The organism is Flavobacterium sp. DSR2-3-3 (assembly GCF_049896585.1).
GTDB lineage: Bacteria > Bacteroidota > Bacteroidia > Flavobacteriales > Flavobacteriaceae > Flavobacterium.
In genome coordinates this window covers 1-115343 of sequence record NZ_JAFCUP010000001.1, presented here as the reverse complement: position 1 = coordinate 115343, position 115343 = coordinate 1, and the positions used below count along the sequence as shown (strand labels likewise).

Here is a 115343-nt window from a genome sequence, read left to right as displayed (position 1 = left end):
ATTTTACCAATGGATGCAGCGAAGTCAATCCACCTACAGTTCCTAATGCTAAAGGGATTTCCAACCAAAAAGTAAAAATGCCATTTTCGATTTTGGCATGGGAAAGACTGGAGTATTTTCCGTTTCGGGAAGCATAGGCATGAATTCCTGCCTCAACGGCACGGAAATCATTTCCAGTTGCCAAAACTACGGCATCTACTCCGTTCATAATTCCTTTATTGTGCGTTACGGCGCGATACGGCTCGACTTCGGCGATTTGAACAGCTTGCACAAATTTCTCGGCAAATTCTTGAGGATTTAAAATGTGTTTTTCTTGCAAGTCTGTAATTGGGCAAGAAACTTCGGCTCTTACGATACAATTTGGAACGTAATTCGAAAGAATACTCATCACTACTTCAATGTCTTTCTCTGTTTCCGTGAATAAATCATAGTGGTGTGCTTCTTCTTTTAAGGTTTTGGAAAACTGTTCCAAACACGAATTGATAAAATTAGCGCCCATGCTGTCTTTGGTTTCAAAAGTGGCATGCAACTGAAAATAATTAGGCAATAAATCGGTTTTGTCTTTTAGAATAATATCTAAAATTCCGCCACCGCGTTTCTGCATATTTGTTGTAATCGATTCTGTTTCTGAGAAAAATTTGTTTTTGTTTTGGGCAAAAAATAAGTTCAGTTTAGTAACATCTCCTTTATAAATAAAATGAACCTGACCAATTTTTTCGGTGTTGATTACAGTTGTTTTAAACCCGCCACGAGTGGACCAAAATTTAGCAGCTTTTGCGGCAGCGGCAACCACAGAACTTTCCTCAATTGCCATGGGAATGGTGCTGTATTTTCCATTAATCAGGAAATTAGGAGCAACTCCCAGCGGAATGTAGAAATTGGTGATCGTATTTTCGATAAATTCATCGTGTAATTTCTGTATTTTTTGATCAGAATTCCAATAGTTCTTCAGCAAGGCGACGGCTTCTGTAGGTGTTGAAAAATATTGATTGGCAATCCATTTAATTTTTTCTTCTTTGGATAATTTAGAAAATCCGCTAATAGCCTTGTTCATTCTCAATTGATTATGGTGTAGATAGTTGCAAAGATACGGTTTTAGCCGTTTTATTTACAATCAAATTATATTCAGTGAAAGGTTATTTTTAATATTGTTTTTTACATTTAACATATAAAATGACCATTAATTGTAATTTTTTCACTAAAATTGACGGTTTTTATCTTTAAATAAATAGTATGTATTCAAAAAAAATTATAGCATTATTTTTATTCTTGTGTTTTACGGTTGTTGGCCAACAAAAAATCACAATTGATGAAATTTATAACGGCACATTTCGCGCTCAGGGAATGGATGAATTGCAATCGTTGAAGAACACAAATCAGTATACGGTTTTGAATGCTGACAGACAGTCCAGAAGCATGCAGATTGATTTGTATGATTTTGCGACATTAAAAAAAGTAGCTACACTTATAGATACAAAATCCCACAAGGATCTATCAAACGGGATTGACAGTTACACTTTTGACGCTGCGGAGAAAATGATTTTATTGGCTTGCAACACCAATCAAATCTTCCGTCACTCGTTTACTGCGGATTATTACTTGTATGATATTGCCAGTAAAAAATTAAAAAAGTTGTTTGATTTTCAGGTTCAGGAACCTTCTTTTTCACCTGATGGAAAAAAGATAGCGTACGCCAAAGAAAATAATCTGTATGTATATGATTTAGCTTCTAATAAATCAACTCCAATTACTACAGATGGAAAGAAAAACAGTATTATAAACGGTATTACGGATTGGGTTTACGAAGAAGAATTTGCTTTTGTGAAAGCTTTCGATTGGAGCGCAGACAGCAAAAAGGTGGCATACATTCGTTTTGACGAAAGTCAAGTTCCTGAATTTTCGATGTCAATGTTTGGAAAAGAGTTATATCCAACAATGCAAACGTTTAAATATCCAAAAGCCGGTGAGAAGAATGCGTTGGTTTCCTTACATATTTATGATGTAAATTCGAATGCGATAAAAAATATAAATCTGGGTAATTACAACGACTTTTATATTGCCAGATTAAAATGGACGAATGATGCGAATACATTGTCTGCGCAGGTATTGAATCGCCATCAAAATAATTTGGATTTGTTGTTTATCGACGGTAATTCAGGAGCTGCAAAAGTAGTTTTGAACGAAAAAGATAAAGCATATGTTGATGTTACGGATAACTTGACTTTTTTGAAAGACAACAGTTTTATTTGGACAAGCGAAAAAGATGGTTTCAATCATATTTATTTATATGATAAAAACGGAAAATTGAAAAATCAACTGACCAAAGGAAAATGGGAAGTGACTAATTATTATGGTTTAGACGAAAAGACGAATACTGTTTTTTATCAGTCGGTGGAGAATGGATCTATCAACAGAGACGTTTACAAAATAGGTCTTGACGGAAAAAACAAAGTGCGTTTATCTCAATATACAGGAACGAATTCGGCAACATTCAGCCCAAATTTTCAATACTATATCAACACGTTTTCAAGTGCGGCTCAACCAACGACATATACGTTGAACGATGCTAAATTTGGCAAACAAATACAAGTTATTGAAAATAATGAATCATTGGCTTCAAAACTAAAAAGCTATAATTTACCGGCGAAAGAGTTTTTTGTTTTGAAAACGGCAAAAGGGAATGAGTTAAATGCTTGGATGATTAAACCGAAAGATTTTGATCCGGCAAAAAAATATCCTGTTTTTATGTACCAATATTCTGGTCCGGGTTCACAACAAGTAAACAATGAGTGGAACAGCACCGATGATTACTGGTTCATGATGTTGTCACAACAAGGGTACATTGTTGCTTGTATTGACGGACGCGGAACTGGTTTTAAAGGAGCTGATTTCAAAAAAGTGACTCAATTGCAATTAGGAAAATACGAAGTGGAAGACCAAATTGACGCTGCTAAAGTGATAGGAAATTACGCATTTGTGGATAAAGCTAGAATTGGTATATTTGGCTGGTCTTATGGGGGATTTATGTCTTCTAATTGTATTTTGAAAGGGAATGATGTTTTCAAGATGGCAATTGCGGTAGCTCCAGTAACGAACTGGCGTTTTTATGACAGCGTGTACACGGAACGTTACATGCAGACACCACAGGAAAATACAAGTGGATACGATGATAATTCACCAATAAATCACGTGGACAAATTAAAAGGAAAATTCCTTTTGATTCATGGTTCAGGAGATGATAATGTTCATGTTCAGAACTCCATGCAAATGATGGAAGCTTTGATTCAGGCTAATAAACAATTTGATTCCCAAATTTACCCGGACAATAATCACGGGATTTACGGTGGAAAAACCAGAATTCAATTGTATACAAAAATGACTAATTTTATCAAAGAAAATTTATAACAGCGCTTTATGACAAACGACGCATTGAAAAAAGAAGAGTTTTTTGGACATCCAAAAGCGCTTTTTATATTGTTTTTTACCGAAATGTGGGAACGGTTTTCGTTTTATGGAATGAAAGCTTTACTGATTTTTTATCTGACAAAGTACCATTTGTTTTCGGATACTTCTGGAAACTTACTAATTGGGAGTTATGCAGCATTGGTTTATGCAGTACCCGTTTTGGGAGGCTTTATTGCGGATCGCTATCTGGGATTTAGAAAAGCGATTGTTTTTGGAGGTATTATGTTGGTGCTGGGTCATATAGGAATGGCTTATGAAGGGAATGCCGCAACAGAATCCATTACTGGAGAAATTACTCGGGACGAAACCGCATTACAAATATTTTACTTTTCATTATCGTTAATTATTGTTGGAGTTGGTTTTCTGAAAGCCAATATCTCTTCATTAGTAGGAGAATTGTATGAAAAAGGCGATAAAAGAAGAGACTCTGGGTTTACTTTGTTTTACATGGGAATCAACTTAGGGTCTTTTATGGCTACGCTGATATGTGTATGGCTTGGCGAAAAATACGGTTGGAGTTATGGTTTCGGTGCCGCTGGAGTTGGAATGTTTTTTGGATTATTAACTTTTATTTCTGGAAGAAAATTATTGATGGGAAAAGGAGAATCGAACAACCCATCTTTCTTAGAGAAAAAATCGTTTGGACTTAAAAATGAATGGTTGATTTACATCGGAAGTGTTTTGTCAACGTTATTGTTTTGGCAAATGGTCCAAAATCACGATGCAGTTTCATGGGCTTTAAAAATTGCGGGTGGAATTTCTTTTATTTATATCGTTTATTATGCTGTTACGCAACTCGATGGTAAAGCACGTCACCAATTGATTGCTTTAACTATTTTGATTGTATTTACGATTGTCTTCTGGGCATTGTTTGAGCAAGCGTACACCTCCATGAATTTATTTGCCGATAGAATTTTAGACCGAACTATATTTGGTTACGAAGTATCTGCGGGACAATTCTTAAGTCTTAATGCGTTGTTTATAATTTTGTTAGCTCCGGTTTTTGCATGGATATGGCCAAATTTAGGAAAATACAATCCTAATACAGCCGTGAAATTTGCTTTTGCATTAGCTTTCGTTGGTTTAGGCTTTGGAGCATTAGTTATGGGGATAAATCTTTCTGGCGCAGGAAAAGTAGCGGCGATCTGGCTAGTATTAGCTTATTTTTTACATACTTGTGGGGAATTGAGTTTGTCACCGGTAGGACTTTCTGCAGTGACAAAGTTATCTCCGGCAAAAATCGTCGGGTTCATGATGGGCGTTTGGTTCTTGGCAACAGCCAGTTCTGAATTTATAGCTTCTATTTTAGCGAATATCGCTTCTGTTGACACTTCAAATGGTACAGCACCGGATTTAAATTTGGCTAAACAGAGTTATTTAGTACTTTTTGAATACTTATTTTACACAGGACTTGGTTTTGGATTGCTACTATTAGTACTTTCGCCACTAATAAAAAAATTAATGCACGGAGTAGATAACGAATTAAACAATTAATAATATGACTCAAAATACTACAGATCAATTTTTTAAAAGCACCGTTTTAGGGCATCCTGCGGGACTATTCGTTTTGTTTTTCACAGAGATGTGGGAGCGTTTCTCATTCTACGGAATGCGTTCTTTATTAATATTATTTTTAACTGCGTCCTTTACAGATGGCGGTTGGGAATGGACTCGTGAAAATGCTTCTGCATTATTTGGTTCGTACGTAGGTTTAGTTTATTTATCAACCATGTTAGGAGGTTATTTTGCCGATAAAGTAATTGGTTTCAGATGGGCTGTTGTTGTTGGAGCCTCTTTAATGACTTTAGGACATGCTTCTATGGCCGTTGAAACTGAATTTTCAATTTATTTAGGATTGGTATTGTTGGTTTTTGGAAATGGTTTCTTTAAACCAAATATGACTTCCATCGTATCTGAAATGTACAAAGACCGTCCTGAAAAGAAAGATGGTGCATATACTTTGTTTTACATGGGTGTAAATGCCGGAGCGTTCTTCGGGATTTTACTTTGTGGTTATTTAGGTGAAAAAGTAGGTTGGACTTACGGATTTGGTTTAGCCGGAATCTTCATGTTCTTCGGAATGTTACAGTTTTGGTTGTCTCAAGATATCTTTGGGGATATTGGTTTGAAACCAAGTAAAGAAAGTAAAGCAAAAGCGGAAGCTTTGGACACTGATAAAAGAAATCCTTTTACTCCAATACAGTTAGCGGCAATTGCTTTCTCTTCTATTTTAGCATTATTATGGCTTGTAAATGATCCTGCTTCTAAAATATCAGGTGGTAAAGTAAACGTTTTTTCTTTCCTTGGACCGAGTGGAAATTCTATTGCAATTGTCTCAGCATTATTTGTATTTATTATATTATTGATTTACAGATTTACTCAATATTCTAAAATTACTAAGGAGAAATTAATTGCAGTTACATTTTTTGCGTTTCTGACTATTTTCTTTTGGGCAATTTTTGAACAATCACCAAACAGTTTAACTATTTTCGCCAGTGATTATACGGATCGTGTTTTAACAGGCAATTGGAGCGTAGTGTTCCTAGTAATGAATTCATTGATTACTATTTTACCTTTAGTAATTATTACTTGGGTTTTATTCTTATTATTCAAACAAACATTTAAGTTGTATGCTGTTGCAAATATTATTCTAAGCATCAGTTTTATCATTATCTGGGCAATAGCAATCTGGATGTTGACTAAAGATTATTACACCGCAGGATATTTATCCTTATCAGATGAAACCTTGCAAGCATTGAAAATTGACAAAGTAACCACGGCATTAACGGAAGTTCCTGCTACATGGTTTTCTACTTTAAACTCCTTGTTTATTATTTCATTAGCACCGTTGTTTTCTAAATGGTGGGAAAGTAAATACAATCCTTCTGCTAATTTAAAATACGGAATCGGAATGGGATTATTAGCGCTTGGAATGGCTTGTGTAGCTTTTGGCGCAAGCGGAATTGAAGCTGGTGCCAAAACAGCTTCAGTAAGTATGATTTGGTTGATTTTAGTCTATCTTTTCCATACTATGGCTGAATTGTGTATCTCTCCTGTTGGATTGTCTTATGTGAGTAAATTAGTTCCGGCTCGCATGATCGCTTTCATGTTTGGTGTTTGGTACTTGGCGGTAGCAATTGGTATGAAGGGTGCGGGTATGTTTGGAGAAAACATTGATAAAATCGCCAATGAACACGGATTGAGTTACTTCTTTTGGATGTTGACTAGCATTTCCATCGTGGTTGCTTTATTCTCTGTAGCGATGACTCCGGTTATTAAAAAACTAATGCACGGTGTTCGTTAAACTTTAGGCATCATTTTTGATTTTAAACCAATAAAATTATAAACATGAAGAAAATTATAGTTGCTTTATTACTGTTTGCCGGCTCATTTGCAGCCGATGCTCAAGAACTAGTTTGGGAAACCAATGTCACCAAGGCAATGGAAATTTCGAAGGAAACCAAGAAACCATTATTGTTGTTTTTCACCGGAAGTGATTGGTGCGGATGGTGTATTCGTTTGCAAAAAGAAGTTTTGAAAACACCTGAATTCGCGGTTTGGGCCAAGGAAAATGTAGTTTTAGTCGAATTGGATTATCCAAGGAAAGCGCCGCAGACACCTGACATTAAAAAACAAAATAGTGAATTACAAATGGCTTTTGGAATTCAAGGGTTCCCAACCATTGTACTTGCAAATGCCATCACAAAAGATGGTAAAGTTAATTTTGAAGGTATAGGAAGTACAGGTTATGTAGCCGGCGGACCTTCAGCTTGGTTAGCTGTAGCAAATGGTTTTCTGAAAAAATAAAAATTTTTAATTCAATTTATAAAATCCCTTTTCGGCAGTTGCGTGAAAAGGGATTTTCTGTTTTTTACAACTGGCTTTCCATAGTTTTTGAATGTTTTTAAAGTTTGACGCATCAGCTATAACTAATTTGGGTTTCATTATTTGAATCAAACGGTCTGCGTTTATTTTTGCCGATTGTGTCAATACGACAATATCCGGATTGATGTTTTTTGGATAAATTCCCGAGCTGTCTAACACAAAAATCTTTTTCCCATTAAAGAAGATGAAATTTTGAAGTCGCTTTTTCTGTTGTAAAGTGCTTAAGTTTTCAATGCGATAGGATTTTAATAGATTGTTTCGCTGGGCGGTTTTCAAAATACTGTCATTGGCATAAATTAAAATGTTTTCACCATTTCTCTCCGCAATCATGGTGCTTTTTCTGCTGTTGAAAACGATAAATTCCTCTTCAGTTTGAATTTTATACGCTATTGTAAAATATGAAAATTGTAAAATGAGGATGGAAATCAAGACCATAGCCAATTTATTAAAACTTGGTTTTTTGAACCAAATGATTAACGTAAACAATAGTAAATAAGCGCTAAGCAAAAGATAAAAGTGAAGTGGAATATCCTCAATAATGAACTGTTCCAAGGAGGCAATTGCGTTGATGATTTTATTTAAATAATAAATACTCCATTCCAGCAGTTGAGACAGGAATAAGGCAATTATGTTGAACGCTGCTAAAAGCATTACCAAAACACCTAAAATCATAATGATGCTTAGTATCGGAATAACAATCATATTAGTGACAAAAAACAAACCGGGAAATTGATGGAAATAATAAATGCTCAGAGGTAAAGTGCCTATTTGTGCCGCAAAAGAAACGGTAAGGATATCCCAAATATATTTTGAAACTTTGTATTTTGGTTTCCAAATGGAAGATAAAAGTGGCTGCAGCCAAATGATAAAAAACAAAGCGATATAACTTAATTGAAAGCCAACATCAAACAGAAAAGAAGGTTCGAAAAGTAAAATCAACAATATAGAAACTAATAATGTGTGATAAATATTCACACTTCTCCGAAGATGATTTCCAATCGCTACAAACGAAAACATAGTTACGGAACGAACCACTGAAGGTGCTAAACCGGCAATGATCCCGAACATGGATAATGAGATAAGAATAGTGATTAACTTTACAAAAGAACCTCGCTTGGTATTGGGAATTGGTTTTAGAATAAAGGTTACAAAAAGCAGAATGAATCCAATATGCAATCCAGAAACGGATAAAATATGTACTGCTCCGGCATATTGATAATCCCGAATTATGTCTGGTGAAATATCTTGTTGTTGTCCCATTATTAAAGCAATGGCGACATTCAACTCGGTTTTGTTGAAGTCGTTTTTTTCTAAATTGCGAATAATTCGGGTTCTCAATTTAGAAGAATAATACCAAATGTTTTTTTCTATTTCAGTTCCAATTTTTATTTCGTCAACATCGGCATACAGCTGCGCATAGATTTGTTTATTTTCAAGGTATTTGCTGTAATCAAATTGGTTTGGGTTATTTGGCGGTTTGTTTTTTGCTAAAGTGCCTTTTATCAACAAAGAATTCCCAACTTCAAGAACGTGGTGCAAACTGTCATTTTGAATGTTTAATATGATTCTTCCTGTTTGTTCTTTCTGGTCGATATGATTAACAATTGCTAAATAGCGATCGCTAAACGTTGAACTTTTCAGCTTTTCTCGGATCGTTAGTGAAATGATATGCGGTTGTTCAAAAATTTCCTTGTTGTGAGTGTAGTTGTTTTTTTTGAAAAGATCGGTATGAATGATTTGCGTTGAAAGGCCGATAATAACGGAAAGTAAATAAGTTCCGATTCCAAAATAGGTCGATAATTTACTGTTTTTTTTGGATAAAAAATACAGCATTACAAAAACACAGATGAATATGAAAAGTACAACAAACAGTGCCTTGATTGAGAGCTGGAAATAATGTCCAAAAAGCAAACCGATAACAAACCCGAATGTAATTCTCGCTAGTGGGAATTGTAGTACTTTCATAACTCTAAAGTACACATTTTTAGTAAGAAACAGATATAATTATTTCTCGATTTTTTATAATTTGAAAAACTAAATTCTTTCCCAAAAGAGAACTAATTAAAGAACACGGTTGATTTGGACGAAGGTTTTTTTGTAGTAAGGTTCTTTGGTCGAGGAAATAATTACTCCTTTTGAAGTGGAGGAGTGAATGAATTTTATTTCTTCATCGGTTGCTTCAATCACGATTCCAACATGATTAATTTCTTTGTTTTTATTCGTTTTAAAAAAAATTAAATCGCCTTTTTGGGCTTGTTCTTTTTTTGGATTTAAAACAATGCCAATTTTTGATTGTTGAAAGGAATTCCGTGGAAGACTAATATTTTCCGAATTAAAAATGGTGTACATTAAACCCGAACAGTCAAAACCAGCTTTTGTTGTGCCAGCATATTTGTATTTTACACCCAAATTTTCAATAGCTGCATCGATTAATTGTTCGGCTAGTTGATTTGCTTTTCTCTTTTCGGATCGAGTTAATTTCTCTTTTGACTCTCTTTCTTTTGAAGTTACAATGGAGGATGTCGATTTACAAGCGGTAAAAAAGATGCCAAGGCACAGAAGGTATAGTAATCTTTTCAAAAGAGTTTTTTTTTTAGATGATTTTAAAATTTGGAAATAAATTACAGATTATTTTAAATCATTTACAATCAATGCAGCCGTTTTTTCACTGGCTCCAATTCCGCCTAATTGCTCTTCTAATAACGCATATTTTTTTAAAAGCGTATCGCGATGACTCGTTTTTAATATTTTTTCGAGTTCTTCCCTAATGCGTTTTGTAGTGCATTCGTCTTGAATTAACTCGGTTACCACTTCTTCATCCATAATCAAATTCACTAATGAAATGTATTTGAGTGTAATAATTCGTTTCGCAATTTGGTACGAAGCCCAACTGCCTTTATAACAAACTACTTCGGGAACTTTAAACAGCGCCGTTTCCAGTGTTGCAGTTCCTGATGTGACTAAGGCTGCAGTTGCATTTCGCAATAAATCATAGGTTTTGTTTGAGATGAATTTTATGTTTTCCTGCGTGATAAAATTTTGGTAAAAAGAAAATTCCTGACTTGGAGCACCCGCAATTACAAATTGATAATCCGGAAAATCTTTGACCACACTGAGCATTGCAGATAGCATTTTAGTAATTTCCTGCTTTCTGCTGCCGGGTAAAATGGCGATAATTGGTTTGTCGTTTAATTGGTTTTCTTTTCTGAAAAGAACGGGATCAACTGATGAATGATCGTGAATGGCATCAATCAGTGGATGACCAACAAATTCGACTGGAAAATGATGTTTGTCCTCATAAAACTTTTTTTCAAAAGGTAAAATCACGTACATTTTATCAATATCGCGCTTGATATCTGTAATTCTGCTTTCTTTCCACGCCCAGATTTGCGGAGAGATATAGTAATGGGTTTTCTTTCCCAATGCTTTTGCCCATTTGGCAATTCGCAAATTAAATCCGGGATAATCGATGAAAATAAGTACGTCAGGCTGAAATTTAAGAATGTCTTTTTTACAGATATTTATGTTGTTCAGAATTGTTTTTAGATTAAAAATCACTTCGATAAATCCCATAAACGCTAATTCACGATAGTGTTTCACTAATATACCGCCAACATTTTTCATTAAATCACCGCCCCAAAAACGGATGTCAGCATTAGGATCTTTTTTGTATAGCTCTTTCATCAAATTAGAACCATGCAAATCACCTGAGGCTTCTCCCGCAATTATATAATATTTCATGTTTTTTCGATTTGGAATTTTTAAAATCAAACAGACAAAATCATTTTTGCTGCAATCATTTTATTCTGCTGCAAAGATAAACTTAAATAAATAAAGTGAGAATCGCCAAGGCAATGACTGCCAAAACAACACCACGCGCCATCATTTCTTTATTCATTTTGAGTAAAATTCCAAATGCTATTAGCGTCATAATTGATCCCAAAGTGATTATTTTACCTAGGTTTCCCTGTGATTTCATGATTTGAATTCCTGCGATGAATTTGAATTCCGTAAAAATGGTTATAAAAATATAAGATCCAAGCAGCGTAGTTGCAAACCCTAATAAAAATCCAAATAATAAGTCTTTTTTATTCATTCCATTTCCAGGTATTAAGTTGTTGTATGGCGTGGTGTGCGGTCAAGTCAAATTGTACAGGAACGACTGATACAAAGCCATTTTCTAAGGCCCATTCATCCGTGTCTTCTCCTTTGTCTTGGTTTACAAATTCGCCTGCCAGCCAGTAATAGTCTCGCCCCTGAGGCGTTTTTCTTTTATCGAATTTCTCTACCCAAATTGCTTTCGCTTGACGACAAATCCTAATTCCTTTGATGTCTTTTTGTTCTAATTTAGGAAAATTAACATTCAAAACTACGCCTTCCGGAAGTCCATTTTCAAGAACTTCTACAGATATTTTGCGGATAAATGATTTTATATTCTCAAAATTGGCATTCCAGTCGTAATCCAATAATGAGAATCCGATAGCGGGAATTCCTTCTATTCCCGCTTCAACGGCGGCACTCATTGTTCCGGAATAAATCACATTTATCGAAGAATTTGAACCGTGATTAACGCCAGAAACGCACAAGTCAGGTTTTCGTTTCAAAATTTCGTTTACAGCCAGTTTGACACAATCAACTGGTGTTCCAGAGCAACTGTATTCTAAAAAAGGATCTGTGTCTTTTGAAATTTTATTCAAATATAACGTGCTGTTGATGGTAATGGAATGACCCGTGGCGCTTTGTGGTGTATCTGGAGCGACCACAACGATTTCTCCCAATTCTGCCATAACCGAAATTAGGGCTCTGATGCCTGGCGCTGTAATGCCATCGTCATTCGTTATTAAAATTAAAGGTCTAGTTTTTTTCATTATTATTTTGGTAAAAAAAGGTTGGTTTTATGATTTTAATGGCAAATGTAATTACACAAAATGGGATTAAGTAAACAAAAGATAAAAATATGTTATCTTGATTCATTTAAGTTAATAAAAAAAAACATTTTTATATCTTTAACAAAAATTTATGGGAGCCCTGCTGACGTTGGCATAGTTTTTACCGTAACTTAGAATAAAAATTGATGAATACTACTCTTAACTTTATGAAAAGAAATTATAAAATTATCCTTGTTGTCGTATTTCTTTCGCTAACATTATTTGCCTTCAAAATGAATGCGTCTAAAGCAAATGATCCTGAAAAGGACAAGCTGCTTTTGGAGTTATTAACTTTTGTAATTGAAAAAGGCCATTATAGTCCAGCGAAAATCGACGATACTTTTTCGAAGGGGATTTACAAAGATTATATTGAGGCTTTGGATCCGTCGAAACGATTCTTTTTGCAATCTGATATTGATGAATTTTCAAAATTCGAATTGCAACTAGATGACCAGTTATTAAATAAAGATTTGTCTTTCTTTAATTTGACTTATGAGCGTTTGATTAAAAGAATGAACGAAAGTACTAAAATCTACAAAGATGTTTTGAGCAAACCTTTTGACTATACTATTGATGAAAGTTTCAATATTGATTACGAAAAAGCTCCTTACCCTAAAAACGATGCTGAACTTAATGATAAATGGCGAAAACAAATTAAATTGTCTGCACTGTCGTCTTTAATTGACAAACAAAAATTAGAGGAGGATAAAAAGAAAAATGATGCAAATTATGTTGTTAAATCTTTTAATGTTTTAGAAAAAGAAACTAGAGAAAATTCGGTAAAATCGCTTGATGAGTATTTTGGATTTATAAAAGATTTGGACAGAAACGATTGGTTTTCTGTATACATCAATTCCATTACAGCACGTTTTGATCCACATACAAATTATTTTGCAGCTGAAGAAAAAGAGCGTTTTGATGTAAGCATAAGCGGGAAATTAGAAGGAATTGGGGCTCGCCTTCAAAAGAAAAATGATTTAACGGAAATTTCAGAGCTTATTTCTGGCGGTCCTGCTTGGAGAGGAAAACAATTAGAAGCAGGGGATTTAATAATGAAAGTTGCGCAAGGAAATGGTGAAGCGGTTGATGTAGTTGGAATGCGTCTTGATGATGTAGTGAAGAAAATAAAAGGTCCTAAAGGTTCGGAAGTGCGCCTTACTGTAAAAAAAGTAGATGGGACAATTAAGATTATTTCTATTGTAAGAGATATTGTTGAAATAGAAGAAACGTATGCGAAGTCCAGTATCGTAAACAAAAACGGGCTGAAATATGGAGTAATCTATTTGCCAAAATTTTATATTGATTTCGAAAACGCAGATGGTAGAGATGCCGGAAAAGATATTGCTTTAGAAGTGGATCGATTGAAGAAAGCAGGAGTAAACGGAATTGTTTTGGATGTTCGTGATGACGGTGGAGGATCTTTGTCAACGGTTGTTGACATTGCAGGATTATTTATAGAACAAGGGCCAATCGTTCAGATAAAATCTGCGGGTAGAAAAAAAGAAGTGCTGTACGACAGAGATGCAAAAATTGAATGGGACGGACCGTTGGTAATTATGGTAAATAGTTTCTCCGCATCTGCTTCTGAAATTTTAGCGGCAGCAATACAAGATTATAAAAGAGGAATTATTATAGGGAGTAAACAAACCTATGGTAAAGGAACTGTCCAAAATGTAATTGATTTGAACCAATTCGTGCGCAGTAGTTCTGTTGGGGATTTAGGAGCTATCAAAACAACAACGCAGAAGTTTTACAGAATAAATGGAGGTTCTACTCAGTTAGAAGGAGTAAGCAGCGATGTTGTGATGCCGGACCGATATGCTTATCTAAAAATGGGAGAGCGTGATGTTGACAATGCGATGCCTTGGGATAAAATAGATAAAGCTGATTATCAAATATGGAATAATAATTCCAACTTTAATCAAGCAATTACAAATAGTAAAAATAGAATCGCTCAAAACGCACAATTTCAATTAATTGAAGAGAATGCGAAATGGATTGACAGCAGAAGCGAGGAGAATGTGTACAGTTTAAATATTGAAAAATTTAAAATTGCTCAATCAGAGATAGAGGAGAAAGCTAAAAAATACAAACCAATTGTAGATTATAAAAATTCATTCATATTTACTTCGTTGCCTTATGAAACGGATGCCATGAGTAAAGATGTTACTTTAAAAGATAAAAGAGAGAGATGGCATGATGAGTTATCCAAAGATATTTATGTTGAAGAAGCACTTAATGTATTAGATGATTTACAATCTAAAGTAATTTCTAGAAAGAATATACCAGTAAAAATTAAAAAAGCTAAATTAGCTAAATCGTAAGAATAAGGTTTTCGAACAATAATAACTAAAACGCCCTATAAATTCAAAAGATTTACAGGGCGTTTTTATTTTGATAACCATCGTTTTCGTTTAAATATAACTTTTGGAGATAATTAAGTAAATTTTAATCAATGTTCTTTGTGTATCATTCAGAGTAATTTAATTTGCCGAAATACAAGCAATTAATGGACGGATTTGTGTCAAAATAGTGGCCGAACTTTTGGTTAATAATTCAGAGCTATAGGATTTAGTTGAACAGTCAATAGGGTGAATACCTTTAAAATCTTGCTCTTTGATCAAAAGCTCATAGTTATATTAACACTTTGGTCGTAACGAATTTCCTTGGCTTAAAGCTTTCAAATTACCATTCGTTCACTTTATTCGCATCCATTTTTATGAATATAAACAATAAGATAGTGAATCCCCAAAGCCCAGAACCTCCGTATGAAAAGAATGGAAGCGGAACCCCAATTGTTGGAAAAATACCTACCACCATCGCAATATTTACAAAGAAGTGTGTGAATAAGATTCCTGCAACACAATATCCATAAACTCTGCTGAATTTTGTTTTTTGTCTTTCGGCTAAGTAAATTATTCTTAGGAATAGACCTGTAAAAAGGGCTATTACGACCAAAGAACCGGCAAATCCCCATTCTTCGCCTACAGTAGTGAAAATGTAATCCGTATGTTGTTCTGGAACAAAGCCACCTTTTGTTTGAGTGCCTTCAAGAAATCCTTTACCTAACCAACCTCCAGATCCTATAGCAATTTCGGATTGATTGGTATTATATCCAATGCCTTTCAAGTCAACTGTTTTCCCTAAAAGGATATTAAAACGATCCCTGTGGTGTTGTTTAAATACATTGTCAAAAACATAGTCCACAGATAAAACAAATCCTGATAGCAACACAAAAAGAATACTGCTCAAAATGATATTCCTATCGGCTAATCTAGATTTAAAGTGTATGATTAATAGCGCCAACAATCCGATTAGGATTACATATTGAGGTTCTAATACCAGCGTTAATACAAACAGAAGAATGGTTATAAAACCGGTCCATACATACCAAGCCGGAAGTCCTTCGCGGTACAAGACAATGATGAATATGCTGTAAATCAAAGCACTTCCAGGATCGGGCTGTGGTAAAATGAGCAGCACGGGTAAAATTATTATCGCAAGTGCCTGCCATTGGCGGGTCACATCTTTTAGATTAATTTGAGTGTCGCTCAGATATTTTGCCAAAGCTAAAGCTGTTGCTGCTTTTGCAAACTCAGAAGGTTGAATGGTAAAACTTCCTACGGCATACCAACAACGTTGACCCGCTATTGTTTTTCCAAATAAAAACAATCCTGCCAACGATAATAGTGAAATTCCAAAAATAATACTAGCGTATTTTTCATAAAATTTCCCATCAACGGAGAGTATTACGAAAATTAAAGGAATAGTTAATACTATAAATATCAACTGCTTCTCGTAAGTATCTTCCATAGAAGATAACGAGGAGGAATAGATGTTAAGCCAGCCCAAAATAACCAATAACGCATAGATGATTATGCTTATCCAGTCAATATTATTTGTTACGCTTTGGTTTTTCATCGGAATTAAATAGCTTGTTTGGTCTCTTTGATAGTGTCAACTTTTGCTTTTACAGTTGAAGTCTTCATTGTTTTCTTTTTCAGAAGAGAATCACTAATTCGTAATTGTAATTTTACTTCTTCAGAGAGGCCGCCTAATTTAGCGTATCTACTTTGTAAGCTGGTTGCAAGTATCCTTTTCTCTAAATCAAGTCTTGTGATTTTTTGTCGAAGGTATTTTTCGATCATCAAGCTGGCAATCGGCCCCGCTATTGTTGCGCCATAGCCACCATTTTCCACCATAACTGCAATTGCAATTTTAGGATTGTCTTTTGGTGCAAAAGCAACAAATATGGAATGATCTTCTAGTTTTACTCGTACCCCACCAATTTTCGCAAAATTTTCTGCAGTACCCGTCTTACCGCAAATATCAATTCCTTCAACCTTTAAAGCACTCGCTGTCCCCAGGTTATACACGTCAAATAAGCCACTGATCATCGGTTTGAAGTGTCTTTTGTCAATTGTGGTTACATGTTTGGTAGTAAACTTTTTGTCAATAGTGTGACCTTTAATTCTTTTGATGATATGAGGTGTGTAATAATAACCTTCATTTGCCACTGTTGCCATCATATTAGCCAGTTGTATTGGTGTCATTAAAACTTCTCCTTGACCAATTGAATTAGAAACAATAGTGGTACTTCTCCAACCGCCGTTCGGATAAATGCGTTTATACGTTTTTGAATCTGGAACTTTACCTTTTTTACCAATGGGTAAATCGTAACCCATGAATTGTCCAAGGCCAAAGCTTTTTACGTGATTACTCCAAACATCAACCGCTTGAGCTGGTTTGGCATATTTATTTATCGTTTTCATATACGCCGTCGCAAAATAGGAATTACAAGACTCAAAGATACCTCTATGTAACTGAAGTGCACCTCCATGACAGTGACACCCCATAAAACGACCTCTTGCATAACTAAATCCTCGATTACAAAAAACAGTCGTATTTTCATCAATAACACCCTCTTGAAGTGCGACAAGACCAGTCAAAATTTTGAAAGGAGATCCAGGAGGATATTCTGCCAATAAACCTCGATCGTAAAGCGGTTTGGCGATTGAATCGCGATAAAGTTTAGTGTAATTTTTTGATCGTTGCCTTCCAACTAATATTGAAGGGTCATAGGAAGGTGCTGTTACCAATGCTAAAATTTCTCCCGTGCTGGGTTCAATTGCAACAATTCCACCTCTTTTGTTGATCATTAATTCTTCTCCATATTTTTGGATTTCAGCATCTATGGTAAGATTTATGTCTTCTCCCTGAACAGCAATAGTGTCATATTTTCCATCTTTATACGAACCAATTTCACGATTGTATTTGTCTTTCTGAAAATATTTTACGCCTTTTACTCCTCGCAAAAGATCTTCGTAGCTTTCTTCAACTCCCTGTCGGCCTATCAAATCGCCACTGTTGTAATATGGATTTTTTTCTACTAGCTTTTCATTTACCTGAGTGATAGACCCGAAAACGTTAGCGCCAAAAGCCACTTCATAATCACGAAGAGAACGCTTTTGAAAATAAAAACCTTCGTATTTTCGTATTTTCTCTTGGAAAGCGGCAAATTCACTTTTATTCAGTTGCGATAAAAAAACAGAGGGCAATCTAGGACTGTATATTTTAGCCTTTTCAATTTTTTTAATAAAATCTTCTTTGGTGATATTCAGTAATTGACAAAATTCTAAGGTATCGGTTTTTTTTACTTCACGAGGTATTACCATGATGTCATAGGATGCCTGATTGGCCACTAATAACTTTCCTTTTCGATCGTAGATGTAGCCTCTTTCAGGATATTCGTATTTTTTTTTAATCGCATTATTTTCAGATTTCAACTTTAATGTATCATCAACAACCTGCAAATAAAATATTCGCATCACGAGTAAAAAAGTAGCAAGAATAATTAAGGAAGGCAACAAGACTTTTCTCATCTTTTGTTTGGCTTAATAAGATAGATTATGATAATGCAAATAATGATTGTAAATATGGTACTTAATACTATTGTAATCAACGTGTCCAAAATAAAACTTAACTGAAATGCCTCCAATAAAAATAACGTAAAGTGATGAATCACAACGGACAATAATATAAAAGAAAATCGTTGTGGCGTTAAAACATCATTAATTTTTATGGTTTGATATTCATAACTTAAACCAAATGCAAATTTAAAAATAGAAGGTCTGAAATATGCTAAAACTAAACACGCCGTAGCGTGTGTCCCGCCAGAGTTGCTAAACAAGTCCATTATAATTCCAAGTAAAAAACTGGTAACCACAAGTGCTGATTTGTTTCCATTTACGGGATACAATATTATAAATAAGATGTAAGGAAATGGACTGATGTAGCCCAGAAAATTCATATTATTGAATATTATAATTTGAATGGCCAACAACAGAATAAATCGGAAAATATTGACTAACAAGGCGCTATTCATCTTTTTCTCTTTTTTCTAAATTTATAATTTCTTCACGATCTTTACTTTTTATGATATAAACATGGCCTAAATTAGTCATATCGTTAAAAAGTTTGACATCAAGGGTGTAATAGTTGGTTAGCTTATCTCTGTAAATTTTAGCGATTGTTCCAATGTTGATGTTTTCAGGGAAAATAACCGACTGTCCGCCTGTAACAATAGTGTCACCAATTTTTATTAATGCTAATCGTGGAAGATCTGTCAATTGCACAAAACCAGTACTTTTTCCGTTCCAATTTAGCGAGCCGAAATGATTTGATTTTTTAATTTTAGCGTTAATTTGCGATCTTTTGTTCAGAATACTGATTACAGTTGAATAGTTTTTGGAAGTATTCTCAATGATTCCTACAATACCTAAACTGTTGATTACTCCCATGTCGGGTTTTACGCCGTCTAATTTACCTGAATTTAAAGTCAGGTAATTTTCATACATGTTATAGGAGTTTTTAATGACTTTTGAAACAAGTATATCATCAGGTTTAACCCCTTTCAGACTGTCTAGTTTTTTAACAGCAGTTGTATCTTCACGATTAAATAAAAGGCTTTTTAATTTAGCATTTTCAAGTGCAAGTGCGTCGTTGTGAGTTTTTAAGTTTAAATACTCATTTAGATTGTTTACCTTTTCGTAAACACCACCACTCAAAAAGTTTGCAGAACTAATTATTTTGCTTCTGTGGAAGGAATGGGATTGAATCGTAAGTGTTAACGATATACCCAAAAGCAGCAAAAACAGTATTCTGTTACTGTTTTTAAAAATAAAATTAAATATTTGCTGCATTGTTTAAAATTGAATATTTAAATAAATCAAAAATCAAATTCTAAATCCCATTTCACTGACAACTTGTAATGAAAAGTAGAATTTAGAATTCATTTTTTTGTTATTTTATAAGGATACTTTTAAATTTAACGATATTTTTAAGCGCCATACCTGTTCCCCTAACAACTGCTCTTAAAGGATCTTCAGCAATGTAAACAGGTAAATCTGTTTTTTGCGAAATTCTTTTGTCAAGACCTCTTAACATTGATCCTCCACCAGCCAGATAAATACCGGTATTGTAAATATCAGCAGCTAATTCTGGAGGTGTTTGAGATAAAGTTTCCATTACCGCATCTTCGATACGTTGTATGGATTTGTCTAATGCTTTTGCAATTTCTCTATAAGAAACTTCAACTTGTTTTGGCTTACCTGTTAGTAAATCTCTACCTTGAACAGACATGTCTTCTGGAGGAGTTTCTAAATCTTCGATAGCGGCACCAATTTGAATTTTTATTTTTTCAGCGGTAGTTTCTCCAACAAAAAGATTATGTTGGGTACGCATATAATATACAATATCATTCGTAAATACATCACCAGCAATTTTCACTGATTTGTCACATACGATTCCACCTAATGCAATCACTGCAATTTCAGTTGTTCCACCACCTATATCAACAATCATGTTTCCTTTAGGTTGCATAATGTCTATTCCAATACCTATTGCAGCGGCCATAGGTTCGTGTATTAAATAAACTTCTTTACCATTAACTCTTTCGCATGATTCTTTTACCGCCCTCATTTCAACCTCAGTAATGCCGGAAGGAATACAAACAACCATTCTTAATGCTGGTGTAAACATTCTTTTCTTTAATGCTGGAATGCTTTTTATAAACAAGCTTATCATTTTTTCAGAAGCATCAAAATCAGCAATTACACCATCCTTCAAAGGCCTAATTGTTTTAATGTTTTCATGTGTCTTACCCTGCATCATGCTGGCTTCTTTACCTACAGCAATTATTTTACCAGATATTCTATCGCGGGCAACTATTGATGGGCTGTCAATTACAACTTTATCATTATGTATGATTAAAGTGTTAGCGGTACCAAGGTCTATCGCAATATCCTCGGTCATGAAATCAAAAAATCCCATAAGTTTTTTAAGGGTTAAAATGTTATAAATTTGAAACGAACAAAGTTAAACAAATTAATGTTTAAAATGACGCGTTCCCGTAAATACCATTGCAACTTTATTTTCATTGCAATAATTGATACTTAATTCGTCTTTAATAGATCCACCAGGCTGGATTACGGCCGTAATTCCTGCTTTTTTAGCTATTTCCACACAATCCGGAAAAGGGAAAAAAGCATCACTTGCCATTGAGGCTCCGTGCAAATCAAAACCGAAATTTTTAGCTTTTTCAATGGCTTGAAGCAAGGCATCAACTCGTGATGTTTGTCCTGTCCCGGAAGCAAGAAGTGTGCCGTTTTTTGCAAAAACAATCGTGTTTGATTTTGTGTTTTTGCAAATTTTAGAAGCAAATATCAAATCTTGAATTTCTTGTTCTGATGGCGTGTTTATAGTAACGGTTCTTAATGCTTCTTTAGTATCTGTGATGTTATTTCTTTCCTGAACTAAAATTCCGTTTAAGCATGTTCGTACGAGTTTTTGTGGCAATTCAACCTCGTTTTGAACTAATATAATTCGGTTTTTCTTTTCTTGTAAAATGGCTGAAGCTTCTTTATCAAATTCCGGAGCAATAACAACTTCGCAAAACAATTTATTGATTTCGACAGCAGTTGCAACATCAATTTTAGTATTGGAAATCAAAACGCCTCCAAAAGCTGATGTTGGGTCGCAGGCCAATGCGGCTAAATATGCTTCGTTTACTGTTTTTCTAGTGGCTAAACCACAAGCATTATTATGTTTTAATATGGCAAATGTAGGTCCGTCATTTTTGAATTCATTAATCAAATTTACAGCAGCATCTACATCTAATAAATTGTTGTATGATAATTCTTTTCCGTGAACTTTCTTGAACATAGCGTCAAAATCACCAAAGAAAAATCCTTTTTGATGTGGGTTTTCGCCGTATCTTAAGGCTTGGCCATTTGCAATACTTTGTTTATATATTGTTTCATCAGTATTGAAATAGTTGAAAATTGCAGTGTCATAATGGGAAGAAACATGAAATGCTTTTGTCGCCAATAATTTTCTGTCTTCCAGTGTTGTTCCACCGTTTTTTTCTGTAATCATGGCCAGAAGTAAACTATATTGCTCAACCGAAGCAACGATTACAGTATCCTTAAAGTTTTTTGCGGCAGCACGAATTAAAGAAATACCGCCAATATCTATTTTTTCAATGATGTCAGCTTCACTTGCCCCTGATGCAACTGTTTTTTCAAAAGGGTACAAGTCCACGATTACCAAATCAATTTGGGGGATATTGAATTCTTGCATTTGTTGCACATCGCTCTCGTTGTCTTGGCGATTTAATATTCCTCCAAAAACTTTTGGGTGAAGTGTTTTAACTCTTCCGCCCAAAATAGAAGGGTAGGAGGTCACATCTTCTACGGGTATTACGGGAATCCCTAAGTTTTTTATGAAATCCTCTGTACCACCAGTAGAATAAAGTGTAACATTTTGACTATTTAGTTGTCTTACTATCGGTTCCAATCCTTCTTTTGAAAAGACAGAGATTAAAGCAGATTGAATTGTTTTAGTTGTACTCATTGTGTAGTTATAGTTATAAAATGCAAAAATAGTTTTTTAATGTTAAAATAAAGCCATTTGAAATTGAGATAATTGTAATTTTTAATGCTGTTCCATTGGCGGACATAAAATAATGGAGTAGCGCGGCAACGAAATGATTTTTCGTTAGGTTTTTGAATAATATTTATAGAATTTTACTTTAACACAAAACAGATTGTATGTTAGTTTATCTTCGATTATTAAAAGAGAGTTTAGGGTTTGCAATGAATGCATTGCGCAACAATAAGTTACGGACTTTGCTTTCTTTGCTAGGAGTGACGATCGGTATTTTTTCTATCATTGCTGTACTGGCTGCTGTAGATTCTTTGGATAAAAAAATAAAAAAAGATTTGAGCAGTTTGGATAAAAATACTATTTATTTAATGCGATTTTCTTTTGGTCCTTCCGAAATTCCGCAGTGGAAAAGGGAACAGTTTCCGGATGTCAAATATGATGAATATGAATATCTAAAAAGCTCAATGAACAATTTAGATCAAATGGCGTATCAGTTTTTTGTGGGTAGAGAAAGTCTTAAATTCGAATCGGAATCCGTAAGTGATGTGAACGTTGTTCCAGTTTCTCACGAATTTATAGAAATTCAAGGGCTTGAGTTTGAAAAGGGAAGATTTTATAATGAATCTGAATCTAATTCTGGAGCTCCTGTAATCGTTTTAGGATATGATATTGCTAAGAGTCTTTTTGGCGAAAGCGAACCAATCGGGAAAAATCTGCGTCTATATGGGCAGCGTTTCACCGTTATAGGGATGTTGAAAAAACAAGGTGCAGGAATGTTTGGCGATAGTAATGATACGTCAGCTTTCATTCCGGTTAATTTTTTAAGGAAGTTGTACGGGGACAATAATGATGCGTTGACGCCGGTAATTCTGGTCAAGCCTGAAAAAGGGGTTGATATGGATGCGTTCAAAGCAGAACTGGCTCAAAAACTACGAAATTATCGCGGTATGAAAATAGATGAAATTGATAATTTTTTCATCAATGTTCTTTCCGGATTTACAGATTTGTTAGATGGAATCATTAGTGCCATGCGTGGAGGCGGAATTTTGATTAGTGTTTTTTCGTTTTTAGTTGGTGGATTTGGAGTGGCTAACATAATGTTCGTTTCAGTAAAAGAGCGTACCAATTTAATTGGGATTCAAAAATCGTTAGGAGCAAAAAATAGATTTATACTTTTTCAATTTTTATTTGAAGCTATTATTTTATGTGTTATTGGTGGAGCAATTGGTTTATTGATAGTTTGGTTGTTATCCGTACTTTTAACTAGTGTGTTGGATTTTGAATTCGTTTTGAGTTTTTGGAATATATTGATTGGTTCAGGATTGTCAATTATTGTAGGTGTGATTTCTGGAATTCTTCCAGCTATTTCTGCTTCTAAATTAGATCCTGTTGAGGCAATTAGAACCGGAATGTAAATAAATGCAGTTCAGTTTCTGGAACGAACTTGAATTCCTTTTTGGGAAATTAATTATATCAAAATGCAAAAAAAGCAGCTTCCGATATTTTTGGAAGCTGCTTTTTTTGTGTTTAATTTAAAAAAATTATAAATCAAAAAAACCAATTGCACGGGTTTTCATTTATCGGATAGTATTATTTTGGATCAAATCGATATACAAGTTAATCTTGTCTTTCAATTCTTTTCTTGGCGTGATAAAGTCTAAGAAACCATGTTCAAGAAGAAACTCAGCAGTTTGGAAACCTTCTGGTAAATCTTTACCTGTTGTGTCTCTTACAACTCTTGGTCCTGCAAATCCAATTAATGCGCCTGGTTCAGATATATTAATGTCACCCAACATCGCGTATGAAGCAGTTGTTCCTCCAGTTGTTGGGTCTGTACATAACGAAATATAAGGCAATTTTGCTTCAGCAAGCTGAGCCAGTTTTACAGATGTTTTTGCTAATTGCATTAATGAATAAGCGGCTTCCATCATTCTTGCTCCACCGGATTTAGAAATCATTACAAATGGCATGTTGTTTTTGATTGCGTGATCAATTCCTCTCGCAATTTTTTCACCTACAACTGCACCCATAGAACCACCAATGAAGGCAAAATCCATACAGCAAATAACTAAATCTTTACCTTTTGATTTTCCAACTCCCGTGCGCACTGCATCCTTGAGTTTGGTTTTTTCCATTACATCTTTCAAACGATCTGCATATTTTTTGGTGTCAACAAAATTCAAAGGATCTTTGGAAGTCATATTTTTATCTAATTCAACAAATTCATTGTTGTCAAATAAAATGTGAAAATATTCTGTACTTCCAATTCGAACGTGAAAACCATCCTCGGGACTTACGAATAAGTTACGAGCGAGTTCATCGGCATCAATAATTTTTCCAGTTGGAGATTTGTACCAAAGTCCTTTTGGAATGTCCATTTTGTCTTCGGTAGCAGTAGTAATCCCTTTTTCTTTTCTTTTAAACCAAGCCATTTCTTTAGTATTCAGTGTTCAGTAATCAGGTATTCAGTGTTTTGTAATCAGTTTTAGTGTTCCATTATCAGTATTTGAGAACTGAACACTAAAAACTGACCATTATTTTTATAATGTATTCACGTTGTTCAAGTCAGTAAATGCTTGTTCAAGTCTTGTGTTGAAAGTAACTTCGCTTTCACGCAACCATTTTCTTGGATCGTAATATTTTTTGTTTGGAGCATCAGCACCTTCTGGGTTGCCAATTTGAGTTTTCAAATAGTCAATATTTTTTACCATGTAATCACGAATACCTTCGGTAAATGCAAATTGTAAATCAGTATCGATATTCATTTTTATTACACCGTAGCTAATACCTTCTCTTATTTCTTCTAATGTAGAACCGGAACCACCATGAAAAACAAAATCTACTGGGTTGTGTCCTGTATTGAATTTGTTTTGAACAAAATCCTGAGAGTTTTTTAAGATTTTTGGAGTCAATTTCACATTTCCAGGTTTGTAAACGCCATGAACATTTCCAAAAGCAGCAGCAATGGTAAATCTTGGACTTATTTTAGAAAGTTCTTCATATGCATATGCAACTTCTTCAGGTTGTGTATATAATTTAGAACTATCCACATCTGAATTGTCTACACCATCTTCTTCACCACCAGTAATTCCAAGTTCGATTTCCAATGTCATTCCCATTTTGCTCATTCGTTCTAAGTAGCCTTTGCAAATTTCGATATTTTCTTCGATTGGCTCCTCAGATAAATCAATCATGTGAGACGAATATAAAGGTTTTCCAGTTTTAGCAAAATGTGCTTCCGAAGCATCTAACAAACCGTCAATCCAAGGCAATAATTTTTTTGCACAGTGGTCAGTATGTAAAATTACAGTAGCTCCATAAGCTTCCGCCAAAGTGTGAATATGTAATGCACCAGCTATGCCACCGGCGATTGCAGCTTTTTCTCCTACATTCGAAAGTCCTTTTCCAGCGTTAAATTGTGCTCCTCCGTTAGAAAATTGAATAATAACAGGAGCATTCAGTTTTGCTGCAGTTTCAAGAACACCATTGATCGTATTTGACCCCGTAACATTTACTGCCGGAAGTGCAAATCCTTTTTCTTTGGCATAATTAAAAATTTCCTGAACCTGATCTCCTGTAGCTACGCCTGGTTTTATGTTGTGTGTCATTGTACTTTTTTTAGTTGTTTTTTTTTAGTTTTTAGTTTTGCAAAAATAAGAATTAATTAGCATTAGAATGGATAATTTATTCCAAAATTTAAAACGGAGTTCGCAAAGTTGTATTCTCTAAACCATCTTTTGTTGGTTTCATTGGCGGGATTGTAGGTTTTAAATCCTAGATCAAAACGAATTACAAAAAAATTCAAGTCGTACCTGATTCCAAATCCTGTGCCCAATGCGATGTCTTTTAAATCGCTGATGTTGGTAAAGGTAGATTTCTCATCCACGACATTATCCAGTACGTTCCAAATATTCCCAGCATCCGCAAAAACAGCTCCTTTTAAACTACCCAAAAGTTTAAATCGAAATTCTCCACTGATGGCAATTTTCATGTTAGCTTCATTAAAATCGTCTAAAGCTCCGCTGCTCCCTGGTCCTAAACCATATGGTTGCCAAGCTCTGTTGTCATTCGATCCGCCTGAAAAGTAACTTCGGGAAAAAGGAATGTAATTTGAATTTCCAAACGGAATGGCGATTCCAAAAAAGGTTCGGAATGCAAAGATTTTTTCTTTGGATAAATCCCAATGTTTGATGTAATCGAATTCTGTTTTTATATATTCAGAATATTCCAGATTGAATATTTCATAATTCCCATTGATATTTTTTTTCTGATTGGTAGTCTTAGCAAAAGCGGATAAAATCGTTCCCGCAGATTCTATTTTCGTTTTGAAAAGGTAAAAATTATTGTCGGCTAAATCGTTTTTAGTTGTTTTTGAAAAAGTAAAACTGGTTGCTAAAATAAAGTCGTTTTCCGTAAGTCTCAATCGTCGCTCTTCAATACTTCTTACCGCCTCAATATCGGCAGGTTTTAATGGTTTTAAAAAGTTGGCGTTACCTGTAAGAACATCATTTGTAAAACCGGCTGTTCCTTGTTCAATCAGCAAATCTTTGTCTATGTAATTGTTATAATAGGAAGAATTTGTGTTATATTCTTTGCTGAGGTCATTTAAAGCATTGTAAGAAGAACCGTAAACATTAAAATAGTTTTTAGGATTTAAATTTCGAACAAACTGAGTGCTGAAAAGATCAAATTTAGCCGTGTGATTTATTTTTGGAGTCCAATTATAAGAAAGCGCGCCCGTAAAATTCTCTTTGTCTAATCCTATGTTTCTTTGTTTTGCAAAACCTACGGTAATTAGAGTAGATGGAATCATGCTTTTGGCAATGATTTTATCGGTATTAAACGGCATGAAAATTCGTGGGATATTTAGTTTTAAATCCAATCCATATTCTGAAACATTGAAAAAATTATTTTTTGGATTCGCTAAATCTTTTGACGCACCTATGTTTCCACGTGCTGCAATTTCAAGTGTTTCTGCGCCATTGAATACGTTTCTGATTGTTTCAGAAACACTTAAACCAATACCAAAATCCTGAATGTTAGAATGGGTCACATCCAATGTGGTTCCAAAACTATATTTTTTTCTTGGAGTCAAATATACTTTCGCAATCAATGACTGCGCAGTTGTATCTCTTTTATCAACTTCATATTGTATCGAAGGATAATTGAAAATCTTAAGATTGTTCAAATACCGCGTGGTCAAAACGGTTTTATTATCAGCATACAGGCCTCCTTTTGTAATAAAAATAGCGTTGGTAATTGCTTTTGGTTTGTATTTTAATTTTTCCTGACTATAAAGATTAAAGTTTTTATAATTGGTACTATCTGTAATGTTTAGCGCGTTATTACTTGGAGAATAATCAGTGTAGATATTTACATCGCTTATTTTATAAATTTTGAAAGGTTCAATTCTAGTTGAATCCCCTTCTTGATAGGAATAATTATTGACGATCAAATTAATGTTTGCCAGATTCACTTTTTTAATGGTGTCAATGTCGAAAGTCACATAATTGGGCTGAAAATAATACACTCCATTGTTTCTGAAATGAGTGGTAATGCGGTTTTTTTCATTTTCAAAATCATCTGTTTTGTATTGATTCCCAGATTTAATGTACGTGTTAGATTTGTTGGTTTGGTACAACGAATCCAAAGCTGGTGTTGCGATAGTAGTCCTCAAAGAATCTAGAAAGTAAGCGTTTCCGGAAGTTACAGCATATTTTATCTTGGCTTTTTTTAGAGCCAACGTATCTATATTGTAAGCGGCATTTACATTAAAAAATCCATTGTTGAAATAGTAATATTTCAAACGCAATAATGATTTGTCGGCTCTGTCTTCATCAATAATTACTGGAGGTTCACCGGTTCTTTTCAAGAAATCGTGAATTCCGTGATACCAGAAAGATTTTCCCAGACGGTTCACTTGTTTTTCTGACAACCATTTTGATTTTCGTCTGAATTTTTCCGGATTGTTGGTGAATTTGGCTTGGTATGTTGAATCTGGATTTAGGTTTGCTAAATTGTAAAGATTCAATCGCAATCGGTATCCCAGTAAAGTGCTGTTTGGTTTTTGATACAGTTGATTAAAAACATTTTCATCCTTAATTGTCTTATCATTTACGGTAATTTCGTTTTTCGTAAGCAGCAGTTTTCCGTCTGCAACTCTTTTTACAGCGTTACATGCGGAAATTAGTATTGCAATTACAATAAATGCAGTTATTTTTGTGGAAATTTTTTTCAAGTGTCCTAAAATATTTAATTCAAAAGTACATTATTTTATGGTTAGTAAAAACCAAATAAAGCTTATAACGAGTTTGCAGCAAAAAAAATATAGAATAGCCAATAAATTATTTTTTGCCGAAGGTGTGAAAGGGATTCAGGAACTCTTGGATTCTGATTTTGTATTGGAGCATTTGTATACCACCCAAAATGATTTTGACGCGGTTTCCATGGAAAAAAAAACCATTGTTTCGGAAAGTGATTTAAAAAAATTAACGGCATTGGCTACGCCGAATTCTTGTTTAGCTGTTTTTAAAATGCCACCAGAAAAACCAATTATAGAGACCGGTTTGATTGTTGTGCTCGATTCTATACGGGATCCGGGAAATTTAGGGACTATATTGCGGTTGTGTGATTGGTATGGAATACAACAAGTTTTGTGTTCAAAGGAAACGGTTGATGTGTATAATCCTAAAGTGGTGCAGGCTACAATGGGTTCTGTAGCGAGGGTCAATATCAATTATATAGATTTAAACGCTTTTGTGGCAACGACTAAATTACCGGTTTTCGGTACGTTTATGGATGGCACGAATATTTATAAATCGGTGTTGCCCAAAGAGGGAATAATTATTATGGGGAACGAAGCGAACGGAATTTCAACCGAACTCGAAAAGTTGGTAACCAGCCGACTCGCAATTCCTCGTTTTGGAAATCTTCAAAAAACAGAAAGCTTGAATGTAGCGACGGCGACTGCTATTTTTTTAAGTGAGTTTCGTCGAGGTTAGTATTCAGTTTTTAGTCATAAATTACAATGAGAACTGAATATTGCAAATGAGAACTGAAAACTATTCTTTAATGGAAAGAAAAGTTGATAAATACAGCTCTAGTTTTTAGAGATTCAATATTTCCTGTCCAAGGGCTGTTTGGATCGTTGTCTCGAATTAATTCATCGTTAATTCCAAAAACACCTCTTATTGATGGTGAAAATATAAAATATTCTGAAAATAGATCAATCCCAAAACCCAATTCGTAGTTTGTAGTCCACGATTGTACACGGAAGCGTTGCTGTAAATTATCATCTATCAGTTTTGAATTACTGGATAAGTTTAAAGTAGCCGATAATCCTCCCAAAGCATAAGGGCGAATATTGCCGGTTCTTAGCGAAGATAACTTTAGTAATAGCGGGAAATGAATGTAAGTACTGTTTACTTCTCTTAACGCATCGCCGCTGTTACTGAAATTCGGATAATATAAATCCCTTTTTGTGTAATAAAGTCCCGGTTCAAAACGCAAGTTGATGTATTCCTGAAGTTTTAAATCACCTATAATTCCCACATTAAAACCTGTGGTTTTATTTACGAGAATGTCTGGTGTTTCCGTTTTGTAATCTATTTTAAAATCGTAAGAATTAAAACCTAAGTAAAAGCCATAATAGACTCTTTTTTTTTGAAAATTTTCTAAATTAATAATAGGGTCTCTGCTAAATATGTTTTTAGATCTTTGAGCATATCCGTTTAGAATAAAAGCAAAAAACAGCAAGACAATTATTTTTTTCATATTATTTTTTAGAAGCTGAATAAATGGTAGCTACACCAAAAGTTTGCGGCAAAGCTACAACATCTATAAACCCAGTTTTTCTCAAAATATTGTTTAACGCTTCGCCATACGGAAATGCGGCAGCTGATTCCGATAAATAACCATAAGCCACGTTATCCTTAGAGAATATTTTTCCTATCAAAGGCAATATGTTTTTGCTGTAAAAATTATATCCTTGTTTATAAGGTGTTTTATCAGGAACGGAGGTTTCTAAAATCACAAAAATGCCATTTGGCTTCAAGACTCTCAAGATTTCAGCTAATCCCTTTTCTAATGTTTCAAAATTACGTACGCCAAAAGCTACGGTAATTGCGTCAAAGTAATTGTCTTCAAAAGGCATGTTTTCAGAGTCTCCTAAAATCATTTCAATGGTAGAAGAAAGATTTTTATCGACAATTTTTTTTTCTCCAACTTTTAGCATTCCAGCAGAAATATCTAAACCAATAATTTTTTCAGCATTAGTTTGCGCCATCAATATGGCTAAATCTCCTGTTCCTGTTGCAATATCCAATATGAGTTTCGGATTGGATTTGGCAACCATTTGCAATACTTTTTTTCGCCATTTTATATCTATACCGAAAGAAATGACACGATTTAGATTGTCATAATTTCCAGAAATAGTGTCAAACATTTGCGCAACTTGTTCTTTTTTGCCTAAGGCAGAATCTTTATAGGGCGTTATCTTTTCTGACATTTTTTTAATTTGTACAAATATAAGAAAAACTTGATGGACTTAAAATGAGTTTGACGAATTTGAATTAAGTTTTATTGTAACCCAAATTTCTTTTACTAAATGGACTTAAAACAAGAAAATGAAAAAAAATCATTTTTTTTGAAATATCACTAAAAGTGGGTATTGCATCTCTAAATTTTATTGTACAAATTTGTTCTTTAAGAAAGAACCATATTAAATGATTAAAAGAGAGTCAGTGAACCAAATCAAATGGATATTTTTTGCGTTAGTTATCTCATTTGTTCTTGTTAGCTGTTTTGAAAGTGCTGTTTCACAAAGCAGTACCTTAGTTAAAACGCAACATACGTTCTTAGGATTAAATTTGTTTTTGGAAATTTTAATTTTTTTCGTCTTTAGTACCTTCGTGGTATTTGGTATTAAAGGCTTTTTTGAGATGTATTCTCAAAAAACTTCAAATATTATAATCTCCGTATCTGGAGTATTATTAGTGTTTGTAATTTTTATTTTATGTTATCAAATACTCTTTCAAGAGTAGTTCATTTCTCTTAATCAATGGTTAAAAAAAAACATCCTGAAAAGGATGTTTTTTTGTTTTATCTTCTAATGTATGTCTGATAAGAATAATCGTAGCGATGCTTTTCATCTTTTTCATTAAACTCTGCGTCTGTCATTTCCCATTCATCTTCATTGATCTTAGGGAAATGCGCATCGCCTTCAAAGTTGTGATGTACTCGCGTGATTTCTAACTTATCTGTGTAAGGAAGTCCTAATGCATAAATTTCACCACCGCCAATTATATAGGAATCCTCATCTTTTGGGCAAATTTCAAGTGCTTTTTCTATACTGTCCACAACGATGCAGCCTTCAGCATGATATTCTTTTTGTCTAGTGATAATAACGTGAGTTCTATTTGGTAACGGTTTTACTAAACTTTCAAATGTCTTTCTTCCCATTATAATATGATGTCCTGATGTAAGGGACTTAAATCGTTGGAAATCATTTGGTAAATGCCAAACCATCTCGTTGTTTTTACCAAGCGTATTGTTTTCGGCAGCAGCCGCGATTATTATTATCATAATTTTTTAGCTATTGTTTAAGTTCGTCGTTCGATACTTGTGTTTGCAATTGGTCTAATTTCTTTTTTTGCAAAGCCACAAGGCGATCTATTTGCTCTCTTTCCCAATCTTTATTCATAAAACGATCTGTAATAAAAATTTTTATAAAATGCAATATAAAGAGGAACAACCAAATGATAATAATCCAAAGGTACCAATTGGACACTACGGTGCTATCAAGAAAATTATGTGCCATAAATAGCAGTAAACTCCCTAAAACGAAAAGAACAAAATGAAAATACAACCCCTTCTTTTGCTTTATTCTTCTTCTCGCATACTCATATTGTTCGTGCAATTCTTTTTCCATCGATCCGGTTTTAGCTTATAAAGATAAAATTTATTTTGGAAAGTCAGTATTGTGGTTCAGAATTATTCCCTGAGAATACGTTTTCTTTTTTTTTATAGTAAATTTAGCTTTGTTTAAATTGTTAAATTATTTATCGATTAACATATTTTGTGGTTTTTAATTAAATCTTTTAAAGCCTTATTAAAAGTCTGAAATATTTAAGTTGCATTATAACATTAGTTTGTAAATAAACAAGTTATGGAAATGAAACAGCGATTTGCGAAACAAAACCAGTTTGTAAGATTACTTTTTCTGAAGCTGCAAAAAAAGCAAGTCAAGCTTATGTTGTTGGCGATTTCAAAAATCGGAATGTGGCTCAATGTGCTTTTAGTAAATTGAAAAATAGTACTTTCAAGGTTGCGTTCGTTGTCAATAAAGATGCGACTTAGTATTTTAATACGTGATTGACGGTTTATCTGTCAATGAACCGGAAACTACTTTTCTCGAATGGAACGAGTTTGTAAGAATTGAAAACAAAGTTTTAGCGGGCAGACGAAAAATCCGTTTTGTATTTCATTAAACCGCAACACTTCCTTTTATCAGTGGATGCGGTTCGTAACCTTCAAGGGTAAAATCATTAAAATCAAATGCGAAGATGTCTTTTATATCGGGATTCAAAATCATTTTAGGCAATGGTTTTGGTTCACGGGACAATTGCAATTCGAGTTGTTCAAAATGATTATTATAAATGTGTGCATCTCCAAGAGTGTGAATAAATTCTCCTGGCTGTAAGTCGCAAACTTGAGCTATCATCATCGTGAGTAATGCGTAAGAAGCAATGTTAAAAGGAACACCTAAGAAAATATCTGCGCTTCGCTGGTACAATTGACACGATAACTTGCCATCAGATACATAAAACTGAAAGAAGGCGTGACAAGGAGGCAAAGCGGCTTTATTGTCGGCTACATTTTCGTTAAATGATTTTGTAGTGTCTGGTAAAACCGAAGGATTCCATGCTGAAACCAACATTCTGCGACTGTTAGGATTGGTTTTTAATTCTTTTATCAATTCCGAGATTTGATCAATTTCTTCACTATTCCAGTTGCGCCATTGATGCCCGTAAACAGGTCCTAAATCGCCATTGGCGTCAGCCCAAGCATCCCAAATTTTAACGCCGTTTTCTTGAAGGTATTTGATATTGGTATCGCCTTTTAAAAACCAAAGTAATTCATAAATAATAGATTTTAAATGCAGTTTTTTGGTGGTAACCATTGGGAAACCTTCATTCAAGTCGAAACGCATTTGGTATCCAAAGACACTTTTTGTTCCTGTTCCTGTTCGGTCTCCTTTTTGACAACCGTTTTCCATCACGTGTCGCACTAAATCTAAATATTGCTTCATTGTGTCTCTATGCTATTTTGCTGTAAGCCGGTTTAGTTTTTGTATATTTTTCCATCTTTCATTACAAATACGACTTTTTCCAGCGTCTTGATCGTGTTTAAAGGACTTTCATCAACTGCAATAATGTCTGCAAAAAAGTTTTCTTTTATTTGACCTACTTCATTTCCTATGCCTAATAACATGGCATTCGTTATTGTTGCAGATTGAATAGCGGCTAATGCAGGCATTCCGGCTTCAACCATATAGCCAAATTCTTTTGCATTTGTACCGTGGGCAAATACACCCGCATCAGTTCCAAAAGCAATTTTGACTCCTTTTTTGTATGCTTTTGCAAAAGTAGCTTTTAGTTGTGGACCAACTTCTCTGGCCTTTGGAACTACGATGTCAGGATAAAAACCAGTAATTTCTGCATTTTTTTCTACTTCTTTTCCAGCCGTTAAGGTGGGAACTAAATAAGCATCATATTTTTTCATTAATTCCATTGTCTCTTCACTCATAAAGGTGCCATGTTCAATGGTTTTTATACCACCCAATATAGCTCGTTGCATACCTTCATCACCGTGGGCATGTGCGGCAGTGAGCATATTGTAATCTTTGGCAGTTGTTGTGATAGCTTTGATTTCTTCTAAAGAAAACTGAGGATTTTTACCGCTTTTGGCAACACTTAAAACACCGCCAGTAGCTGTGATTTTAATAACATCGGCACCTTCTTTATAACGTTCTCTTACTGCTTTTACTGCCTCTTCAGGAGAATTAATTACGCCTTCATGTGGACCTGGATCGCCTACAAGTTTTCGATTGCTTCCGTTTGTCGGATCAGCATGACCACCTGTTGTGGCAATCGATTTTCCTGCAGTATATATTCTTGGACCTTTTACAATTCCTTTATTAATAGCATTTCTAATGGAGATGTTAACGCCTGTTCCTCCTAAATCACGTACGGTGGTAAATCCGGCCAGTAGGGTGATTTCTGCACAACGTACAGCTTGAAATGCGATGTCAGCCTCGTTGTCTAAATATTTCGACATGTAACTTTTAGTGTCATGTTCTCCTTCAATATGTACATGTAAATCTATAAGACCTGGTAATACATATTTGTTTTTTAGGTCTATTATAATATCCTCTGGGTTGGATTTAGATACAAACCCATCTTGTATTTTCGTGATTTTGTTTTTAGAAACAACTATGGTTTGGTTGGATAGCTCTTTGCCAGATTGAGTGTTTAGAATTTTTCCGCAGTGTAAATAATAATCTTGAGAAAATACGACTGTAGAAATGAATAAGGTTACGGCAATAAGGACAAATTTTGTTTTCATAGATTAGTTTATAACAGATGTCAATAAAAATATATATTGGAGCGCAGCATTAATTGCAACTGCATTTTTTATGTGGTTAACCGTTTATTTATCAATTAAAGCAATAATGAAAATCATAATTAAAGTTATCTTTTAGAGATTTCGTCTCTAATTTTAGCTGCTTTTTCATAATCTTCATGTGAAACTGCTTGATCTAATAATTCATTTAACTCCTGTAAACTATGTTTAGCATAGGTTTCACCAGATTGATTGCTTTCTTCTGCGCGTCCAAAAGTATCTGGATTAGAAAGCACATCGTCAATTTCTTGAGAGTCTTTATCAGAATCTAAAGGATTTGACTTTAAGTAAATTCCGGCTTTGTCCAAGATGTTTTTATAAGTAAAAATTGGCGCGTTAAAACGTAATGCTAATGCAATTGCATCTGAAGTTCTGGCATCAATAATTTCTTCAATTTTATCTCTTTCGCAAATAATACTTGAATAAAAAACACCATCGACTAATTTGTGAATAATGACTTGTTTGACTACGATGTCAAAACGTTCGGCGAAATTTTTGAATAAATCATGGGTCAGAGGACGCGGTGGTTTTATTTCTTTTTCTAATGCGATCGCAATGGATTGGGCTTCAAAAGCACCAATTACGATGGGTAATTTTCTTTCGCCGTCAACCTCATTCAAGATCAAAGCGTAAGCTCCGTTTTGAGTTTGACTATATGAAATTCCTTTTATGGATAATTTAACTAAGCTCATAATGTTGTTATGGGAAAGTACATGGTACTTTTTTAATAAAAAAAGGGTGCGATCTTAATGAAAAAAAGTACACAAAAAAACTGCACAAAAGCAAAGATACGAATATCTTATTTTTTGGCAGCTATAATTTTTAAAGAGAATTTTTAGAATTAAGAATTCTGAGCTTTAAAAGCTTTAAATTTCTCGATCAATTGTGGAACAATTTCAAAAGCATCGCCTACAACTCCGTAATCAGCCACTTTGAAAAATGGTGCTTCCGGGTCACTGTTGATTACAACTTTAACTTTAGAAGAGTTGATACCTGCAATGTGCTGAATAGCTCCTGAAATTCCAATCGCAATATAAAGGTTGGTAGCAACCGGTTTCCCCGTTTGTCCTACGTGTTCTCCATGAGGTCTCCATCCTAAATCAGAAACCGGTTTAGAACATGCCGTTGCGGCACCAAGAACAGAAGCTAATTCCTCAATCATCGCCCAGTTTTCTGGACCTTTTAGTCCACGACCAGCCGAAACTACAATGTCAGCATCAGCAATAGAAACTTTTCCAGAAACTTTTTCAACTGATTCTACCTTTACACCAAAATCATTGTCTCCAATCGTTGGGTTAAAATCTTCTTCAGTCAATGTTGATGCATTTTCAAAAATACCATACGAGTTTTTAGCAAGTCCAAGAACTTTTACGTCTGTGGCAATTTCAGTAATGTTAAACGCTTTGTTTGAAAACGCATTTCTTTTTACTTGAAAAGGTGAAGTTGAAACCGGTAGTCCAACCACATTTGATGCATAACCAGCTTCTAATGCTACTGCAACAAGTGACGAAAGGTAAATACTGTCCGTAGTGGATGAAAGTAAAACTAACTTTACGTTTTCTTTTTGAGCTGCTTGTTTGATTACATCGGCGTACGCTTTAGCCGTAAATCCTGATAATTTATCGTTGCTTACTTTTAATACTTTGTCTACTCCGTATTTTGATAATTCCGAAACATCTCCAGCATTAACGGTTACAGCCGTAACAGTAGTTCCTAATGTTTCAGCCACTTTTTTTGCGTAAGAAGCTAATTCGAATGATACTTTCTTAAATTTTCCTTCTGCGTATTCTGCGTATATTAATATTGACATAATTTTTTATTTTAGTCTTAAAGTTTTAAAGTCCAAAGTCATAAAGGGAAATTAGTGTAAACTTCTATCTTTTTGACTTTCAACATTCGACTTTATGACAGTTAGATTACTTTCGCTTCGTTGTGTAATAAATTGATTAATTCATCTAAATTGTCAGCAGCAATTAATTTCACGGCTGATTTAGGAGCTGGTTTTTCAAATTTTACTGCTTTTGTATTTACAGTGGCTTCGACTGGTTCCAGAATTGTCAATACTTTAGTTCTTGCAGTCATAATTCCTCGCATGTTAGGAATGCGCAAGTCTTTTTCTTCCACTAATCCTTTTTGTCCACCAATGATTAATGGTAAAGTTGTAGCAACGGTTTCTTTTCCACCATCAATTTCACGAACTGCTTTTACGCTAGTTCCATCAACAGTAAGGCTAGTGCAAGAATTTAGGAAATTGTATCCTAAAATTCCGGCTATCATTCCAGGAACCATTCCGCCATTATAGTCTAAAGATTCTTTTCCGGCAATAATTACATCGTAACCGCCGTTTTTGATTACTTCAGCAAGTTGTTTGGCTACAAAAAATCCGTCAGTAGGAGTAGCGTTGACACGAATGGCTTCGTTAGCGCCTATCGCCAATGCTTTTCTTAAGGTAGGTTCGGTTTCTGGTCCTCCAACATTTACAACAGTAACGGTTGCGCCTTGTTGTTCTTGAAACCAAATGGCACGTGTCAAACCAAATTCATCATTAGGATTGATTACATATTGAACTCCATTAGTGTCAAATTCAGAATCTCCGTTAACAAAGTTAATTTTTGAAGTAGTATCAGGAACGTGACTGATGCAAACTAATATTTTCATACTTATATTTTTTATTATTCGTAATTTCTTTTACAAATTTAAAATATTAATTTGAATAATATACTATGCATGCATAATATTTTTACTTAACTACTACGTTTTCGTAGCCCGGATAGCAGCGGCATCCTTCCTGTGGCTCCTTTAGCCACAGGAAGATACAGCAGATAGCCGGAAATAGCTCCTGAAAATTATCACTGTAAATCCTGAATTAATTTTGGATACTTTATGCTTTTAAGTGATATAAAATATTTATTTTTGCTGTTCGAAAATTAGACACATACAACATATAATATGAGAACGATACAATTTAGAGAGGCCATTTGCGAAGCGATGAGTGAAGAAATGCGTCACGATGAGTCCATATACTTAATGGGTGAAGAAGTTGCAGAATATAATGGTGCCTACAAAGCATCTAAAGGCATGCTTGCTGAATTTGGCGAAAAAAGAGTTATTGATACTCCTATCGCTGAGCTTGGTTTTACTGGTATTGCAGTAGGATCAGCAATGAATGGATGCAGACCGATTGTTGAATATATGACCTTCAATTTTTGTTTAGTTGGGATTGACCAAATTATAAACAACGCTGCCAAAATGCGTCAGATGACTGGTGGACAATTTAATGTTCCTATCGTTTTTCGTGGTCCAACGGCTTCGGCAGGACAATTAGGAGCGACACACTCCCAAGCATTAGAAAACTGGTTTGCGAATACTCCGGGTCTTAAAGTGGTAGTTCCCTCTACGGTTTATGATGCTAAAGGTTTGTTGAAAGCGGCTATTCGTGACAATGATCCTGTGATTTTCATGGAATCAGAACAAATGTATGGTGATAAAGGCGAAGTACCGGATGGCGAATATACCATTCCACTTGGAGTTGCTGACATCAAACGTGAAGGTACGGATGTAACAATTGTTTCTTTTGGAAAAATTATCAAAGAGGCGCACATTGCTGCTGACGAATTGGCGAAAGAAGGCATTTCTTGTGAAATTATTGACTTGAGAACCGTACGTCCTATGGATTATGAGACGATTTTAACATCGGTTAAAAAAACAAATAGATTAGTAGTTCTTGAGGAAGCTTGGCCTTTTGCAAGTGTCGCTTCTGAAATTACCTATATTGTTCAGGAACGCGCTTTTGATTTCTTGGATGCACCTATTCAACGTATCACGACAGCGGATACGCCTGCGCCTTACTCTCCGGTTTTACTGAAAGAATGGTTGCCAAATGCAGGTGATGTTGTGAAAGCGGTTAAAAAAGTAATGTATAAAAAATAGTGGTTTTGATGAATTTGACTTTAGATAAAAATTAACAATCCAGATTCTAAATATCGAATAATCAAACGTTCTAATTAACTATATTTGAAACTTCATCAATTTTCTATTTGATGAGGTTTTTTTTTGAATGATTATGAAAAAGAATATTTTGTTTCTCTTGTTTTTTTTGTTTGTTATGGCTAACGCAGTTTTTGCACAAACAAAGGTAAGTGGCGTGGTGCTAGACAAATTGAATCAGCCGATTCCTTTTGCTAATGTGGTTTTTAAGAACTCGAGCGAAGGAATTGTTGCCAATGAAGACGGTAAGTTTTATTTGGAATCTGCTAAAGAATATTTGGTATTATTAATAACTGCAGTAGGGTTTTCCGAAAAAGAAATTACGTTAGAGAAATTAGTTAACTACAATTTAAAAATTCAGCTAAACGAAGCCGAGAGTTTAAATGAGGTAGTGATTTTTGCCGGTAAAACCTCGAAAAAGAATAATCCTGCGCTGGATATTCTTCGAAAAATTTGGGAAAGAAAACGTCAAAATGGCTTGTATTTGTTTGATCAATACCAAATGGAGAAGTATGAGAAAATAGAATTTGACATGAATTCTATTGATAGTGCTTTTATGAAAAGTAAACTTTTTAAAGGGATGGAGTTTATCTTTAACCAAATGGATACTTCCAAAATTACCGGTAAAACGTATTTACCCATTTTTGTAAACGAATCGTTAAATGACGTTTACGGAGATAATAAACTGAAAAAACTAAAAGAGAAACTGAAAGCCAGTAAAACGTCCGGTTTTAATGGGAACCAACAAATTTTGACTTTTGTTAAAGATTTATATTCCAATTATGATATTTACAATAATTACTTAACTTTTTTTGACAAAAGTTTCACCAGTCCGTTATCTAAAACAGGGATTGATGTTTACAATTATGTATTGAAAGACAGTGCGTATATTGATAAAAAATGGTGTTTCAATATTGTTTTTTATCCAAGACGTAAAAACGAATTGACTTTTAAAGGAGATTTTTGGGTCAATGATTCCACATTTGCCATCAAGAAAATTAATATGGCGGTGACTAAAAGCGCTAACATCAACTGGGTAAAAGACATTTATCTTGAGCAGGAATTTGAAGTGGTAAGCGATTCCGTTTTCTTATTAACGAAGGATTATTTGATGTCCGACTTTGCTTTAAACAAAAAAGAAAAATCAAAAGGTGTTTATGGAAAACGAACCACTTATTATAGAAATCATCAGTTCAATAACGAAAAACCGGTTGCTTTTTATAAAGATGAGGTCAATTACATGGACCCGGATGTTTTCAATAAATCAGATGAATATTGGGACGATAACCGATTTGAGAACTTAACCAAGGACGAACTGGGAGTTTATAAAATGCTGGATACGTTGCAGACGGTCAAAAAATTCAAGCAAATTTACAGTACAGTACAGGTTTTGGCGAGCGGTTTTTTACAGTTTGGGAATTTTGATTATGGTCCTCTTTTTTCAACTTTCGGTTATAACGAAGTTGAAGGGGTGAGATTGCGGGCAGGCGGACGAACGTATTTTGGCACCAACGACACTTGGCGTATACAAGGTTACACTGCGTATGGTTTTAAAGATGATAAATTCAAATATGGGTTTTCCGGAAAATGGATGGTCGATAAGAAAAAAAGAATCATTTTGTCCGGTGGTAACAGGCGTGATATTGAACAAATTGGTGCGAGTCTGACGACAACATACGATATTTTGGGCCGAAGTTTTGCTTCGTCATCTGTATTTTCATCGGGAAATAATGGAAAATTGACAAACATCAACCTGAGTAATATTGCGGTGGAAATAGAGCCCGTTAAAAATTTGATTTTCCAAACCGGAATTTCCTATCGTACCCTTGAATCTGCATCACCAACTTTCAGTCTTGATTATTACACAGATATTGCCAATGCTGTCACAAAAAGTGATGTGAAACAATCAGAAGTTAACTTACAGGTTGAATATACTCCGAAGAGAAAAACAATTGGATTTGCTGTAGAAAGAGAAAATGTAGACAGTCCCTACAGTCGCTTTTTTGTCAATTACAGCCATGGTTTTAAAGGATTATTGAATAGCGATTTTAGATATGATAAATTACAGTTATTTTATAAACAACCTATCATTATAGGACCTTTAGGAAGAACCAATATTATTATGGAAGCAGGGAAAACCTTTGGAACAGTTCCCTTAGGATTGATGAGTGTGATTCCGGGTAATCAAACTTTTTTCCTGCTTGAAAACACCTTTAGCAACCTTAATTTCTATGAATTTGTAGCCGATCAATATGCGACTTTGCAGTGGAATCATAATTTTAATGGCAAACTTTTTTCCAGAATTCCGTTTATGCGAAAACTCAACTGGAGAGAAATTGTTTCAGTAAAAGGGGTTTATGGTAGTATATCGGATGAGAACAGAGCCATTAATGCTTCGGGTTTAGTTTACAATGCACCAGAAAAAGTGTATTGGGAATACAGTGCCGGAATTGGGAATATCTTCAAAGTATTTCGAATCGATTTCGCTTGGCGAGGCAATTATCTCAATACGCCGGATACGAATCGTTTTACTGTAAAAGGATCGTTTGGGTTTAATTTCTAGGAGCTATTCCAGCTGTACACTATATCTTTTTATAAGGCGAAAAAAAAATCGCCTCATAAAAAGGATGCCGTTTCCATCTGGGCTAAAAAATATCAGATTATGCAAGAAGCCATCGATTATCTTATAGAAAAAGACACCGTTTTTAAAGCTATTATTGAGCAATACGGAATGCCGGTCATTCCCAAAAGGCCGCAAGGTTTTGAGACTTTGGTATTGTTGATTTTAGAGCAGCAAGTATCTATCGATTCGGCGAAAGCGACTTTTTTAAAAATAAAAGCCAGTCAAAAAACAGTAACGCCGGAAATACTACTTTATCTCTCCGATGCCGAATTAAAGAATCTTGGCGTAAGCCGTCAAAAAACGTCGTATATAAAAGCTTTGGCTACAGCTATATTAAATAAAGATCTTGATTTAGAAAGTTTGCCAACTAAAACAGCTCAGCAAGTGCGGGAAGAACTCATCAAAATCAAAGGAATAGGAAACTGGACTATTGATATTTATTTGATGTTTTGTCTGCAAGCCCCGGATTTATTGCCGTTAGGAGACATTGCGGTAATAAATACCATCAAGGAATTGCTGGATATTCATGATAAAGGTGCCATGGAAGCGCACGCAATAAAATGGAGTCCGTATCGTTCATTTGCTACCTATATTTTGTGGCACCATTATTTGAAAAAACGAAATAGAACGGTCGTTTTTTAAAGTACGGTGTGTTAAAATTTAATTAAGAGATAACATAAATTTCGTATTGTGTAATCGTATAGTTTCCTTACTTTTGCAACCATAATATAGATAAGAAAAACTAAAATGACTGCAGACAAATTAACAACTTTCGATGTTTTAATCGAAATACCGAGAGGAAGTAGAAATAAATATGAATATGATTTCGAAATAAAAAGAATGCGTTTTGACAGAATGTTATTCTCGTCCATGATGTATCCGGCTGATTACGGATTTATCCCGGAAACATTAGCATTAGATGGAGATCCATTAGACGTTTTGGTTTTGGTAAACGAACCAACTTTTCCTGGATGCGTAATGGAGGTAAAACCTATCGGTGTTTTTCACATGGCAGATGATAAAGGTCCGGATGAAAAAGTAATTTGTGTACCTGTTTCAGATCCAATCTGGAATTCACTAAATGATTTATCCGATATGAATCCACACTTGTTGAAAGAGATTGAACATTTTTTCCAAGTGTACAAAGATCTTGAAAACAAGAAAGTTGATGTAGGAGGATGGGGCGATGTAAATGAAGCATACGAGATAATCAGAAAATGTACGGAGCGTTTTAATCAAATCGAAAACAAACCAGAAGGATTATTTAGTATTAAATAATTTAACATCATAATTTATACAAAAAGAGCAATATTCTGTAAAGAGTATTGCTTTTTTGTTTAAATTCGTTTTGTTACACTATTAACATTAACCAAAAACCAAACCAAAATTATGAATACAATAATGATTTATTTGCCAATAGCCATGGCATTTATTGGACTGGCATTTATGTTTACCAAGAGAGCATGGGTTTTAAAACAAGATCCGGGTGACGGTAAGATGAAAGAGATTTCGGATTACATTTACGAAGGAGCCTTGGCTTTCCTAAAAGCAGAATATAGGTTATTGACTTTCTTTGTAATTGGAGCAAGTATCGTTTTAGCCGGAATTTCATTTATCGTTCCTACTACACATATATTAATAGTTGTTGCTTTTGTTTTTGGTGCTTTTTTCTCGGCGTTAGCGGGGAATATGGGTATGAAAATCGCAACAAAAACTAATGTTAGAACCACTCAGGCCGCACGCACTAGTTTGCCACAAGCACTAAAAGTTTCTTTTGGCGGCGGAACCGTAATGGGATTAGGCGTGGCGGGTTTAGCCGTTTTGGGTTTGACGACTTTCTTTATCTTCTTCTTTCACTTTTTTATGAATGGGATTTGGACTTCTACGGAAGACATGACCATTGTATTGGAAACATTAGCCGGATTTTCGCTTGGAGCAGAATCTATCGCTTTATTTGCCAGAGTAGGTGGTGGAATTTATACCAAAGCGGCCGATGTTGGTGCTGATTTAGTTGGGAAAATAGAAGCTGGAATTCCAGAAGATGATCCTCGTAATCCAGCTACAATTGCGGATAACGTAGGAGATAATGTAGGCGATGTTGCCGGAATGGGTGCTGATTTATTTGGTTCTTATGTAGCGACAGTTTTAGCGGCCATGGTTTTAGGAAATTATGTGATTAAAGACATGGGCGGAAATATTCAAGATGCTTTTGGCGGAATAGGGCCTATTTTATTACCGATGGCAATCGCTGGTTTTGGAATTTTATTTTCGATTATAGGAACAATGGTTGTGAAAATTTCAGATGATAATGCAAAAGAAGCACAAGTTCAAAGCGCTTTAAACATGGGAAACTGGCTTTCAATAGGATTAACCCTAATTGCATGTTATTTTTTAGTTGATTATATGTTGCCAGAAACGATGAAAATGGATTTCTTCGGCGAAGGCACTAAAGAAATTTCATCAATGCGCGTTTTTTATGCTACAATTGTCGGTTTAGGAGTAGGCGCAATCATTTCATCGGTAACGGAATATTACACTGGTTTAGGAACAAAACCTGTTATGGCAATTGTACAAAAATCGTCAACTGGAGCTGGGACTAATGTAATTGCGGGTTTAGCGACAGGAATGATTTCTACATTTCCAACAGTACTTTTATTTGCAGCAGCGATTTGGACTTCGTATGCGTTTGCTGGATTTTATGGGGTAGCTTTGGCGGCTTCGGCGATGATGGCAACAACGGCCATGCAGTTAGCGATCGATGCTTTCGGACCCATATCTGATAACGCTGGAGGTATTGCAGAAATGAGCGAACTGCCAAAAGAAGTGCGTACCAGAACGGATATATTGGATTCAGTAGGAAATACCACTGCTGCAACCGGAAAAGGATTCGCTATTGCTTCGGCGGCATTAACGTCCCTAGCGTTGTTCGCCGCGTATGTAACCTTTACAGGAATTGACGGGATCAATATTTTTAAAGCGCCAGTTTTAGCGATGCTATTTGTAGGCGGAATGATTCCTGTCGTTTTCTCGGCTTTGGCCATGAATTCTGTTGGAAAAGCCGCGATGGACATGGTGTATGAAGTACGCCGCCAGTTTAGAGAGATTCCTGGAATTATGGAAGGAACTGGAAAACCGGAATATGCTAAATGTGTCGATATTTCTACAAAAGCCGCTTTGCGCGAAATGATGTTGCCGGGCATTTTGACTATTGGTTTTCCAATTGCTATTGTACTTTTGGGTAAATTAGTTTATGGAGATAATAATCAGTTGATCGCCGAAATGTTAGGAGGTTATATGGCAGGTGTTACCGTTTCTGGTGTGCTTTGGGCAGTTTTTCAGAACAATGCCGGTGGTGCTTGGGACAATGCAAAGAAATCATTTGAAGCGGGAGTTTTAATCAATGGTGAAATGACCTATAAAGGTTCTGATGCGCATAAAGCTGCCATCACTGGTGATACTGTAGGTGACCCGTTTAAAGATACTTCTGGACCATCTATGAATATTTTAATTAAATTGACCTGTTTGATAGGACTTGTAATTGCCCCGATTTTAGGAAATGGAAGTCATACTATTTCGGATAAAGCACCTTTTCGAGCAACCACTGAAATGGTTTCTAAAGAAGTGATGATCGAAAAAACCAATGTTGATGGAAAAGTAAAAGCTACTATTAAAACAAATATCAACGGCAAAGAAGACATTCAAAATTTTGAAGGAACAGATGAAGAAGTTCAAGCAAAAATTGATGCTTTGAAATAATCAGATAATTATTATAAACAAAAATGCCCCGCGATTGCGAGGCATTTTTGTTTATGTGTGTTTTTATCTCCAGTTTCTACTCCCTCTCCTTCGGAGAGGGTTGGGGAGAGGATTCTAAAACAACCCATTCAGCTCCGCATCGATTCTATTAAAAATAGTTCCTAAATCTTCGGGATTGTCAACAAAATTAATGTTGTCAACATCAATGATTAATAATTTTCCTTTGTCATAGGTCTGAATCCAGCCTTCGTAACGTTCGTTCAATCGGCTTAAATAATCAATGGATATTGAGTTTTCGTATTCACGTCCTCTTTTATGTATTTGTCCGACTAAATTAGGAATTGAACTTCTTAAATAAATCAATAAATCAGGCGCTTTAACTGTAGATTCCATCAATTCAAAAAGCGAAGAATAATTCTGGAAATCACGATTGGTCATCAAACCCATCGCATACAAGTTAGGTGCAAAAATATGCGCATCCTCATAAATAGTTCTGTCTTGAATGATTTTTTTACCGCTTTCACGGATTTGCATCACCTGACGGAAACGGCTATTCAAGAAATAAATCTGTAAATTAAATGACCAACGTTCCATTTGATGGTAAAAATCATCTAAGTATGGATTATCGACAACGTCTTCATAATGCGGTTCCCACTTAAAATGTTTTGCTAACAAACGTGTTAAAGTTGTCTTTCCAGAGCCGATGTTTCCTGCTATTGCTATGTGCATTATGGTATTGTGATTTTATAATTTGTAATTCCTGTGGATGTAAAAATAGATAAAATTTGGTCCCTGTAATAGAATTTTTTAAACGTTTTTTCCGAAATTTCAATTTCAGTTTTTTTATCTTTTTCTAAATCCTGCAGAAACAAACGGGAGTCTTTTGAATAAATCAACTGATTTTCATTTATGATTGCAATCGATTCAAAATCAGGAATTTTTCCTTTAATTGTTATTCTTCCAAAAATATCACAAGTGTACCAATTGTTTTTTAAGTCAATCCAATGAAAGACATTGAAATCTGAAGAATAATTTTTGATGCTTTCGGTAAAAGGAACTGAAATGGTCTTGTATTCCTTGTTTAAATAATCATAAAGTCCCAGTTGCTGATTCATGCTGTTGTAAATCCACAACTGATTCATTGCTGCAATTCCAATTGCAGTTGCTACGATTGGAATTATGTTTTCTGAAAAATTTATTTTTTGGATTTCATTCAATTGATTATCCAATACGATAACAGTATTGAAATTTTCGTAAAACAAAACAATTTTAAGCGGGTTTTGTAGGTCAACTTTGGTGATTTTTCCTAAAGAAATGTTTTTATATTCTAAAGTATCTTGCGTGTTAATTTTAGAAAAGACATTATTTTTGACAGTGTAATAAAAACCAAATGGATCATATCCCAGAAATTGATCTCCATCAAAACGAATAGAATCTATTTTAACAGCTGTTAATTTTTGGTTTTGACTAAAAACAACCGAAAACGAGGCGATAAATAGCATTAGCATTACTTTCTTCATAAAAGCGAAATTACAATTAAACCTTCTACAATTATGAGTGTCTTACTATTATTTTAACAGAATGATTGTAACAAAAACAGTATTTTCCAGTCTTATTCACTAAAATCCAAAAGTATGTACAAAGTAATTTTCACGTTAGTAATAGCAGTCGCATCGTTTATGGGACTTCAAGCTCAGGAATTTCAAGGAATGGCAGTGTACGAATCGAAAACCAGCACCTCCGATTTTAAAACACGAATGGAAGGCAATAAGGACATGACTCCGGATATGCAAAAAAGGATCGAGGAAAGTATGAAGAAAATGTTCGAAAAAACATTCATTCTTAATTTTGATAAATCGGCATCAATATACAAAGAAGAAGAAAAACTGGAAGCTCCAGGTCAAGGTGGTGGCGGAATGCGAATGATGATGTCTATGACTGGCGGCGGCGGAACATATTATAAAAATGTAAAAGAGAAGTCCTATACCGTTGATAAAGAGTTTATGGGGAAAGAGTTTCTGATAAAGGACTCTTTACCTAATTTACAGTGGAAAATGGAAGGGGAAACCCGGGTTATTGGGGGCTACAATTGTTTTAAAGCCACCGCTGTACGTGTTGCGAGCAAAACAGATTTTAGAAACTTCAGACCAAAAAAAGAAGATGCCGCAGCAACTAAACCAGCTGATGCAGCCAAGAAAACAAGTCTTCTGGATGAATTGGATATGCCAAAAGAAACTATAATTACGGCTTGGTATACGCCGGAAATTCCAGTGAGTCAAGGACCGGAAAATTACTGGGGATTACCCGGTTTAATATTGGAAGTAAACGACGGTAAAACGGTTATTTTATGTTCAAAAGTGGTTTTGAATCCTAAAGTTAAAACCGAAATAAAAGCGTCAACAAAAGGAAAAATAACCACTCAGAAAGAATTTGACGAAACCGTTTTGAAAAAAATGGAAGAGTTTAGAGAGATGAACCAAGGACGTGGCGGAAATGGCGGAATAAGAATGAGAATTGGAGGGTAAACTCAAATCAAATTTGTGTGTTAAATAAGTTCTCTATATTTCATCCATAATTTATAAATGAAAAATACAATAGTAGTAGTAGTTGCCCTGTTTTTTATTACCTCACTTTCCTTTGCACAATCCGTTAAATTAGAAGGTCTAATTACCGATTCAAAAGCTACGGGTCTCGAAATGGCCAATGTAATGGCGGTAAATAAAGCCACAAAAGCAATGGATGCCTACGCCATAACAAATGACAAAGGAAAATTCCTTCTAAATCTAAAACCCAATACAGCATATAATATAAAAATCAGTTATTTGGGAATGCAGAATAAAGAGTTGGAAATCACTACAACTTCAGAAAATAGCATAAAAAACATTGCACTTGAAGAAGGCGGAATTGAACTGGACGGAGTCGAAATTGTTCGTGAAATGCCAGTTTCTATAAAAGGCGATACCATTGTTTATAACGCGGATTCTTTTAAATCAGGAACGGAACGGAAACTGGAAGATATCCTGAAAAAATTACCGGGTGTTGAGGTAAATGCTGATGGTGAAATTGAAGTTGAAGGGAAACGAGTAACTAAATTAATGGTGGAAGGAAAAGACTTTTTTGATGGCGACACAAAGCTAGGAGTCAAAAATATTCCGGCAGATGCCATTGATAAAATCCAAGTGTTGCGCAACTACAACGAAATTGGAGCGCTAAAAGGTGTAGAGAACAATCAGGATAATATTGCAATGAATATCAAACTTAAATCAGGAAAGAAAAATTTCTGGTTCGGGGATATGACCGCGGGAATTGGAGTGGCGCACGAGGAAAGTCGCTATTTGATTAATCCAAAATTATTTTATTACAGCCCAAAATACAGCATCAATTTAATCACGAATTTTAATAATATTGGAGAATTGCCGTTGACGGTTCAGGATTATTTTAAATTCACCGGCGGTTTTCGTGGGATGATGCAAAAAGGCGGTTCCAGTTTTAATGTATCTTCGAATGATTTAGGAATTTCACTGCTTAGGAATAACCGAGCTAAGGAAATTGAGACTAAATTTGGAGCCACAAATTTTGCCTACAATGTAAATAAAGCGTGGACTTTAAGTGGTTTTGGGATTCTTTCCTCTTCGTTAACAGATTTAGAAACATCGTCACAAACAAATATTTTACAACCTAATTCTTCGGAGATTTTTTCTACGGAGAACCGTCAGGAAATTACAAACCAAAAAAGTAATTTAGGATTATTCAAATTGAGCTCCAGCTATAAACCTAGTGCGAGGTTTCAATTTGATTATGATGTTTTAACCAAATTATCCAAACAGGACGAGAATAATTCACTGTTAAGAGAATCTATTGTCAACAATAATTCCAAAATAGAAAACATTAATACGATAAAAAATCAAAATCCAATTTCGGTAAATCAAAACTTAAGTTTGTATTTCACACAAAGCGACAAAAATATTTTTGCTTTCGAAATGCAACATTTGTTTCAAGAAGAAGATCCTTTTTATAATGCTAATTTGCAATCGCAGCCATTCAGTTTTGCGGGATATGTGGCTGGACAAAACAGAAATAACATCAACCAGAGTCGCTTTGTAAAAACTAATAAAATTGACGCTAAATTGGATTATTATTACATGGTCACCCCAAAAAGCAACATCAATGTGACGTTAGGAAATACGTATTCCCATCAAAATTTCAATTCCAGTATTTTTCAGATTTTGGATAATGAAAGAGTCAATAATCTGACTAATAATGCCAACACAAATGATGTGACTTACAATTTCAACGACACGTTTTTGGGGTTGCATTATAAGATTTTGAGCGGGAAATTCACGTTTACTCCCGGAGTAAGTCTGCACAGTTACAACATGACAAATGAGCAATTAGGAACCAGTAACAGTCAAAATTTCTTCAGAGCATTGCCGGATTTGTTGGCGATTTATCAAATCAAAAAATCGGAAACATTAACTTATAATTTTTCGTATACCAATAATTTTACTGATATAAATAGATTAGCAGAGGGTTTTGTTTTCTCTAATTACAATAGCCTGACCAAAGGAAACCGATTTTTAGAGAACGCAACTGTACAAGAGCATTCGTTGCGTTATTTTAAATACAACATGTTTAATTTCGAGAATATTACTGCGGTAGCTTCCTATTCTAAAAGAGTAGACGCGATAAAAACTAGTGCCGTATTCAATGGAGTGAATCAAACTTCATCGCCGTTCAACTCTGATTTTGCTGATGAAACACTTTCAGGAACTGGCTCGTACGGACGTTCTTTTCTGAAGAATTACAAAGCCTCTTTGGCAGCTTCTCTAAATTGGTCTAAGTTCAATAACATTCAGAATAATGTGTTGTCAACAAACGAGAGTTTAACCCAAAACTATACTTTTAAAGCATCAACGAATTACAAGATTATGCCTAATCTGGAATTAGGATATAATGTGGTTACGAATGATTACAATAACGCTACTTTTTATACAGAAAGACCCTTTGCTAAATTGGATTATTTCTTCTTGAGGAGTTTTTCTTTTGTAGCGGAATATGAGTTTTATCATTACTACAACAATGCTAAAACAGTCAATAATGAATATGATTTCTTGAGTGCCAGTTTAATTTATCAAAAGAAAGGCAGCAAGCTAGAATACAAAGTAAGCGGAACAAATTTATTGAATACAACCTCATTAAATGATGATAGTTTTACCCAATTTGCCACCAGAACTTCTCAATATACTGTTCAGCCACGCTATGTGATTTTCTCTTTAAAGTATAATTTGTAGGAGCTAATCCTGCTGTACATTTCAATCTTTGCTGAAAAAGATTATTTTTCTAAATAAATAAAGGAGCTTCCGTTGGTCGCTCTTTTTTTACAAGAAAAAATGAATCTTTTTCAGCAAAGGATTTCCATTTCCATCAGGGCTAAAAAAAACCCGAAATTCAATTGGATTTCGGGTTTTAGATATAAATATTTTTAGATGATTACAATCCAAAAGCGGTTTTAACTTGGTCAACAAAATCTAATTTTTCCCAAGTAAACAATTCAACAGTAACCGTTTTTTCGTTTCCACCCGGAGCAGAGAAAGTTTTGGTAACCGTTTCTGGAGTACGTCCCATGTGCCCGTAAGCAGCAGTTTCGCTGTAAATAGGGTTTCTTAATTTCAAACGTTGCTCAATAAAGTAAGGTCGCATATCAAAAATAGCTTCAACTTTTTTGGCAATTTCTCCATTAGTCAAATTCACTTTTGAAGTACCATACGTATCGATAAAAATACCCATTGGTTTTGCAACTCCAATGGCATACGAAACCTGTACTAAAATCTCGTCAGCAACACCCGCTGCAACTAAGTTTTTAGCGATATGACGTGTAGCATAAGCTGCACTTCTATCTACTTTACTCGGATCTTTTCCAGAAAATGCACCACCACCGTGAGCCCCTTTTCCACCGTAAGTATCCACAATAATTTTCCTTCCTGTAAGTCCAGTATCTCCGTGTGGCCCTCCAATTACGAATTTCCCGGTTGGGTTGATATGGTATTGGATTGCATTGTTGAATAAATGCGCATGCGCAGGATTTTTTGCAATGATCCTTGGAATCAATATTTCGATAATATCTTTTTTGATTTTCGCAAGCATTGTTGCTTCTTCATCAAAATCATCATGTTGTGTCGAGATTACAATAGCTTCAATACGAGTTGGCTTGTTGTCATCGCTGTATTCTAAAGTTACTTGAGATTTAGCATCAGGACGTAAATACGTAATTTCGTTGTTTTCGCGTCTTAAGATAGCTAATTCCTGCAATAATTTATGAGATAAATCAAGTGCCAATGGCATGTAATTTTCGGTTTCATTAGTAGCGTAGCCAAACATCATTCCTTGATCACCAGCGCCTTGCTCTTCAGGATTTGCTCTGTCAACACCTTGATTTATGTCAGCAGATTGTTCGTGAATAGCAGAAAGGATTCCACAAGAATTGGCTTCAAACATATATTCGCTTTTGGTGTAACCAATTTTTCGGATTACGTCACGAGCGATTTGTTGTACGTCTAAATAGGTATTTGATTTTACCTCACCAGCCAAAATTACTTGACCAGTTGTTACTAAAGTTTCGCATGCTACTTTTGAGTCAGCGTCAAATGCCAAGAAATTATCAATTAATGCGTCTGAAATTTGATCTGCAATTTTGTCTGGATGTCCTTCGCTTACAGATTCTGACGTAAATAAATAGGCCATAATAAATATTATTTTTAAATTAAGCGAGAAAAAATAATTGCTGAAAAGGACTAAAGGAGAGTTCCTGCTTTAGCATTTTTTCTACTGAAAAATTATCAGTATTCATAATGAATTTGTTTCATTATGAAGAGGTTGCAATCAGTTCAAATTTTTCCTCTTGTATTCGGGTGCAAATGTATGAAACCATTTTGAATTGCAAATTAATCTTAACTTTTTTTTGCTGATAAATCTTTTTTTGGTTTAATTAAAGTAAAAAATAACTTCTGGAGCATTACGGCTATTATTTTTTTTTGAAACTTATTTGGATATTTAAAAAATAATTTGCAAATTTGATTCTCTAAAAAAGTAAAAATGAAATTTAATATTTACACTATGTTTAAAGTCGCGCAGGACAATTCCTTAGGGTCGCTCATTGCATAATTTTAAATTAAATTATATAGCAAAAGCTTCCCAAATAACGGGAAGCTTTTTTTTTGAATACAACCTAATAATTTTACAGAAATAGTAGCATACATGAACAACCAAAAATTCCAGCATCCAAATAGTTCAACAGTCAATAATGTGATGAATGCAAAGGCCATTATGCGTATTTGCGTCAGTTGATTCCAAAAGTATAAGTTAGTATGATAACTTAAAACCCTTTTGGATATGTGTCTAAAAGGGTTTTTTGTTTTTCTGAAGCTTTTTAAATTTTAAAATAATAATTACAATGAAATCAAAAATGAGTTTAAAAATTTAATACCTAAAAATTATGAGCGCAACGAAGTATTTTACCAAGACATTTCAAGTACTAAAAAGTATTGACTTTAAGAGGAAAAAGGAAAAAGAGAGCAGTTCTAAAAATGAACTGATTCACCCTAGATTCGAAATTTCAAAAAACGATGCTTTGGCACAAAAAACAGTGCCAAATTCATTACTTTTTCTAATGTATTCCCAAGAGAATGAAGTGCTTTTTATTTAAGAAATCCGAATTTATTTTCGGTTTTGAGATCTTCAAAAAAGTATTTAAAATTGTTGTTTTGGCGAAGTAAAAAATCTAATTAGCTTTATGATACTTCGTCAAAATAACATTTGTATGTTTGTTGTGATCACGCTTTTATTTAAATCAAACAAAAAATCGATTGCGTACAAAAATTTGGTTATTTCAAAAAATAGTGGTTAATTTGCATCTTTAAGTTCACAAACGTATTGAAATGTTATAAAGAAAGGCAGAGGGATTAGACCCGATGAAGCCTTAGCAACCCTTCGATTTATCGAAGAAGGTGCTGCATTCTACCACGCCAAACGTGGAAAGATAACACTAAGAATTTGTCTAGATAACTCCTAGCTTTCTTTCTAATATTTCCAGACACAAGTCAAAAATCATAAAAGATTTGCAATTGGAAAATAAACCAACATCCATTACATTACAAAATTTCACCACTGAAAGTGGCGCTTTTTATGCTGCCTTAAACTTAAGTTTTCAAGTTTTTGGACCAGAATTACATACCGCGCCAATCGTTTTGGTAAATCATGCATTGACCGGAAATTCGCAAGTTGTTGGATCAACGGGGTGGTGGAATGATTTAATTGGTGCAAATAAAACTATAGATACCACAAAATATACGATACTCGCTTTTAATGTTCCCGGAAATGGTTTTGATGATTTGATTATCGAAAATTATTCGGACTTTACTACCAGAGATATTGCCAGAATTTTTATTGAAGGGATTAATTTTCTTGAAATTAAAAAAACCTATGCTATTATTGGCGGTTCTGTTGGCGGAGGAATCGCGTGGGAAATGGTTGCTTTAGAGCCAAAAATTACACAACACTTAATTCCTATTGCAACCGATTGGAAATCGACGGATTGGCTGATTGCCAATTGCTTTTTGCAGGAACAAATCCTGAAAAACTCTTCAAAACCTATTGAAGACGCTCGAATTCATGCCATGCTGTGTTATCGAACTCCGGAATCTTTTGCGGCAAAATTTCAGAGAACAACCAATGAAGAATTAGCAATTTTTAATGTAGAAAGCTGGTTGTTGCATCACGGCGAAAAATTGCAGAAACGTTTTCAGATCTCGTCATATAAAATGATGAATCAACTGTTAAAAACGATCGATATTACCAGAAACCGCGCTTCATTCGAAGAGATAACTTCAAAAATTGAAGCAGAGATTCATATTATAGGAATCAATTCAGACTTGTTTTTTACTGCAAATGAAAATAAAGCAACTTACGAGGAATTAAAAAAATATAAAAATAATGTAACCTATCAGGAAATTGTTTCCATTCACGGACACGATGCTTTTTTGATAGAATACAAACAATTGCACAATTTGCTTCAGGATATATTCTAAGCCAAAAAACAGTACACAATGAAAATATTAAAATTTGGGGGTAAATCATTATCGAATGGCGACGGAATAAATAAGGTGATCGCAATAATAACCGATAAAGTAAATCAGGGTGAAGAAATTGCCATTGTGGTTTCGGCAAGAGGAAATGCTACGGATGAATTAGAAGAAATTTTAAGTATTGCATCTAAAAATGGGGATTATAAACCGCTTTTTGAGGATTTCAAAAAATACCAACAAAACGAATATGAAAGCGTTGATTTGTCTGAGGAATTCACCGTTTTGGAAAAATTATTCGAAGGCATAAGTTTAATTGGCGATTACAGCAATAAAATTAAAGATCAGATTCTGTCAAAAGGAGAGTTGCTTTCTGCAAAATTACTGACCGCTATTCTGTTTGAAAATGGAATAAATGCTTGTTTTGTTGATACTAGAGAATTGATAAAAACCGATTCTCAATTTGGTAATGCGCAACCTTTGGAACAAATTTCTAAGAAAAATGTCATCAATTATTTCAAGCAAAATAACGGAACAACGGTAAATATTATTACAGGTTTTATTGGTTCTAACAATAATAATGATACAACCACTTTAGGAAGAAACGGCAGTAATTATACCGCTTCGTTGATTGCGAATTATTTGAATGCAGAAGAATTACAAAATTATACGCACGTAGACGGAATTTATACCGCTAATCCTGATTTAGTAGTTGATGCAAAGAAAATTGATCATTTATCGTTTAATGAAGCTAATGAAATAGCCAATTTTGGTGCGACCATTCTTCATGCCAAAACCATCATTCCTTTATTGGAAAAAAACATTCCACTTCGTATTTTGAATACATTTAATCACGAAAACAAAGGAACATTAATTACTTCCAATTCTAACAAGGAAGGAATTAAAACGCTTTCAGTCTTGGAGAATGTGTCACTAGTAAACTTAGAAGGAAGAGGATTGCTAGGGAAAACTGGTGTAGATGCCCGTATTTTCAGAGTAATGGGCGACAATGATATTAGCGTAAGCATCATTTCTCAGGGTTCTTCAGAAAGAGGAATTGGTTTAGTTGTAGCCGCGGATAAGGCCACAAAGGCCATGATTGAATTAGAGAAAGAATTCGAGAATGATTTCTATTCAAAAGATGTAAATAAAATCACGGTGACGGATGATGTTTCGGTAATTTCTATCATTGGGCAGGATTTGAGTACATTTCACAAGCCTTATACAGCGTTGATAAAAAATAAAATTGTCCCAATACTTTTTAATAATACGGTAACTGGTAAAAACGTGAGTTTGGTTGTCAAAAAATCCCAACTGAACAAAGCTTTAAACGTGATTCACGGAGAGATTTTTGGAGTATCTAAGAAAATCAATATCGCTATTTTCGGACATGGATTAGTTGGCGGAACCTTGATTAACCAAATATTGGAATCGGCTGCAACTATTGAGAAAAGAAAAGATATCAAACTGAATGTTTTTGCGATTGCCAATTCAAAAAATGTGTTACTGAATAAAAATGGTGTTACTCCAAATTGGAAAAATGAAATCCAAAATAATGGTTTCTCTTACACTATCGATGATGTAATTGCTTACGCAAATGAGCATCATTTGGAGAATTTGATTGCGATTGATAACACGGCAAGTGCCACATTTGTTGAAAATTACATTCCACTTGCAGTAAGCAGTTTTGATTTGATTTCTTCTAATAAGGTAGCTAATACATTAAGTTATAGTTTTTATAAAAAATTGCGAAAAGTATTAACGGATAATCAAAAAAGTTATCTTTATGAAACGAATGTTGGAGCGGGATTACCGTTGATTGATACGATTAAATTGTTGCACCTTTCGGGAGAAAATATCACGAAGATTAAAGGTGTTTTCTCTGGAACATTAAGTTATTTGTTCAATAATTTTTCTGCAAAAGAAGCTCCATTCAGTGAAATATTGAAAGAAGCTATTGATAACGGATATACCGAGCCAGATCCAAGGGAAGATTTATGCGGGAATGATGTAGGTCGAAAATTATTGATTTTGGCAAGGGAATTAGACTTGCAAAATGAATTTGAAGAGATTGATATTCAAAATTTAATTCCCGAACATTTACGCGAAGGAGATGTTTCTGATTTTTTAAATAAACTGACGGAGTTTGATCCAATTTATGCTAAAATAAAAGCCGACCAAAAGCCCAATCACGTGTTGCGATACATAGGCGAATTGTCAGGCGATTTGCAAAATGACAAAGGAAATCTGGAAGTAAAGCTAGTTTCGGTACCATCAGATACTGCTTTAGGCGGATTGAAAGGTTCTGATTCTTTCTTCGAAATTTACACCGAATCATACGGCGACCGACCAATTGTAATTCAAGGCGCAGGGGCCGGATCAGCAGTAACGGCCAGAGGTGTTTTTGGAGATATTTTGAGGTTATCGGATAAAGGATAATGATTTAAGATTGCAGATTGTTTCGCCAGTTCGAGCAAGCTCTCGGGTAACGATTTTAATTTAAGATATTTAAAAGTAAAATTCGCGTTTGAAAATCCGTTTTATCCGCGTCCAAACAAATACAATTAATTAAAAAGGGACTGCCTCCAGTCTTGGCTCCCTTCCCTTCGGGGAGGGTTGGGGAGGGGAATAATATGAAAATAACATTAAACAGAGTAAACGACAATTTCCACTTTGAATTAAAAAACGACCGTGGGCATATAGTAAACGTAGATAGTCGACCAGAATTTGGGGGTGACGATATGGGCGCAAGTCCAATGGAATTAGTATTGATGGGTGTTGCTGGTTGCAGTGCCATTGATATGATTTCGATTTTGAAAAAACAGCGTCAGGAAATCACTTCTTTCAAAGCTGAAGTCGAAGGAGAGCGTGTACAAGTAGGAGAAGCGAAACCATTCAAGGATATTACAGTAGTATTCTTTTTGGAAGGACCTATCAATGAAGAAAAAGCAGCTAGAGCCGCACAACTTTCTTTTGAAAAATACTGTTCGGTCTCTAAAACATTAGAGCCAACAGCGACCATACATTATAAAGTAGTTTTGAATAATAAACCATTGTAGTTTAAGCAAAGTGATTGGATTTAATGTTCCAACAACTTTAAACCTTAAACTTTAAACTAAAAAAGAATGAACGAACAAGAATTTGGTTTTGAAACATTAGCCATCCGTACCCAATTAGAAAGAACGCAATATTTAGAGCACTCGGTTCCTTTGTACTTAACTTCAAGTTTTGTATTTGAGGATGCCGAAGATATGCGTGCTTCTTTTGCCGAAGAGAAAGACAGGAATATTTATAGCCGTTACAGTAATCCAAACACGAATGAATTTGTTGATAAAGTGTGCAAAATGGAAGGGGCGCCAGCTGGTTTTGCCTTCGCATCAGGAATGGCAGCAGTGTATTCAACCTTGGCAGCTTTATTGAAATCTGGAGATCATATTGTTTCTTCTAGTAGTGTTTTTGGAGCGACACATTCTTTATTTATCAATTATTTTCCAAAATGGAATATTGAAACCTCCTATTTTGATATTAACAAGCCGGAAACAATTGAAAGTTTTATCACACCAAATACAAGGATTCTTTTTGCTGAATCACCAACCAATCCGGCTGTTGATATTATCGATTTGGAACTTTTAGGGACGATTGCCAAAAAACACAATTTGATTTTGATAATTGACAACTGTTTTGCAACACCTTATTTGCAACAACCTATAAAATGGGGCGCGCACTTAGTGGTGCATTCCGCTACAAAGTTAATGGACGGTCAAGGTAGAGTCTTGGGAGGAATAACAGTTGGTGATGCTGAATTGATTCAAAAAATCTATTTATTTTCTCGACTTACAGGGCCTTCCTTATCGCCGTTTAACGCTTGGGTATTGTCGAAAAGCCTTGAAACCTTGGCGATTCGTTTGGACAGACATTGTGAAAACGCCTTGAAAGTAGCGGAGTTTTTAGAGCAGCATCCGAACGTAAATCGTGTAAAATACCCATTTTTGAAATCGCATCCACAATACGAAATTGCTCAAAAGCAAATGAAATTGGGTGGCAACATTGTAGCTTTTGAAATAAAGGGCGGTCTTGAAGCCGGCAGAAATTTTTTGGATAAATTAAAGCTATGCTCTTTATCACCAAATTTGGGGGATACCAGAACAATTGTCACGCATCCTGCATCAACAACACACAGTAAATTATCTGTTGAAGAGCGTTTGGCGGTCAGTATTACCGATGGTTTAGTGCGTGTTTCAGTAGGATTGGAAACTGTAAAAGATGTAATCGCTGATTTGGAGCGGGGCCTTTCGTAAAGATTTCAGTCCTTAAGCTTCTGGATAAGATTAACGATTATACTTTGCAGATTTTCTGTGTAATTATAATTGTTAATCTTCGTTCAAAAAGTATATTTTTGTTGTTAAATTAGGGCTGATTTTTTGATTTCAAATTACTTTTAAATTTGCTATCAAAAATCGTTAACCTTCAATCAAAAATTAATTATGCTTTCAAAGAAAACAAAATACGGAATAAAAGCGCTTACTTTTTTGGCACGCCAAAAAGACAATTCTCCTGTACAAATAGCGGAGATAGCCAAGAGCGAGACTATTTCGATTAAATTTTTAGAAAGTATTTTATTGTTGCTGCGTCATTCAGGTTTTTTAGGAGCCAAAAAAGGAAAAGGCGGTGGCTATTATTTGATAAAAGATCCCAAAGACATCAATATGGCCCATGTATATCGCATTCTCGAAGGGCCAATTGCATTACTTCCTTGTGCCAGCCATAATTTTTATGAGCGTTGTGTGGACTGTTCGGATGAAGCTACTTGTGCTGTTCGGAAACTAATGATTGAAGTTCGTGATAACACCCTGAAAATTTTAGAGAGTAATACCTTGGCTGACATTGCATTTTAGAGAATAATCACAAAATAAATTTTGTAGTTAAGTTAAAAGTTTTACTTTTGCATAGTAATCTACTATTCCGATGGGGTAATATATTTAAATAGTAAAAACAGTTGAATAAAAAAAGCATGAGCCAAGAATTGAAAGCCATTAATATTAATGTAAAATCGGAAACGACTTTTAAAGAACGCTTATGGGTTATTATTCCAGTTATTTTATTGGTAGGTTTAATTTCTACATTGGTCTACAATCATTATACAGAATTTTCTTGGGATGGTTTTATTGCGGGATTTAATCAGGAATTTTTAATTTTTTTCTGTATCGGTGTTTTTGCACAATTAGTAGATGGAACATTAGGAATGGGATATGGGGCGACTTCAACTTCTTTTTTATTGGCGTATGGCATTCCACCAGCGACTAGTAGTACAGGTGTTCACGTTGCTGAAATGTTTACAACCGGAGCTTCTGCGATTTCTCATCATCGATTTGGGAATATCAATAAAAAACTAGTGAGACATTTGTTAATTCCGGGGGTTTTAGGCTCTATTGCAGGTGCTTATTTACTTTCGGATGTGATTGACGGTGATGCGATAAAACCTTTTATTGCGGTCTATATGATAGCCTTGGCGATTATAATTATCAGAAAAGCGATGCAAAAAAACATCATTAAAAAGAAAACCAAACGATTGAATATTTTAGCTTCTTTTGGAGGTTTTATGGATGCAGTTGGTGGCGGTGGCTGGGGGCCAATTGTGACCTCCACCTTGCTAGGACGCGGTAGGAATCCCAGATATACGATTGGATCTGTCAATGCAGCTGAGTTTGCGGTAGCTTTTGCCAGCGGTGTAACATTCATGCTTTTTGGAGGAATTCAAGGATGGCAAGTGATTATAGGGTTGATTTTAGGAGGTGTTATTGCTGCTCCAATTGCCGCTATTTTAGTTAATAAAATAAAGAGAAAACCTATGATGATTTTGGTTGGAATTTTAATTATTATTTTAAGTTTAAAAACACTGTCTAAATTATTATAAAGAGAAACGAAATTATGAGCATAGCGATAACCAATACTTTATTAGAAAAAACAAGAAGCTTATCCATCGAGGAAACACTTGCTTTTTTGGCTAATGAATACAAAGATAAAGTTGTTTTTTCTACTTCTTTTGGACAGGAAGATCAAGTGATTACGGCTTTAATTGCAAAAAATGATTTACCAATTACCATTTTTACCTTAGATACAGGAAGACTATTTCAAGAAACATATGATGTTTTTCACAAGACATTAAAAAAGTATAAAAAGGAAATTAAGGTTTATTTTCCGGAGGCTTCTGAAGTAGAAAATTTGTTAAATCAAAAAGGTCCAAACAGTTTTTACGAATCGGTGGAGAACAGAAAAGAATGTTGTTTTATTCGAAAAGTGGCTCCTTTGACTAAAGCATTGAAAGGAAATTCGATTTGGATTACCGGTTTAAGAGCAGAGCAATCAGAAAACAGAAATGATTTAGACCTTTTTGAGTACGATGAAAAATTCGACATTATGAAATTCAATCCATTATTGAAATGGACTTTAGAAGAAGTTAAAAAATATATTGATCACAATAATGTGCCACAAAATGCATTGCACAAACAAGGATTTGTAAGTATAGGATGCGCTCCATGTACCAGAGCAATTACTGCTGATGAAGATATACGAGCGGGCAGATGGTGGTGGGAATCAAGTCATAAAGAGTGTGGCTTGCACCAAAAGTAATTATGAATTATAAATTATAAATGATTGTTGGAATCTTTAAATTTTTCAATTATTTAAATTTTTAAATAAAAAAAATGAGTTCAATATTAAAAACAAACGCTTTAGAAAGCGAAGCGATATACATATTTAGAGAAGTGATTTCTCAATTTGACAAGCCAGTTTTACTTTTCTCTGGTGGAAAAGATTCGATCACATTAGTTCGATTAGCACAAAAAGCATTTTTTCCTGCGAAAATTCCTTTCCCATTGTTGCACGTTGATACAGGTCATAATTTTCCGGAAACTATTGCTTTCAGAGATAAATTAGTTGCTGAATTAGGATTGGAATTAATCGTTCGTAATGTACAAGATGCTATTGACGAAGGTAGAGTTGTAGAAGAATCAGGGAAGTATGCCAGCAGAAACAGTTTGCAAACGACTACACTTTTGGACGCAATCGAAGAATTTAAATTTGATGCTTGTATTGGCGGAGCGCGTCGTGATGAAGAAAAAGCAAGAGCTAAAGAACGTATTTTTTCTGTTCGTGATGATTTTGGTCAATGGGATGAGAAAAACCAACGTCCGGAATTGTTTGATATTTTGAACGGAAAAATTGAAAATGGTCAAAACGTTCGTGTGTTCCCAATTTCGAACTGGACTGAATTAGATGTGTGGAGTTACATTGAACAAGAGCAAATCGAAATTCCATCGATTTATTTTTCACACAAACGTAAAGTATTCTGGAGAGACAATATGATTTGGTCCCATTCTCCATTTGTGTACCAGGAAGAAGATGAAGAAATTGAAGAAAGAATTGTTCGCTTTAGAACCGTTGGAGATATGAGTTGTACAGCAGCTGTTGATTCTTATGCAGCAACGATTCAAGAAGTAGTAGGCGAAATTAGATCTTCGACGATCTCAGAAAGAGGTGCCAGAATTGATGACAAACGTTCGGAAGCTGCAATGGAAAAAAGAAAACAACAAGGGTACTTTTAAAATCCCCACCCCTGCCCTCCCCGAATGGGAGGGAGCCATAGCCGGATAAAAAGTGTCCATTGGTTGAGGGTTTTATAAAGTAGTAAAATAGATAAAAAATTGATTTTTTAATTAAATAAATGCCAGACTCGTCTCCCTTTCCTTCGGGGAGGGTCGGGGAGGGGAATACATAACGGTAATATGGAAGTTTTAAAAATAGCAACAGCAGGAAGTGTAGATGACGGAAAGAGTACCTTAATCGGAAGATTATTATACGATACAAAATCGTTGACTACAGATAAAATTGAAGCAATAGAAAAAAGCAGTAAGCAAAAGGGATACGATTACTTGGATTTTTCATTGGCGACCGATGGTTTGGTTGCTGAGAGAGAACAAGGAATCACGATTGATGTTGCGCATATTTATTTTTCGACTGCTAAAAAAAGTTACATTATTGCCGATACTCCGGGTCACGTAGAATATACACGAAACATGGTTACCGGAGCTTCTACTTCGCAAGTTTCAATCATTTTGATTGATGCTCGTAAGGGAGTTATTGAGCAAACATACCGTCACTTTTTTATCAATAATTTACTGCGAGTAAAAGAGGTGATTGTTGCGGTAAACAAAATGGATTTAGTGGATTATTCGGAAGAAGTTTACAATAAAATAAAAGCTGATTTTCAGGCATTGAACAGTAAAAGTTCTTTTAAAGAGCAAAACGTAAGTTACATTCCGTTGAGTGCTATTAACGGAGGAAACGTTGCGGATAAATCAGAGAACATGCCATGGTATACTGGACAAACGGTTTTGGAACATTTAGAAGCGTTAGAACCAGAAGATGTTTTTGAAACAGGAAAAGCACGTTTCCCGATTCAAACCGTTATCAGACCAAAAACGGAAGAGTATCATGACTTTAGAGGGTATGCCGGAAAACTATATGGTAACACTATTAAAGTTGGCGATGCGGTAACGGTTCTCCCTTCTTTGACAGAATCTAAAGTGACTAACATTCACTTTTTTGATCAGCAATTTGATGCAGCTACAGCAGGCGCTTCTGTTACTTTGGAACTGGAAAACGATATCAATGTAACTAGAGGCGATATGATTGTCAAGTCAAATGAGCTTCCAAGAATCGAAAAAGATATTAATGCTACAGTTTGTTGGATGGACAGTAAAAAGTTAGTGCCGGGAACAAAATATTTTATACAACACAACACGAATCGAGTTTTAGCAAAAATTGAAAGTATAAAAAATGTGATTGCAACGGATTATTCGGGTTCAAGTCCGGCAACTCAGTTAGCAATTAATGAAATAGGAGAAGTGAATATTAAGTTGAGTAAGGCTATATATTTTGATGCTTACAACGACAACAAGTCAAACGGTGCTTTTATTTTGATAGATGCCGCAACCAATACAACTGCAGGAGTTGGTTTTATAAACTAAACTTAGCTGTTGCTAAAAATATAACAAATATGCAAAGTTTTAGAACTGAAATAGAAGATCCGATTGTCCAAAGAGAGATTATCGATTTAGAGAAAAAAATTCATTCTTTCAGAAGTGGACAAATTGACGATGAGCGTTTTCGCAGTCTTCGTTTGGCACGTGGTATTTACGGTCAACGTCAAGAAGGCGTGCAAATGATTCGTATTAAATTGCCATTCGGAAAAGTGACTAGTGAGCAATTGAAGCGTATTACTGAAGTATCGGATAAATATTCGACAGGACGTTTGCATATTACCACCAGGCAGGATATTCAGATTCACTATGTGAGTTTAGACAGAACACCTGAGCTTTGGTCTGAGCTGGCCAAAAATGATATCACTCTGAGAGAAGCTTGCGGAAACACCGTGCGTAATATTACGGCAAGTGAATTAGCGGGCGTAGATGTAGATGAGCCTTTTGATGTATCCCCGTATGCACACGCTCTATTCCAATATTTATTGCGTAACCCAATTTGTCAGGAAATGGGACGTAAATTCAAAATATCATTCTCCTCTTCTGATAAAGACACTGCTTTGAGTTACGTGCACGATTTAGGTTTTATTCCAAAAATTGTAAATGGCGAAAAAGGGTTCAAAATAATGTTTGCGGGAGGTTTAGGTTCTCAACCAAGTCATGCTGAATTGCTTTCGGAATTTGTACCTGTTAATCAAATTATTCCAACTGCCGAAGGGATAATTAGGGTTTTTGACCGATTTGGAGAAAGAACAAAACGTTTGAAAGCACGTATGAAATTCTTAATTAAAGACCTGGGTCGTGAGGAGTTTTTACGTTTGGTTGACGAAGAGAAAAAAGCCTTGCCTTTTCATTCTTATGAAATTGACACTACCGCTTTTGAAGGTCCAATTACAGAACCTTTATTGGCAGTGCCAGCAGTCACAATTGATGATGTTGAAGCTTTTGAAGCTTGGACAAAATCAAATGTGATTGTACAAAAACAAACAGGATATGTAGCTATTGGTATCAAAGTGCTTTTAGGAGATTTTTATACAGACAAAGCAAAATTGCTAGCAGATTTGATTAAGAATTACGGAGCGAATGAATTGCGCTTTTCATTGCGACAAAACATTGTTTTGCGTAATATCAAAGAAGAAAATCTAGCGTTCTTTTACCAAGAATTAGCCAAATTGGATTTTGTTACTTTAGGCTATGAAACTATCGGAGACATCACGGCTTGTCCCGGTACCGATACTTGTAATTTAGGTATCGCTAGCAGTACTGGTATAGCAGATGAATTAGAAAGAGTATTAAAAACGGAATATCCACAATACAGCAACAATCAGCAAATCGCCATAAAAATTAGCGGTTGTATGAATGCTTGCGGACAGCATAATATGTCCGAAATAGGTTTCCAAGGAATGTCCATTAATGCAGGAAAGTTGGTAGCTCCGGCTCTTCAGGTTTTATTAGGTGGAGGGAATTTAGGAAACGGAAACGGAAGATTTTCGGATAAAGTAATCAAAATTCCAAGCAGAAGAGGACCTGATGCGTTGCGTTATATTTTAAATGATTTTGAGGCAAACGGAAACGGACAATCGTTCTTGAATTATTATGTTGCCAAAGGGGAGAAATATTTCTATGAATTTTTGAAGCCATTGGCTGATATAACAAACCTTACGGAGGCTGATTTTGTAGATTGGGGGAATGCTGATAATTACGTAAAAGCAGTCGGAGTAGGAGAATGCGCTGGCGTTGTCATTGATTTGGTGGCTACTTTAATATTGGAAGCCAAAGATAAAATGACTTTCGCGCAAGAAGCTTTCGAAGATAAAAAATGGGCAGATGCGATTTACTTGGCGTACGCAGGTTTTGTAAACGGTGCCAAAGCAATATTATTGGCTGAAAACGAAAAAACAAATCACCACGCTGGGATTATCGATTTATTTGATACTGTTTTTATCGAAAGCAAAAAAATAGAATTGGATTCAAGCTTTAAAGATTTGGTTTATCAAATCAAATCGAATGAGCCTTCGGCAGAATTTGCACAAAAATACATCCAACAAGGCGTTGCGTTTTTTGATACAATAGAGAAATATAGAGCAAAAGATTTAGCCGATGCTTAAAAATATAAAACCAACAGTTACGCTAGTGGGTGCGGGTCCAGGTGATCCGGATCTGTTGACGATCAAAGGTGCAAAGGCACTAGCTGAGGCCAATGTCGTTTTGTATGATGCCTTGGCAAACGAAGAAATTTTAAGTTATGCACCTAAAAAAGCAATTAAAATATTTGTAGGCAAACGCAAAGGTTGTCATGAATATACACAAGACCAAATCAACCAATTGATTGTAGATAACGCGCTTACCTACGGACATGTGGTTCGGTTAAAAGGTGGCGATCCATTTATTTTTGGTCGTGGCGGTGAGGAAATAGACTTTGTAGAAAGTTTTGGGATACCTACATTTGTAGTGCCTGGAATTTCATCGTCGATTGCCGTTCCCGCTTATCAAGGTATTTCTTTGACAAAAAGAGGTGTTTCCGAAAGTTTTTGGGTAATTACAGGTACAACTTCTGACAGGAAATTGTCAAATGATGTGGCTTTAGCAGCGCAATCATCGGCAACAGTTGTGATATTGATGGGAATGAGTAAGTTGTCTCAGATTATTGAACTATTCCAGAATGAATCCAAAGGAGAGACTCCCGTTGCAATTATTCAAAACGGAACTACGATTCAGGAGAAAATTGGTGTGGGAACAATTAATACAATTCAGCGAGTTGTGGCGGAGAATAAATTAAGTAACCCTGCGATTATTGTCATTGGAGAAGTAGTTAAAGAAAGCAATAAATTGAAAGGATTTTATGAAGAATTTATAGCAAAAGAAATACAATAACATTGGAAAGAAACGAATTATATCCTGTTTTTTTAAAATTACACAACCTCAATGTACTTATTGTGGGGGGAGGAAACGTGGGTTTAGAAAAATTATCATTTCTTTTAAAATCAAGTCCAAACGCCAATGTTGAGGTGGTTGCGCCAAAGTTTCTGCCAGAGCTGGAAAGCTTGGCCGCAAAACATCCTTCGGTAAAATTGACCTACAGAAAATTCAATCGGTGGATGCTTCGCAAACGCCACATGGTCATTGCTTGTACAGATGATTTAAACGTCAATAAAAGGATTTATGATTTGTCCCGAAAAAGATATTTGATTTGTAATATTGCGGATACACCGCCATTATGTGATTATTATTTGGGCGGAATTGTAACCAAAGGAAATGTAAAAATAGCCATCTCAACTAACGGAAAATCACCGACAACAGCCAAAAGATTACGAGAGTTTTTTGAAGAAATAATTCCGGACGATATTAATAAAATGGTTGAAAACCTAAATGAATATCGCAAAACACTCAAGGGGAATTTTGAAGAAAAAGTTCAAAAAATGAATGAAATCACTGAGGCGTTAAAAAATAAAGAGCCAAGAGAATAGAATAAACAATAAAGAATTCGACTGATATTTATCATTTATTTTTGAGAGAATCATTCGTTCATTTGTAAAAATAATAATAAGTAAGAATAAGTATAACAAAAGAAACTCTACCAAGTCTCTCCCTCCTTTGGAGGAGGCTGGGGGGAGGAATAAAAGAATATAAAAATGATTAAAACAGACATACTGATAATAGGAGCCGGACCAACAGGTTTATTTGCCGTTTTTGAAGCAGGATTATTGAAATTGAAATGCCATATTTTAGATGCTTTGCCACAAGCGGGCGGTCAATTATCTGAATTGTATCCTAAAAAACCTATTTATGATATTCCGGGTTTTCCAGAAGTATTGGCGGGAGATCTGGTGGATAATTTAATGGAACAAATCAAGCAATTTGAACCAGGATTCACTCTTGGAGAACGTGCAGAAACGATTGAAAAACAAGAGGACGGAAGTTTCATTGTAACATCAAATAAGGGTAAAAAATTCCATGCTCCAGTTGTTGCGATTGCTGGTGGATTAGGAAGTTTTGAACCCAGAAAACCATTGATAGAAGACATCGAATTTTACGAAGATAAGGGAATCAAATATTTCATTAAAAATCCGGAAAAATTTAGAGACAAAAGAGTGGTGATTGCTGGTGGAGGAGATTCTGCTTTAGACTGGAGTATTTTCTTGTCGAATATTGCTTCCGAAGTGACTTTAATTCACCGTAGAAATGAATTCAGAGGAGCCTTGGATTCGGTCGAAAAAGTGCAGGAGTTAAAAGATTTAGGGAAAATAAGAATGATCACGCCGGCAGAAGTTGTTGGTTTGAATGGAGCCGAACATTTGGAGTCAATCGATATTGAGGAAAATGGAGCGCATCGTACTATAGAAACGGATTATTTTATTCCGCTTTTTGGATTAACTCCAAAGTTAGGTCCTATTGGAGACTGGGGATTAGACATTGAAAAAAATGCCATCAAAGTAAATAATGCTTTGGATTATCAAACGAATATTCCGGGAATTTTTGCCATTGGTGACGTAAACACTTATCCAGGAAAACTGAAATTGATTCTTTGTGGATTCCACGAAGCAACTATGATGTGTCAGGCAGCCTACCAAATCATCAATCCGGGGAAAAAATATGTATTGAAATATACTACAGTTTCTGGTGTTGACGGATTTGACGGAACTCGTAAAGAAGCTCCAAAAGCCGTGGTTAAAGCCATAGTTTAACAACTTAGTACAAACTAGTTAAAAAATAAAGCGCTAATACTTGCAAGTATTAGCGCTTTGTCTTTACTTTGCACTGTTCCTATATTTATTGAAAGTTATCACGAAAGGCGGAGGGAAAGACCCGATGAAACCTTAGCAACCCTTTATCTTTAAAGAAGGTGCTACATTCTACTTTATACAGAACCAGTTTCAGTATCAAAGATAGATAACACACGAATACTCACCCAGTATTTCTCAAACCTTTTCTTGACAACATATATTTTTAGCCTGCTGAATTATTTTAAGTATCAGGAGCGAACAATTGGCGTTTTTTTGCCAGTACCGTTCCCGCTTTACGCTATATCTTTTTTTATTTTACCTTATTAGGGTTTTAAACCCTAATAAGGTAAAATAAAAAAAGGATACCACTGCAATCGGGGCTATAGATTTAAAATAGTGAACTTTTGTATTTATTAATCAAAAGAACGAATCTCGATAGGTCTCGAGATTTGCAAGAAATAAAAGTTATGTCAAAGATTTTAAAAGATAGTTTAGGAGTTCCCCCTTCGGGGGCTAAGGGGCTTATCCATGATGCCATCAAAAAAAACATACTCATACTCGATGGAGCTATGGGAACCATGTTGCAACGTTACAATTTCTCTGAAGAGGATTTCCGTGGAGAACGTTTTAAAGATTTTCCACATTCCTTAAAAGGAAACAACGATTTATTGTCAATAACTCAGCCACAAGCGATTCGTGCAGTTCACGCCGCCTATTTTGAAGCGGGAGCAGATATTGTTGAAACTAATACTTTTTCTGGAACCACCATTGGAATGGCAGATTACCATCTCGAAGATATTGTTTATGAACTTAACTACGAATCGGCACGAATTGCCCGAGAAGTAGCCGATGAATTTACGGCCAAAAATCCAGATAAACCTCGTTTTGTAGCCGGTTCAATTGGACCAACAAACAGAACGGCGAGTATGTCGCCAGATGTAAATGATCCGGGTTACAGAGCGGTAACTTTTGATGATTTACGTATTGCTTACAAACAACAAGTGGAAGCGTTGATTGAAGGAGGAAGTGATTTATTATTGGTGGAAACCATTTTCGATACGTTAAATGCCAAAGCGGCACTTTTCGCTATTGAAGAAGTCAAAGACGAACGCAATATTGATATTCCAATCATGGTTTCCGGAACCATTACCGATGCATCAGGAAGAACACTTTCAGGTCAAACCGTAGAAGCTTTCTTAGTTTCGGTTTCGCACATTCCGTTGTTGAGCGTAGGTTTTAATTGTGCTTTAGGAGCTGATTTGCTGAAACCGTATTTACAAACCTTATCACAAAATACTTCTTTCAACGTGTCGGCTCATCCTAATGCAGGATTACCCAACGCTTTTGGAGAGTATGATGAAACGCCGGAACAGATGCAAGCCTTTATCAAAGAATATTTAGACGATAATTTAGTCAATATCATAGGCGGTTGTTGCGGAACAACGCCGGAACATATCAAATTGATTGCTGATATTGCAAAAGAGTACAAACCTAGAGTTTCGACTGCGACCATGTAATTAAATTTCCTGCAAGGTTTTTTTCAAACCTTGTAGGTATGTTTAAAAATAGATGTTTGCGAGATGTTACAGTAGTTCAACCTCAGTTATCGCGAGCGGAATGACAAAAAAGAGAATGACGTTGCAGGATTTACTGGATGAGATTACTTCGTTCCTCGCAATGATATTAAAACTACAAAACTGCGTGAGGGATAGTAGTGGAGCTCCTTTTTTTAGGCTTTTTAGCCGAAGGAAAAGAGCGGGAACGAATAGCCCGACCCTTTTGGGTCACGCCCAAATTATAAAAAGAATAAGTTACTCCGATACGGTTTATAAAACCTTTCAGGATCAAATAAAATAAAAAATGGCACACGCAGAAAAGAGAAGAAACCTTGTATTATCAGGATTAGAGCCTTTAATCATTACGCCAGAAAGCGTTTTTGTAAATATTGGCGAGCGAACGAATGTTACTGGTTCTAGAAAATTCCTTCGGTTAATCAAGGAAGAAAAATACGAGGAAGCACTTAGTATTGCTAAAGAGCAAGTGGAGGGCGGTGCGCAAATCATCGATATTAATATGGATGAAGGAATGCTTGATGGCGAATATGCCATGACAAAATTCCTGAATTTGATCGCTGCTGAACCTGATATTTCGAGAGTTCCAATTATGATTGATAGCTCGAAATGGGATATTATCGAAGCGGGTTTAAAAGTGGTGCAAGGAAAAAGTGTTGTAAACTCGATTTCTTTAAAAGAAGGCGAAGAGCAATTTATTCATCATGCCAAATTGATTAAGCGCTACGGTGCTGCGGCAATTATTATGGCTTTTGACGAAACGGGACAAGCTGATAATTACGATCGTAGGGTAGAAATTTGCCAGCGTTCGTATGATATTTTGGTAAATAAAGTTGGTTTTCCTCCGCAGGATATTATTTTCGATTTAAATATATTCCCGGTAGCAACAGGAATGGAAGAACACCGCGAGAACGCCTTGGATTTCTTTAGAGGAACCAAATGGGTTCGAGAAAATCTTCCGCATGCGCACATAAGTGGTGGGGTAAGTAATGTTTCGTTCTCGTTTAGAGGAAATGACACGGTTCGGGAAGCGATGCACTCGGTTTTTTTGTACCATGCTATTCAAAACGGAATGACGATGGGGATCGTAAATCCAGAGATGCTTTCTATTTACGATGAAATTCCAAAGGAACTTTTGGAACGTGTTGAAGATGTAATTTTAAACAGACGTGATGATGCCACCGAAAGGTTGTTGGACTTTGCCGAAAATGTAAAAGGGGATTTAAAGAACAATGAAAAAGCAGTTCAAGAATGGCGTTCAGGAACTATTCAGGAACGATTGACGCATTCGCTAGTAAAAGGAGTTGATGAATTTATAGAAATCGATGTTGAAGAAGCTCGATTGGCAGCAACAAAACCTATTGAAGTTATCGAAATTAACTTGATGACCGGAATGAATGTCGTTGGGGATTTATTTGGTTCAGGTAAAATGTTTTTGCCTCAAGTGGTAAAATCAGCCCGAGTAATGAAAAAAGCGGTGGCTTATTTACTGCCTTTTATTGAAGCTGAAAAAGATGGAGTCTCCAGTTTTGCCGGTCGTATATTAATGGCGACTGTCAAAGGAGATGTGCATGATATTGGGAAAAATATTGTTTCGGTTGTTTTGGCCTGTAACAATTATGAAATCATCGATTTAGGGGTTATGGTTACTCCTGAGAAAATTATTGCAGCAGCTATTGAGCACAATGTAGATATCATTGGATTAAGCGGATTAATAACTCCTTCGCTTGACGAAATGGTTTATTTGGCCAAGGAATTAGACAAAAAAAACATAAAAATTCCTATAATGATTGGGGGAGCAACCACTTCACGAGCGCACACTGCCGTGAAAATTGCACCACAATACAGAGAAACGGTTATCCATGTAAATGATGCTTCGAGAGCCGTAACGGTTGCCGGAAATTTATTGAACAAGGATAGAAAAATATATGCAAGCGACATCAGGGCTGATTATGACGCTTTTAGAGAGACCTTTTTGAATCGTTCGCGCGACAAAAACTTCTTGACTATTGAACAAGCCCGTAAAAATAAATTGCAGTTGGATTGGGAGAATTTTACTCCTGTAAAACCAAATGTAATTGGAGAACAAACTATCGAAGTTGATCTGGATGTGTTGGTTCCTTATATTGACTGGACGCCGTTTTTTAGAACATGGGAATTGTTCGGAAAATATCCGGCGATTTTAACGGATACTGTTGTTGGGGAACAAGCTACTTCCGTTTTTGCAGATGCACAAGAAATGTTGGAAGTTATTTTGAAAGAAAAGAAACTGACAGCCAAAGGAATTTATGGAATTTTCCCTGCCAATCAAGTGAACGATGATGACATTGAGTTAAGTGATGAAAACGGAAAAGTGTTAGAGAAATTTTTGACGTTGCGTCAACAATCACAAAAAACAAAAGGTGCTCCAAACATTGCCTTGTCGGATTTTATTGCCCCGAAAGATAGCGGAAAAAAGGATTATATGGGCGCATTTTGCGTCACGACTGGTTTTGGTGTTGATGAGTGGGCGGCTGAATTCGAAAGAGATTTAGATGATTACAATTCGATTATGGTCAAAGCATTGGCGGATCGTTTTGCGGAAGCTTTCGCGGAATATTTGCACGAAAAAATCCGAAAAGAAATTTGGGGCTATTCGTCTGATGAAGCTTTAAGTACTGAGGCTATGATTGCCGAAGATTATAAAGGAATTCGTCCGGCTCCAGGATATCCAGCTTGTCCCGACCATTTAGAAAAACCAACGATTTGGAAATTACTGAATGTAGAACAAGAAATAGGAGTGACTTTGACTGAAAGTATGGCAATGTGGCCGGCTTCATCGGTTTCTGGGTATTATTTTGGAAATCCGCAAAGTAAGTATTTTGGACTCGGAAAAATAAAAGAAGACCAAGTCATTGATTATGCGAAACGAAGAAGCGTTTCAACCGAAGTGGCCACGAGATGGTTAAGCCCGAATATAGCAGATTAAAAACACAGTCATAAAGTCAAAAGTCATAAAGTCCAAAGGACGTGACTCTCGACATTTGACATTCAAACTTTAAGACTTAAGATGAAAGTAACACAACATATTGAAGACGCCAAAGGAGAAACGTTATTCTCTTTCGAAATTATTCCGCCTCAAAAAGGCAAAAGCATTCAGGAATTATACGACAATATAGATCCGTTGATAGAATTTAAACCACCATTTATAGACGTTACTACTTCTCGCGAAGAATTTATTTATGTCGATAAAGGGAACGGATTATTAGAAAAAAAATTGACCAGAATGCGTCCTGGAACGCTTGGGATTTGTGCTTCCATAAAACATAAGTATAATGTAGATACAGTTCCTCATGTGCTGTGTGGAGGTTTTACCAAAGAAGAAACGGAGTATTTATTAGTCGATTGTCATTATTTGGGAATTGATAATGTGATGGCCTTGCGAGGTGACGCGATGAAGGATGAGCAGTCTTTTGTTCCTAAACAAGGAGGAAATGATTTTGCCGTTGATTTGGTCAAACAAATTGATCAATTGAATTGCGGAAAGTACTTACATGACGTGATGGATGTTGATAACAAAGCCAATTTTTGCATTGGAGTTGCGGGATATCCGGAGAAACATTTGGAATCGCCGTCATTGATTTCAGATTTAAAAAGACTGAAAGAAAAGGTTGATGCAGGTGCGGATTATGTGGTGACACAAATGTTCTTTGAAAATGCAAAATATTTCAAATTTGTTGCCAAAGCCAGAGAAATGGGGATTACCGTTCCTATTATTCCAGGAATCAAACCTATTGCAGTGCAAAGACACTTACAAGTATTGCCACAAATTTTCCGAATTGATTTGCCGGAAGATTTAATTCAGGCGGTTGATCAGTGCAAAAACAATGCTGACATCAGACAAGTGGGAATCGAATGGGCTATCCAACAATCATTAGAATTGAAAGCGGCCGGCGTTCCCGTGTTGCATTATTATTCTATGGGGAAATCAGAAAATATTCGTCAAATAGCGAGTAAGGTTTTTTAGGAGCTTTTTCCAGCTATTCGTTACAATCTTTTCTTGTCTCAAAAAACGAGACAAGAAAAGGATTTTCACTGCTATCTGGGCTAGGGATTTTATGGTTATCAATATATTTTTCCATTCCAAATTCTCGTAAATTTGTCATTCAGGTGAAAGAGGAATCTCACCGAATGGGATTCCTCCCTCGTCGGAATGACAAATCAAACGGTATAAATAGTATAAATGGCTAGTATTTTTCATCTGCAAACTGCGACTGAACACTGATTACTATATTTTCGTGATCTCTCTAAAAACAGCTTCTAAATTTTTATTTTTCTGATTGAGCTGCAGCGTTTTCAAACCATTGGCATTGGCAAAATCAAAAACAGCTGGACGCATGTCTTTGTCCGCTTGGAAAGTCAATTCCCAAATCATATCATGCGTGTTTTTATAAGAAACAAGATTTTCTATTTTAGAAATAGCTTGTTCCTCTATTTTATAATCAAATTCTACTTCAATAACTTGCTCCTTATCTTCGGAAATTAAATTATCTAGTTTTTTATCGGTAACAATTTTACCGTTATTGATGATAATAACGCGGTCACAAATGGCTTCGACCTCTTGCATAATGTGTGTAGAAAGGAAAACGGTTTTGTCTTTCCCTACATTTTTAATCACATTCCGAATTTCCATTAGTTGGTTTGGGTCTAAACCAGTTGTTGGTTCATCGAGAATCAAAACATCAGGATTGTGTAATAAAGCGTTGGCAAGACCTACGCGTTGACGGTATCCCTTGGATAATTGTCCTATTTTTTTATGACTTTCGGTACTTAAACCGGTAAGCGTAATTACTTCTTCAATTCTGGATTTTGCGACTTTGTACACATCAGCGTTAAAAGCTAAATATTCACGTACATATAAATCCAAGTACAACGGATTGTGCTCCGGTAAATAACCAATTGAAAGCTGAACGGCTTTTTGTTGGGTGTTTACATCGTTTCCATTTACTAAAGCGGAACCTTCATCGGCACTAATATACGTGGTCAATATTTTCATCAAAGTCGATTTTCCAGCTCCATTTGGACCTAAAAAACCAACAATTTCGCCTTTATTAATGGAAAATGAAATGTTATCCAGTGCTTTTTGGGAACCGTAACTTTTGGATATGTTATTAACTGCTATTGACATGGAATTTTATTTGTTGCAAAAGTAAACAGAAAAAGTATTGATTTGTTGTTTTTGTAACTCAATAAATAAAAGACCTTCGTCAAAGTTTACCATGTAAGATTTTATTCTATTTTAGATTTATATATTTACCATAAAATATATGAACATGAATTTGAAAACTACACGATCAGACAGTTTCTTGAAAAACTACAAAAGCATTTTATTGCTTCTCGGCGGAATTTTGGCAGGAAGTATATTGGGTTTAGTTTTTGGAAAAGGTGTAGAATCGATTAAACCTTTGGGCGATATATTTCTGAATTTATTGTTTACCGCAATTATCCCGTTGATATTTTTTACGATTGCATCTTCAATTGCCAATTTAGAAAAATCAGAGAAACTTGGTAAATTGTTTGCAATTGTCATTGGCGTGTTTTTAAGTACAGTATTAATTTCGGCCGTTTTGATGCTCGTTGGCGTATTGTTATTTCCTATTCAGCAAGACATTATAATTTCCAAACTTCCATTGGAAAGCATTCAGGAAAGTTCTGCGGGTTCACAAATTACCCAGTTGCTTACTGCCAGTGACTTTTTTGAACTGTTGTCTCGTAAAAATATGTTAGCACTTATTATATTTTCTTTTTTAATAGGATTTGCCAGTTTGCATTCGGGAGAGAAAGGAAAAGATTTTAGTCGGTTCTTGAATTCAGGAAACGAAGTGATGAAACAATTGCTCCATATGATTATGAAAACGGCTCCAATAGGTCTTGGTGCTTATTTTGCGTATCAAGTTGGGATTTTTGGACCGCAATTATTTGGTGCTTATGCAAAACCTTTAGGCCTGTATTATGCGGTTTGTGCTTTTTACTTTATTGTATTTTTTAGTTTGTACGCTTTTATCGCTGGAGGAAAATTAGGATTTATAGTGTTTTGGAAAAATAACATTACGCCTTCCTTAACGGCATTGGGAACTTGCAGCAGCATTGCAACAATTCCTGCCAATCTGGAAGGTGCCGAAAAAATGAATATTCCTGCACATATTAGAAATCTCGTTATTCCTCTTGGTGCGCCTTTGCATAAAGATGGTTCGAGTATGTCGTCTATTATAAAAATTGCCGTTATTTTTGCAATGTTTGGAAAAGAGTTAACGGATCCTAATACGATACTAATCGCATTAGGAATTACTGTAATTGTTTCGGTAGTCGAAGGCGGCATTCCAAATGGAGGTTACATCGGAGAAATTCTGGCGATAACCGTTTATGGATTTCCAATGGAACAGGCACTTCCTGCAGCAATGATCGTGGGAACCCTTGTAGATCCTATGGCAACGTTACTGAATGCGAATGGCGATTTGGTTTCGGCAATGGTGGTAGCGAGAATTTCTGAAGGGAAAAATTGGCTTGCTGTAAAATTAGCAGCATAATTTGAGTTTGTTTTCAAAGATGAATTTTGGAGAAATAATGTTTTGTTTCTTTAAAATCTCAAATGTGGACTAACCAAAAAGGATTTTAAAAGTCTTTTTTTTAAACATTATATAATTAATAACCAGTTTTTTAGCGAATCCCCTTTTTGTTCAATAAAATCTCTTTTTTTTTTGGCTTAACTGGAAATTATTAATACATTCGCATAGCAATCAATACAAAAAAACATTGTCATGTTGAGTAACCGATTTTATTTTAGCAACTCTTATTATTTCTTCTGGAAAGTAGAAAGGGATTGTTATATGGTTATTTGATTATAAAATTAAATTGATACTATAAATATACAATCCCGATGAAAATCGGGATTTTTTTTTGCTTAAAAGCGTGTAAAATGAATGAAATAATTGGAATACAAGGTATAACGGGTTCTTTTCACCATCAGGTGGCACAAGAATATTTCAATCAGGATGTTGTTGTTGATGAATGTTTGTCCTTTGAAGAACTAGTAGATAACCTGCTTTCCGGCAAATCCGATCAGGCAGTTATGGCAATAGAAAATTCGATTGCGGGTCCAATTATTCCGAATTACGCATTGATCGACAAAAATAATTTACACATTATAGGAGAACATTATTTAATAATTCACCAAAATTTAATGGCTTTAAAAGGCCAAAAAATGGAAGATATTCAGGAAGTACATTCGCATCCTATGGCTATTTTGCAATGTATGGAATTCCTTAAAAAATATCCAAATATAAAATTAGTCGAAGATAAAGATACTGCCGAAACGGCGCGTAGAATTGAGGAAAAACAATTGAAAGGAATTGCCGCAATCGCTAGTAAAACAGCTTCTGAAATGTATGATTTGGAAATTTTGGCTCCGGAGATTCAAACGATTAAAAACAACATGACACGTTTTGTGATTATCAAAAAGGAGAATTCATTTGTTCCGGAAAACGAAATCAACAGAGCGTCCATTAAATTTGAATTGGATCACAAACGAGGCAGTTTAGCAGCAGTTTTAAATGTAATGAGCGATTGCAAATTGAATTTGACCAAAATACAATCGTTACCAAAAATAGAAACGCCTTGGAAATATTCGTTTTTTGTGGATGTTACTTTCGAAAAATATGAAGATTATGCAAAAGCAAAGTCACTATTGATTATCATGGCTGAGTATTTCAAAGTATTAGGCGAATATAAAAATACAAAATTATAATTAGCGGACAGTTACAAAATTGAAAGTCAAAAGAATTTTAAAATTTACAAATGATTACTACAGCAAAACGTCTCGATATAATTGAAGAATACTATTTCTCCTCAAAACTAAGAGAAGTAAGACAACTAGCTTCTGAGGGTAAACCAATTATCAATATGGGAATTGGAAGTCCAGATTTACAGCCGTCACAAGCGGTTATTGATGCAATGGTTCTTGCTATGAAAGATGAAAATGCGCATCAATATCAGAGTTATCAGGGATTGCCGGAATTGCGACAGGGAATGGCTGAATTTTATCAGAACAACTATCAAGTAGCGTTGAACCCAGCTAATGAAATTTTACCTTTAATGGGTTCCAAAGAAGGAATTATGCATATTTCATTAGCCTTCTTGAATGAAGGAGATCAGGTATTAATTCCTAATCCGGGTTATCCAACGTATACTTCGGTGACTAATCTTGTGGGAGCTGTTCCAGTTTATTATGATTTAAAAGCGGGGAACAACTGGGAGCCTGACTTTGAAGCTTTAGAGAAATTAGATTTATCGAAAGTAAAAATCATGTGGATTGGTTACCCACACATGCCAACTGGAGCAAGAGGAAGTTTGAAATTGTTTGAGAAGTTGGTGGCTTTCGCCAAAAAGCATAATATTTTGTTGGTGAATGATAATCCGTATAGTTTTGTTTTGAACGATAATCCGATGAGTTTGTTGCAAGTGGAAGGCTCAAAAGACGTGGCTTTAGAATTAAATTCGTTGAGTAAAACGTTTAATATGGCGGGCTGGAGAGTTGGAATGGTTGTAGGAAATGCAGCTTGTATTGATGCTGTACTAAAAGTAAAAAGCAACATGGACAGCGGAATGTTTTACGGGATTCAAAAAGGAGCAATTGAAGCTTTGAAAAGTGACAAATCTTGGTTTGAATCGATGAACGCGATTTATAGAAAACGCAGAATTCTAACAGAACAACTGGCGGAGAAATTAGGCTGTAAAGTTTATAAAGATGGAGTTGGATTATTTGTTTGGGCAAAATTGCCGGACGGAATCACATCGGCGGAGAAATTCATTGACGAAATTTTGTATGACAAATCAATTTTCATTACGCCGGGAACAATTTTTGGAAGTAATGGTGAAGGATATATTCGATTTGCATTGTGTGTAAAAGAAGAAAAAGTACAGGAAGCTATTGACAGATTTACTTAAAAAACAGCTGTTTTAGGAAAAATAAACGTCTGAATAACGAGATGCCCTAGCCCTGATAGTAGAGAAAATCCTTTCTAGTCCTGAACTTGTTTCAGGACTAGAAAGATTGCAACGGATAGCAGGATTAGCTACAAAAAAATAAGAAATGAAAGTATTTGTAATAGGAATAGGATTGATAGGTGGTTCGATGGTATTGGACATTAAAACGCTGCATCCGGAAGCAATAATTTACGGGATTGATAACAACCAAAGTCACTTGGCGGAAGCCATAGCTTTAGGAGTTGTTGATGCTGGTGCAACATTTGATGATTTATTTGATGCAGATTTTGTAATTGTTTCGGTTCCTGTGGATGTTGCATTGCTAGTTTTGCCAAAAGTTTTGGATGTAATCGGGGATAATACGATTGTCTTTGAAGTTGGTTCTACTAAAATGCCCATTTGCGAAGCGGTTGCCAATCACCCCAAAAGGAGGAATTTCATAGCCACGCATCCTATAGCAGGAACGGAGTTTTCAGGACCTTCGGCGGCGATAAAAGGATTGTTTCAAGGCAAAACAAATATTATTTGTGAGGTGGAGAAGACCACTTTTAAATTACAAGAAAGGGCTTTGGAGTTATTTAAAGCACTGGGAATGAGAATTCGGTACATGGATCCAAAATCACATGATAAGCACATCGCGTACGTATCGCATTTATCACATATTAGTGCGTTTATGCTTGGAAAAACGGTAATCGATAAAGAGAAACACGAGCAGGATATTTTTGATATGGCGGGTTCCGGTTTTGAAAGTACGGTTCGTTTGGCCAAAAGTTCCCCGGCGATGTGGACGCCTATTTTTAAACAAAACAGGAAGCAGGTTGTAAAAACATTGGAGGAATACATTTCGAATTTATCAAAATTTAAAGAATTATTAGAAAAAGAAGATTACGAAGCAATTTACAATGAAATGCAAAGTGTCAATAAAATAAAAGAAATATTAAACGGAATTAATGTAAAAAAGTGATCAGTGTTAAGTCACAGTTTACAGTAAAAAATAACAACACAGAATAAAACAATTAAATAGTAACAATCATCCATTTACAGCTCCCTTCCCTTCGGAGAGGGCTGGGGTGGGGAAAAATTAGAAAAGATGGAAAATAAGAAAGAAATGAGAAATTGGTTGAATGAATTCAATTTGACTCATCCATTTGTGATCGCGGGACCTTGTAGTGCTGAAACAGAAGAGCAAGTATTGAAAATTGCCCATGAATTGAAAGATTCAGATGTGAGTGTTTTTAGAGCAGGAATTTGGAAACCAAGAACGCGTCCGGGAGGATTTGAAGGAGTGGGAGAAATAGGGTTGAAATGGTTGAAAAAAGCTAAAGAACAAACCGGATTGCTGATGGGAACGGAAGTGGCAAATGCGGCTCACGTAAAATTAGCTTTGGAATATGATATCGATGTATTATGGATTGGTGCCAGAACGACCGTAAATCCTTTTGCAATGCAGGAAATTGCAGATGCTTTAGCAGGAACTAAAAAAATCGTATTGGTTAAGAATCCGGTAAATCCAGATCTTTCGCTATGGTTGGGTGGAGTTGAGCGCTTGTACAATGCAGGAATTGAAAAATTAGGGGTGATTCATAGAGGTTTTTCTACTTACGAAAAAACAAAATACAGAAACATTCCAGAATGGCAGATTCCTATCGAATTGCAAAATAAATTCCCTGATTTGCCTTTAATTATTGACCCGTCTCACATTACGGGAGATCGTAAGATGATTCTTGAAGTAACGCAAGAAGCTTTGGATTTGAATTATGACGGTATGATCATCGAAACACATTATGATCCGGACAATGCGTGGAGTGATGCTGCACAACAAGTGACGCCAGATGCTTTGAAACAAATTTTTATTAATTTGAAAGTAAGAAAAGTAAATGATGCATCTGTAGAATTCACTCAAAAAATGACGAAATTGAGAACGAATATCGACATCTTGGATGAGAATTTGTTAGACTTACTAGGAAAACGGATGAAAGTAGCAGAAGAAATTGGTAAAGTAAAAAAAGACGCTAACGTTGCCATTCTTCAAAATACGCGTTGGAATGAAATCCTTGGAAAAATGATTTTGGAAGGTGAGAAAAAAGGATTGACGGAAGAATTTGTATTGAAAATGTTCAAAGCGATTCACCAGGAAAGTATTGGTCACCAAGAAAAAGTATTGAATGCTTAATTAGTACTTTTTAAAAATAAATAAATCCCTGCAGCTTATTTTTATGTTGCGGGGATTTTCTATTTAAAGACAAAAATAAAAACTTTGCACTTTATCCTGAAGTGTCGGGATAAACTTAAAACAAAATTTTACCTTTGCACTATGACAGGACTCGTTTACAAATCTACAGGAAGTTGGTACACCGTAAAATCTGAACAAGGTGATTTTATTGAATGCCGTATGAAAGGAAAATTCCGAATAAAAGGAATCAAAAGCACCAATCCTATTGCTGTAGGTGATCTTGTTGATTATGAACTGGAAGAATCATCCGATACTGTTACGGGAACCATTCATAAGATTCATGACAGAAAGAATTATATCGTTCGGAAATCAGTGAATTTATCACACCAAATGCATATTATTGCGTCTAATATTGATCGGGTTTTTTTGTTAGTTACTATTAATAATCCGCCAACGACTTTTAATTTTATTGATCGCTTTCTGGTTACTGCCGAAGCGTATGGAATTGAAACCATACTGGTTTTTAATAAAATTGATACTTTTGATGACGCCACGCTGGATGAACAATTGTACATGCAACATGTGTATCAGGAAATAGGGTATAAGTGTTTGCGTGTTTCTTCGACAGAAATGAAAGGAATTGAGGAGTTAAAAGCAATGATGATTGGCAAAGTGAGTATGTTCTCCGGACATTCCGGTGTTGGAAAATCGACTTTGGTAAATGCGATGGAACCTTCTTTACATTTAAAAACGAAGACAATTTCTGAAGCAAGCAAGCAAGGACAACACACGACGACTTTTGCAGAAATGTATGATTTATCTTTTGATGCTAAAATTATTGATACACCAGGTATCAAAGGTTTTGGAATTGTCGATATGGATGCAGCCGAAATCAGTGGTTATTTTCCGGAATTTTTCAAATTGAAAGAGCAATGTAAATTTAATAATTGTTTGCATAAAGACGAGCCGCATTGTGCAATCAAAGCTGCATTAGAAAAAGATGAAATCGCCTGGTCCCGTTACAGAAGTTATCTGAAAATTTTGGAAGGTGATGATGAAAATTACCGAACGGATATTCACAATGAAGATAGAATAATTAGTGATAAAACCAGGGAATAATTATGAATTGTAAATGGTGAATTATGAATTATGGCAAGTAATATTATAAAAATAAAATCATTTGATTTTGCTTTACGAATTGTAAAATTATATCAATTTTTAAGTACTGAAAAGAAGGAATTTGTTTTAAGTAAACAATTATTACGCAGTAGTACTTCAATTGGTGCACTAGGAAGAGAGTCAGAACACGCGTAAAGTAAGTCAGATTTTATTCATAAACTCTCTATTGCACAAAAAGAGGCTAATGAGAGTGATTATTGGATTGAATTATTGTTTCAGTCCGAATATTTAAGTGAATCTCAATTTAAATCTCTAAATTCTGATATAATGGGGATTAATAAAATCCTAGCTTCCATAATTATTTCAACCAAAAATAATTTAAAAAAATAATCATGAATATTCACCATTCATAATTTATCATTCATAATTTATAATTATTTTGAAAGTAGTAATCCAAAGAGTTTCGTCAGCCTCCGTAACAATCGATAATAAAATTGTTGCCGATATTCAGAAAGGATTATTGGTTTTGGTTGGAATTGAAGATTTAGACAATCAAGAAGACAGTAATTGGTTAGCTTCAAAAATAGCCAACATACGTATTTTTGGAGATGAGAATGACGTGATGAACTTATCTGTCAAAGATATATTCGGCGATATTATTGTTGTAAGTCAATTTACGTTGCATGCTTCCACCAAAAAAGGAAATCGACCTTCCTATATTAAAGCTTCAAAACCAGAAACAGCCATCCCATTATATGAAAATTTTGTAATTCAGTTAGAAAAAGAATTGGGTAAAAAAGTACAAACTGGCGTTTTTGGTGCGGATATGAAAGTACTTTTGTTAAATGATGGTCCTGTAACGATAGTAATTGACAGTAAAAACAGAGAATAAGTTTTCTTTAATCGAAAAATTCTTATATTTTTGACAAAAAGAATTTTATGATCTTTAAAAATATCTCTTTTCTATTTGTGTTTTTTACTTCTTTTGTTTTTGCTCAAAAGATTGATTATAAATCTTTAAACATTTCTGATAGCTTAAAAGAAAATGCTAATGCTGTTGTTCGTCTAAATCAAATAGACATAATTATTGCTTCACAAAGAAGCATGAATATCATCACTAAAAGAGTGATTTTGGTTCTGAATGAAAAAGGTCTTAGTGCAATTGACGCTACTGAAAGTTATGATAAAAGGACCAATATCAGAAATATCGAGGCAACTGTGTATGATATTTCAGGAAAAGAAATCAAAAAAATTAAGCGTAAAGATTTTAAAGACCAAAGTGCAGTTGATGGCGGTACCCTTTTTTCGGATAACCGTTATCTTTATTTAGATTATACTCCTGTCCAATATCCGTTTACAGTAGTTTTTGATAGCGAGATAGAAACTTCTAGTACGGCTTTTATTCCGAAATGGTATCCTTCAAGCGATTATTTTGTAAGTGTTGAAAAAAGTATTTTGAATGTAAAATATCCTGATAATTTAGGTTTTAAGAAAATGGAATTCAATTTTTCTAATTCCAAAATTGATAAAACCATTGATACTGCAACGCAACTTTCATATACTGCCACTAATATGATCGCTCAAAAACAAGAAGATTACAGTCCTGTTTATAGCTCTATTTTTCCAAAAGTGATGATGGGATTAGAGTTGTTTCATCTTGAAGGAGTAGACGGAAATGCAACGACTTGGAAGGAGTTTGGACAATGGTATTCTGATAAAATTTTATTTGGAACAACTGATTTGCCAGATGAAACTAAAATCAAAGTAAAAGCTCTTGTTGGAGATGAAAAAGACCCAATTAAAAAAGCAAAATTAATTTACAATTTTGTACAACAAAAAGTAAGATATATAAGTATTCAAGTTGGAATTGGCGGATGGAAACCTATGCTTGCAAGTGATGTGGATCGTTTGGGATATGGAGATTGTAAAGCATTGACTAATTATACTAAGGCCTTATTGGATGTGGTAAATGTGCCATCTTATTACACTATTCTTTATGGAGATAGGAAAAAACTAAGCATTCAGTCTGATTTTGTATCCATGCAAGGCAATCACGTTATTTTGTCTATTCCAAATGGGAATAATTATACTTGGTTAGAATGTACCAGTCAAGATGATCCCTTTGGATATCAAGGCATTTTTACAGACGACAGAGAGGTTTTAGTCATAAAACCGGATGGAGGCGAAATTGTTAGAACCAAAGTTTATGAAGATAATGGAAATACTCAAATTAGCAAAGGAGAATATGCTTTATCAGCAAAGGGAGATTTCTCTGGAAAAATAGTAATTGTTTCAGAGGGATCACAATATAGTCAAAAAGCACCTATTGAACATGTACAGCCAACGGAAAAGGAAGCACATTATAAAGAATATTGGGATAATATCAATAATTTGAAAATCAACAAAATATCATTTTCGAATGATAAAGATAAGATTCGGTTAGCTGAAAATATTGAAATTAATGCAGTGAATTATGGTAACCTTTCAGCGAATAAATTAATATTTGTTGTAAACGCGTTCAACCAGACAAATGCTAATATCAAGAGAATAAGAAACCGTAAAAATCCTTTAGAAATACAAAGAGGTTTTTTGGACGAGGATGAGATAATTATAACTCTTCCTTCTGGTTTTTCTACTGAATTTTTGCCTGGCAATTATGAACTGAACAGTAAATTCGGTAATTATAAAACGGAGATTATAAAAAAGGATAACGCTGATTTAGTTTATAAAAGAACCTTATTCGTCAAAAAAGGATTGTATTCAAATAAAGAATATGATGAGTACCGTCTTTTTATAGAAAATATTTCTAAAAATGATAATGCCAAAATTATTCTAACCCAAAACCAATAAAATTATGAAATGTAACCAACTATTGTTGACTCTTTTTTTTACTTTATCTTTTTTTAATGGCAAAGCGCAAGAATTTAAACTAGGAAAAGTTTCAGTTGAGGAGCTTCAAGAGAAAAATCATCCAACAGATTCTGCTGCCGTAGCTGCTATTCTCTTCGAAAAAGGAGCAGTTAATTTTGAGTATAATCAAAATGATGGTTTTATAATGATTACGGAGGTTACAACTCGTATTAAAATTTATAAAAAAGAAGGATACGATTGGGCAAATAAAGCGGTAAGGTATTACATTGGAGCTAATGCGAAAGAAACGGTTTTTATCTCGGATGCTATTACTTATAATTTAATAGATGGTAAGATTGAAAAGACAAAACTAAAAAGTGATGGTGAGTTTGATGAACAAGTTAATAAATATTGGAGACGAAAAAAAATCACTATGCCAAATGTTAAAGTAGGCTCCGTGGTTGAATTTAAATATAAAATTCGTTCATCCCGTTCTAGTGAATTAACAGAATGGAGTTTTCAATCTAGTATTCCTGTGAACTACTCTGAATTTAAAACTTTTATACCGGAGTATTTTGTGTACAATCCAAACATAAAAGGCTTTATTTCTCCGAAAATCACCAAGGAGAATAGCAGAAAATCTTTAAGTTATGCTTACAGACCAGAAGCAAGTCCGGGAGAGAGATTGGGTAGTTCTTCTTCCCAAGAAAAGTTAGAATTTTCAGAAACGAGAACTACTTATGTTACAGAAAATCTTCCTGCGATGAAAGAAGAAGCTTATGTGAATAATATTGCAAACTACACTACAAGTGTTTCTCATGAACTTTCTGTTGTAAAATTCCCGAATCAACCTTACAAGACGTTATCTACCGATTGGGAATCAGTGACTAAAACAATTTATGATTATGATGATTTTGGGGCTGAATTGAATAAAACGGGATATTTTGAGGAAGATTTAAAGGTTGTTATTGCAGGGCTTTCTTCACCAGAAGAAAAGTTCTTAGCAATTTTTAATTATGTAAAAGAAACTGTAAAATGGAATGATTATTATGGTTATTCCTGCAACGATGGGGTGAAAAAAGCATATAAAGACAAAATAGGTAATGTAGCCGAAATTAATTTGATGCTTACAGCCATGTTGCGTTATGCGGGCTTAACTGCAAATCCTGTTTTAGTGAGTACACGTTCTAACGGAATTGCATTTTTCCCTAATAGAACTGCTTTTAATTATGTTATTGCTGCAATTGAAACGCCAAAAGGATTGGTATTACTGGATGCTACGGATCGCTTTTCAACTCCAAATATTCTACCTTTGAGGGCTTTGAATTGGGTAGGAAGACTAATACGGAATGACGGTACTTCGGTAGAAGCAGATTTAATTCCTAAAGCGCCATCAAATGATGTAGTAATGATGAACTACGAGATTGATACTAATGGACAAGTTTCTGGAACGTTGAAACGTCAAAGAACAGATTATAATGCGATTATTTTCAGAGAAAATATTAAGGATGTTACAGAAGATGCTTATCTCGAGAAGTTAGAGAATGATAACAATAAAATAGAGATAAGTGAGTATTCAAGAACAAATGAAAATGATTTAAAGTTTCCAATTGTGGAAAATTTTTCATTTTCGGGTTCAAATTTTAGTGAGAACATTGGTGGTGCAATTTATATAAATCCACTGCTGTTTTTTGTTGAAGAACAAAATCCTTTTAAACAAGAAAACAGGGCTTATCCTGTGGATTATGGATTTCCTTTTATCGATAGATATACCGTTACAATTAAAATCCCAGAAGGTTATAAAGTCGAAACAATTCCTGCTCCGCTACTTTTAAATATGGAGGATAATTTGGGAGGATTTAAATTTATGATAAATACAACTGGCAACTCGATTCAGTTAGTAGTAACGCATCAAATAAACGTACCAATCGTTGTTGCAGATTATTATCCAATGTTAAAACAATTTTATCAAAAAATGATTGAAAAGCAAAACGAGAAAATAGTACTTAGAAAAGTATAATCCAATGAAAATTATCAAAGTTGTTCTTGCCCTATTCTTGGTGACATTTACACCCGAGACAAAAGCTCAGAATTTTGAAATCGGAAAAGTATCAATTAAAGAGCTTTCAGAAAAGTTTCATCCCCAGGATACCACCGCAACTGCTGCCATTTTGACAAAAAAGGCAAGGACTTTTTATAGTTATAATTTAAAAAATGGTTTTACGGTAAATCATGAATATTGGTATCGCATCAAAATATATAAGAAAGAAGGCTTGAGTTGGGCAAATTTCCAAGTTCCTTATTATGTAGGATATGAAGATTTGAATGATGAATCTGTAAAATTTTCTAATGCAGTAACGTATAACTTAGAGAATGATGCTGTAGTAAAAACGAAGTTAAATAATGAAGGCTCTTTCAAGCAAAATGTAAACGAATATTGGAGCCAAGCCACGATATCTATGCCAGATGTAAAAGTAGGTTCGGTCGTAGAATTTAAATATATCCTGAAATCTGAAAACATTGTAAAATTTCCCGTTTTTGAAAATCAGTACGACATTCCTGTTAACTATTCAGAATACCTTACTGAAATCCCGGAAATTTTTATTTACAAGTCAGTTTTAAAGGGGAACTTAAAGGTCAAATCAGATGCAAAATTCGTCAATGGAAATCAAAGCTATGATGATCAGTACAAAAGAACGGCCAGTTTAAGTTACAGACAAATTAATACGACCTTTGTAACTGAAAATATACCAGCAATAAAAGAAGAAGATTATGTTGATAATTTTAAAAACTATACATCCTCTATTCAAAATGAATTAGAAAGAACTCGTTTTCCGGAACAACCTGTCAAAGATTATTCCATAACCTGGGAAGGGGTTGCCAAAATCATTTTTGAAAATAAAGATTTCGGTAAGCAACTGGCTGAAAGACAATATCTTATTCAAGATCTTAAAATAATACTTGAAAATTCCGTATCTCAAGAAGAGAAGTTAAGCATCATTTTTAAATTTGTTCAAAGCAAAATGAACTGGAATATGGAATACGGCTATTTTACTGAAAAAGGAGTAAAACAGGCCTATCTAGACAAAACAGGTAATGTGGCTGAAATAAATTTTATTTTAATTGCGATGTTGAAATTAGCAGGAATAAATGCTGATCCTGTTTTAATAAGTACCATAGCGCACGGCATTCCTTCTTTTCCTAACCGGACAGTGTTTAACTATGTAATTGCTGCGGCAGAAATAGAGGGAAAACAAATTCTATTAGATGCAACGCATAAATATACCACACAGAATATCTTGCCATTGCATGCCTTAAATTGGACGGGGCGACTCATTAAGCAAGACGGGACTTCTCAAGAGATCAATCTTGTCCCAGCAATACCCTCCAAAGTCTATTACACCTTGATGACAAAAGTTGATCCTTCAGGCCAAATCACGGGCAAGTTTAGAGTTCAAAAAATGGACTACGAAGCATATCGTTTTAGAGAAAAGAATGCCAAACAAAATGAAGATAATTATTTGGAAATAGCGGAAAATAATTGGGACGGCATAGAAATCAAAGACTACAGTATCGAAAATAGAGATACTGATATGTCAAAACCAGTTATAGAAACTTTTACTTTTGCATCTGAGAATCATTGTGAAATTATAGGAGGCAAAATGTTTATTGATCCACTGCTGTTTTTTACAATAAAGAAAAATCCATTTGTGCAGGAGAAAAGGGAAATGCCAATTTATTTTGGTTATCCAAAGCAGGAAAAATACACTATAAATCTGGAAATCCCTGAGGGATATATGGTAGATTCCTTTCCCAAAGCGATGAAGATAGTATCTGAAGATAAGGTGCTCTCGTTTGTAATTAATGCTCAAACAGACGGAAATAAAATTCAAATTATTATTGCAAAGGAAATAAATGCAGCAATTTTGTCAGCAGAGTACTATGATGATTTAAAAAGTTTTTTTCAAAAAATTATTGATAAACAGAACGAGAAAATTATACTTAAAAAAATTGAACCATGAACTTAAAAAATTCCCAGCTCGACGTTGACACTTGGATCAAAGAACACGGCGTTCGCTACTTTAACGAATTGACCAATATGGCGCAACTTACTGAAGAAGTGGGGGAAGTAGCCCGAATTATAGCCCGTCGTTATGGAGAGCAATCCGAAAAAGAAAGCGACAAAAACAAAGATCTTGGCGAAGAATTAGCCGATGTGGTTTTTGTGGTGTTGTGTCTGGCGAATCAAACCGGAATCGATTTACAAGCCGCTTTCGATAAAAAGATGGAATTAAAGTCCGTTAGAGACAAAGACCGTCACAAAAACAACGAAAAACTCAAATAATTTGTCAAGTATAAATTATGAATTATAAATGTGGAATGGTAAATTGCGAACTTGAATTATACCACTCATAATTCATAATTCACAACTCATAATTACCTACATGAATTTAAAATTAAGCACGAATTCACAATTCACAATTGATAATTCACAATTAAATATCACCGGCTCAAAAAGCGAAACCAATCGTTTGCTATTATTACAAGCGTTGTTCCCCAACATCACTTTGGCTAATGCTTCAAACTCTGATGACAGCGAAGTGATGCAAAAAGCATTAAAAGGAAATGAGGAAATAGTAGATATTCATCATGCGGGAACGGCAATGCGTTTCCTGACGGCTTATTTTGCGTTAAACGAAGGTCGCGAAGTAGTTTTGACTGGTTCTCAAAGAATGACGGAACGCCCTATAAAAGTGTTGGTGGAAGCCTTGGAACAATTAGGCGCGAAAATCTCTTACGAGAAAGAAATTGGTTATCCGCCCATTCGAATCAGCGGAAAAAAAATTACGGCTTCTAAAGTTTCTATCCCTGCAAATGTGAGCAGTCAATACATATCAGCATTATTATTAGTAGCGCCAAAACTGGAAAACGGTATCGAAATCACTTTGGTTGGCGAAATCACTTCGGTTCCTTATATCAAAATGACATTGGCTTTACTGAATGATTTGAATATTAAAACCAGTTTTGAAGGAAATATAATTACTGTTTATCCAAAACAGGAAGTGGTATCGAAAGTAATGATTGTAGAATCCGATTGGAGTTCTGCTTCGTACTTTTTTAGTTTGGCTGCTTTAGCTGAAAATGCAAGAATTTCACTGACCAGTTATAAACAAACCAGTTTGCAAGGTGATTCGGCTTTGGTTGAAATCTACAAACAATTGGGCGTCGATACACATTTTGAAGAAAACAAAATGACTTTGGTGAAACAGTCTGATTTTAAACCTAAACCTTTAATCTTAGAATTAAATAATACGCCCGATATTGCCCAAACAATTGTCGTTACTTGCCTTGGATTAGGAATTGGCTGCCATCTCACAGGACTTCATACATTGAAAATAAAAGAAACGGACCGACTTGAAGCACTACGAATTGAGCTTACAAAACTAGGAGCGAATATATCCGTGACCAATGATAGCTTGACGCTTGTGGCTTCAGAAGAAATTAATCCTAATATTAAAATTGCCACCTATAATGATCACAGGATGGCGATGGCCTTTGCACCATTAGCTTTAAAAGTACCAATTATTATCGAAAATGCAGAAGTAGTTTCTAAATCATACCCTGATTTTTGGGAAGACATGAAGAAGTTAGGATATAATGTGTTTGAAATTTTGTAAATTAATTTTCACTTAGTGCCTTTGCGCCTTTGTGGCAGGCGCCTTTTAAAAATAAACAGCAAAACACTTGACAACGCCTATCTCACAATCGTATATTTGCACACGATTATAATTTATTGAGGCTTAACTCATAACTTATAATTCATAACTTATAACTTTTTAAGATGAAATTATCACATTTTCAATTTGATTTACCAAAAGAACTTCTTGCCGAATATCCAGCTGAAAACAGAGACGAAGCTCGTCTAATGGTTATTGATCGTAAGAAAGGAACTATAGAGCATAAGATGTTCAAAGATGTTATCGATTATTTTGATGACGGAGATGTTTTAATTCTAAATAATACCAAAGTTTTTCCAGCGCGATTATATGGAAATAAAGAAAAAACCGGAGCAAGAATCGAAGTTTTTTTACTTAGAGAATTGAATTCTGAGCAAAGACTTTGGGATGTTTTAGTTGATCCGGCACGTAAAATCAGAATTGGTAACAAATTATATTTTGGAGATGACGACTCGTTAGTGGCTGAGGTTATCGACAATACAACTTCTCGTGGTAGAACATTGCGTTTCCTTTACGACGGTTCTTACGAAGAATTCAGAAATAAATTAACAGAACTTGGAGAAACTCCAATTCCAAAATACATTTCTAGAGACGTAACTCCGGAAGATGCGGAACGTTACCAAACTATTTATGCCAAAGAAGAAGGATCTGTTGCAGCACCAACTGCAGGATTGCATTTCTCGAAACATTTATTGAAAAAACTGGAAATTAAAGGAATTAAATTTGCCGAAGTAACCCTTCACGTAGGTTTAGGAACTTTTAATCCAGTTGAGGTTGAGGATTTATCAAAACACAAAATGGATTCTGAGGAATTAAAAATTACTCAGGAAGCGTGTGATATTGTGAATGAAGCCAAAGCTAAAAAGAAACGTATTTGTACCGTGGGAACGACCTCTATGCGTGCAGTTGAAAGTTCAGTATCTTCACAAAACACGTTAAATCCTTTTGATGGATGGACAAATAAATTCGTTTTTCCTCCTCATGAATTTACGATTCCAACGTGTATGATTACCAATTTCCACACGCCAAAATCTACTTTATTAATGATGGTTTCCGCATTTTGCGGACATGATTTAATGAAAAAAGCATACGCAGAAGCAATCGAAAAAGAATACAAATTCTATTCTTACGGCGATGCGATGTTAATTATTTAATCTGAATTCAGTTCAGATTCTAAATAACAAAATCTCGTCAGTAATGGCGAGATTTTTTTGTTTTATTCTATGCGAAGCTTGATTAGGGTATGCCCCGCGGAAAAAGCGGGTCGGGCTGTACGCTGTATCTTTATTTTCTTAAAGAAAGAAAAATAAAGGATGCCGCTTCCATCCCTCACACAAAACGTTTTGGAAATTTGAAAACTTTTTGTATCCATTAAAAATTTTTAAAACTGTATTTAAATTTTATAATTGAATAACACTGTGTAAGTCGTTCGCTTTGTCAAGTCGAGCGCGGTCGAGACTCAACAAGGAGTATTGACTGCGCTCGACTTATCATGTATTCTGAAACCTTAAATCTAATTCACTTGATACACCAATCGCACGGTGATATTAGCTGTTTTGTTTTTGGATTGCGTGTTAAACGAACCGCCATAAGAAAAATCTTCCGATGAGTTTTGATCCGTAATCTGAAAAACACCCATATCCGATTTTTTTAAATTTCCTAAACTCGCATCTGCATTTTCAGCAATACTTTTAGCTCTAATGCTGGCGTCTTTTGTGGCTTCGGCAATCATTTTTATTTTTAACTCGGCTAGCTTTGTATAATAATATTCTGGTGGAGACGAATAGAATTCCACACCTGAGTTAATCAGTTCACTGGATTGTCTCGATAATTCTTCAATTTTATTCACTTCCTTAGATTGGATGCTTACACTTTGTGTCAATGTAAAACCAGTAAAAATTTGCTGTCTTGTAGTCCCGTTTTCATTAAACGTAGTTTCAAAATCTTTGTTGAAATTTACCGCTGAGAAAACCATTTCATTCGGCGCAATTCCTTTGCCGAATAAATAACTTTTTATTTTTTCTCTATCAGCATCAAGTGCCGCGTAAGCTTCTTTCAACGTCATGCTTTTTTTAGAAAAAGAGCCGCTCCAAACAATCAGATCCGATACGAAATCTTTCTTCCCCGATCCGGTAACACTTATGGTATCATTACTTTTATTTCGATTCTGAAAAGCATTCGAAAATAAATAGGAGGAAATTACCACTGCGATGGCAATAATAATGACGTTTAAACTGTTTTTAAGCATGGCTAAGAATATTAAATTCAATCAAATATACTCAAATAATGAGTTGTTTCTTAATTCCAAATCGTATTGGATTACTATTTTTTTACACTCGAAATATTAATTCTTGTATGAGTTGTCAATCGCCTTAAAGTCTTTTATCTATCGGTCATTTTTTACTACTTTTACAAATCAAAATACAAATCATGACATTCGAAAATACTCTTGAATTTGCAAAAAAACTGGATTCACAAGATCAATTACACAAATACCAGGATGAATTTATTTTCCCACAGGTAAATGAAAAAAAGGTGATTTATTTCACCGGAAACTCGTTAGGATTACAACCCAAACGAACTAAAGCGTATGTAGATGAAGTGATGAATGATTGGGCAAACCTCGCAGTTGAAGGACATTTTTACAGTGAAAAACCTTGGTGGGATTATCACGAACGATTTGCAAATCCGTTGAGTAAAATTGTTGGTGCGCTTCCTAGCGAAGTTACGGTGATGAATACATTGACAGTAAATCTTCATTTATTGATGGTTTCTTTTTATAGACCTACAAAAACCAGATATAAAATTATTTGTGAAGAAAAGGCATTTCCATCGGACCAATATATGTTTCAAAGTCAGGTTCATTTCCATGGTTATAGACCTGGAGATGCAATTGTGGAAATTAAGCGTCGCGATGGTGAACACAATATTCGTTTAGAAGATGTTTTAGCGAAAATTGAAGAGGTAGGCGAAGAGCTGGCTTTGGTTTTAATTGGCGGGGTCAATTATTACACGGGACAAGTATTTGATATGAAAACCATAACCGCCGCAGGGCATCAAGCGGGAGCTTATGTAGGATGGGATTTAGCGCATGCTGCGGGAAATGTAAAACTGGAATTACACGATTGGAATGTGGATTTTGCAGCTTGGTGCAGTTATAAATACATGAATTCAGGTCCTGGAAATGCTTCTGGATGTTTTATTCATGAAAAACACCATAACAATAACGATCTGCCAAGATTTGCGGGTTGGTGGGGACATAATAAAGAACGTCGTTTCAAAATGGAACAGACTTTTGATCCCATACACGGAGCCGATGGTTGGCAAATCAGTAATCTTCCGGTACTTTCTTTAGCGCCTTATTTAGCATCAGTAGACATGTTTGATGAGATTGGAATGGACGCTTTAATCGCAAAGAGAGACACGATTACTTCCTATTTAGAATTTATTCTACACGAAATAGACAAAGAGGTGGATAGTAGTTTTGAAATTATAACACCGGCAAATCCTGCGGAAAGAGCTTCGCAATTATCAGTTTTACTTCATGGAGAAGGGCGCAGTATTTTTGATTATCTGATGAAAAATGGTGTAATTACAGATTGGCGTGAACCTAATGTAATCAGATTGGCGCCGGTACCATTATACACGTCCTTTGAAGATATGTATATGTTTGGTCAAATTTTGAAAACAGGGATTTTGGAAAAAGCAGGTCTTTGAGTAATGTAAATAATAATTGGTAAAATGTAATTACATTTTGCCAATTTAGCCGTTACTTTGTTGAGTTACAAATTTAAAAAAAAATTAAAATTATGAAAGCATTATATTTTATACTGATTACTGCAGTTATTGTTTCTTGTCAAAATCAAGGAAAAATGGAAATTGAAAAAGCAAAATTAGCCACAGTAGATTCCATGAAAGTTGAAATGGAGAAGCAAAGAATTATTGATTCTATGCAGGTTGAAATGGCTAAAATTGAAGAGGCCAAAATAGAAACTCAAAAAGAAATTGTTGTAGTTAATCGCCAATCGCCAAGTTCTACCACAACGACTACTAGTGCTACGACTACAAAAAAGAAAGGGTGGAGCAGTACCGCTAAAGGAGCCGTAATTGGTGCAGGAGTTGGAGCTGCAACAGGAGCTATAATCAGCAAGAAAAAAGTGCAAGGAGCTATAATTGGTGGTGTTGCAGGTGCCGGAATTGGTGCCGGAACCGGAGCAATTATAGACGGAAGCAAAAAAGAATAGATTTATTTTTTGTAGATAGTGAAGAGTGTTTAAGTTCATGTAGAATTTAAACACTCTTTTTTTTTGGCTGGTTTTCGTTTAATAGGAATCCATGTTTTCAATAATTTCGTTTGCCTTTACTTTAATTTTATACAATTCTTCGGGATTTATTTTTTTTAATAAATTCAGCATCATTCCCATGCGTTGGTTACCTTTGAAATATTCTTTTTTCTCATCTAGGAAATTCCAGTACAGCGTATTGAAAGGACACGCATTATCACCAAATTTTTCCTTTACATTGTAGTGGCATTTGGCACAATTATTACTCATTTTATTGATGTAACTTCCAGAGGAAACGTACGGTTTTGTGGCAATAATTCCACCATCAGCATATTGTGACATGCCGCGGGTGTTGGGCATTTCGACCCACTCAATCGCATCGATATACACTCCCAGATACCATGCGTCTACTTCATCAGGATGAATTTGTGTCAATAACGTAAAATTTCCTATCACCATAAGGCGTTGGATGTGATGAGCGTAAGCTTCGTCTAAACTTTGATTGATTGCGTGGCTCATACAACTCATTTTGGTTTTACCCGTCCAGAAAAAATCAGGTAGCTTGTTTGTGTTTTTTAAGACGTTCTTTTGAGCGTAATTGGGCATTTCTTTCCAATATATTCCCCGGATGTATTCGCGCCAGCCTAAAATTTGTCTTACAAATCCTTCTACTTGTGAGAGTGTTATTTCAGCTTCATTTGCATGATAAAATGAAATAACGGTCTCGATTACTTCTTTTGGCGAAAGCATTTTACTGTTCATGGCAAAAGACAAACGGGAATGGAAAAGGAATTTCTCATCGGTGTGCATCGCGTCTTCATAATCACCAAAATGCTTCAACAGATTTTTGCAGAAATATTTTAAAACTTCCAAAGATTGCTCTTGGGAAGTAGGCCAACTGAAATTATCAAGATTGATGTTTCCAAAAGTGATTATTCCGGCTTCTTTTATTTGGGCGACAATTCCGGAAACATTGGCGTGGAAACTTTTTTCCGTCGGAATTGGAACTTCCCCTTTGTATTTTTTGCGATTATCAGCGTCAAAGTTCCATTGATTGCCCTCTGGAATTGCTCCATCCATCAACACATGGTGTTTTTTACGCATGCTGCGATAAAAATTCTCCATCAGTAATAACTTCTTTCCCTCAAAAAAATCGGATAATTCGTGGCGTGTGGTATAAAAATGTTCCGAGTCAAAAGCTTCTGATTCGATTTTTAGATTGGAACAAATCGTTTTTAATTGCTGGTCAAGTCGATATTCATCAGGTAATTGGTATTCGAATTTTTCAATATTATATTTTTCGATACAAACGGCAATTAATTTTTCTAAATCCTGTGGATTCTCTGCATCGGTAATTTGAAAATAGACGGCTTGGTGGCCATTTGCTTTTACAGTCGAATAAAAATTTCTCATCGACATGAAAAATGCCACTACTTTTTGAATGTGATGCTTTACATAATCCGTTTCCTGACGCATTTCTGCCAGAAGATAAATCGTGTCTTTGTCACATTCCTGAAACCATGAATGTTCTGTATTTAATTGATCGCCAAGGATTAATCGTAATTTTTGCATTTACTATTTTTTAAAAAATGAAGTAGTGGGAATTTCTTTTCGGGCATATTGAAAACGATCCACTAATTTTGGCAAACAATATCCATCAAGTCCGTTTAATGCTACAACATTTCCTCTGTCAATTTGTAACCAGCCGTCTTTATGTTCTAATTCTTCTTCAAAAAATAGATTTTCAATCGAAGCAATCACATGAATTGTGTCGTTTTCTTTAATGTAATATTCATTTAAATATTTGCAATACAATTGCACCGGACTTCCTTTGACGAAAGGGATTTTAATATCATTTTTATATTCTTCTTCCAGATTTGTTTTGTCAAATTCGGAAATGCCCAGTTCATAATTTGCAGAAGTGTGGTGCGCATCCTCAATCATATCAACCGTTATGTGGTTTACGGTAAAGTATCCTGTGTCTTTGATATTCTTGTACGTATCTCTGGGAACAGTTGTGGGGCGCATGATAAATCCGATCATGGCAGGATTGCTTCCCAAATGGGTCACGCTGCTAAAAATGGCAACATTTGATTTTCCGTCAAGGGATTTTGTGGCAAGCAAATTAGCCGATTTATAACCAGTGCAGGAATTGATTAAATTTAATCTTTCGATTTTTTCCATTTGAGAAATAGCGTCTCTAGAAATGTGTTTCATGTGTAGTCATATTTGAAACAAATATACTTTTTGTTTAATTAAATAAGAAATAAATTAAACAAAATATTACAATAATTTATTAAATCGATTTTGAAATAGTACATTGAAATAAATAGTTTTAATTCACTTCCAAATCCTATATATTTGTTTTTCAATTTATCCAATGATGAAAATACTTAAAAAATTACTTCTCGTTTTAGTCTCGTTAGTTTTTGTTTTAGTGGTAACGGTTCTTATCTATGGTTTTTATTTAAAACCAAAATATGAAGGTGAGTTGCGCTTGAAAAATATTCAAAATGAAACTACCGTATATTTCGATGAATTTGGCGTTCCCCATATTTATGCGGTTTCTTCAAAGGATGCAATGGTGGCTTTGGGTTATGTGCACGCGCAAGATCGATTGTGGCAAATGGAATTGATGCGGCGTATTGCGCCGGGACGATTATCAGAAATATTTGGTTCGGTTGCACTGAAAAGCGACAAATTCTTTGCGGGATTGGGAATCGAAGAAGCTTCCGCAAAAGCAATCACGGCTTTGGATAAAAACAGTCCAAGTTACCAATTGACAATGGCTTATTTAGATGGGATTAATCAATATATGGATGAAGGAACAACGCCAATAGAGTTCAGTTTGGTGGGCGTTAAAAAAGAAAAATTTACGATTAAAGACGTTTATAATATTTTTGGATACATGTCTTTTAGTTTTGCAATGGCGCAAAAATCTGATCCGTTATTGACTGATATTCGAAACAAATATGGAATGGAATACCTCAAGGATTTTGGAATTGATGGTTCTTTTAACACGACAAAAATTAAAAATTCCAAAGACCGACCGCAAGAATACGCCGCTATTTCAAAATCTGTAGCACAACTTTTAGAGCAGTCGCCAATTTCGCCTTTTATAGGAAGTAATAGTTGGGTTATTGCTCCAAAGAAAACGAAAAACGGAAAAGTTATTTTTGCTAACGATCCACATATTGGGTTTTCGCAGCCGGGAACTTGGTATGAAGCGCACATTGTTACTCCGGAATTCGAGTTGTACGGCTCCTACTTAGCGGGAACTCCGTATCCGCTTTTGGGGCACAACAGAGAATATGCGTATGGTTTGACTATGTTCGAAAATGATGATATTGATTTGTACCAAGAAGAGAATAATCCGGCTGATGCCAATTCTTACAAAATACCCAATGGCTTCAGTGCCTATAAAATACGAAAAAAAACAATCAAAGTAAAAGATTCAGCTGACGTTGTTTTGAATGTGAAAATTACTCGCCATGGACCTGTTATGAACGACTTGATTGTTGGTTTACAACAAGACAGACCTGTTGCAATGTCATGGATTTATACGCAACAACCCATTCAAATTCTCGATGCGGTGTATGCACTTTCGCATGCTAAAAATAAAGCGGATTTTCACAAAGGAGTTTCGCTTATCGCTGCGCCGGGATTGAATGTAATGTATGGCGATGCCAAAGGAAATGTGGCTTGGTGGGCAACAGGAAAATTATACAAGCACAAAGAAGGAGTGAATCCTAATTTTATTCTGGATGGAGCCAGTGGCAAAGATGATATAAAAGAATTTTTAGATTTCTCCAAAAATCCTTCGGCGGTGAACCCAAGATGGAATTATGTGTATTCCGCCAACAATCAGCCCGAACCTATTAACGGTTTCTTATATCCCGGTTATTATCTTCCAGAAGATCGTGCCAAACGAATCACGCAATTATTAAATCCAAAATCAGATTGGGATATGGTTGCGGTTGGAAAAATGATTTTCGATAATACATCTTCTGTGGCACCAAAAGTTGTTAAGGATTTAATTTCAAATATAAATCAGCAATCCCTTTCTGCAAATGAAAAACAGGCTCTTATCGTTTTAAAGGACTGGAAAGGATCTAATAATCTCAATGATGTGGCTCCAACAATTTATAATAAATGGATTTTTAATTATTTAAAAAACACTTTTGAAGATGAACTTGGTGCTGAAAATTTCAAGATGTTTTTAGGAACACACATCATGAAGCAAATTATCGCAAAACAAATCACGAATGAAAAATCACTTTGGTGGGATAATGTTAATACTAAAAAGGAGAAAGAAACGAGAAGCCAGATTGTCTCAAAATCATTCAAAGAATCGATAATAGCGTTAGAAAAACAATTAGGAAGTTCTGTTTCGGATTGGACTTGGAATAAAGTGCATACTGTCGAACATCAGCATCCGTTGGGAAAAATAGCGGCCTTAAGGAGTATCTTCAATGTTGGCCCTTTTGAAGTTTCTGGTTCTACTGAAGTAATCAATAACCTGTTTTTTGATTTTACGGATGATGGGAATTACATCGTAAAAGGAGGCCCTTCAACAAGAAGAATTATAGATTTCTCTGATATAGAAAACAGCTGGAGCATACTACCAACTGGACAGTCTGGGAACCCAATGAGCGCGCATTACAGCGATCAAGCGGAGTTGTATAATGCCGGTAAATTCAGGAGGATGAAGCTAAATAAAGAAGAGATTGTCAGAACTGCAACAAAATTGGTTTTTACCCCACGTAAAAAATAATTGTTTTTAAAGTGCCGAAGATAATAATTCAGTAATTTTGCCTAACTTTTGATAAAAAAATAATGCAAACTCCCATAAAAATAGCGGTTGTAGGTTCTGGGTTAGTCGGATCTTTATTAGCTATTTATCTTCGTAAAGCAGGTCATACAGTTCATGTTTACGATAGAAGTCCAGATATTCGTAAAATACAATTTTCAGGTCGTTCCATCAATTTAGCGATGTCTAACCGCGGCTGGAAAGCTTTAGATGGAGTTGAAATAGGAAATGAGGTTCGCAAAATCGCTATTCCTATGGAAAAACGCGCGATTCACTTGGTAGACAAACTTAATTTCCAAAATTATGGTCAAGAGGGAGAATCAATTTATTCTATTTCTAGGGGGCTTTTGAATAGGGAAATGATTGATTTAGCGGAAGCCGCAGGTGCTGAATTCTTTTTTGAGCATAAAATATGGGATGTAACACTTGATGATGCAACGCTTCACATTGGTGAAACAGAACGTGGCGCTTGGGAAGATAAAAAATACGATATGGTTTTTGGCGCTGACGGTGCTTTCTCAAGAATTCGTCACCGTATGCAACGCCAAAGTATGTTTGATTATTCACAAGAATTTTTGCCTATTGGTTACAAAGAATTAAACATTCCTGCAAATCCTGACGGAACACATAAATTAGATAAAAATTCCTTTCATATCTGGCCTCGCGGAGAATATATGCTGATTGCATTGCCTAATTTAGACGGCAGTTTTACTTGTACTTTGTTTATGCCGTTTGAAGGAGAAAATTCTTTTGCATCATTAAAAGACATAAAATTAGTAGAGGCTTTTTTCGAAAAAAACTTACCGGATACTATTGATGTAATTCCAAAATTAGCGGAAGATTTCCTTAAAAATCCGACCAGCACGCTAGTGACGATGAAATGTTATCCATGGACTTATGAAGATAAAATTGCACTTATTGGTGATGCCAGTCATGCAATTGTTCCTTTTTATGGTCAAGGAATGAATGCTGGTTTTGAAGATATTTCGGTGCTTTATGAAATGATGGAAAAGTATGGTGATGACTGGAAATCCATTTTCTCTGAATATCAAAAATCCCGCAAACCTAACGCAGATGCTATTGCGGAACTTTCGTATCGTAATTTTTTAGAAATGAGTTCGAAAACAGCTGATGAAAATTTCCTTTTACAAAAGAAAATTGAAAAAGCATTCTCAGATAAATACCCTGAAAAATGGATTCCGCTTTACAGCAGAGTTACTTTTAGTGATCGTCCTTATGCTGAAGCCTTGGCTATAGGAGATTATCAAAATGCCATTATGGAAGAAGTTTTGAAAATGGAAAACATTAACGAAATATGGGATTCAGAAGCCGTTGAAAATAAAATTCATGAGCTCTTGCAATAATTTTGTAGGCGTTATTGACTTGAATATATTTAGATAATGTTTTCCTTTTATTGAAGTTGTTTATTCCTCGCGATGTACTTTAGTAAAATCGAAGGCAGGTTTGCAGATCGCAATGTATTCACAAGGTTCGTCAAACGGGTTGGAGTACTGAACGCGCGTATTTTTCTCGATTTTTATCGATTGTCCAGCTTTCAAAATGATAATTTCCTCTTCAATGATGAATTGCTTTTTACCTTTTATGACATAGGTGTACTCTTCAAATTCAGGAGTTTGAAAAGGTTCACTCCATTTAGGTGGTGCAACCATGTGAGCTATGGAGATTTCCGGATTATCTGTCGAAGCCTTTCCGTGATGTTCTTCGATTAGTTTTCCATCGTTAGTCGGAACAATGAAAGGAGTATTTTGAATGAAATATTTTTTCATGATTGATCTTATTTTTTAAACATTTTTGTTAGCACACCAAATGCACCTCTGATGAACGTAGCGCTAGTCAATACTTTCAAAACTGATTTTCCTACGACGCTAGCTGTACTTGGCTGTTGGTTTTGTTGTTTTTGAGATTCCTGTTTTTGCTCTTGTTCGGAATCTTCTTGTTCTATAATGGTGATTTTTTTATTTAGCATTTCATACGCACTTTCGCGGTCAATCAGTTCGCTATATTTTTTTACCAATTTTGATTTATTGTTGATTTCCTGAATTTCGCTTTCGGTCAAAACATCCATCCTGCTCATTGGGGCACGAATCATCGTCGCAGCGAGCGGTGTAGGAATTCCTTTTTCGTTTAATGCAGTAATGAGTGCTTCGCCAATTCCAAGGCTGGTTAGGATTTCATCAGTTTTATAATAATCGGATGTTGGATAATTGTCTGCAGTTTGTTTGATGGCTTTTCGGTCATTTGCTGTAAATGCTCGCAAAGCGTGTTGTATTTTTAAGCCTAATTGTGCCAAGACGCCGTTTGGGATATCTATCGGATTTTGTGTTATGAAATAAATTCCGATACCCTTCGAACGAATTAATTTTACAATGGTCTCAATTTGTTCTAATAAAGTTTTGCTGGCTTCATTGAAAATTAGATGAGCTTCATCAATAAAGATTACCAATTCAGGTTGGTCAGAATCTCCTTTTTCAGGCATTTGTTGGTAAATTTCAGCCAATAAACTCAACATAAAGGTCGAGAATAACTTTGGCTTATCTTGTATATCAGTCAATCGTATTATGTTGACATATCCTTTTCCATTTTCATCAATTCGCATTAAATCTTCCACATCAAATGACATCTCACCAAAGAATAAATCGGCACCTTGCTGCTCTAACTCAATTATTTTTCGAAGAATAGTGCCAGCTGTGGAAGTAGAAATTTTACCATAATGTTCTTCTATTTCGTCTTTTCCTTCTTCCGTAATATAATTGATTACTTTTTTGATGTCTTTTAAATCTAATAAAGGCATTTTATTGTCATCACAATATTTGAAGATAACTGAAACGACGCCAGCTTGAGTATCGTTTAAGTTAAGGATTCGAGAGAATAATACTGGTCCGAATTCAGATATTGTTGCGCGTAGCCGAACTCCGTTTTGTTCTGATAATGTCATTAATTCAACAGGGAATCGAGCAGTTGAATAAGGAATGTTGATTTTAGTGTGGCGCTCCGTTATAAACGGTTTTTCTTCGCCTTCTTTTGCAATTCCGCTAAAATCGCCTTTGATATCCATCATTAAAACAGGAATTCCAAAAGTTGATAATTGTTCGGACAGGACTTGAATGGTTTTGGTTTTCCCGGTTCCGGTAGCACCAGCAATTAATCCATGGCGATTAAAGGTTTTCAGTGGGATCTTCACGTGAGCATCTGGGATGGCTTCTCCATCTAAAATAGCACCGCCCAAAATAATGCTTTGTCCTTTAAAAAAGTATCCTTCAGAGATATGCTTGGTGAAGTCTTCTTTTCTGCTCATAATAAGTTTGTATTTAAAACATTTGTAAGATATTATATTTTTCTAAAATGAACAAATTTAGTGCATACCGCAGTTTTCCTGCTTTTTTATTGTTAATATCACAAAATAATAGTTTTCCTGCTAAACAGGCTGGAAATGAAATATTGTGTTAATTTTTCTTAAAAAAATATGTTATTTTTTATAAAACGTGCTATTTGTTTGCGTATATTGATATAAATGCAAGAGGGTAATCTGTAAATATGTTTTTGAAATAAATTTATATATAATATAATAAAAAAAAGTTTTTTTATTTGAACTAAAAATATAAATTTGCTCCACTACAAGTTTAATATAACTAAGATAATTTATTTAAAACTATTAAAATTAAAAAAAAATGGCAAACGTTAAAAAAGAAAAAGCAGCAAACGGAGGAGGAATGATTTCAGGAATCATTATTGTAGCATGTATTTTTGTTGGATGGTTAATTTGGAATTTTATAATGGGTAATGGCGCTAATTTTGAAGGTGGTGTTAACACAGGTCATCCATTACCAGGGAATATGTTGGCAATGGTTTACAAAGGAGGTCCTATTGTACCAGTATTATTAGGCTTTTTATTAATGGTTGTTGTGTTTTCATTTGAGCGTTATGCTGTAATTTCGAAAGCGGCAGGTACAGGAAATCTTGATAAGTTCATGACAAGTGTACAAAATGATATTAAAAATGGTAATATTGAAGGAGCTATTGCTTCATGTGACAAACAAAAAGGTTCTGTTGCAAATCCAATAAAGTCAGCTTTATTGAAATACCAGGAAGTTAAAAGAGAGGGTTTAGATAGCGAAGCTGCTGCTGAAACAATCCACAAAGAAATAGAAGAAGTTACTTCATTGGAAATGCCAATGTTAGAAAAGCACATGACAATTCTTTCAACTATGGTTTCATTAGGGACACTTGCAGGTTTGTTAGGAACGGTTACAGGTATGATTAAAGCATTTAGTGCTTTGTCTGCTGCTGGTACTCCAGATCAAGCTGCACTTGCAAATGGTATTTCTGAAGCTTTGATCAATACAGCCACAGGTATCTCAACTTCTGCTTTAGCAATTGTAGCTTACAACTTCTTTACGTCTAAAATTGATACTTTGACTTATTCTATTGATGAGGCAGGTAATACAATTGTAAACACGTACAGACACTTCAGAAGTACACAAAAATAATTAACAACTTAATTTACAAGAAAATAGATTCTCTTAATTGGTTTCTATTTTCTAGTAAATTTAAAAAAAAAATTGATGGCTATAAAAATGCAAAAAAAAGCAGGGTCTACGGATATGACTGCTATGTGTGACGTCGCTTTCCTTTTGTTGTCGTTTTTTGTAATGACGGCAACTGCAAAGATACCGGAAGCATTGCCAGTAGATACACCTGCATCACAGGTGCAAACTAAATTACCGGAAGATAATTTAGCTACTATAACTATTGGAAAAGGAAAAGTTTTCTTTGACCTAAAAGGTAGAGAAGTTAGAAAAAAAGCCTTGGAGTTAATGGGGCAAAAATATAGTGTTGCATTTACAGAACAGGAATTGGAAACATTTTCTCTGATGGAAGGTGTAGGAGTGCCTATTACAGCTTTAAAGCAACTTATTGCAATGAAGACTGCGGATAGAAATAAACCAGGTTTGCAGCCGGGAGTTCCTAAAGATTCATTGGATAATCAATTGAAAGATTGGATATACAATTCTCGTATAGCAAATATTGATGTGAATGACAAGGAATTGCAAATCGCTATAAAAGGGGATTCAAAAGAAGAGTATCCTGCAATTAAACGAGTTATGGATATTTTGCAAGATCAAAAAATCAATAATTTTAATTTGGTTACGAGTTTAAGAGCAACACAAAAATAACTAAAAACATACACTATAATGGCTGAATTAAATACCGGTGACGGTGGAGGCAAAAAAAGTGGTAAAGTAAGAAGTAAAAAATCCAATTCAAAAGTAGATTTAACTGCTATGGTGGATTTGGCATTCTTGTTGATTACGTTCTTTATGCTGACCACTACATTGTCTAAACCCCAATCCATGAGTTTGGGTTTGCCTGATAAGCAAGATGATCCTAATGAAAAACCGATTAAAGTTGATGAAAATCGTACCTTGACTGTTTTGTTAGGAGACAATGATAAGATGGTTTATTACATGGGTTTATTAGCAACTCCAATTGCAGGTCCTAAAGACATTTCTTATGGTAAAGAGGGTATCCGTAAAGAACTATTGAAAAGAAAAATATCAGTAGTTGAATATACCGGGAATAAAGACAAAGGATTGATCGTAATTATCAAACCAAGTAAAAAATCAAATTATCGTAATTTAGTAGACATACTAGACGAGATGGCAATTGTTGGAGTACCTTCAAATGCAATTGTTAATGATTTTTCTCCAGAGGAACTAAAACTGTTAGAAGGTAAATAAGATTTTCTTATTGCTCAATAACTTAATAATTAAGAAAAATGAAATTAGATATATTCACAAACCAATGGCTTGATATTGTATTCGAGGGTCGTAACAAAGCTTATGGAGCTTATGAGTTACGAAAATCAAATAACAAAACTACAGTTAGAGCACTTATCTTAGGTGCAATTGTTTTCGCTGTAGCTGTTAGTATGCCACTAATATTACGTTTACTTCCTAATTCAACAGAAGCTGATGACACCTTAGATACTAAAATTGTTAGTATCAAGTTACCACCAAAAGAAGAAATAAAGAAAAACATACCGCCGCCGCCGCCGCCGCCACCAAAAGTGGATCAGGTTAAATTTGTTAAACCTGTGGTTGCAAAAGCAGATGAAGTTACTGAAGAACCGCCAAAAACTGTCGAAATTAAAGATAAGAAATTAGGTGCTGAAACTATAAAAGGAGATCCAGATGCTGTTTTAACTGTTGAACCAGTTGGTACTGGAACTGCCGCAGTAGTAGAAGAGGTTGATAACCAGATTTATAACACTGCTGGTATTGAAGTTAAACCTGATTTTCCTGGAGGTATCGAGAAATTTTACAAATTTGTAGGTAGTAATTATGTAACTCCTGAAGAAGAAGGGTTGAAAGGTAAAGTTTATGTAACTTTTGTAGTTGAAAAAGACGGCTCCTTAACTGACATTAAAGTAATTAGAGATATTGGTTACGGAACTGGAAAAGAAGCTATTCGTGTCTTGAAAAAATCACCAAGATGGTCTCCTGGGGTACAAAATGGTAAACCGGTTCGAGTACTTTATTCGTTACCAATAACCATTCAATCTGCAGAGTAATGCTGAGTAACATACTTAATAATATTAAGAAGAAATCGCTTAGAGAGCGATTTCTTCTTGTTTTAGGAATTTTGTTTTTTCTGGTTTATCTTGTTTTAGGTTTATTCATTATCTTTATGAAGAATTTTCCTTTAGATATGCAGCCTATTTATAGAGTCGCTTTTGGTGTTCTGCTGATTGCTTATGCTTCGTTTAGATTCTTTAGGATTATTAATGATAATAATGATTAGATTATGAAAAATTCTGCTAAACTTCCGTATTTGATTTTCTTCTTAGCAATCGCTTTTGTAGTTTCTTGTAATCAAGGAAATAAATCAAAAGAAGAAGAAACTATTTTGAAAGGCTCAGCATCTATCTATGTAGATGAAACTTTAACTCCAATTATTGAAGACCAAGTTGCAGTATTCGAGAATAAATACGAGGCCAAAATTAGCCTGATCTCAAAATCAGAATCGGAAACAGTTAATTCTTTATTTAATAAAAAAAGTGCAATAGCAATTTTATCCAGAAACTTGACGCCTGAAGAACTTGAAATTTTTAAACAAAGAAAAATTAACCCTAAGATTACACCTTTTGGTACCGATGCAATTGCTTTTGTCGCTAATAGAAATGGTCAAGATTCTCTTATAGCTTTAAACGATGTTATCAGTTTTATGCAAGGAAATCCAGTTTCTTCAATAAAAGGTTTAGTTTTTGATAACTTAAATTCAAGTACGGTTCGTTATTTAAAATCGTTGGCAAGGATTAAAACGATTCCTGAAAAGGGCGTTTTTTCATTTAAGACAAATGATGAGGTTATAAAACATGTTTCAGCCAATGAAGGAATGATAGGTGTGGTGGGCGTCAATTGGCTTTCTCAGCCAAAACCTGATATGCAAAAGTATGTTGATAAAGTAAATACTTTAAGTGTAAAAGGAGTGAACGGAGATAACTACTATATGCCTTCACAAAACAATATCGCAGAAAAAAAATACCCTTTGGCACGTGATTTGTATATAATAAATTGTCAAGGATACTCTGGATTAGGAATGGGCTTTGCCTCATTTGTTGGTGGAGATATCGGGCAAAGGATAATTTTAAAATCTGGATTGTTACCTGTACGTATTCCTACAAGAAAATTTACAATAACGAAAAGTTAAAATGATGAAAAATAAATTAACTACAATGAAAATGAATAAATTTACAACTTTTAGCGTTGCCTTAATGGCCTCTGCTTTTACGACACAAGCACAAGATATTAATCAAGCTAGAAAAGCTATCGACGCGGAGCAGTTTGAAAGTTCAAAATCGATTTTAAAATCAATTATTAAAGCAAAACCTTCTAATGGAGCGGCTTTCTTTACTTTAGGAAATGTTTACCTTACTCAAAGTGTAGAGGATTCTGCTAAAATTTATTTTCAAGAAGGATTGAATGCGTCTGAGAATGCTAAACTAAATTATATCGGTTTAGGTCAGATGGATTTGAATAAAAATGATCTTACTGGTGCACAAGCTAAATTTGCATTGGCCACCAAAGACATGAGAAAAAAAGATGTTCAAGAATTTGTTTATGTAGCCAGAGCATATATGAATGCAAACAAACCTGATTATAAAGGGGCTATTGCAATTTTGACTCGTGCAGCAATAAACAATTCTCAAGATGCACAATTGCAACTTGCATTAGGTGATGCATATTATGGTGATGGGAAACAAAATGAAGCTTACGTAGCGTATAGAAGTGCTTTTCAATTAGATAATACTTTATTGAGAGCTAAAATGCAATTAGGTGTTTTGTTAAAAGGTGCTAAATCTTATGATGAAGCTTCAAAAGCGTACAATGAAGTAATTGCTATAAATCCCAATTATGGTCCAGTTTACAGAGAATTAGCTGAGACCTATTATAAAATAGCACGTAATAAGCCATCTCAAGCTGCTGTTAATTATAAAACGGCACTAGGATATTATGATAAATACATGTCATTAACTGATTACTCTATTAATTCTAGAATGCGTCGTGCCGATTTTCTTATTTTGATAGAAGATTATGTGGCTCTTGAAGCTGAAGCTAATAAAATGATTGAGTTGGACAAAGTTAATCCAAGGATTTACCGTTATTTAGGTTATGCAGCTTATAAAAATGGAAATGTGGATGTTGCTATTAAATCTTTAGAGAGTTTTATCAATGCTCCAGCGAATAAACCGATTGCTTTAGATTATTTATATTTAGGATTAACAAAAATCAAAAAAGGAACAAGTGCTGATGGTTTATCAATTGATCCGGCTGCTTTTAGTGCAGGTTTGATAGATGTGAAAAAAGCCATTGAAATGGAACCTTTAGCGGTGCAAGATTTAAGTGAAGTTGGTAAAAAATTATTTACACAAAAACTTTATAATGAAGCAGCAGCAATATTTGAATTTGGAGCAAATACTAAAGAATCTTCAAATTTCCTTGATGACAATGTGTATTATGGTTTAGCAAATTATTATGCGAACACTAACAAAGGAAAAGATGTAAAAGTTGATGTTGTAGCTTTACAAAAAGCAGATGCAGCTTTCGAAAAAGTTTTGGTAGCTTCACCAACTTACCTAGAAGCTTATCTATACCGAGCAAGAACAAATAGATTGCTTGAAAAAGATGATGCAATGGTAAAAAATTATGAAGATTATGTTGCCAAAACGACTGAGTTAGGAGCAGCGGAGTTAGCAAAACCAGCAGTTAAGACGAAGTTTATCGAATCTTATAATAATATGGCCGCAAGTTTCGCTAACACTGATACAACTAAAGCTAAAGAATATTTTAAAAAAACATTAGCATTAGACCCGGCGAATAGTTATGCTTTAGAATCTTTAAAAATTTTAAAATAATAAAGATTTAAATATTTAAAATGGGAAACCGATAGTCTAGTGGCTATCGGTTTTTTTGTGGTTAGTATTTGAAGGCAGTAATTTTTTGCGATGATTTATATTCTCGTAACTATTGATTTCATTAAGTTGGTAAACTTCTTCGGTGCTTTCAAAGTTTCTTATATTAGTCACTGTTTTCAAATTATCTCTTTTCAAATTAACTATCTTTGCACTTTAAAATAATAGAATGTTATCAAAAGAAATACAGTTAGAAGTTAATAAAGGCGCCATGCTGCCATTAATGGAAGAGTTCTATACCATTCAAGGAGAAGGGTTTCATACAGGTACCGCTGCATACTTCATTAGAATAGGTGGATGTGATGTGGGTTGCCACTGGTGCGATGTGAAAGAAAGTTGGAATGCAGAATTACACCCACCGACAGCAATTGACTTAATTGTAGCAAATGCCAGTAAGTATTCAGAAACTGTTGTGGTAACTGGTGGTGAACCATTAATGTGGGACATGTCTTTGCTGACGAAAAAGTTAAAAGAAAACAATAGAAAAGTTCATATAGAAACTTCTGGGGCGTATCCGCTTACTGGATATTGGGATTGGATTTGTTTGTCTCCCAAAAAAAATAAATTACCAACACAAACGGTTTACGATAATGCACACGAGTTGAAAGTGATTATTTTCAACAAGCATGATTTTATTTTTGCCGAAGAGCAAGCGGAAAAAGTGAATAATAATGCGATTTTATTCTTGCAGCCAGAATGGAGTAAAAAAGAAGAAATGACACCGCTTATAGTAGATTATGTAATGAACAATCCCAAATGGCGCGTTTCATTGCAGACTCATAAATATTTGAATATTCCTTAAAAAAATTAAGAATCCCAAATGCTGTTTAAAACTGTATTTGGGATTTTTCATTAAAAACAAAAAAGTAGACACAAGAATCACCAGCCTTTGTTTTTTTTTAATTCCGTGATATGTGCTAAATGATGGTTGCCATGCCATGCATATGTTCCAATTATTTCCTTTATTTGAAATACCGCGTTTGCATCAGGGTGAATAAAAGATTTTTGTAAATCAGCTTCTGATAGCCCATTCATTAAATACGCCAAGCGAAAGTGTAAACCTTCTAGAAAAGAAAGAGTAGGTTGGATGGGCATTGTTAAATTATCATCTAATTCAGCCCAACGATCTTCGTGATAAAATTTTATTATGGGATGATCCTCGGTCAGCGTCCATTTAATTCTAATAAAACAATTCATGTGACTGTCAGCGCAATGATGAATCACTTGTCGAATTGTCCAACCACCTTGACGATAAGGTGTTTCGAGTTGTTCCTCGGTTAAATGGATCACTTCCTTTTTCAATTGTTCAGGGAAACTTGCAATTTCAGCTATTTTAGCAGTGAGATACGTGGTGGAGTAACTTTCCGGTACGATAAATTTTCCGATTGGATATCGTAATTTTTCTAATATAATATTTTCCATACTATAAAATATTGTTTATAATCGAAAGTCTTGCTAAATAGTCATAATGTTCCCCTTCGAGAATTAACTCGCTTTGTAATCCATTGGCGAAAGCCGCGTTTTGCAAAGTGTTGTAATCCATGTAAAGCCAAGGAAATTGGTCCTCTTTTTCGTTTTTATAACGTATTGTAAAAGTCAATTCGCCATAATAACCACTGCTGGGAATCCATTTGCCACCATCTTCATCATTATCAAACATGTAAATGATATCCGAAGAATCTATAAGAATTTGTCCGTTTGGATTAAGTAAGCTTCTTAGTTTTATTAAAAATTTAGTGGTATCTTTTAGTGTTCCAAATATGCCTGTACCATTCATTAATAATAAAATAGTGTCAAATTTATTTTGAGGATTAGTAGAATCCATTTCAAGAATATTTTGAACTTGAACATTTTTCAATCCACGAAGTTTACAGGCTTCAACTGCATTTTGAGAAATATCAATCGAATGAACATCGAAATTCCTTTCGTTTTGTAAATACAAACTATGACTTCCGGCGCCACAGCCTACATCTAAAATTTTCCCCTTCGCAAGTATTAAGGCTTTCTGTTCTAGTTTTGGCATTTCGGCATAAGAACGAAATAAATATTCAACGCTCATTTCATCTTCTTCTGAAATTGAGGTTTCCGTGATTAAATCTTCTGGGGAATTATTAGTTTGAAAATCAAGTATGGCTTTGCCAAGAAGGTCTTTCATTATAGTTGATGTGTTAATTTAGTTATTTGTTGATTTGTTTTAAGTAATTTCGCGACATGTTTTATCGAATAAACGAAAAAACAAACCTGCGAATGAACACTATTTTAAACAATCTTCCTAAAGAAGCCAAAGATAAGCATATCGAAAATAAAAAGTATTTTGATAAGCTGAAAAAGAAGACGCCAAAGAATTTGGATTACATAATGGAAGATTTGCATATCGCCGAATTCAAGAAAACAGATTGTTTAAAGTGTGCGAACTGCTGTAAAACCACAGGACCATTGTTTACAGATGCAGATATTGAACGTGTTTCAAAATATTTGCGTCAAAAACCAAAAAAGTTTATTGAGCAATATCTTCGCATCGATGAAGACAGGGATTATGTGTTACAAAGTGTGCCTTGTACTTTTTTGGATAAGGAAAATGCCTGTTTGATCTATGATGTTCGCCCAAAAGCATGCAGAGAGTTCCCGCATACGGATAGAAAAAAGTTTCAACAAATCACGGACTTAACATTGAAAAACGTAGCTATATGTCCAGCTGCTTTTAATATTGTCGAAGAAATGAAAAAGAAGTTGATTCTTTAAAAATTTTATACATCGTCTTCCTCTTCTTTGAAGAGTACTGGGATGAGGATTAATAAATCAAATATTTCGATCTCATTTCCTTAAACTGAACTAACCCGTTCCTCCAACTTTCTCTTATTTTATTTTCCGGCATTCTTGCTTCGATTTGCAGTTGTAGTTTTTTAGTTCCTGCGAGTTTTGTAAAAAAAGGATTGAAGAATTTTGATTTGTCAGTTGTCGACCTGTAGGCTTCAATTAACCATTTTAGTTCCAGTCGATTTACCTTCGCAGTCGCAGATAAATCTTCTCCGTAACATTCGATGCCATTGTAAACGGGATTTTGTGCGCCAAAATTTGGTTTCGGAATAAAACTAAAAGTACTTTTCGGTAAATATGGAGAGCCATAAATTTGAAACTGTAGTTCAGTTCCTCGTCCTACACTTACATTTGTACCTTCAAAAAGACATAAACTTGCATATAAATTCACGGCTTGATCATTTGGAAGATTTGGTGAAGGTTTTACAGGTAAATTATATTTCATTATTCGTGTGTAATCAATGCATGGAATAACAGTCAATTTGCATTGTAGACCATTTTTCAGCCATTTCTCACCATTAATCATTTTTCCATATTCTCCAATTGTCATTCCATGAAGTAAAGGAACTGGATGCATTCCCACGAAACTGGTGAATGATTGTTCAAGAATTGGACCGTCAACAATACTTCCGTTAGGATTTGGTCGGTCAAGAATCAAAAGCGGAATATTATTTTCAGCACAGGCTTCCATTATATAATGTAACGAAGAGATATAAGTGTAAAATCGTGCGCCTACGTCTTGCAAATCAAAAACCATAATGTCGATTCCTGAAAGTTGTTGTGGTTTTGGTTTTTTATTGTCACCATAAAGCGAAATAATTGAAAGTCCAGTTTTAGAATCTTTACCGTCAACGACATGTTCGCCCGCATCAGCAGTTCCGCGAAAACCGTGTTCTGGTGCAAATATTTTTTGGATGGCTATGTTTTTTTCTAAAAGAAAATCTACTAAATGTATTTTATTAGAGAGAATACCGGTTTGATTTGTTACAATTCCAATTTTCTTGTTTTTTAACAATGGTAAATAGTTATTATAATTATCTGCTCCGGTTTTTGTCCTTATTTGTAAATTGGTATCAGCCTTGTCTAAATTCGATTTTATATTTCCCATTGTATCGGTTTTTCTGGCAGAATAGGAAGTTGAAATGATTATCAGAAATATTAAATTAAAAGATATTTTAAAAAATGAGTTCATATATAGGAGCAAATAAAATTAAGGTCAATTAGTGTAATTCGTGTTTTAGCTGTATTTTTGGCTTAAGCAACGCAGACTGGCGAAGCAAATCCAAATTAGAAAAGTAATTAAATTGAATTTAGAATATTTCATCGCCAAACGTCTTATTACTGCTAAAGATTATAAAAGTAGCATTTCTGCTCCAATTATAAAAATCGCTATTTCAGCAATTGCCATCGGTATGATTATGATGATTGTTTCAGTAGCGACCGGAATTGGGCTGCAGCAAAAAATTAGAGAGAAAGTTTCGGCTTTCAATGGACATATCATTATTTCAAATTACGATAACAATCAATCTGAAGTGACATTAGTTCCAATTTCTAAAAAACAGGATTTTTATCCAAAGTTTACTTCAGTTCGTGGAGTAGAACATATTCAGGCCATTGCCAGTAAAGCTGGTATTATTAGAACCGAAACCACTTTCGAAGGAATTGTCTTCAAAGGCGTGGGAACTGATTATAAGTGGGACAATATAAAGGAATACATTGTTGAAGGTAGAATTCCAAATAACAAAGGAAAGTTAAATGAAGAAGTTGTGATATCTCAGTTTATTGCAAATCGGTTGAATTTAAAAGTTGGTGATGCATTCAACACTTTCTTTATGAAAGAGAAAGGGTATAACCTGAGGAATTTTGATGTTGTTGGGATTTTCAATTCTGGTTTTCAAGAATTCGATGCTACCTATATAATAGGAGATATTCGTCACATGCAGCGTATCAATAAATGGACCCCTGATCAAATAGGTGCTTTCGAGATTTTTGTGGATGATTTTAATGCTATAGAATCAATTGGTGAGCAGGTTTATGCACAAATAGCATCAACGTTGGATACTAAAACTATAATCGAGAAATACAGTTATATATTTGAATGGCTGCAACTATTCGATTTCAACATCGTTGTTATATTAGTAGTTATGATTCTTGTCGCCACAATCAATATGGTAGTAGCTTTATTAGTGCTGATTCTCGAGCGAACCCAAATGATTGGAATTCTAAAAGCGTTAGGGGCTAATAATTGGTTAGTACGAAAAATATTTCTGTACAACGCCTTCTATCTTATAGTAAGAGGACTCTTCTGGGGAAACCTAATCGGTATCTTATTATTGTTAATCCAACAACAATTTGGTATAATCCAACTTCCACCAGAGAACTATTACGTCAATCAAGCGCCAGTTTATCTAAATTGGGGATACATTCTTTTATTAAACCTGCTTACCGTGACCGTTTGTTTCCTGATACTATTAATTCCTTCCTATATAATAACCAAAATTTCACCAGTCAAAGCCATACGTTTCGATTAGATTTTCATTTGGGCGTTACCGTTTATAAAAAAGAGGCTATTATCGATATCGATAATAGCCTCTTTTTTATAAACGGTCGGGCTATTCGCCGCAAGTCCTCGCAAAACTCCATTTCATTTCGTTTTCCTGTGGGCTTTTCGCTGCTATCCCTAACGCGAACCTCGGTAATCTATAACTTGTTGTTGTTTTTACGAATATTATGATACCTTATATATAAGAGTGAAAAAGTAACAGTACAATTTTGTACAATATAATGTATCGGACAAAACCATTAGTTAGCTTAATCATGTTTTTGAATAATAGCACGAAAGTAACATTTGAAGTCGCAAAGGGTACCGATGAGCTACAAATAATGCAATACTGTTTAGATTTTGAAAGATGTACTAAGCAAAGAAATGCTTATGAAGGTAATCTTTCATTAGTGGAATAGGGGATTTTGACAAGAAAACGAGTTTAAGGTATATTTGATTGTAGATTTGTTTAAAAAACTTGTTCTTTCAAAAAACATGATATCAGTTAGTTAAAGATAAAGTTAAGAAAAGGTCAAAAAAAAGTGTTTAAAAAGCTTGAATAACCCAATAAAGGGTGTAGTTTTGCACCCGCAATGACGCAGACGTTCTTTCACAGACTGGCAAGTACAACGAATTAGATTAGAGAATTTATTTTCTAAAAAAGATTCGATAAAGCTTGTGAGAATAGAAAACGGATGTTACATTTGCACCCCGCAAAACAAGCAAAGTTCCTTGACAGATTGATAAGAAAAGCAGAGGCAAATGAGATAAAAATTATTTCAAAAAAACTTCAAATTTTTCTTGTCAGTTAAAA

General features: G+C 34.9%; 95 protein-coding genes, 1 pseudogene and 2 riboswitches (1 of these 98 running past the window's edge). Of the genes and pseudogenes, 60 read left to right on the top strand and 36 right to left on the bottom strand.

The annotated features are described in order from the left end of the window. Nucleotides 1–1054 carry the 5' portion of a hydroxymethylglutaryl-CoA reductase, degradative gene (locus tag ACP7AQ_RS00480; protein ID WP_426093951.1) on the bottom strand. The gene continues 263 nt to the left of window position 1, outside the view, so only the first 1054 of its 1317 coding nucleotides appear in the window; the start codon lies at nucleotides 1052–1054; the stop codon falls past the left edge of the window. Nucleotides 1055–1233: 179 nt separating this feature from the next. Here ACP7AQ_RS00480 and ACP7AQ_RS00475 point away from each other — a divergent pair, with 179 nt between their 5' ends. From ACP7AQ_RS00475 to ACP7AQ_RS00460, 4 genes are read left to right on the top strand one after another with little or no spacing between them, the layout of a single operon-like run. Beyond that, the gene (locus ACP7AQ_RS00475) at nucleotides 1234–3405 is read left to right on the top strand and encodes a S9 family peptidase (protein WP_426093949.1); all 2172 of its coding nucleotides are present in this window, start codon (nucleotides 1234–1236) and stop codon (nucleotides 3403–3405) included. Between the two features lie 9 nt (nucleotides 3406–3414). Next, a complete protein-coding gene (locus tag ACP7AQ_RS00470) occupies nucleotides 3415–4959 on the top strand; it encodes a peptide MFS transporter (RefSeq protein WP_426093947.1) in 1545 nt (514 codons plus the stop codon). Nucleotides 4960–4963: 4 nt separating this feature from the next. Beyond that, entirely contained in the window at nucleotides 4964–6769 is a 1806-nt protein-coding gene (locus ACP7AQ_RS00465) for a peptide MFS transporter (RefSeq protein WP_426093945.1), read from the top strand. Between the two features lie 44 nt (nucleotides 6770–6813). Further along, nucleotides 6814–7272: a thioredoxin family protein gene (locus ACP7AQ_RS00460; protein ID WP_426064491.1), complete on the top strand. Its 459-nt coding sequence runs from the start codon at nucleotides 6814–6816 to the stop codon at nucleotides 7270–7272. Nucleotides 7273–7278: 6 nt separating this feature from the next. Here ACP7AQ_RS00460 and ACP7AQ_RS00455 read toward each other — a convergent pair whose 3' ends face one another. From ACP7AQ_RS00455 to surE, 5 genes are all read right to left on the bottom strand, one after another. Beyond that, nucleotides 7279–9315: a ComEC/Rec2 family competence protein gene (locus ACP7AQ_RS00455; RefSeq protein WP_426093944.1), complete on the bottom strand. Its 2037-nt coding sequence runs from the start codon at nucleotides 9313–9315 to the stop codon at nucleotides 7279–7281. Nucleotides 9316–9411: 96 nt separating this feature from the next. Then, nucleotides 9412–9930: a C40 family peptidase gene (locus tag ACP7AQ_RS00450; protein ID WP_426064489.1), complete on the bottom strand. Its 519-nt coding sequence runs from the start codon at nucleotides 9928–9930 to the stop codon at nucleotides 9412–9414. A 48-nt stretch (nucleotides 9931–9978) separates the two neighbouring features. Further along, on the bottom strand, nucleotides 9979–11091 hold the full coding sequence (gene lpxB / locus ACP7AQ_RS00445; RefSeq protein WP_426093942.1) for a lipid-A-disaccharide synthase: 1113 nt from the start codon (nucleotides 11089–11091) through the stop codon (nucleotides 9979–9981). An 82-nt stretch (nucleotides 11092–11173) separates the two neighbouring features. Then, nucleotides 11174–11446, bottom strand: a complete 273-nt coding sequence (locus ACP7AQ_RS00440) for a hypothetical protein (protein WP_426064487.1) — start codon at nucleotides 11444–11446, stop codon at nucleotides 11174–11176. Further along, nucleotides 11439–12218, bottom strand: a complete 780-nt coding sequence (gene surE, locus ACP7AQ_RS00435; protein WP_426093940.1) for a 5'/3'-nucleotidase SurE — start codon at nucleotides 12216–12218, stop codon at nucleotides 11439–11441. Before surE ends, ACP7AQ_RS00440 begins: the two co-directional genes overlap by 8 nt. Before the next feature lie 206 nt (nucleotides 12219–12424). Between surE and ACP7AQ_RS00430 the strand changes: the two genes are divergently transcribed. Continuing rightward, a complete protein-coding gene (locus ACP7AQ_RS00430) occupies nucleotides 12425–14602 on the top strand; it encodes a carboxy terminal-processing peptidase (RefSeq protein WP_426093938.1) in 2178 nt (725 codons plus the stop codon). Nucleotides 14603–14963: 361 nt separating this feature from the next. On the opposite strand, the gene rodA is transcribed toward ACP7AQ_RS00430, so the two are convergent. From rodA to purH, 6 genes are all read right to left on the bottom strand, one after another. Further along, nucleotides 14964–16199, bottom strand: a complete 1236-nt coding sequence (gene rodA / locus ACP7AQ_RS00425) for a rod shape-determining protein RodA (RefSeq protein ID WP_426090323.1) — start codon at nucleotides 16197–16199, stop codon at nucleotides 14964–14966. A 5-nt stretch (nucleotides 16200–16204) separates the two neighbouring features. After that, nucleotides 16205–18160, bottom strand: a complete 1956-nt coding sequence (gene mrdA, locus ACP7AQ_RS00420) for a penicillin-binding protein 2 (protein ID WP_426093936.1) — start codon at nucleotides 18158–18160, stop codon at nucleotides 16205–16207. Next, nucleotides 18157–18663: a rod shape-determining protein MreD gene (gene mreD, locus ACP7AQ_RS00415; RefSeq protein WP_426064482.1), complete on the bottom strand. Its 507-nt coding sequence runs from the start codon at nucleotides 18661–18663 to the stop codon at nucleotides 18157–18159. Before mreD ends, mrdA begins: the two co-directional genes overlap by 4 nt. Next, nucleotides 18656–19480: a rod shape-determining protein MreC gene (gene mreC / locus ACP7AQ_RS00410; protein WP_426093934.1), complete on the bottom strand. Its 825-nt coding sequence runs from the start codon at nucleotides 19478–19480 to the stop codon at nucleotides 18656–18658. The genes mreD and mreC overlap by 8 nt, the downstream gene beginning before the upstream one ends. A gap of 100 nt (nucleotides 19481–19580) precedes the next feature. Further along, the gene (locus ACP7AQ_RS00405) at nucleotides 19581–20609 is read right to left on the bottom strand and encodes a rod shape-determining protein (RefSeq protein ID WP_091204281.1); all 1029 of its coding nucleotides are present in this window, start codon (nucleotides 20607–20609) and stop codon (nucleotides 19581–19583) included. Between the two features lie 54 nt (nucleotides 20610–20663). Further along, nucleotides 20664–22190 carry a bifunctional phosphoribosylaminoimidazolecarboxamide formyltransferase/IMP cyclohydrolase gene (gene purH / locus ACP7AQ_RS00400; RefSeq protein WP_426093932.1) on the bottom strand — a complete coding sequence of 509 codons (1527 nt, stop codon included), beginning with the start codon at nucleotides 22188–22190 and terminating at the stop codon, nucleotides 20664–20666. A gap of 197 nt (nucleotides 22191–22387) precedes the next feature. Here purH and ACP7AQ_RS00395 point away from each other — a divergent pair, with 197 nt between their 5' ends. Beyond that, nucleotides 22388–23638, top strand: a complete 1251-nt coding sequence (locus ACP7AQ_RS00395) for an ABC transporter permease (RefSeq protein WP_426064479.1) — start codon at nucleotides 22388–22390, stop codon at nucleotides 23636–23638. 162 nt (nucleotides 23639–23800) lie between these two features. Here the strand turns inward: ACP7AQ_RS00395 and accD are convergent, their stop codons facing one another. The 3 genes from accD to ACP7AQ_RS00380 form a co-directional block, all read right to left on the bottom strand. Then, nucleotides 23801–24655, bottom strand: a complete 855-nt coding sequence (gene accD, locus ACP7AQ_RS00390; RefSeq protein ID WP_426093930.1) for an acetyl-CoA carboxylase, carboxyltransferase subunit beta — start codon at nucleotides 24653–24655, stop codon at nucleotides 23801–23803. Nucleotides 24656–24763: 108 nt separating this feature from the next. Then, nucleotides 24764–25831: a class II fructose-bisphosphate aldolase gene (gene fbaA, locus ACP7AQ_RS00385; RefSeq protein WP_426093928.1), complete on the bottom strand. Its 1068-nt coding sequence runs from the start codon at nucleotides 25829–25831 to the stop codon at nucleotides 24764–24766. A gap of 62 nt (nucleotides 25832–25893) precedes the next feature. Beyond that, on the bottom strand, nucleotides 25894–28461 hold the full coding sequence (locus tag ACP7AQ_RS00380) for a BamA/TamA family outer membrane protein (RefSeq protein WP_426093926.1): 2568 nt from the start codon (nucleotides 28459–28461) through the stop codon (nucleotides 25894–25896). A gap of 37 nt (nucleotides 28462–28498) precedes the next feature. On the opposite strand from ACP7AQ_RS00380, the gene ACP7AQ_RS00375 reads away from it, so the two are divergent. Further along, nucleotides 28499–29224 (top strand): TrmH family RNA methyltransferase, encoded by a 726-nt coding sequence (locus ACP7AQ_RS00375; protein WP_426093924.1) that lies wholly within the window; start codon nucleotides 28499–28501, stop codon nucleotides 29222–29224. Between the two features lie 67 nt (nucleotides 29225–29291). Here ACP7AQ_RS00375 and ACP7AQ_RS00370 read toward each other — a convergent pair whose 3' ends face one another. From ACP7AQ_RS00370 to ACP7AQ_RS00330, 9 genes are all read right to left on the bottom strand, one after another. Beyond that, nucleotides 29292–29996 (bottom strand): porin family protein, encoded by a 705-nt coding sequence (locus ACP7AQ_RS00370; RefSeq protein ID WP_426093922.1) that lies wholly within the window; start codon nucleotides 29994–29996, stop codon nucleotides 29292–29294. Between the two features lies 1 nt (nucleotide 29997). Beyond that, the gene (gene ubiE / locus ACP7AQ_RS00365) at nucleotides 29998–30729 is read right to left on the bottom strand and encodes a bifunctional demethylmenaquinone methyltransferase/2-methoxy-6-polyprenyl-1,4-benzoquinol methylase UbiE (RefSeq protein WP_426093920.1); all 732 of its coding nucleotides are present in this window, start codon (nucleotides 30727–30729) and stop codon (nucleotides 29998–30000) included. Nucleotides 30730–31322: 593 nt separating this feature from the next. Then, the gene (locus ACP7AQ_RS00360) at nucleotides 31323–31805 is read right to left on the bottom strand and encodes a dihydrofolate reductase (RefSeq protein ID WP_426090313.1); all 483 of its coding nucleotides are present in this window, start codon (nucleotides 31803–31805) and stop codon (nucleotides 31323–31325) included. A gap of 10 nt (nucleotides 31806–31815) precedes the next feature. Then, on the bottom strand, nucleotides 31816–32151 hold the full coding sequence (locus tag ACP7AQ_RS00355; protein ID WP_091204259.1) for a 2TM domain-containing protein: 336 nt from the start codon (nucleotides 32149–32151) through the stop codon (nucleotides 31816–31818). Between the two features lie 555 nt (nucleotides 32152–32706). Beyond that, nucleotides 32707–33531 carry a thymidylate synthase gene (locus tag ACP7AQ_RS00350; RefSeq protein WP_426093918.1) on the bottom strand — a complete coding sequence of 275 codons (825 nt, stop codon included), beginning with the start codon at nucleotides 33529–33531 and terminating at the stop codon, nucleotides 32707–32709. 32 nt (nucleotides 33532–33563) lie between these two features. Further along, nucleotides 33564–34847: an amidohydrolase family protein gene (locus tag ACP7AQ_RS00345; protein WP_426090310.1), complete on the bottom strand. Its 1284-nt coding sequence runs from the start codon at nucleotides 34845–34847 to the stop codon at nucleotides 33564–33566. 125 nt (nucleotides 34848–34972) lie between these two features. Then, the gene (locus ACP7AQ_RS00340; protein ID WP_426064469.1) at nucleotides 34973–35596 is read right to left on the bottom strand and encodes a bifunctional nuclease domain-containing protein; all 624 of its coding nucleotides are present in this window, start codon (nucleotides 35594–35596) and stop codon (nucleotides 34973–34975) included. A gap of 149 nt (nucleotides 35597–35745) precedes the next feature. Next, nucleotides 35746–36714 (bottom strand): electron transfer flavoprotein subunit alpha/FixB family protein, encoded by a 969-nt coding sequence (locus ACP7AQ_RS00335; protein ID WP_426093916.1) that lies wholly within the window; start codon nucleotides 36712–36714, stop codon nucleotides 35746–35748. A gap of 101 nt (nucleotides 36715–36815) precedes the next feature. Next, on the bottom strand, nucleotides 36816–37562 hold the full coding sequence (locus tag ACP7AQ_RS00330; RefSeq protein WP_426093914.1) for an electron transfer flavoprotein subunit beta/FixA family protein: 747 nt from the start codon (nucleotides 37560–37562) through the stop codon (nucleotides 36816–36818). Nucleotides 37563–37853: 291 nt separating this feature from the next. Between ACP7AQ_RS00330 and ACP7AQ_RS00325 the strand changes: the two genes are divergently transcribed. From ACP7AQ_RS00325 to ACP7AQ_RS00305, 5 genes are all read left to right on the top strand, one after another. Next, complete coding sequence (locus ACP7AQ_RS00325; protein ID WP_091204253.1) at nucleotides 37854–38834, top strand: pyruvate dehydrogenase complex E1 component subunit beta; 981 nt, start codon at nucleotides 37854–37856, stop codon at nucleotides 38832–38834. A 133-nt stretch (nucleotides 38835–38967) separates the two neighbouring features. Further along, nucleotides 38968–41454 (top strand): DUF5686 family protein, encoded by a 2487-nt coding sequence (locus tag ACP7AQ_RS00320; RefSeq protein WP_426093912.1) that lies wholly within the window; start codon nucleotides 38968–38970, stop codon nucleotides 41452–41454. Nucleotides 41455–41553: 99 nt separating this feature from the next. After that, nucleotides 41554–42156, top strand: coding sequence for a DNA-3-methyladenine glycosylase family protein (locus tag ACP7AQ_RS00315; protein WP_426093910.1), 603 nt, complete (start codon nucleotides 41554–41556; stop codon nucleotides 42154–42156). Nucleotides 42157–42261: 105 nt separating this feature from the next. Further along, nucleotides 42262–42792 carry an inorganic diphosphatase gene (locus tag ACP7AQ_RS00310; protein ID WP_091173192.1) on the top strand — a complete coding sequence of 177 codons (531 nt, stop codon included), beginning with the start codon at nucleotides 42262–42264 and terminating at the stop codon, nucleotides 42790–42792. Between the two features lie 111 nt (nucleotides 42793–42903). Further along, the gene (locus ACP7AQ_RS00305; protein WP_426093908.1) at nucleotides 42904–45270 is read left to right on the top strand and encodes a sodium-translocating pyrophosphatase; all 2367 of its coding nucleotides are present in this window, start codon (nucleotides 42904–42906) and stop codon (nucleotides 45268–45270) included. Between the two features lie 114 nt (nucleotides 45271–45384). Here the strand turns inward: ACP7AQ_RS00305 and ACP7AQ_RS00300 are convergent, their stop codons facing one another. Both ACP7AQ_RS00300 and ACP7AQ_RS00295 read right to left on the bottom strand, forming a co-directional pair. Continuing rightward, nucleotides 45385–45999, bottom strand: coding sequence for a deoxynucleoside kinase (locus ACP7AQ_RS00300; protein ID WP_091204248.1), 615 nt, complete (start codon nucleotides 45997–45999; stop codon nucleotides 45385–45387). Then, nucleotides 45999–46790: a hypothetical protein gene (locus ACP7AQ_RS00295; protein ID WP_426093906.1), complete on the bottom strand. Its 792-nt coding sequence runs from the start codon at nucleotides 46788–46790 to the stop codon at nucleotides 45999–46001. The genes ACP7AQ_RS00300 and ACP7AQ_RS00295 overlap by 1 nt, the downstream gene beginning before the upstream one ends. 114 nt (nucleotides 46791–46904) lie before the next feature. Between ACP7AQ_RS00295 and ACP7AQ_RS00290 the strand changes: the two genes are divergently transcribed. Both ACP7AQ_RS00290 and ACP7AQ_RS00285 read left to right on the top strand, forming a co-directional pair. After that, nucleotides 46905–47795 (top strand): GLPGLI family protein, encoded by an 891-nt coding sequence (locus tag ACP7AQ_RS00290; protein WP_426093904.1) that lies wholly within the window; start codon nucleotides 46905–46907, stop codon nucleotides 47793–47795. 57 nt (nucleotides 47796–47852) lie between these two features. Then, nucleotides 47853–50561, top strand: coding sequence for a carboxypeptidase-like regulatory domain-containing protein (locus tag ACP7AQ_RS00285; protein WP_426093902.1), 2709 nt, complete (start codon nucleotides 47853–47855; stop codon nucleotides 50559–50561). A 199-nt stretch (nucleotides 50562–50760) separates the two neighbouring features. Here ACP7AQ_RS00285 and metK read toward each other — a convergent pair whose 3' ends face one another. Beyond that, the gene (metK, locus tag ACP7AQ_RS00280) at nucleotides 50761–52011 is read right to left on the bottom strand and encodes a methionine adenosyltransferase (protein ID WP_426093900.1); all 1251 of its coding nucleotides are present in this window, start codon (nucleotides 52009–52011) and stop codon (nucleotides 50761–50763) included. Between the two features lie 751 nt (nucleotides 52012–52762). On the opposite strand from metK, the gene ACP7AQ_RS00275 reads away from it, so the two are divergent. The 18 genes from ACP7AQ_RS00275 to metF all read left to right on the top strand — a co-directional run bounded on the left by ACP7AQ_RS00275 (nucleotide 52763) and on the right by metF (nucleotide 73689). Then, the gene (locus tag ACP7AQ_RS00275; RefSeq protein WP_426093898.1) at nucleotides 52763–52972 is read left to right on the top strand and encodes a hypothetical protein; all 210 of its coding nucleotides are present in this window, start codon (nucleotides 52763–52765) and stop codon (nucleotides 52970–52972) included. Between the two features lie 232 nt (nucleotides 52973–53204). Continuing rightward, a riboswitch (SAM riboswitch) is annotated at nucleotides 53205–53312 on the top strand. A 78-nt stretch (nucleotides 53313–53390) separates the two neighbouring features. After that, complete coding sequence (locus ACP7AQ_RS00270) at nucleotides 53391–54353, top strand: alpha/beta fold hydrolase (protein ID WP_426093896.1); 963 nt, start codon at nucleotides 53391–53393, stop codon at nucleotides 54351–54353. Nucleotides 54354–54371: 18 nt separating this feature from the next. Beyond that, the gene (gene thrA, locus ACP7AQ_RS00265; RefSeq protein WP_426093894.1) at nucleotides 54372–56786 is read left to right on the top strand and encodes a bifunctional aspartate kinase/homoserine dehydrogenase I; all 2415 of its coding nucleotides are present in this window, start codon (nucleotides 54372–54374) and stop codon (nucleotides 56784–56786) included. Between the two features lie 194 nt (nucleotides 56787–56980). Further along, nucleotides 56981–57406 (top strand): OsmC family protein, encoded by a 426-nt coding sequence (locus ACP7AQ_RS00260; protein WP_426064454.1) that lies wholly within the window; start codon nucleotides 56981–56983, stop codon nucleotides 57404–57406. 66 nt (nucleotides 57407–57472) lie between these two features. Then, nucleotides 57473–58645, top strand: a complete 1173-nt coding sequence (locus tag ACP7AQ_RS00255) for a trans-sulfuration enzyme family protein (RefSeq protein ID WP_426093892.1) — start codon at nucleotides 57473–57475, stop codon at nucleotides 58643–58645. A gap of 186 nt (nucleotides 58646–58831) precedes the next feature. After that, a complete protein-coding gene (locus ACP7AQ_RS00250) occupies nucleotides 58832–59242 on the top strand; it encodes an RrF2 family transcriptional regulator (protein ID WP_091204240.1) in 411 nt (136 codons plus the stop codon). A 116-nt stretch (nucleotides 59243–59358) separates the two neighbouring features. Next, nucleotides 59359–60261 (top strand): sulfite exporter TauE/SafE family protein, encoded by a 903-nt coding sequence (locus ACP7AQ_RS00245; RefSeq protein ID WP_426093889.1) that lies wholly within the window; start codon nucleotides 59359–59361, stop codon nucleotides 60259–60261. 14 nt (nucleotides 60262–60275) lie between these two features. Continuing rightward, nucleotides 60276–60977 carry a phosphoadenylyl-sulfate reductase gene (locus tag ACP7AQ_RS00240; protein ID WP_426093887.1) on the top strand — a complete coding sequence of 234 codons (702 nt, stop codon included), beginning with the start codon at nucleotides 60276–60278 and terminating at the stop codon, nucleotides 60975–60977. A gap of 74 nt (nucleotides 60978–61051) precedes the next feature. After that, nucleotides 61052–61951 (top strand): sulfate adenylyltransferase subunit CysD, encoded by a 900-nt coding sequence (gene cysD / locus ACP7AQ_RS00235; protein ID WP_426093885.1) that lies wholly within the window; start codon nucleotides 61052–61054, stop codon nucleotides 61949–61951. A gap of 180 nt (nucleotides 61952–62131) precedes the next feature. Next, a complete protein-coding gene (locus tag ACP7AQ_RS00230) occupies nucleotides 62132–63376 on the top strand; it encodes a sulfate adenylyltransferase subunit 1 (protein WP_426093883.1) in 1245 nt (414 codons plus the stop codon). A 29-nt stretch (nucleotides 63377–63405) separates the two neighbouring features. Beyond that, nucleotides 63406–65496: a nitrite reductase gene (locus ACP7AQ_RS00225; RefSeq protein WP_426093881.1), complete on the top strand. Its 2091-nt coding sequence runs from the start codon at nucleotides 63406–63408 to the stop codon at nucleotides 65494–65496. Further along, a complete protein-coding gene (gene cobA, locus ACP7AQ_RS00220; RefSeq protein ID WP_426093879.1) occupies nucleotides 65489–66262 on the top strand; it encodes a uroporphyrinogen-III C-methyltransferase in 774 nt (257 codons plus the stop codon). The genes ACP7AQ_RS00225 and cobA overlap by 8 nt, the downstream gene beginning before the upstream one ends. Nucleotides 66263–66264: 2 nt before the next feature. Further along, complete coding sequence (locus ACP7AQ_RS00215; protein ID WP_426093877.1) at nucleotides 66265–66855, top strand: precorrin-2 dehydrogenase/sirohydrochlorin ferrochelatase family protein; 591 nt, start codon at nucleotides 66265–66267, stop codon at nucleotides 66853–66855. 165 nt (nucleotides 66856–67020) lie between these two features. After that, complete coding sequence (locus ACP7AQ_RS00210; protein WP_426064444.1) at nucleotides 67021–68073, top strand: NAD(P)/FAD-dependent oxidoreductase; 1053 nt, start codon at nucleotides 67021–67023, stop codon at nucleotides 68071–68073. 92 nt (nucleotides 68074–68165) lie between these two features. Then, nucleotides 68166–68285: riboswitch (SAM riboswitch) on the top strand. Between the two features lie 294 nt (nucleotides 68286–68579). After that, nucleotides 68580–69629, top strand: a complete 1050-nt coding sequence (locus ACP7AQ_RS00205; RefSeq protein WP_426093875.1) for a homocysteine S-methyltransferase family protein — start codon at nucleotides 68580–68582, stop codon at nucleotides 69627–69629. Nucleotides 69630–69729: 100 nt separating this feature from the next. After that, nucleotides 69730–69969, top strand: coding sequence for a hypothetical protein (locus tag ACP7AQ_RS00200; protein ID WP_426093873.1), 240 nt, complete (start codon nucleotides 69730–69732; stop codon nucleotides 69967–69969). A gap of 3 nt (nucleotides 69970–69972) precedes the next feature. Then, nucleotides 69973–72651 (top strand): methionine synthase, encoded by a 2679-nt coding sequence (gene metH / locus ACP7AQ_RS00195; protein ID WP_426093871.1) that lies wholly within the window; start codon nucleotides 69973–69975, stop codon nucleotides 72649–72651. A gap of 81 nt (nucleotides 72652–72732) precedes the next feature. Further along, on the top strand, nucleotides 72733–73689 hold the full coding sequence (gene metF, locus ACP7AQ_RS00190) for a methylenetetrahydrofolate reductase [NAD(P)H] (protein ID WP_426093869.1): 957 nt from the start codon (nucleotides 72733–72735) through the stop codon (nucleotides 73687–73689). 261 nt (nucleotides 73690–73950) lie between these two features. Here metF and gldA read toward each other — a convergent pair whose 3' ends face one another. Beyond that, nucleotides 73951–74850: a gliding motility-associated ABC transporter ATP-binding subunit GldA gene (gene gldA, locus ACP7AQ_RS00185; protein ID WP_426093867.1), complete on the bottom strand. Its 900-nt coding sequence runs from the start codon at nucleotides 74848–74850 to the stop codon at nucleotides 73951–73953. 145 nt (nucleotides 74851–74995) lie between these two features. On the opposite strand from gldA, the gene ACP7AQ_RS00180 reads away from it, so the two are divergent. The 14 genes and pseudogenes from ACP7AQ_RS00180 to queA all read left to right on the top strand — a co-directional run bounded on the left by ACP7AQ_RS00180 (nucleotide 74996) and on the right by queA (nucleotide 91738). Then, nucleotides 74996–76249 (top strand): dicarboxylate/amino acid:cation symporter, encoded by a 1254-nt coding sequence (locus ACP7AQ_RS00180; RefSeq protein WP_426093865.1) that lies wholly within the window; start codon nucleotides 74996–74998, stop codon nucleotides 76247–76249. A 389-nt stretch (nucleotides 76250–76638) separates the two neighbouring features. After that, nucleotides 76639–77466 (top strand): prephenate dehydratase, encoded by an 828-nt coding sequence (locus ACP7AQ_RS00175; RefSeq protein WP_426093863.1) that lies wholly within the window; start codon nucleotides 76639–76641, stop codon nucleotides 77464–77466. Between the two features lie 50 nt (nucleotides 77467–77516). Continuing rightward, complete coding sequence (locus tag ACP7AQ_RS00170) at nucleotides 77517–78665, top strand: aminotransferase class I/II-fold pyridoxal phosphate-dependent enzyme (protein WP_426093861.1); 1149 nt, start codon at nucleotides 77517–77519, stop codon at nucleotides 78663–78665. 145 nt (nucleotides 78666–78810) lie between these two features. After that, on the top strand, nucleotides 78811–79668 hold the full coding sequence (locus tag ACP7AQ_RS00165) for a prephenate dehydrogenase (RefSeq protein WP_426093859.1): 858 nt from the start codon (nucleotides 78811–78813) through the stop codon (nucleotides 79666–79668). 126 nt (nucleotides 79669–79794) lie between these two features. Further along, nucleotides 79795–80877, top strand: coding sequence for a chorismate mutase (locus ACP7AQ_RS00160; RefSeq protein WP_426093857.1), 1083 nt, complete (start codon nucleotides 79795–79797; stop codon nucleotides 80875–80877). Between the two features lie 141 nt (nucleotides 80878–81018). Then, complete coding sequence (rsgA, locus tag ACP7AQ_RS00155; RefSeq protein ID WP_426064433.1) at nucleotides 81019–81996, top strand: ribosome small subunit-dependent GTPase A; 978 nt, start codon at nucleotides 81019–81021, stop codon at nucleotides 81994–81996. A gap of 30 nt (nucleotides 81997–82026) precedes the next feature. Beyond that, nucleotides 82027–82386 (top strand): annotated as a pseudogene (locus ACP7AQ_RS00150) (four helix bundle protein). A 49-nt stretch (nucleotides 82387–82435) separates the two neighbouring features. Further along, a complete protein-coding gene (gene dtd / locus ACP7AQ_RS00145) occupies nucleotides 82436–82888 on the top strand; it encodes a D-aminoacyl-tRNA deacylase (RefSeq protein WP_426093855.1) in 453 nt (150 codons plus the stop codon). 47 nt (nucleotides 82889–82935) lie between these two features. Beyond that, complete coding sequence (locus ACP7AQ_RS00140) at nucleotides 82936–84846, top strand: DUF3857 domain-containing protein (protein ID WP_426093853.1); 1911 nt, start codon at nucleotides 82936–82938, stop codon at nucleotides 84844–84846. A gap of 4 nt (nucleotides 84847–84850) precedes the next feature. Next, on the top strand, nucleotides 84851–86866 hold the full coding sequence (locus tag ACP7AQ_RS00135; RefSeq protein ID WP_426093851.1) for a DUF3857 domain-containing protein: 2016 nt from the start codon (nucleotides 84851–84853) through the stop codon (nucleotides 86864–86866). 4 nt (nucleotides 86867–86870) lie between these two features. Next, entirely contained in the window at nucleotides 86871–88868 is a 1998-nt protein-coding gene (locus tag ACP7AQ_RS00130; protein ID WP_426093849.1) for a DUF3857 domain-containing protein, read from the top strand. After that, complete coding sequence (locus ACP7AQ_RS00125; RefSeq protein WP_426064428.1) at nucleotides 88865–89191, top strand: nucleotide pyrophosphohydrolase; 327 nt, start codon at nucleotides 88865–88867, stop codon at nucleotides 89189–89191. Before ACP7AQ_RS00130 ends, ACP7AQ_RS00125 begins: the two co-directional genes overlap by 4 nt. A gap of 100 nt (nucleotides 89192–89291) precedes the next feature. Then, nucleotides 89292–90524: a 3-phosphoshikimate 1-carboxyvinyltransferase gene (gene aroA / locus ACP7AQ_RS00120; RefSeq protein WP_426093847.1), complete on the top strand. Its 1233-nt coding sequence runs from the start codon at nucleotides 89292–89294 to the stop codon at nucleotides 90522–90524. Nucleotides 90525–90688: 164 nt separating this feature from the next. Further along, nucleotides 90689–91738: a tRNA preQ1(34) S-adenosylmethionine ribosyltransferase-isomerase QueA gene (gene queA / locus ACP7AQ_RS00115; protein WP_426064426.1), complete on the top strand. Its 1050-nt coding sequence runs from the start codon at nucleotides 90689–90691 to the stop codon at nucleotides 91736–91738. A 359-nt stretch (nucleotides 91739–92097) separates the two neighbouring features. Here queA and ACP7AQ_RS00110 read toward each other — a convergent pair whose 3' ends face one another. Then, nucleotides 92098–92832, bottom strand: a complete 735-nt coding sequence (locus ACP7AQ_RS00110) for an SIMPL domain-containing protein (RefSeq protein ID WP_426093845.1) — start codon at nucleotides 92830–92832, stop codon at nucleotides 92098–92100. 182 nt (nucleotides 92833–93014) lie between these two features. Here ACP7AQ_RS00110 and kynU point away from each other — a divergent pair, with 182 nt between their 5' ends. Then, a complete protein-coding gene (gene kynU, locus ACP7AQ_RS00105; RefSeq protein WP_426093843.1) occupies nucleotides 93015–94301 on the top strand; it encodes a kynureninase in 1287 nt (428 codons plus the stop codon). 92 nt (nucleotides 94302–94393) lie between these two features. Beyond that, entirely contained in the window at nucleotides 94394–94828 is a 435-nt protein-coding gene (locus ACP7AQ_RS00100; RefSeq protein ID WP_426093841.1) for a YMGG-like glycine zipper-containing protein, read from the top strand. Between the two features lie 78 nt (nucleotides 94829–94906). Here ACP7AQ_RS00100 and ACP7AQ_RS00095 read toward each other — a convergent pair whose 3' ends face one another. Together ACP7AQ_RS00095 and ACP7AQ_RS00090 are read right to left on the bottom strand one after the other, a co-directional pair. Then, nucleotides 94907–96439, bottom strand: a complete 1533-nt coding sequence (locus ACP7AQ_RS00095; protein WP_426093839.1) for a cryptochrome/photolyase family protein — start codon at nucleotides 96437–96439, stop codon at nucleotides 94907–94909. Nucleotides 96440–96442: 3 nt separating this feature from the next. Further along, on the bottom strand, nucleotides 96443–97084 hold the full coding sequence (locus tag ACP7AQ_RS00090; RefSeq protein ID WP_091204178.1) for a flavin reductase family protein: 642 nt from the start codon (nucleotides 97082–97084) through the stop codon (nucleotides 96443–96445). A gap of 166 nt (nucleotides 97085–97250) precedes the next feature. Between ACP7AQ_RS00090 and ACP7AQ_RS00085 the strand changes: the two genes are divergently transcribed. Next, nucleotides 97251–99641 (top strand): penicillin acylase family protein, encoded by a 2391-nt coding sequence (locus ACP7AQ_RS00085; protein ID WP_426094290.1) that lies wholly within the window; start codon nucleotides 97251–97253, stop codon nucleotides 99639–99641. 62 nt (nucleotides 99642–99703) lie between these two features. Then, nucleotides 99704–101041: an FAD-dependent oxidoreductase gene (locus ACP7AQ_RS00080; protein ID WP_426093837.1), complete on the top strand. Its 1338-nt coding sequence runs from the start codon at nucleotides 99704–99706 to the stop codon at nucleotides 101039–101041. 60 nt (nucleotides 101042–101101) lie between these two features. Here the strand turns inward: ACP7AQ_RS00080 and ACP7AQ_RS00075 are convergent, their stop codons facing one another. Together ACP7AQ_RS00075 and ACP7AQ_RS00070 are read right to left on the bottom strand one after the other, a co-directional pair. Beyond that, the gene (locus tag ACP7AQ_RS00075) at nucleotides 101102–101464 is read right to left on the bottom strand and encodes a cupin domain-containing protein (protein WP_426093835.1); all 363 of its coding nucleotides are present in this window, start codon (nucleotides 101462–101464) and stop codon (nucleotides 101102–101104) included. A gap of 8 nt (nucleotides 101465–101472) precedes the next feature. After that, complete coding sequence (locus tag ACP7AQ_RS00070; protein ID WP_426093833.1) at nucleotides 101473–102993, bottom strand: helicase HerA-like domain-containing protein; 1521 nt, start codon at nucleotides 102991–102993, stop codon at nucleotides 101473–101475. A gap of 373 nt (nucleotides 102994–103366) precedes the next feature. Here ACP7AQ_RS00070 and ACP7AQ_RS00065 point away from each other — a divergent pair, with 373 nt between their 5' ends. The 8 genes from ACP7AQ_RS00065 (at nucleotide 103367) to ACP7AQ_RS00030 (ending at nucleotide 109972) form a co-directional block, all read left to right on the top strand. Beyond that, a complete protein-coding gene (locus ACP7AQ_RS00065) occupies nucleotides 103367–104185 on the top strand; it encodes a MotA/TolQ/ExbB proton channel family protein (RefSeq protein WP_426064418.1) in 819 nt (272 codons plus the stop codon). An 87-nt stretch (nucleotides 104186–104272) separates the two neighbouring features. Next, nucleotides 104273–104872, top strand: a complete 600-nt coding sequence (locus tag ACP7AQ_RS00060) for an ExbD/TolR family protein (protein WP_426064417.1) — start codon at nucleotides 104273–104275, stop codon at nucleotides 104870–104872. Nucleotides 104873–104890: 18 nt separating this feature from the next. Further along, the gene (locus ACP7AQ_RS00055) at nucleotides 104891–105436 is read left to right on the top strand and encodes an ExbD/TolR family protein (RefSeq protein WP_426064416.1); all 546 of its coding nucleotides are present in this window, start codon (nucleotides 104891–104893) and stop codon (nucleotides 105434–105436) included. Nucleotides 105437–105474: 38 nt separating this feature from the next. Continuing rightward, nucleotides 105475–106269: an energy transducer TonB gene (locus tag ACP7AQ_RS00050; RefSeq protein WP_426064415.1), complete on the top strand. Its 795-nt coding sequence runs from the start codon at nucleotides 105475–105477 to the stop codon at nucleotides 106267–106269. Further along, nucleotides 106269–106499: a hypothetical protein gene (locus ACP7AQ_RS00045; protein ID WP_091204157.1), complete on the top strand. Its 231-nt coding sequence runs from the start codon at nucleotides 106269–106271 to the stop codon at nucleotides 106497–106499. Before ACP7AQ_RS00050 ends, ACP7AQ_RS00045 begins: the two co-directional genes overlap by 1 nt. Before the next feature lie 3 nt (nucleotides 106500–106502). Next, a complete protein-coding gene (locus ACP7AQ_RS00040; RefSeq protein ID WP_426093831.1) occupies nucleotides 106503–107408 on the top strand; it encodes a PstS family phosphate ABC transporter substrate-binding protein in 906 nt (301 codons plus the stop codon). A 4-nt stretch (nucleotides 107409–107412) separates the two neighbouring features. After that, complete coding sequence (locus ACP7AQ_RS00035; RefSeq protein WP_426093829.1) at nucleotides 107413–109113, top strand: tetratricopeptide repeat protein; 1701 nt, start codon at nucleotides 107413–107415, stop codon at nucleotides 109111–109113. 226 nt (nucleotides 109114–109339) lie between these two features. Further along, entirely contained in the window at nucleotides 109340–109972 is a 633-nt protein-coding gene (locus ACP7AQ_RS00030) for a 7-carboxy-7-deazaguanine synthase QueE (RefSeq protein ID WP_426090263.1), read from the top strand. 77 nt (nucleotides 109973–110049) lie between these two features. Here the strand turns inward: ACP7AQ_RS00030 and ACP7AQ_RS00025 are convergent, their stop codons facing one another. Continuing rightward, nucleotides 110050–110592 (bottom strand): YfiT family bacillithiol transferase, encoded by a 543-nt coding sequence (locus ACP7AQ_RS00025; RefSeq protein WP_426093827.1) that lies wholly within the window; start codon nucleotides 110590–110592, stop codon nucleotides 110050–110052. Nucleotide 110593: 1 nt separating this feature from the next. Beyond that, nucleotides 110594–111325, bottom strand: a complete 732-nt coding sequence (locus ACP7AQ_RS00020; RefSeq protein ID WP_426093825.1) for a class I SAM-dependent methyltransferase — start codon at nucleotides 111323–111325, stop codon at nucleotides 110594–110596. Nucleotides 111326–111417: 92 nt separating this feature from the next. Here ACP7AQ_RS00020 and ACP7AQ_RS00015 point away from each other — a divergent pair, with 92 nt between their 5' ends. After that, entirely contained in the window at nucleotides 111418–111912 is a 495-nt protein-coding gene (locus tag ACP7AQ_RS00015; protein ID WP_091204441.1) for a YkgJ family cysteine cluster protein, read from the top strand. Nucleotides 111913–111961: 49 nt separating this feature from the next. On the opposite strand, the gene ACP7AQ_RS00010 is transcribed toward ACP7AQ_RS00015, so the two are convergent. Continuing rightward, nucleotides 111962–113095: an exo-beta-N-acetylmuramidase NamZ family protein gene (locus ACP7AQ_RS00010; protein ID WP_426093822.1), complete on the bottom strand. Its 1134-nt coding sequence runs from the start codon at nucleotides 113093–113095 to the stop codon at nucleotides 111962–111964. A gap of 196 nt (nucleotides 113096–113291) precedes the next feature. Here ACP7AQ_RS00010 and ACP7AQ_RS00005 point away from each other — a divergent pair, with 196 nt between their 5' ends. Then, complete coding sequence (locus ACP7AQ_RS00005; protein WP_426093820.1) at nucleotides 113292–114518, top strand: ABC transporter permease; 1227 nt, start codon at nucleotides 113292–113294, stop codon at nucleotides 114516–114518. The last annotated feature ends 825 nt before the right edge of the window (nucleotides 114519–115343 follow it).

Bases quoted from the DNA above. Each gene is read 5' to 3' on its own strand.
- ACP7AQ_RS00370 (WP_426093922.1), bottom strand. From the start codon at position 29,996: ATGAAAAAAATAATTGTCTTGCTGTTTTTTGCTTTTATTCTAAACGGA.
- ACP7AQ_RS00225 (WP_426093881.1), top strand. From the start codon at position 63,406: ATGCAAAGTTTTAGAACTGAAATAGAAGATCCGATTGTCCAAAGAGAG.
- ACP7AQ_RS00200 (WP_426093873.1), top strand. From the start codon at position 69,730: ATGACAAAAAAGAGAATGACGTTGCAGGATTTACTGGATGAGATTACT.
- ACP7AQ_RS00095 (WP_426093839.1), bottom strand. From the start codon at position 96,439: ATGCAAAAATTACGATTAATCCTTGGCGATCAATTAAATACAGAACAT.
- ACP7AQ_RS00350 (WP_426093918.1), bottom strand. From the start codon at position 33,531: ATGAAGCAATATTTAGATTTAGTGCGACACGTGATGGAAAACGGTTGT.
- ACP7AQ_RS00455 (WP_426093944.1), bottom strand. From the start codon at position 9,315: ATGAAAGTACTACAATTCCCACTAGCGAGAATTACATTCGGGTTTGTT.
- mreD (WP_426064482.1), bottom strand. From the start codon at position 18,663: ATGAATAGCGCCTTGTTAGTCAATATTTTCCGATTTATTCTGTTGTTG.
- rsgA (WP_426064433.1), top strand. From the start codon at position 81,019: ATGACAGGACTCGTTTACAAATCTACAGGAAGTTGGTACACCGTAAAA.
- ACP7AQ_RS00405 (WP_091204281.1), bottom strand. From the start codon at position 20,609: ATGGGATTTTTTGATTTCATGACCGAGGATATTGCGATAGACCTTGGT.
- kynU (WP_426093843.1), top strand. From the start codon at position 93,015: ATGACATTCGAAAATACTCTTGAATTTGCAAAAAAACTGGATTCACAA.
- ACP7AQ_RS00375 (WP_426093924.1), top strand. From the start codon at position 28,499: ATGGTTAGTAAAAACCAAATAAAGCTTATAACGAGTTTGCAGCAAAAA.
- ACP7AQ_RS00205 (WP_426093875.1), top strand. From the start codon at position 68,580: ATGTCAAAGATTTTAAAAGATAGTTTAGGAGTTCCCCCTTCGGGGGCT.
- ACP7AQ_RS00175 (WP_426093863.1), top strand. From the start codon at position 76,639: ATGAATGAAATAATTGGAATACAAGGTATAACGGGTTCTTTTCACCAT.
- metF (WP_426093869.1), top strand. From the start codon at position 72,733: ATGAAAGTAACACAACATATTGAAGACGCCAAAGGAGAAACGTTATTC.
- ACP7AQ_RS00025 (WP_426093827.1), bottom strand. From the start codon at position 110,592: ATGGAAAATATTATATTAGAAAAATTACGATATCCAATCGGAAAATTT.
- ACP7AQ_RS00080 (WP_426093837.1), top strand. From the start codon at position 99,704: ATGCAAACTCCCATAAAAATAGCGGTTGTAGGTTCTGGGTTAGTCGGA.
- accD (WP_426093930.1), bottom strand. From the start codon at position 24,655: ATGGCTTGGTTTAAAAGAAAAGAAAAAGGGATTACTACTGCTACCGAA.
- ACP7AQ_RS00340 (WP_426064469.1), bottom strand. From the start codon at position 35,596: ATGAGCTTAGTTAAATTATCCATAAAAGGAATTTCATATAGTCAAACT.
- ACP7AQ_RS00090 (WP_091204178.1), bottom strand. From the start codon at position 97,084: ATGAAACACATTTCTAGAGACGCTATTTCTCAAATGGAAAAAATCGAA.
- ACP7AQ_RS00035 (WP_426093829.1), top strand. From the start codon at position 107,413: ATGAAAAATAAATTAACTACAATGAAAATGAATAAATTTACAACTTTT.
- cobA (WP_426093879.1), top strand. From the start codon at position 65,489: ATGCTTAAAAATATAAAACCAACAGTTACGCTAGTGGGTGCGGGTCCA.
- ACP7AQ_RS00295 (WP_426093906.1), bottom strand. From the start codon at position 46,790: ATGAAGAAAGTAATGCTAATGCTATTTATCGCCTCGTTTTCGGTTGTT.
- ACP7AQ_RS00135 (WP_426093851.1), top strand. From the start codon at position 84,851: ATGAAATGTAACCAACTATTGTTGACTCTTTTTTTTACTTTATCTTTT.
- metH (WP_426093871.1), top strand. From the start codon at position 69,973: ATGGCACACGCAGAAAAGAGAAGAAACCTTGTATTATCAGGATTAGAG.
- ACP7AQ_RS00130 (WP_426093849.1), top strand. From the start codon at position 86,871: ATGAAAATTATCAAAGTTGTTCTTGCCCTATTCTTGGTGACATTTACA.
- ACP7AQ_RS00335 (WP_426093916.1), bottom strand. From the start codon at position 36,714: ATGTCAATATTAATATACGCAGAATACGCAGAAGGAAAATTTAAGAAA.
- ACP7AQ_RS00475 (WP_426093949.1), top strand. From the start codon at position 1,234: ATGTATTCAAAAAAAATTATAGCATTATTTTTATTCTTGTGTTTTACG.
- ACP7AQ_RS00020 (WP_426093825.1), bottom strand. From the start codon at position 111,325: ATGAAAGACCTTCTTGGCAAAGCCATACTTGATTTTCAAACTAATAAT.
- ACP7AQ_RS00070 (WP_426093833.1), bottom strand. From the start codon at position 102,993: ATGAGCAGAAAAGAAGACTTCACCAAGCATATCTCTGAAGGATACTTT.
- ACP7AQ_RS00360 (WP_426090313.1), bottom strand. From the start codon at position 31,805: ATGATAATAATAATCGCGGCTGCTGCCGAAAACAATACGCTTGGTAAA.
- ACP7AQ_RS00355 (WP_091204259.1), bottom strand. From the start codon at position 32,151: ATGGAAAAAGAATTGCACGAACAATATGAGTATGCGAGAAGAAGAATA.
- cysD (WP_426093885.1), top strand. From the start codon at position 61,052: ATGAGTTCAATATTAAAAACAAACGCTTTAGAAAGCGAAGCGATATAC.
- ACP7AQ_RS00325 (WP_091204253.1), top strand. From the start codon at position 37,854: ATGAGAACGATACAATTTAGAGAGGCCATTTGCGAAGCGATGAGTGAA.
- ACP7AQ_RS00060 (WP_426064417.1), top strand. From the start codon at position 104,273: ATGCAAAAAAAAGCAGGGTCTACGGATATGACTGCTATGTGTGACGTC.
- thrA (WP_426093894.1), top strand. From the start codon at position 54,372: ATGAAAATATTAAAATTTGGGGGTAAATCATTATCGAATGGCGACGGA.
- ACP7AQ_RS00050 (WP_426064415.1), top strand. From the start codon at position 105,475: ATGAAATTAGATATATTCACAAACCAATGGCTTGATATTGTATTCGAG.
- ACP7AQ_RS00075 (WP_426093835.1), bottom strand. From the start codon at position 101,464: ATGAAAAAATATTTCATTCAAAATACTCCTTTCATTGTTCCGACTAAC.
- ACP7AQ_RS00160 (WP_426093857.1), top strand. From the start codon at position 79,795: ATGGAAAATAAGAAAGAAATGAGAAATTGGTTGAATGAATTCAATTTG.
- ACP7AQ_RS00330 (WP_426093914.1), bottom strand. From the start codon at position 37,562: ATGAAAATATTAGTTTGCATCAGTCACGTTCCTGATACTACTTCAAAA.
- ACP7AQ_RS00180 (WP_426093865.1), top strand. From the start codon at position 74,996: ATGAATTTGAAAACTACACGATCAGACAGTTTCTTGAAAAACTACAAA.
- ACP7AQ_RS00470 (WP_426093947.1), top strand. From the start codon at position 3,415: ATGACAAACGACGCATTGAAAAAAGAAGAGTTTTTTGGACATCCAAAA.
- ACP7AQ_RS00015 (WP_091204441.1), top strand. From the start codon at position 111,418: ATGAACACTATTTTAAACAATCTTCCTAAAGAAGCCAAAGATAAGCAT.
- ACP7AQ_RS00440 (WP_426064487.1), bottom strand. From the start codon at position 11,446: ATGAATAAAAAAGACTTATTATTTGGATTTTTATTAGGGTTTGCAACT.
- ACP7AQ_RS00010 (WP_426093822.1), bottom strand. From the start codon at position 113,095: ATGGGAAATATAAAATCGAATTTAGACAAGGCTGATACCAATTTACAA.
- ACP7AQ_RS00465 (WP_426093945.1), top strand. From the start codon at position 4,964: ATGACTCAAAATACTACAGATCAATTTTTTAAAAGCACCGTTTTAGGG.
- ubiE (WP_426093920.1), bottom strand. From the start codon at position 30,729: ATGTCAGAAAAGATAACGCCCTATAAAGATTCTGCCTTAGGCAAAAAA.
- ACP7AQ_RS00260 (WP_426064454.1), top strand. From the start codon at position 56,981: ATGAAAATAACATTAAACAGAGTAAACGACAATTTCCACTTTGAATTA.
- ACP7AQ_RS00085 (WP_426094290.1), top strand. From the start codon at position 97,251: ATGAAAATACTTAAAAAATTACTTCTCGTTTTAGTCTCGTTAGTTTTT.
- ACP7AQ_RS00210 (WP_426064444.1), top strand. From the start codon at position 67,021: ATGATTAAAACAGACATACTGATAATAGGAGCCGGACCAACAGGTTTA.
- metK (WP_426093900.1), bottom strand. From the start codon at position 52,011: ATGGCCTATTTATTTACGTCAGAATCTGTAAGCGAAGGACATCCAGAC.
- ACP7AQ_RS00170 (WP_426093861.1), top strand. From the start codon at position 77,517: ATGATTACTACAGCAAAACGTCTCGATATAATTGAAGAATACTATTTC.
- ACP7AQ_RS00285 (WP_426093902.1), top strand. From the start codon at position 47,853: ATGAAAAATACAATAGTAGTAGTAGTTGCCCTGTTTTTTATTACCTCA.
- fbaA (WP_426093928.1), bottom strand. From the start codon at position 25,831: ATGACACACAACATAAAACCAGGCGTAGCTACAGGAGATCAGGTTCAG.
- lpxB (WP_426093942.1), bottom strand. From the start codon at position 11,091: ATGAAATATTATATAATTGCGGGAGAAGCCTCAGGTGATTTGCATGGT.
- rodA (WP_426090323.1), bottom strand. From the start codon at position 16,199: ATGAAAAACCAAAGCGTAACAAATAATATTGACTGGATAAGCATAATC.
- ACP7AQ_RS00040 (WP_426093831.1), top strand. From the start codon at position 106,503: ATGAAAAATTCTGCTAAACTTCCGTATTTGATTTTCTTCTTAGCAATC.
- ACP7AQ_RS00305 (WP_426093908.1), top strand. From the start codon at position 42,904: ATGAATACAATAATGATTTATTTGCCAATAGCCATGGCATTTATTGGA.
- surE (WP_426093940.1), bottom strand. From the start codon at position 12,218: ATGAAAAAAACTAGACCTTTAATTTTAATAACGAATGACGATGGCATT.
- ACP7AQ_RS00255 (WP_426093892.1), top strand. From the start codon at position 57,473: ATGAACGAACAAGAATTTGGTTTTGAAACATTAGCCATCCGTACCCAA.
- ACP7AQ_RS00300 (WP_091204248.1), bottom strand. From the start codon at position 45,999: ATGCACATAGCAATAGCAGGAAACATCGGCTCTGGAAAGACAACTTTA.
- ACP7AQ_RS00275 (WP_426093898.1), top strand. From the start codon at position 52,763: ATGAGCGCAACGAAGTATTTTACCAAGACATTTCAAGTACTAAAAAGT.
- ACP7AQ_RS00320 (WP_426093912.1), top strand. From the start codon at position 38,968: ATGAAAAAGAATATTTTGTTTCTCTTGTTTTTTTTGTTTGTTATGGCT.
- ACP7AQ_RS00055 (WP_426064416.1), top strand. From the start codon at position 104,891: ATGGCTGAATTAAATACCGGTGACGGTGGAGGCAAAAAAAGTGGTAAA.
- gldA (WP_426093867.1), bottom strand. From the start codon at position 74,850: ATGTCAATAGCAGTTAATAACATATCCAAAAGTTACGGTTCCCAAAAA.
- ACP7AQ_RS00245 (WP_426093889.1), top strand. From the start codon at position 59,359: ATGAGCCAAGAATTGAAAGCCATTAATATTAATGTAAAATCGGAAACG.
- ACP7AQ_RS00110 (WP_426093845.1), bottom strand. From the start codon at position 92,832: ATGCTTAAAAACAGTTTAAACGTCATTATTATTGCCATCGCAGTGGTA.
- ACP7AQ_RS00395 (WP_426064479.1), top strand. From the start codon at position 22,388: ATGTTAGTTTATCTTCGATTATTAAAAGAGAGTTTAGGGTTTGCAATG.
- purH (WP_426093932.1), bottom strand. From the start codon at position 22,190: ATGAGTACAACTAAAACAATTCAATCTGCTTTAATCTCTGTCTTTTCA.
- ACP7AQ_RS00065 (WP_426064418.1), top strand. From the start codon at position 103,367: ATGGCAAACGTTAAAAAAGAAAAAGCAGCAAACGGAGGAGGAATGATT.
- ACP7AQ_RS00045 (WP_091204157.1), top strand. From the start codon at position 106,269: ATGCTGAGTAACATACTTAATAATATTAAGAAGAAATCGCTTAGAGAG.
- ACP7AQ_RS00250 (WP_091204240.1), top strand. From the start codon at position 58,832: ATGCTTTCAAAGAAAACAAAATACGGAATAAAAGCGCTTACTTTTTTG.
- ACP7AQ_RS00240 (WP_426093887.1), top strand. From the start codon at position 60,276: ATGAGCATAGCGATAACCAATACTTTATTAGAAAAAACAAGAAGCTTA.
- ACP7AQ_RS00430 (WP_426093938.1), top strand. From the start codon at position 12,425: ATGAATACTACTCTTAACTTTATGAAAAGAAATTATAAAATTATCCTT.
- ACP7AQ_RS00230 (WP_426093883.1), top strand. From the start codon at position 62,132: ATGGAAGTTTTAAAAATAGCAACAGCAGGAAGTGTAGATGACGGAAAG.
- aroA (WP_426093847.1), top strand. From the start codon at position 89,292: ATGAATTTAAAATTAAGCACGAATTCACAATTCACAATTGATAATTCA.
- ACP7AQ_RS00310 (WP_091173192.1), top strand. From the start codon at position 42,262: ATGACTGCAGACAAATTAACAACTTTCGATGTTTTAATCGAAATACCG.
- ACP7AQ_RS00460 (WP_426064491.1), top strand. From the start codon at position 6,814: ATGAAGAAAATTATAGTTGCTTTATTACTGTTTGCCGGCTCATTTGCA.
- ACP7AQ_RS00100 (WP_426093841.1), top strand. From the start codon at position 94,394: ATGAAAGCATTATATTTTATACTGATTACTGCAGTTATTGTTTCTTGT.
- mreC (WP_426093934.1), bottom strand. From the start codon at position 19,480: ATGCAGCAAATATTTAATTTTATTTTTAAAAACAGTAACAGAATACTG.
- queA (WP_426064426.1), top strand. From the start codon at position 90,689: ATGAAATTATCACATTTTCAATTTGATTTACCAAAAGAACTTCTTGCC.
- ACP7AQ_RS00125 (WP_426064428.1), top strand. From the start codon at position 88,865: ATGAACTTAAAAAATTCCCAGCTCGACGTTGACACTTGGATCAAAGAA.
- ACP7AQ_RS00290 (WP_426093904.1), top strand. From the start codon at position 46,905: ATGTACAAAGTAATTTTCACGTTAGTAATAGCAGTCGCATCGTTTATG.
- ACP7AQ_RS00030 (WP_426090263.1), top strand. From the start codon at position 109,340: ATGTTATCAAAAGAAATACAGTTAGAAGTTAATAAAGGCGCCATGCTG.
- ACP7AQ_RS00315 (WP_426093910.1), top strand. From the start codon at position 41,554: ATGCAAGAAGCCATCGATTATCTTATAGAAAAAGACACCGTTTTTAAA.
- ACP7AQ_RS00345 (WP_426090310.1), bottom strand. From the start codon at position 34,847: ATGAAAACAAAATTTGTCCTTATTGCCGTAACCTTATTCATTTCTACA.
- ACP7AQ_RS00140 (WP_426093853.1), top strand. From the start codon at position 82,936: ATGATCTTTAAAAATATCTCTTTTCTATTTGTGTTTTTTACTTCTTTT.
- mrdA (WP_426093936.1), bottom strand. From the start codon at position 18,160: ATGAGAAAAGTCTTGTTGCCTTCCTTAATTATTCTTGCTACTTTTTTA.
- ACP7AQ_RS00165 (WP_426093859.1), top strand. From the start codon at position 78,811: ATGAAAGTATTTGTAATAGGAATAGGATTGATAGGTGGTTCGATGGTA.